Origin of the sequence: Pectobacterium peruviense (assembly GCF_002847345.1) — a bacterium.
GTDB lineage: Bacteria > Pseudomonadota > Gammaproteobacteria > Enterobacterales > Enterobacteriaceae > Pectobacterium > Pectobacterium peruviense.
Genome location: NZ_LXFV01000001.1, coordinates 519,043 through 615,579, shown reverse-complemented (window position 1 = coordinate 615,579; position 96,537 = coordinate 519,043). Strand labels below are relative to the sequence as shown.

Genomic DNA, 96,537 nt, shown 5'->3' with positions numbered 1-96,537 from the left:
AGTGGTGAACTTTCTGATAAATACAATAAACTGTTCCAAAAAGGTGTCCTTGAGGATAAAAGTGGAACCATTGTAAAAGGTCCTAATTGGAAGGAACCACAGTTTGTGACCGAGAAAAAATACGGGTTTTAGTTGAAGGTCAGTCACTTGTTTTCTTGATTTTTCACATCAAGAGGAACGTCATTGGGTGGGCATTAAGGTAAGAAAGGAGGCGATTCTGGTAAGTCGAAAATATCCCGTAAAACGGTGCTGCGGCTAGTAGGGTAAATAAACTAGCCGTAGCGAAATTTATTCCATGAACTATTTATTGCGGCAGAACTTCTTCAATTCTAGTAATGTGCGCATCGCCGCTTAGCGGTTTGTATATATGGATTTTGACAATTTTCAGCGGTGCTTCTGGAGACGCTACCGTGCCTTTCGTCAGAAAGGAGTAGTTCGTGCCGGATACCACCTGTGTTGCGACAAACAAAGGTGTGTAGGCCACGCCCAGTAAATGCACGGTGGATTTAAAAAGCGCTTTATCTGCATCATTCAAATCATGGAAAGCAGTCCATCCACCAAGAAGTTGTTCTGACATTATTTCACCTCATTGAATTTGATTGATAATTTAATTGCTGTGATGCTCTATTAGTCTTTCGGAGAGCAGTAAAATAAGATTATGGTATTCATTTTTGTTTATCAATTGAATTTGTTGCCTTACTTATATAAATAAAAGGAAAAAATAGCAATAAAGTAAATAAAGGTTGTCAAGGTGAATGTTGTATTTGATGAAGAAAGAAAATAAATCCTCCGTAATTTAATCGTTTAAAATTAAATGATTCAATTTGAAATTAATTGCGCCATATTGATTCTTTCAATAGAAAACTGGCGATATATTGTCTGTTATTATTTTCGTTAAAAAGCGGTACATGGAAGAGTGCCGATTGCGAAAAAACTCGGAGTCCAGAGCACCTTTCCAAACGACAAGTGGCGACGTTGTCGTCTTTCTGTGATGCGGATTTTAGGCGATTGACGCCGCTTTTACTTCATGATGTGTTGCCGATGTGGGGTGTGGTGGATATAGTCTTTGTCTGAAAAGTCTATTCGTCAGATTTTGGTGCCCAATGTGGCGTCAGAATCTATGGTCCATCCGATACGAGGCCAAAACATGAAATTGTTGCCATGGCTATGTGCTGCTGCTGCGCTCTTGCTGGCGGGATGCAGTAATCATAGTGAAAATACTGCGGCTGCCCAACAAGACGCTACGCTAAATGATGATAAGAGTACCGCCGTGTTGCTGAAAAGCAGTTCTCCGGTTGACGTCAGCTGTACATTGATTGGCGGGACGATGGCGATCTCTCGGCAGCTTGATGGCGCGAGCATGGGAGCCTGCCAGTTAGCCAATGGTAAGCGCTGTAGCGAACAATCGCTGATGAATGGAAGTTGTCCTGCGGGGTGAATGTTGCGGCAGTCTGCACTGCCGCAATATACCCGTCATACTTCAAGTTACATGTGCGTTGGCTGCGTTCAAATACTCGGCCCGTCGTGGGCCTCGCCCTAAAGGGCCGCTGCAAGCAGCGTTCAAATTTGCTCCCGGCAAATTTGTCACCCGAATCACTTACCTGAGTAAGCTCATCGGGATGAAATGAGAGACATCCTGTCTCTCACCGGAGGCCAGCCGTTGGCTGGTCAAATTCGTTCCCGACGAATTTGTCCCTCGCTTGCCGCCTGCCTGAAACTCGAATTATTTAGGGTATAGAAGGTCAAGGAGTAACCAAATTTGCGCAGGGTGTATTCTGGCTGATGTCTTTTAGGTTCTGTAGCGTGGTTTGGGAAATGCTGATCAGCGCTTCTTCGGTCAGGAAAGCCTGATGTCCGGTAAACAGGACGTTGTGGCATGCCGATAGGCGGCGGAAAATATCGTCCTGGATTACATCGTTAGATTTATCCGCGAAGAAGAGATCGCGCTCGTTTTCATAAACGTCCATACCCAGCGCGCCAATTTTCTGCTGCTTCAATGCATCGATTGCGGCTTGCGAATCGATCAGTCCGCCACGGCTGGTATTGACAATCATGACGCCATTCTTCATTTGTGCAAAGGCCGCCTGATTCAGCAGGTGATGATTCTCTGGCGTCAGTGGACAGTGCAGAGAAATAACGTCAGCGTTGGCGTACAGCGTTTTGAGATCGACATATTCCGCCCCTAATTCTAACGCCTGCGGATTCGGATAGGGATCGAAGGCCAGCAGACGCATGCCAAAACCTTTCAGGATACGCATGGTGGCTACGCCGATTTTACCGGTGCCGATAATGCCTGCCGTCCGGTTGTGCATATTGAATCCAATTAGCCCTTCCAGAGAGAAGTTCGCGTCACGGGTACGTTGGTAGGCGCGATGAATGCGGCGGTTAAGCGTCAGCATTAAGCCGACGGCGTGCTCAGCCACAGCCTCAGGGGAATACGCGGGGACGCGTACCACGTTGATGCCCAGCTCCTGAGCGGCTTCCAAATCGACATTGTTGAAACCTGCGCAGCGGAGCGCCAGCGTTTTAATGCCCAACTCTGCCAGTTCGGTCAACACGTCACGGCTGCCGTCATCGTTCACGAAGATGCAGACGGCCTGGCTGCCCGCCGCTGTTTTCGCGGTGCGCGAGGTCAGCATGAAATCAAAAAACTCTAGTTCATAGCCAAACTGCTGATTGACTTGTTCCAGATATTTACGGTCATACTGCTTAGTGCTGTAAATTGCCAGTTTCATTGATAGTTTCTCCGAAAAATCCTCAGATTAAGCTATCAGAAAAGTGGGCGGTGACAAACCGTTACCTTACTGACAGTAACGGTTTGAAAATAAGAGGTGATAACTGTGTAAGAACGGATTTAGCGAGGAGTGCTGAAGACCGATACGGCTTCGGACATGGTAGCAATTTGCTGTTCCAGACTGTTGATAGCAGAACTGGAGTGTGTCGCTAAAATGGTATTCTGGCGCGTCAATTCATCAATGTTGTTCACTGCGGAATTAATCTGCCCTAGGCCTTGCGATTGCTCTTGTGTCGCCAGGCTGATCTGGTTCACAAGCTGCGTAACCTGCTGCACCTGAGTTAAAATATTTTGCATCGACTGGCTGGTATGGTTGACCAATTTGTCGCTGGTATGAATATTCGCAATCGTGGTGTCGATAATCTCCGCGATGTCTTTTGCGGCTGCTGCGCTACGCTGTGCAAGAATACGGACTTCCCCCGCAACCACGGCGAAACTCTTTCCTTGTTCCCCTGCGTGAGCCGCTTCTACTGCCGCATTAAGCGCCAGAATATTGGTCTGGAACGCCAGATTATCCAGTACGCTGATGATGTCGGTGATCTCTTTGCTGGAACGAGTCATTGTCGCCATCGTCTCTGTTACCTGGCTGACCGCTTGCTCGCCAGCGTCGGCGGCCTGATTGGCATCATTCGCACAGCGTGTCGCCAACTGTGTAGCAGACGCATTACTTTGAATCGTTGCCGTTAACTCTTCCATTGATGACGCGGTAGATTGCAAACTTTGCGCGGTATCTTCACAGCGTTGGCTGAGCGTGTAATTCCCGGAAGCAATCTCGCCGCAGGCGTGGCGTAGCTCGGCTAGTTTGCCGTTGACATCATCGACAAACGTGCGGAAATTCATGCCGGATTGATTAACGGCGCGTAATAACATGCCCACTTCATCCACTCGATTAAGTTGAAATGAGTTATCCGCCTGGCCAGATGCAGAATTAATGGCTTGGCGTAGAATCTTTTCCAGTGGTTTTGCTAGGTGTTGAACTAATAATTCGCTCGTTATTATCGCGCCAGTGAGCAGCACTAAAACAAAAATTAATAGCGGTGTAGTGAGAGGAAGGGTAGCCAGTAAGAAAAGAAGCGCGAATAGCATAAAAAAGAAAACGTAGCTTCTTATCCGCCAACGTACGGGAATGACGTTAAATAAGCTAAGGAATTTTAGCGGCCCTTTATAAATCAAGAGTCCCTGAAAGAGTCGGCGGTTTTTTAATTTACTCTCATTCATTTGATGATAAAGCGCTTCTGCTTGCCGAATCTCTTCCTGAGAAACACGCGTTCGCACCGACATATATCCTGTTATTTTCCCTTCCTTCATCAGCGGTGTCGTACTGGCCTTCACCCAATAGTAATCGCCACTCTTGCGGCGGTTCTTGACGACTGCCGTCCAGATTTTACCTGCCTTCAGCGTTGCCCACATGTCGGCAAACGCCTGCGGAGGCATATCTGGGTGACGTACAATATTGTGAGGTTGGTGGAGGATTTCCTCAAAGTCGTAACCACTGGCATCAATAAAATCGTCATTTGCATACGTGATATGACTATCGGTGGTCGTAACCGACATTAGCTTGGCTTTTTCATCTAATAAATACTGAATATCGCTGACAGGAAAATTCTTACGCATTTATTGATCCTTTTAGTATAAGCAAGCATAAACCCGTCATTCTTCAAGTTGCCTGTGCGTTGACGTCTTTAAGTACTCGGCCCGTGGTGAGCTTTGACCTAACGGACTGACGCTTTACATTGCCAAAAACGATAGCGTTTTGTCCTGCAACTCGAATTATTCAGGGTATAAACGTGATATTTTTTAAATCCATTAGCTAACTGAAAAGCGATTAATGCTATTTAATTAACGGCAATTTCTGAGAAATAATTAGCTCAGGGATTTATATATTCTCATTAGTTTCTTCCGTTATTTTTTCTTTCGGAAAGTAGTTGTCCGACCAGACTTGCTGCAAACACACATGCTGATGACCAAAAGCATTCATTTGCTAAGTATATTATGCCTTTGCGAATTTGCACGGTGGGGAACACATGTTGAAGAGCCGCGGGAAATGATATGAAGAGAAAGAGACGGGTACCCTGATATGAGCACCCGTAAAGATGAGATTAGCGGGAAAGGCTGAAGACCGAGGCAGCTTGCACCATGCTCGATATCTGCTGTTGCAGGTGATCGGTAGCGGAATGTGACTGACTGGCCAATGCGGTATTCTGATGCGTGAGTTCATCAATGCGATTTACCGCTTCATTAATTTGCTCCAGCCCTAACGATTGTTCCTGCGTTGCGAGGCTGATCTCATTCATCAAATTAGTGACGTGCTGAACCTGAAGCAGAATATTGCTCATAGATTTGTGCGTGTGTGAGACTTGCTGTTCGCCGGTGCGGATGCTATTCAGCGTTTCGTCAATAATGGTCGAAATATCGCTGGAGGAGGAGGCACTGCGTTGCGCCAACGAGCGAACTTCACTGGCAACCACGGCAAAGCTCTTACCTTGTTCTCCGGCATGGGCGGCTTCGACGGCGGCGTTCACGGCGAGAATGTTGGTCTGGAACGCCAGATTATCCATGACGCTGACGATATCCGTAATGCGCTCGCTGGAGCGGGTGATCGTCTCCATCGTATCGGAGACCTGGCTGACGGCCTGTTCGCCGGAGTTCACCGCCTGATTCACATCCTGCGTATAGAGAGACGCTTGAAGCGAGGCTTCTGCATTACTTTTTATTGTTGCGGTAAGCTGTTCCACCGACGCGGCAGTTTGTTGCAGGCTTTCTTCGGTCTCCTCGCAGCACTGTGCTAGCGTATGGTTGCCTTGCGCGATTTCGTTACAGGCGTTTTTCAACTCGCTCAGATTGGTGTTCACATCGTCCACGAAAGTGCGGAAATTCATACCGGACTGGTTTACCGCGCGCATTAACATGCCAATCTCATCCACGCGATTAAGCTGCGTTAGATTATCTGCCTGTCCGGCAGCGGAACGCATGGCCTGAGCCAGGATTTGTTCGATGGGGCGTGCGACATGGTGCACCAGAAGCTCTCCGCTGACAAAACAGCAGGCAATGAGCAGCGGAAAAAGCACAGAAGCTAATACCGTTCCTGCCAACAGAGAATAGGCGGCGATTAATGGAATCAGGCTAAAGAGCAGAAAATAGCTGCGGATGCGCCAGCGTAGTGGCATGGTTTTAAAAAGACTCAAGATGCGCAACGGCCCAGTAAAAATCAGCAGACCGTGATGGAACGTGCGGTATTTCAGTTTACCTTCGTTCGCACTGGCATAGAGCGCCTCGGCCTGACGGATTTCATCGGGTGACGCGGCGGTTCGCACAGACATATAACCGGTAATCTCACCGCTTTTTCTCAACGGCGTGGTGCTGGATTTCACCCAGTAATAATCGCCATTTTTGCACCGATTTTTTACAATCCCCGTCCAGATATTGCCCGCACGCAGTGTTTTCCACATATCCGCGAAGGCGGCTGGTGGCATATCCGGGTGTCGGATAAGATTATGGGGCTGTCCCATCAGCTCATCAGTGGTATAGCCGCTGACATCAATAAAATCTTTGTTTGCGTAGGTAATATGACTTTCTGGCGTGGTGACCGACATGAGTCTGGTTTTTTCAGAAAGAGGGAGTTGATGGTCGGTGACAGGGGTGTTATTACGCATAAAGCAGTCCTTGATATGCTGTGTCCGATTACTGATTTAACATGAGGCATACCCACGACAATGAATCAGCGGATAGCGGTAATGGTTCAGGTTGCTCATTGCTCTTTTAAGGCGATTCGGACAAAAGGAGATAATCCTGATATCCGTCCAGAAACGCTTTGTTCATGATGAGATAACGTGATTCATTACAAAATATAACCTCAATTAAACATTTTACCACGAGGGGGTTATAAGTCTGTACGCACAATAGGGGGAAATGTGAGTTGGATAGGGTTGTTTGTTAAAAAAAAGAGCTGTTTCTGAGTGAATGATCAACAGATAAATTCAGTACGGGTTTTTACGGACATTAAACGGGATGCTTAATATTTTCTAATGATTAAAAAACAGGCACTTCCAATCGTTTTTCTATCCGTTGCCTTGCTGTTTCTTTCCTGGCGAACACTGCCGCAGTGGCTGCCGCGCCTTGCCGACATCTGGTTACCGACGGGGCTGTCCTTGACCGTGAATGGGGCACCCGGCTGGCAGGGCGGTGGGCTATATAGCGCGGGGTTCCGTATTACGGCTGGGGAGTGCACGCTATTTGACGTACGGAATATGACGTTGCGTTGGCGTAGCTGGCGGTGGCATGCCGATATTGATGCTGTGACGTTAAACAGCGACTGCCTGCAACATGTGCCAGCAGGTAATGGCACTGAACCCGCGGCGCAGCTATCGCAGTGGCAGCAGCGACTGCCTGCCGCCGATATTCAGGTAAAGACATTTACGCTACAGCCCTGGCAGGATTATGCCGGGCAGGTGAGATTCAGTAGCGATGGCAAACAGCAACAAACGCTCGATTATCAGGGCGATCAGTTGGCGTTTAAGGCCGAACTCAATGATACACGTCTGACTCTGCACGAGAGCATGCTCACCACGCCTGCGGGGTTTGTGCGCCTGCAAGTCAGTGGTGAGATGGAGTTGTCCGACATGCTGGATGCCGCACCGGTGCGAGGGAGGCTCACCGGAAAGTTGGATTCAGGGCAGACGCCGGATCCGCTTTCGCTCCTGCTGGATTGGCATAATCAGCAAGGCGAACTGGTGCTGAATGCCGCGAATGATGAGACGCCGCTAATCTCGCTGCCGTGGCAACTGACGGATGACGTTATTCAGGTCACTAACGGCGTCTGGCGCTGGCCTTATGCGGAGCAGCCACTTTCTGGGCAACTAGCGATGACATTACAGCACTGGCGGCAAGGGTTGGATGCCACCACGATTAATGCGCGGTTGAATATGCTGACGCAAGGGCATAACGGCAAGGCTAACGCTGTGTTGGTGCTGGGGCCGGGCAATATCGGTTTGCTCAACAGTGAATTGCGCTTTCAGCTTACCGGACAGGCTAACTTACCGGCGCTCTCCCTGACGGCGACGCTACCGGGGATTTTGCAGGGTTCTATTCTCAATCCCGAACTCTCTCTTTTACCGGGCGCGCTGCTACGTGCCTGGGGAACGCCCGCACCACAGGTTTATCTTGAAGAAGCTCGTTGGCCGCTGGCTGGCGTCAGAGTCAGTGCGACGGGTGTGAATGGGCGGCTACAGGCGATTGTGAAGGCGCGGGAAGAATACTGGGGACGCTTTAATCTGCACCTTGACGGGCAGGCGCAGGATTTCTGGCCGGATCAAGGACAGTGGCAATGGCGCTACTGGGGCAGTGGACACTTGCCGCCGTTGAAAGGACAGTGGGACGTAGCCGGTCGAGGTCGTTGGCAGGATACGCTGATTGAAGTGAGTCAACTGTCGAGTGGGTTGGACCAATTGGGCTATGGCATTGTGACGGTTCACCAGCCTCGCCTGACGATTACTGAGCCGATCCGCTGGCAACGCGCCCGTTCAGGCGAGCATTTTCAAGGGGCGCTGCAACTGGCCTCCGAGCGAGCGCACTTCAGTAACGGTGGCTATTTACCGCCTTCACTGTTAACGCTGGAAATGCAGGGGCGCAGCCCGAATGACTTTCAGCTACAGGGGCAGCTACAGGCTGAGAATATCGGGCCGGTCAGGCTGCGCGGACGCTGGGATGGTGAGCGGCTGCGCGGTGGCGCATGGTGGCCAACACAGCCGCTTAAGGTGTTTCAGCCTCTGCTTTCCCCATTGTTGAAAATGAACATCCGCGCCGGACAGTTTTACGCACAGGCGGCATTTTCCGCTGCACGTAAAGAAGGATTCAGCGCGGGTGGGCATTGGGTCGTGAAAAATGGCGGGCTGTGGTTACAGGATGGCGAAGTCAGCGGGGTAAATTTTGTGCTGCCTTACCGTCTGAAAGATCAGCGCTGGCAACTGGGCGTCAAGCAGCCCGTCACGCTGCGAATCGACGTGTTGGATAACCTGTTTCGGATGAGTAATATTCGCGTCGATCTACAGGGCTTCTATCCGTACAGTGAGCGACGGCCTTTGGTGATGTCTCAGGCTGATATGGATGTATTGAATGGGCATGTCGGCCTGTCGACGCTGCGTTGGCCGCAGCGGGAATCGGCACTGCTTGCCGTTAAAAGTGTCGATCTCAGCGAACTGATCACCGTGTTGAAGCAAAAGCAGCTTGCGCTGTCTGGGAGGGTAAGTGGCACACTTCCGCTGAATTTTAATCATCCGACCATGCTGATTGCAGGTGGACGAATTACCAATGATGGTTTCCTGACGTTGCGACTGGATAACCAACTGGCAGATGAGTTAGCGAGTAAAAGTTTGGCGGGCGGTGCGGCGATTGGTTGGTTGCGCTATCTGGAAATCGGGCGCTCTTATGCCACGCTTGACCTGAATAACCAAGGTGAGCTGACATTAACATCGCGGGTGCAGGGGAAAAACCCGCAGCTCAGTGCGAAGCGACAGGTTACTCTTAACTATCGTCATCAGGAGAATATTTTCCAATTATGGCGCAGTCTGCGCTTTGGCGATAATTTGCGGGATACGCTGGAACAGCAAGCGAATGAATAAACTCAAGGCAGAACAATGAATAAAAGCGAGACAGTGCTGGTGTGTTGCACGGTAGCTTTCCTGACGGGATGTGTGCCGCGCATTGAGGTTGCCGCGCCCAAAGAACCGATCACCATCAATATGAATGTGAAGATCGAGCATGAGATTCACATCAAAGCGGATAAAGAAGCGACGCAACTGCTGGAAAGATCCGACAATGCGGCAGGTGATGAGATAAAGAAAAGCGCGCCGGAAGGCGCGCAATAATTAAGCCAATTAAGTCAATATAATGGCAAGGTCGGTAACACTTATTCGCGATGAATAATGGTTCGTTATGCGGTGACCAGTTGGGACAGCTGTGTTTTCGCGTCTTCGGTCGCTTTCTGTGCCACATCTGGGCCGTAGCCATAGCCTTCAGCGAACACGAACTCAAGGTCAGTCAGACCGAGGAAGCCGAGGAACACACGCAGGTACGGTTCAAGCAGGTCGGTTGGTGTACCTTTATGGATACCACCACGGCTGGTTAATACGATAGCGCGTTTGCCTTTCACCAGACCTTCAGGGCCTTGCTCGGTGTAGCGGAACGTTACACCCGCACGTGCCACCAAGTCGAAGTAGTTCTTCAACTGGGTAGGAATGTTGAAGTTATACATTGGAGCAGCGATCACGATCACGTCGTGTGCCTGCAATTCAGCGATTAAGTCGTCGGACAGTTTCAGTGCTTCCTGCTGACGCGGAGTCAGAGTGGCATCGGAAGGACGCAGTGCGCCGACTAATTCACCATCAAGAACCGGAATCGGTTGAGCGGCCAGGTCGCGTACGGTGATGCTATCGTCTGGATGTGCAGACTGCCACTGGGTGGTGAAGTGGTCGGCCAGTTGGTTTGACTGAGAATAACCTGCCAGAATGCTTGATTTCAGAACCAATACTTTGCTCATTGCCAATTCCTTTAGTGATTGAAGTGGGCGACAACATAACGCCCTTTGATGTGTCACATCTTATGCGGTGCTTTGGAAAGTGAAAAGTGCAAATATTCGAGGTCTTTATTCGATTTTCTTGAATAAGACAGTTCCTGCATAAGACCGTACTGACATAAATCCGGTCTTTATAAGACAGGGCGGTGCTATTAGAGCCGTTTATGACAATGTGCTACTATCCACGGCTTAAAAATTCAGTGCCTTAAAATCAGGTTAGGTTCATTTGAGCCAGATTCGGTGGCGATCATCGTCCCGACAGAGAAAAGAATTAGAAAACGATTAAGGAAGAGCAACGTGAAATCACCTCTCAGTGCATTATCTACGCAGTTAAGTGAGCTAATGCTTCGCGATCGGCAACGTTTGCGCCGCCGTTTGCAGGGCGCCGCGAAGGTCAGCAGCCCGCAGGCTCAGGCCGCCATCGCTCAGGAAATTGAGGGGGAAATCGCCGCCGCACGCCAGAAAGTCGAGAACCGGCGGGCAAACTGTCCGGCGATTCACTACCCTGAACAGCTTCCCGTTAGCCAGAAAAAAGACGAGATACTGGAGGCGCTGCGCCATCATCAGGTGATTATCGTCGCAGGCGAGACGGGGTCGGGTAAGACCACGCAGTTGCCGAAAATTTGTCTCGAACTGGGGCGCGGTGTGCATGGCTTGATTGGCCACACGCAGCCGCGTCGTCTGGCTGCCAGAACCGTTGCCGACCGCATTGCAGCAGAGTTGGAAACGCCGCTGGGCGGCAGCGTCGGGTATAAAGTCCGTTTTAACGATCAGGTTGGTGACAATACGCTGGTCAAGTTGATGACCGACGGTATTTTACTGGCTGAAATTCAGCAGGATCGCCTGTTGATGCAGTATGACACGCTGATTATCGATGAAGCGCACGAACGTAGCCTGAATATCGATTTCATTATGGGCTATTTGCGCCAGCTGTTGCCAAAGCGCCCTGATTTAAAAGTGATTATTACGTCGGCTACCATCGATCCGCAGCGCTTCTCCCGCCATTTTAATAATGCGCCGATCATTGAAGTGTCGGGCCGGACGTATCCAGTGGATGTGCGCTATCGTCCTGTAGTGGAAGACGCTGACGACAGCGAGCGCGACCAGCTACAGGCGATTTTTGATGCAGTCGATGAGCTGACGCGCGAAGGGCCGGGTGACATTCTGGTCTTCATGAGCGGAGAACGTGAAATTCGCGATACGGCAGAGGCGTTGACGCGTCTGGATTTGCCGCATACCGAGATTCTCCCGCTGTACGCGCGCTTGTCGAATCAGGAACAGAATCGTGTCTTTCAGTCACATCACGGCCGTCGCATTGTGCTGGCGACCAACGTGGCGGAAACGTCGTTAACCGTGCCGGGGATTCGCTATGTGATCGATCCGGGTACCGCGCGTATCAGCCGCTATAGCTTCCGCACCAAGGTGCAGCGCCTGCCGATTGAGCCCGTCTCGCAGGCGTCGGCGAATCAGCGTAAAGGGCGCTGTGGTCGCGTTGCCGCCGGGGTGTGTATCCGCCTCTATTCCGAGCAGGATTTCCTGTCGCGGCCCGAATTTACCGATCCCGAAATTCTTCGCACCAATCTGGCCTCCGTCATTCTGCAAATGACGTCACTGGGGCTCGGTGATATCGCCGCGTTCCCGTTTGTTGAAGCGCCGGATAAGCGCAACATTCAGGACGGCGTGCGCTTGCTGGAGGAGCTGGGTGCGATTCATCTCGCGGAGAATGGGCACTACCATCTGACGCCGCAAGGGCAACAGTTGGCGCAATTACCAATCGATCCGCGTTTGGCGCGCATGGTGCTGGAAGCACGTAAAACGGGCTGTGTGCGCGAAGTCATGGTGATTACTGCCGCACTGTCGATTCAAGATCCGCGTGAAAGGCCGATGGATAAGAAGCAGGCATCGGATGAAAAACACCGCCGCTTTGCCGATAAAGATTCGGATTTTCTGGCTTTCGTCAATCTGTGGGACTATCTGCGTGAGCAACAGAAGGCGCTGTCTTCCAGCCAGTTCCGTCGTCAGTGCCGCATGGATTTCCTTAACTACCTGCGCGTTCGCGAATGGCAAGATATCTACACGCAACTGCGTCAGGTAGTGAAAGAATTGGGGCTACCGGTCAACAGCGAACCGGCCGACTACCTGAGTATTCACTGTGCGTTGCTCACTGGCTTGCTGTCGCATATCGGGCAGAAAGATATTGAGAAACAAGAGTTCAGCGGCGCGCGTAACGCCCGATTTGCTATTTTCCCTGGATCCGGGTTATTCAAAAAACCGCCCAAGTGGACGATGGTGGCCGAACTGGTGGAAACCAGCCGCCTGTGGGGTCGTATTGCCGCGCGTATTGAGCCGGAATGGATCGAACCGCTGGCTCAGCATCTGATTAAACGGAGCTATAGCGATCCTCACTGGGAGAAAGCGCAGGGCACGGTGATGGCACAGGAGAAGGTGACACTCTTCGGGCTGCCGATTGTCGCAGCGCGCAAGGTGAACTATGGCCCAATCGATCCGACGCTGGCGCGTGAGATGTTCATCCGTCACGCACTGGTGGAAGGTGATTGGCAAACGCATCACGCCTTTTTCCGCGCCAATCTCAAGCTGCTGGCTGAGGTAGAGGATTTAGAGCATAAATCGCGCCGTCGCGACATTATGGTAGACGACGAAACGCTTTTTGCTTTCTACGATCAGCGTTTACCGCATGATGTTGTGTCGTCGCGTCATTTTGACCAGTGGTGGAAAGGGACCAGCCGCGACAACGCCGACCTGCTTAATTTTGAAAAGAGCATGTTGATCAAAGACGGTGCGGAGAAAGTGAGCGCGCTGGACTACCCGAACTTTTGGCATCAGGGCAATCTCAAATTGCGCCTGTCTTATCAGTTTGAGCCGGGTGCGGATGCGGATGGCGTGACGGTACATATTCCGTTGCCTATCCTCAACCAGGTGCGTGAAGAGGGCTTCGAGTGGCAGATTCCCGGCGTGCGTCGCGAACTGACGATCGCGCTGATTAAATCGTTGCCTAAGCCGTTACGCCGTAACTTTGTCCCTGCGCCGAATTATGCAGAGGCGTTTCTGGCGCGCACCACGCCATTGGAAAAAGGGTTGTTGGATGCGCTGGAACGCGAACTGCGGCTGATGACGGGCGTCACGGTGCCGCGTGAAGCGTGGCAGTGGGATCAGGTGCCCGATCATCTGAAAATCACCTTCCGCGTCCTCGATGAGAAAAACAGGACGCAGCGGGAAGGTAAAGACCTGAACGCGCTGAAAGACCATCTCAAGGATAAAGTGCAACAAACGCTGTCATCCGTGGTGGATGACGGTTTAGAGCAACGCGGCCTGCACGTCTGGAGTTTTGGTTCGCTGCCGGATTGTTATGAACAGAAGCGTGGCGGCTATTCTGTCAAAGCCTATCCCGCGTTGGTTGATGAAAAGGATAGCGTAGCGATTCGCCTGTTTGACACGCCGCACCAGCAGCAGCAGGTAATGCGACAAGGGCTGCGCCGTCTGTTGTTATTGAATATTCCTTCGCCGATCAAATACCTGCATGAAAAACTGCCGAATAAGGCGAAACTCGGCCTCTATTTCAACCCGTACGGCAAAGTGCTGGATCTCATCGATGATTGTATCGCCTGTTCGGTGGACAAACTGATTGCGTCATCCGGTGGCCCCGTTTGGCAGGAAGACGCCTTCCAGCAGTTGCATGAGAAAGTACGCGCAGAGCTGAACGACACGGTGGTTGATATCGCAAAGCTGGTTGAGCAAATCCTGACGGCCGTCTTCACCATTAACAAGCGTCTGAAAGGCCGTGTCGATATGGCGATGGCGCTGGCGTTAAGTGATATCAAAAGCCAGATGAGCGGCTTGGTGTTCCGCGGCTTTGTGACCGAAAACGGCTGGCAGCGCCTGCCGGACGTGCTGCGTTATCTGCACGCGATAGAGCGACGTTTGGAGAAGCTGGCGCAGGATGTTCACCGTGACAGGGCGCAGATGCTGAAAGTGGAACAGGTTCAGCAGGCGTGGCAGCAGTGGTGGAATAAGCTGCCTGCGGAACGACGCGATGACGACGATGTGAAAGCGGTGCGTTGGATGCTTGAAGAGCTGCGCGTCAGCTACTTTGCCCAGCAGCTAGGGACGCCGTTCCCGATCTCGGATAAGCGCGTATTACAAGCGATGGAGCAGGTAGAAGGGTAATCTCTCTTTATCACATCAGGTCGGCGATGATGGCTTTTTTAGCTCAAGGTAAGCCGACCTGATCGCCTCTTCGCCATACTGCTGCTCCAGACGTTTTATGATGAAATGACCTTTCGCCATGTTTTGATAGTGGTGAATAAAAAGCGTATTAATGGCAGCGCCGCTGGCGGCTCCGATTACGGGGACAATCTGCGCGGCCATTTTTTCCGTCATGGTGACACCCAGTCTGGTGGCGACCACATCAATCAGTTTTGCCAGTGTTTTCCCTGCCTGTGCAGTGGTTACCCTCGCCGACGCTTTCTCCGCGCTTTTCTTTCCTGCAAGCCCGATCAACTCTCGTGTGGCATGCCTTGTGATATCAGCAAGTACGGCGCGTGACGCGTAATAAGCCGAATCTGCCGCATCGTCGCTTTCTTGTGTACCGCCGAGCGCGAAAACTTCTACACAGGCGGCTTTGACGGAAAAATCAGTGAGGGAAAATCCTTCGCTGCGGGCAATATCAGCTACGGAACGCATCATGATCGTGGTGCTGATAGGCAGTTCAACCAACAGGCCGGCAGCACCAAAAAAACCGCTGACCGCACCGGATGCGGCGACGGCTAGCTTATGTGTCCTTGGCGACGCTTCGCGAGCAGGGGCATCGTCCAGCGTATAGAGTGCGGCATTTACCGCTTTGTGTAGCGCGGCGTGAACGAGATTCTGTATTTTGTTTTTTACCATGGACGGTAATTTCGATAGGCTCCATTCAATCGGTTTTCCAACCAGATTCGCCGCCTGTATTGCAAAGGAAGGGGCTTCCAGCAGAGCCATGGCATTTCTGACAGCGAGCTCATCCTCTGAAGTAAGAAGAGTCATGTGCGTTCTCCATACCGTTTGTTGAATGGCCCGTTTTACGGGACTGTTATGCAGACGTTTGTGACGAGCGCGCCGCTAACCAGGCGGTAAAGGCATCGGGTGGGATAGGTCGGGAGAAATAGTAGCCCTGTACTTCATCACACCCAAACTGAGCCAGATGTTCGAGTGTTTCCTTATTTTCCACCCCTTCCGCCAGCACAATGTAATCCAGCTTGTGCAGCATGCTGATAATGGATTGCACAATAACGCGGCTTTTGTGGTCAGTTTTTATATCTTTAATCAGTGATTTATCTAGCTTTATCACCGTAGAGGGAATGTTACGCAGATAGCTTAAGTTGCTATACCCCGTACCGAAGTCATCAAGCGCGATCGTAAATCCGAGCTGTTGCAGCGTTTGGATGGTGGCGAGCGTTTCCGTGCTTTCGATGATTTTCTGCGTTTCGACACACTCTATGTCAATGTCCTGAGGGGTAAGGCCGTGGTTCTCCAGAATGGCGATGAGGCGCGGGATGAAGTCATTTTCGGAAAAATTTCGGGCAGAAACGTTAATCGACACGGGGAAGGTTAACCCCTCCTGACGCCATTGTTTCACCTGACATGCCGCTTCGCGTGTGACCCAGTCTGTTAGCGGGCGCATTAGCGTCGTGCCTTCCGCTAGCGGAATAAACTGGTCAGGGTAAATCTCACCTAATGTAGGATGACGCCACCGAATCAGCGCTTCGGCACCAATAACGGTATTGGTCTTGATGCTTAATTTTGGCTGATAGACTAGATACAAACCCGGCTTATTGTTCTGTAACACATCGGCCAGCTCATTGAGTAGGGTAAAGGCGATTTGTTGCGCCTTATCGGCCTCGGTGTCGTAAGCGAACTGGCGGATATTCTGGGCGATGGCGGCGCGCAGCGCACTCATCGATTCGCGCAGGATCTGATGGGGATCTTTGGCCGGAATCTGAAATTCAGTATAGCCAACAAAAAGCTCCAGCTTGAGCGGAATATGGCTGGCGATACTTTCATGAATCCGTTCGGCACAAGCGTCGAGCTCCGCCAGAACCTGTTCTTTCTTGTTCGACTTCACCAGTAGTGCGAAACGGCCTACAGCGGCAGAGTAAAGATTATCTGATGAATTTAAGCTAAGGCGTAAAAAGACCCCGATATCTTTCAGCAGGCCTTCTACCGTTGGCATACCCAGCGCACATCCCATTTCATAAGCGTAAGAAATGTCGATGGTATCAATCAGAATAAGCAGGTAATTCTCGTGAATGTCGGTAATGTGGCTGATGTCATCAATCAGTCGCTGGCGATTGGGCAACAGGGTCACTGCATCAATCAGGCCAATCGCATTGCGGTATTCCATTAACACCATCGCAATAGCGGCTAAATCGTGTAATAACCGCAGTTGGACCTTAGTGAAGGTGCGTGGAACATAATCGATAATGCTGAACGTACCGATGGCATAGCCTTCTTTGGTCTTAAGCGGAACACCAGCATAAAAACGGATAAAAGGCTTGCCAGTTACATAAGGGCTATCGTTAAAACGGTCGTCCTGAATGGCATCGGGGCAGACAAAGGCTTGGCCCGTTTGTACGGTAAAATGGTCGAATGAACCGATTTTATCCATATCATCCAGAGGAAAATGGTTTTTTGCCTTAACATGCAGAGATTTAGAACCGGTTAGTGTGACGAGCGCCGTGGGAGTTTCGAGCAGTTGGCAGGCCATTTTCGTGAGTTTGTGAAGAATATCGTCTTGAGATATATCGGTTTTTTGTAATTCATCGAGAGTCTGCATGCGTTTTTTTTCGTCATGGCTCAAATGTTTTAACATGTAGACTCTTCCTTTTCGCAATAATAACCGCGACAACATCAATTTAATTTAACGGCGACACAATAACATAGAGGCTAAAAATTGAGGTAACTTATTATATCACCTTTATCTTCCCGTTAAGGGACAGTGGCTTTTTTGTCTTAAGCCGTGTTTTCGGTGTTCAATGTACGATATGCATTTATGATAATTCCCCATTACTTGCGAGCAGAGATAACCGATTTAGCTGAAGAAATGCTCTGCGAATAAATGAAAACCTAATTATAAAAAAACCTCTTTCATAAAATAAAGTCCGGTTAATTGCCGCGCCGCTGTCGGGGCGACAATATGGATGATTAACCTATACCTCTGATAAGAATAGAACAGATATTTTTTTATACCATGAAGCCGAAGGGAAACGACCCGCGTCAGGCAGTATCGCTTAATCGCGATTTCCACCTGACTGAGGGGCTTCTGCGTAGTGGGTGTTAGCATTACTTTGGTGAAAGTTTTGGTGAGTTGAGTTTTGCCAACGTTTCTAACTGCTGACGAATGGCGGTAACCGAAACAGCGCGATTATCGGCCCGATCGCGCTCACTGGCATCGGGTGCTGAGCTTTGAATTCCCATAAGCACCCAACCTGCTGCCGAGTTCAGCATCAGAGGGGATCCGCTATCGCCAGGCAGCGTGTCGCATTGGTGCGCCATAACGGCAGGGTGAACCCAGCCGGTGATTAAGCAATTCTGATGGCGATAAAGTGTTTCCTGATGATCTTCTGGGTAGCCTGCCTGCGTGACGCGTTGACCATTGTCCTTCAAAGCCTGAATCAATTCTTGGCGGCTGCCTTGCCAGAGCGGGAGCGGGCGAATGTCTGGCGGTGTTTGTTTCAGCCGAATTAAGGCGTAATCCAGCGGTGCTGCCGAAGGCGGAACGATCCACCCCTCGCCGTCGGCTTTTAATTTTTTAGCGAGTGTTTTATTCGCCAACGCTTCAATTTCCGTTGTTTCATAACGCCAGCCATTTTCTGTTGCCAGAAAGCGCAGTGCGACGGGCTTATCTATCTCGCCCTTCGGTGGGGTGACCACGCAATGCCCAGCCGTTAGCGCCAGATGCGGAGAGATAAGCGTCGCGGTACAGAGGTTGCCACTGGCGGTTTCCAACTGACCTATTGCCTGCCACGGCCAGACCGACGTGTCAGGAACAATATCCCGATCGTCGTGGTTGAAAAATAAGATTTGCTGCTGTTTCTGCGCGGCGATGTCTGCTGGCGAGGATTCTGCCCAACTTAACGGGGTAATAAAGGATAATGAACATAGCAAACAGGCTGATATGCGCATGTCGTCAATGGGCCTTATGATAAAAGTCATTTTGAAGCGCTAAATATAGCGTGTTGCCTTAACTATAGATGTAATTGTTGGTGTGGAGTGGGGAATTAAAATGTTATTGAGTGTAAAAAGATGGACATGACATAACTGCATCGAAGGCTACGCCACCATGCTTAAGTGGCGTAGCGTTTTTGCATCAACATACGGTTTAGCGCATCAGCCTTATTCGTAGCTGACGATCACGATACGTGCATCTGAACTCAACGTTTTTGAACTCACGGAACCGATGCCTTGTGGTAGGGCAGCGTATTGTGAGCTGTTTTTCATTTGTAGCGTTTGCACTTTTCCTTGCCGTTCGCAGCTGACGGTCACGTTGTTCGACAGCGTTGTAACATCACAGACGGGTTCGACGATGGCACCCGAAAAGCGGATGATACCGGCTGACGGAGAGGGGGACGCGAATGTATACGATGTCGTAGCCAGAGTGCTAAGCAATATGGCAGATATTTGCAGGATTCTTTTCATTATGATGTTCTCGGTATTGCTCGGAGTGTAATGATATAAACGGCGCAGAGTGATAAAACTTTACTATTCCAAAATTTTTGTTTGGATCGATATCTAATTTTTTCGACATTCTATTATTTGGTGATATCACTCAGACTGAGTTCGAAGGGGATGACATGAATTGTTTATTGAAGGGTGTGCCATATCGAGATTACGCTTTCTCTGCGTATGGAACTTGGCGTTCAATAACGGTTTGATGGTAACCGTGTGATTAATAAAGACTGTGATACGCTTACTGCAGACTAAAGAAAAAAACTCAGAGTAATAACGCCACAGAGCAGAACAAGAGATAACATAATTTCAAATGAGTAACGCCGCATCATTCTCCCGTCCCCCTATGAAATAAACACCCGGTAAACCGGGTGTTTGATAATGTCTACTGCGATAAGCCCTGAGTGACGTGATGCAAACTCGGGCTAACCAGAAGTGACTCCTTCCCGATGAGGGAAGGAGCGGTGCTAACCGATTACGCCGCTGGCGTGGTGGTAGCTGGTTTTGCTGGTTTAGCTTTTTTCACGTGTTTCTTGGCAGCCTGTGCTTTCTGTGCAGGGGCTGGTTTCGCTTTTTTCACGTGTTTCTTTGCAGCTTGTGCTTTCTGTGCAGGAGCTGGTTTCGCTTTTTTCACGTGTTTCTTAGCAGCCTGTGCTTTCTGTGCAGGAGCTGGTTTAGCTTTCTTCACGTGTTTCTTGGCAGCCTGTGCTTTCTGTGCAGGAGCTGGTTTAGCTTTTTTCACATGTTTCTTGGCAGCCTGTGCTTTCTGTTCAGCGGCTGGTTTCGCTTTCTTCATCTGCTTTTTATGGTGAACGGCTTTAGCCGGAGCAGAGGTCGTGGTGGTTGCAGAAGGCTGAATAGGTGCGCTGGTTACGGTATCCGCGGCAAACGCTACAGAGGACAGACCCAGTGCCGCACCTGCGATCATAACTAATACTTTATTCATCATCATTTCCTCGTTATCTCATTCACGTTTCGTGACCCTCACGCGGGCCGTTGAAGAGAGAATAGGAGAAACCGAGGGCGGCTTCAGTGAGTGATTGGTTTCGGCGTGTAACCTAATGTACAAGTCTGGAAGGGTGATAAATACATTAAAAGACAGCGGGATTACCGCTGTCTCGGCGCTAGTGCTGAATGGTGATGGGGGCCTGGGTCGTTGTGGTTTTTACCGGCCAGCAGAAGCGGAAACGGGCACCGCCGAGCGGGCTTTCATCCACGATAATGCTGCCTTCGTAAGCCCGCGCGATAGCATGAACAATCGCCAATCCGAGCCCACATCCACCGCTGCTGTTTTCGATACCTGCCTCTAAGCGGACAAACGGTTCAAAAACGCTTTCCCGGCTTTCGGGTGCAATGCCGGGGCCGTCATCTTCGACTTGCAGACAAGCAATATGGTCGGCGTCGGACGTCAGGCTGATATGCAATTGACTATGGCAGAAACGCAACCCGTTGCCGATCAGGTTATTCAGAACCCGCTCCATTAGACGCAAATCGAGCGCACCAATCTGTGCCGAATGAGGCATGTCCAGCGAGATACGCTTGTCAGAGTGGATCAGCCTAAAATCGTCAACTTTTGCCTGTAGCCACGAAGGAATATCAATATCGGTAAGATGCAGCGTCACCTGTGGACGATCGAGTCTGGCATAGGTCAGCAGTTCATCAATCAGCGCTTCAAGTTGACCAATATCCCGATTTAATGCCTGTTGCTCGTCTTCCGTCAGGTTGTCACTCATCGCCAGTCGGTAGCGCAGCCTGACCAACGGCGTACGCAGTTCGTGCGCGATATTGTCAATCAACTGCTTTTTACTGTTGATGAGCTGGTTCAGGTTATCTGCCATCCGGTTGAAGGCAATGCCCAGCCGAAACAGGCTTGAGGTGCTATCAAAGTGAATACGTTCTTCCAGATGACCATCCCCTAAACGCTGCGCGGCGTTCTCCAGCTTTAGCATGGCCTGCCAATGTGGCCGCATCCAGAGGAAAACCGGCAACGCCAGCGACAGCCCGATGAGCATCACCAGCAGTAAATCCAGCAGCCGCATTTCGTGCAGGAAGAACAAATAAGGAATAGGGCCGACGGCGAGAACGTAATGGCTGCGAGGGATGCGTTGGATAAAGGTGTACTCGTCGTCCAGCGCAATGATCTCCCCTTGATTCAGACGCTGCCGATTCTTGGGGCTCAGCGCGTATTTACTCACCGGCTCGATGTGCAATTTGAACGACAGATTTAAATCGAGCTGGCTGATAGTTTTATGCCACTCGCGGGGCGGAATAGCGCGCAGCTCATTACGAATGAGATACAGCGAGCTTTTCATCAGGTCATCCATGGACTGACGTCCGGCGCGTTCAGCCGTCACCTTATAAACCAGCCCGACCAGTAGTGTCATCACGACAAAGCAGGCGAACAGCAATAGAAAAAACTGGACGAACAGCTTTCTCATAGCGTGACGCTCTCCCAGGTATTGGGGGCGAACAGATAACCTTTGTTGCGTACCGTTTTGATACGGAACGGCTCTAGCGGGTTGTCGTACAGTTTTTTGCGCAGGCGGGAAATAGCGACGTCAATACTGCGATCCATGCCGTCGTAGGTCACGCCGCGCAGATTTTTCAGCAGCGCATCGCGATCCATGATGTGGCCAGCATGGGTTGCCAACTGCCAAAGGAGATCGAAATCGGCGGTCGATAACACGATGTGCTCTTGCCCTAATGTCACTTCCCGATTGACTGGGTCGATGCAGAGCAGGCCGAAGTGTAGCGATTTATGCACCTGCAACGCGGCGGGCGTTGCATTTTCTGCCACCGTTTGTGGTGCCGTAGCGTATTGCCGCAAATGCAGGCGCAGGCGAGCAAGCAAGACCGCTGGCGGTGTGGTTTTCAGAATGTAATCATCGGCACCCATTTCCAGTGCCAGAATATGATTCATGTCGCTGTCGAGTGACGTCAGCAGCACAATCGGACCGCTGTACTGTGGCCGCAATTCACGGCAGATAGTCATCCCGTCTTTGCCGGGCAGCATAATGTCTAGCAGCACGAGATCGGGCTGCTGTTGCTCAATAAAGGCTAATGCCTGATCGCCTCGTGCTTCAACCTGAACATCAATGTCATGCTTGCCGAGGTAGGCGGCAATCAATTTTCCAACCTCAGTATCATCTTCTATAAAAACAATCTTATGCATGGTATCTACGTCATCCCCGTCTCACTACGCATAGCATAGCTTGATGATAGGTGATAAACGAGAAGGGAAGCGTAAATGGGTGTTAAGTATTTGTTTACCTATCAAAATTAGATAAGCTGCGGTGCGTGTCTTTTTTAGGCAGTATTACGCCCGATTCTCGTCGTTTACCGAGAACGGCTACGACATCATTACTGAATACTTCACTGGGAACCGTACTGAAGATGAAACCAATTGACCTGATAACTAGCTGGATGCAGGAAGCCTTACGTCCTTATTTTGGGCTGGAACCGTTATCGGCCGAATGGGATATTTTAACCGTCCGTGATGGCTATTTTGTCTGTTTCGATGGCGATACGATCCGTAAGCGTATTACGGTCACCGAGTTAAGCTATCAGGAAGACGATGTCATTATTCAGACGCGTGGGCGTGAGGTTATTCTGCCAAGAACGGCACGCGGTAAAGAGAAAAAACTCACTTACACCAGCGTTTCCAGCGTAATCGCTGACGGCATTGTGTTTTCGGCGGGTGTCAGAACGCTGAACTCGGGAAGCCACGGTTATATTAACGTCAGTAATTATCGAAACTCTGTCCGACTGCCTCTGCCGGAATGCCGCGATTTGACCCGTAAAGAAGACATTGTCGAATGGTTGAAATCTTATCACGAGCGTTTACCCGCTGATTATGCGGATAAGCTGGATCGGTTAACTCGTACAAAAAACCAGCAACATAAAACCATTCCAGGCGATATCTTTCGGGTGGAAATAGATTTACATACCGATGGCTATGTTTTGGTTATTGGCAACCTGCGCCAGATGCAAAAGGACGAGCTGTTTGCTGAACATAGCATCTGGAATGATGTGATGACGATGCCGCTGTTTGTTCGGCCTTACCTTTTCCGCACGACCGAGCGTAATCCATCGCTGTCGGAGATTGTTGCCTCGCCTTTGTCCGACAAATGCTGGATTGTTATGGATAACGCTTTCCTGCGTGGCAACTACGAATATGTGGGATCGAAAATGTTGTCGGAAGAGGACATCCTGTTTCCCGTTGGCTATGGCTCAAGCATCAGCGCACAGAAAAGCGACTATCGTCTGTCGTGGGGACCGAGTTCGATCAGTAAAGCCAGTCAGGATACGGCGTTGAAAACCGGGCGCAACTATATGAACAATGGTGCTTACAGCAGCGTGTCAGCCGACTGTTTTGTCGATAGCGGGTTCCCGGACTGGGATAAAACGCTACTCAACCCAGAACACCGTGAAGTATGGGAACAGGTATTGGCTGAGTTTGGTTTTCCACCTGAGACGACTTACGATGCGTTTGCCCAACATACTGGCGGGATGACGCGCGCCGCCTACCTGACATATGTTGTCGAGCATAAAGCCTACCAGCGCAAGGGCCGTGCGAAGAAAAAAGGGTCGTAATCGCGTCAGCAATCTTGTTGAGCGGGTTGCTAATGCAAAGCTCGCCAGACTTTTTCCTCAGAATGAACAGAAATAGTGAAACGTGTCCGAATAAAGTCGTGCTCTGGAGCGTTTACGCGTTGTCTATTCTGAGGAGAATCCTATTATGACTCGCATCGTTCCTGTACTGGCCTTCGGGCTGCTCATCAGCCCACTGTTGCACGCTATGCCGCTTAACTACACCGTTGCTACTGATAACACGGTTATTGGGCTTTCATGGCAAGCATTTGGACACCCGTCACAGGCCTCTCTCGACGGCGTGACGGGTAACATTACACTGGATGCTGAAAAGGAAATAAATGACCGTATTGATGTGAAAATCCCCATCACGACGCTACAGGCTTCCAACAGCCTGTTGACCTATCAGTTAAAAAGCAGCCTGTTTTTTGATGCTGAACACTATCCCGCGATTACTTTCACCAGCAGCAGAGTTGTGGCGCTGGGTCATGGTCACTTTCGGGTTTTTGGTTCACTGTCGGTAAAAAACGTCCAACGTCCGGTAATTCTGGAAGCCACGCTTGAAGAACATGGGGGAACCTCATCCAATGAGGGGGCGTTATTTCTTCATGCCACCACCGCTATCTCGCGCTCATCTTTTAATATGGATCGGTTTACCGGGGTAGTGGACGATCGCGTAGCGATTAATATTGAAATTCAGGCGAAAGCCCGACGCAACGTATAAATATTTGCCCCCACGCGCGGAGTTGTCCATGCGTGGAGGGTATTCACTGTTTATGCCAGCGACGCTTGTAACCTGAGCGCACTTTCCGTTAGCGGCGTAACAGGGCTACGACCAATTAATACGAACTGATAGCCGCGATCGCGCCACCAGACAACCTGCATATCATGGCGTTGCTCATTGTTAAGCGCAGTGGCAGTCGCCTGATGCTCAGGGGAAATACACAGTGCCATCGGCCCATATTTAGCATGCATCCAGGTAATCTGCGCAATTGACGTATTGTCATAGCTCAGCAGACGTACCATTTTCAACTCTGCGTCGTGAAGCGTCAGTTGTTGTTCATTGAGAGACAATCCTATGTCTTGGGCAGTTCGAGACAGCCCACTCTGCAAGGTCTGTGCGGAGCTGTCCGCATCGAGTAGCGTTTTAGCGCTGTAAAGAGACATGTACTGGGCTTCAAGATCGCGAATTTTCTCGCCGTCGCTGAGAATGAGCTGGGGCGAACGTGCGAAGTAGCCTAGTCCTGAGCCAATCACTAGAAAACTGAGGGAAGCAGCAATCAGCGAGCGGCGACTGACTCCCGTGTGAGATGAAGGTTTGCTGGGTATTGGCGCTGTCGTTACTAATGCCTCAAGCCTGGCCTGCATCTTCGCCTCAGGCGCTTTATCGAGTAACGGGGCGAAGGCTTCTTCAAAATCAAGCTGGCTTTTCATCAGTTCGGCGGTGCGCTCAGCAAGCTGTTCGTCCCCCTCAAGTAGTGTCTTGAATCTTTGTGCATCAGCCTCATCCATCTCGCCATCCAACCAGGCAACAATGGCTTCGTCACTATAAGGGGGAGTAAAACGCATGGGTTTCAAGACAGTTTCTCCTTTGCAGAGGGCGGGGTATCGACTGATTTAGCCAGCGTCCCCCGTGCGGCGGCCAGTCGACTCATAATGGTGCCGATCGGTACTGACAGCGTGTCTGCCGCCTCCTGATAGGTAAACCCTTCGACATAAACTAAAAATACGGTGTTGCGCTGTGCTTCTGGCAGTGCGCTGACTCGCTGCATTATTTTCTGGTAATGCAGACGATCGTTATCCCGTTCATGGGTATCTGGAGCCAGCAATTCCTCGCTTTCGATAAATCCTTGCCCCTGACGTACGCGGCGGGCGCGCAGTTCGGAAATCCATATTGAGTGGAGAATGGAGAACAGCCATCTGTCGATTCGGGTGCCTGGGGTAAATTGTGTACTCTTTTCAAGCGCACGAACGCAGGTAGACTGGACTAACTCTTCGGCAACCTCGTGGCTGCGCGACAGAACTAGCCCATAGCGCCACAGGCGTGTTAGGTGTGCAGTAAGCTGCTGGCGAACTTCACTGGTAGTGATTTTCTTATCCTCACGTGACGACTCAATGTCTTAGCGCAATGCCCGTCCGCCATCAACGCCCAACGTTTTCCCAGTGATGTAGCGGCTGCTGAATAGATAATCCACCAGTCGGACAATCTCCTCTTCGCCGGGCGCGATTTTCATCAATGACTTTTCCAGCGCCTGTTGTCGATATGCGTCGTCATCCTGTTCCTTAAACAGGATTAAGCTGGGAGCAATGGCGTTGACCTTCACTTCCGGTGCCAGCTTACGGGCAAACGACCGCGTCATATTATCCAGCGCCGCTTTGCTGGCAGCATAGGCGATGTGCTTCTCGCTGCCTTTTTCAACCACGTAATCCGTTAGATGAATAATATCCGCGCCAGCAATGCCTTGCCCCCGCAGGCAGGGTTCGAGCAGTTGGTTGAGTAAATAGGGCGTATAGACATGAATTTGCAGCATGTCCGCTAGCGTTTTTTCTGGTGGCGTGGTGGGGTTTTCTGGCTCCCAGCGGCTGGCGTTGTGAATAATTGCGCGTAGCTGTGGTGTGAGTGATCGGATTTTCTCAGCAAACGCATAGATGTTTTCCGTAGTGGAAAAATCTGCTGCCAGACAAACAGCACCGTCTTGCTCTAGCGTGTCCAATTCAGGATAAGGCGTGCGATAGCTGATAATGACGGGAATCGACTGAGCTAAAAGTGAACGCGCCAGCGCCAGACCAATACGTCGTGCGCCGCCGGTAATTAACACGGGAGCAGAAGAAAAAGTTGTCACAATTAGGTCTCCTCAACACGCTAGTCAAAAGGGGGCTAACCGTGACAATATACCTGAAATCACTATACAGTTTATGGTTTTATACCCGTCAGGGGAGTGCGCAGCAAACCACTGGCGAAGAGGAGAAAAGGGAGTATGGACAAATCCCCTGAGTCTACAAGTTCCAGTGAGCCACTCTGTCTGGACTACACGGATTATTTGGCGGCACTGTGCAAGAAACGTTGGCGTTTCGTGGATGCGATGTATGGCGTGATGCCGATTTTTGGCATGGTGATTAAGATGGCATCCGCTCGGCAGAGCACGCCGAAAGATCGGCTGAAGGTACTGGCGTTACAGGTGCTCTCAACGCAGGTGAGTGACGAAACCAACATAATCAGACTGATTACGCTGGCACGCCAGCAAGGTTTGAGCGCGTTTGATATTCAACTGCCTTATTCTCTGACGAATGAGCAACTGAACGCGATTAGCAACGAATGTGACGAGACGCTGGATTTAACGCTGCGGGACGAACGCTTGTCCGTCCGGTTCAAGATGCCAGCCGTGCAGCACTAGCACGGCGTGGCCTGTCCTCTATTTTTACTCTGTTTTTGCCGCTGAACGCACCGTCGTCGCCTCAATGGCCTGCGCCAATGAACCGTAGAAGCTCAGTCGCCCTTCAATCGGGTGAACCTTCGCCCGTGCCAGCGTTTTTAACGGCTGGAAGGGAATATCGGTGATGATGAGCTGTTTGCCTTCGGGCAACGTTTCGCTAAAGCGCAGGAATGCATTGAGTCCGCCTGCATCCAGCACCGGCACGGCATCCCACTGCAAAATGATATTTTGGTAACCTTCACTGCGTACCGTGAGGTCGTTGAAGATGCGTTCCGCTGCGGCGAAAAACAGTGGGCCGTTAACGCGCAATACCAGATGGTCCGGTATTTTAGTGTCCGGCAGTTCGCTCAGGCGTGTCATCTGCGCGATGCGACGCATGAAGAGCAACGAGGCCAGCACGATACCAACGGTAATGGCGATCACCATATCGAATAGTACGGTCAACGACATACAGAGCAGCATCACAATAATGTCGTCTTTCGGCCCGTGGCGTAGTAAATCCACCACCTTATGTGCTTCGCTCATGTTCCAAGCGACGATCAGCAGCAGCGATGCCATCGCGGCCAGCGGCAGATAAGACAGCCACGGGGCAAGTATTAACAGCGCCAACAACACCAGTAGCGCATGGATCACGGCGGAAACCGGTGAATTGGCGCCCGCGCGGACATTGGCGGCGGAACGGGCAATCGCAGCGGTCGCGGTAATACCGCCAAAGAATGGCGCAATGATGTTACCGAAACCTTGTCCCATCAGTTCTGCATTGGAGTTGTGTTTTTTGCCTGTCATCCCATCCAGCACGACGGCGCACAGCAGCGATTCAATCGCCCCCAGCATCGCCATCGAGAATGCCGCAGGTAGCAGAGCGGAAATGCTTTGCCAATCCAGCGTCATCGTCTTCCCATCCGGCGACGGAATGTTCCATGGCAAAACGAGTTGCGGCAGGATAGGTGGAATCCCTTGCCCTTGCGAACCATCTGCCAGCATATAGCTGAATCGGGAACCGATGGTCGCCACATTTTCACCCAGTAGCGACATGATCCCCATCACCGCGACACCCGCCAGCAGCGCAGGCAAGTGCCCAGGCAGGCGGATACCGAGTCTGGGCCAGACGATCAACACCAGCAGCGTCGTTGCGCCGATCAACGTATCAGCAAGATGCAGAGTCGGTAGTGCCTGTGCCAGCGCCGCCACTTTCTCGACGTAATGTTCGGGCACGACTGCCATCTGCAAGCCGAAGAAATCCTTGATTTGCATGGTACCGATGGTAATGGCGATCCCGGAGGTGAATCCCAGCGTGACGGAAAGTGGAATATATTCGATCAGACGGCCGAAGCGGCAGAGGCCCATCAGCAGTAGAAACACGCCGGAAAGCAAGGTGGCGACCAGCAGGCCGGATAGCCCAAACTGCTGCGACACGGGATAGAGAATGACGACGAAAGCCGCTGTCGGGCCCGATACGCTGTAGCGTGAACCGCCGCTGACGGCGATGACGATCCCGGCAATGGCTGAGGTATACAGCCCGTACTGCGGAGGAACGCCGCTGGCAATCGCCAGTGCCATTGCCAGCGGGATGGCGATGATGCCAACAGTAACGCCAGCGATAATGTCGTGGGTAAAACGTTGCAGCGTATATTTTTCGCGCCAGCACGCATCAATCAGCGCGCTGAACGGCCTGATGCCGTTAATTCCGTGCGTTTTCATCTAAGCAGAAACCAAAGTAAGGAAGTAAATCAACATGGCGGGCCTGCCGGTCCGTCGACGACAGCCTTACGATACGCCGGACGCGCTCAGAAGATCCAGATATACATCAAGAGAAGTAAGATTTGGCGGGGCCGACGCGGTGAAAACCGCGTCGGCAGAGGGGTTACAGCGTGATGGTGATCAAATAGGCGGCAAAAAGCGCCAAGTGTGCGCTACCGCTCAACACATTGGTTCTACCCGTGGAGAACGTAATGTGGCATAGCACCAGCACAGACAGCATCACGACGATATGCGGCATATCCAGACCGAAGTTCAGCGAGCGGCCAGTAATCATGGCGATGATCGTGACGGTAGGAACTGTCAGGGAAATCGTCGCGAGTACGGAACCGAAAAACAGGTTCATCGCGCGCTGTACCTGATTTTTCAGGACGGCGCGGATCGCTCCCAGCCCTTCAGGAGAGAGGATTAACAGTGCGACCAGGAAGCCCGTAAACTGCGTCGGCGCGTTCATTTCGGTCAGCAGCGTTTCCAACGGCATGGAATTCATCTTGGTTACCGCAATAACGGCAATCAGGTGAACCAGCAGCCAGCCAGTGTGCCACAGTGAGCTGTGTGCGGACGGTTTACCATGATGTGGATCGTCGCCGTCACCTTCGTCTTCATGCTCATACACAAACAGGCTTTGGTGCGTACGCGTTTGAATCAACAGAAAAACGCCGTACATCGCCGCAGAAATCGCGGCAATAATCAGGGACTGCGTTACGCTGAAGTTACCATCGGGCAAAGCGCTGGGGAAAACCAGCACAATCACGGCCAATGGGAAGATCGCCATCAGATACTGTTTGATACCACTGAGGTTGACGTACTGCGTGGCGAACTTACGGCCGCCGAGCAAGAGGGCAAAGCCCACTAAGCCGCCAGTGACAATGACGATAATAGAATAGAGGGTGTCACGCATCAGATCTGGGCCTGCGTCACCGGTAGCCATCAGCGCTGAAATCAGGCTGACTTCAAGAATGACGACGGACAAGCTGAGGATCAGCGAACCGTAGGGTTCACCCAAGCGGTGTGCAAGCACGTCGGCGTGACGTACCACGCTAAATGCGCTGAAAAGTATTCCGGCTAGCGCGAGGGCGTTAATGCCGAGAATGGCGACAAAATCTTGTGAACTGCCCCACACGTAGAGTATGGCAAGCGCAATAACAGGAAAAACGAGTGAGTATTCATGATGGCGAGTTTTGACCACCTCAGCATGAGACTTCATTGCGGGAGTTCTCCTTATCCAGAGGAATGATGCGGCAAAATATCCCCGTCATACTCCAAGTCAGCGTACTGGCAACTCGAATTATTTAGGGCATAAAGCAATTTATTAAAAGTATAAAACCATTTATTCATGGCTGTAACACAATAATAAACCGCGAAAGGTTACTAAAAAGTAGTTATAACGTAATAAAACGAACAATATGATAACAGATTGTCGTGTGTATGCGGGAAATTTTACGGATTTTTACGCTTTGAATTGAAATTTAAATGAAAAGGGAGAATCTGCGTATCTTCTCCCTATCATGATAATATCAAATATGTTTTTTGTGGTTATTCGTCAAGATTGTCCATGATATCGTGGCGTTTATGATGATAATTCTCTTCATTTAACCCTTCTCGCCAATAAGGCACGGCGTACATCTGATTTCGCTCACACCCGCGTTCGCGACGCACATGGCGACGAAGCTGAACCACGATGCGATCTTCACCGGCTAACCAGTAAAATGCATTATCAGCCACAGGAAGTGCCTGGAAATGCTCCAACAGCGTGTCGGTCGCGTCTGTCCCGCCAATGATCCAATGCAACTGAAGCTGTGAGGGTTTCACGATGCTGAGTTTATCCGCTTCACTGTCGACACGAATTACGGCATGCCCTTGGGCGTCGTCAGGCAAATTCTCGAGCAGCGCCATCAGCGCAGGAAGCGATGATGGGTCGGCAGCCAGATAATAAGCTGCCGCGGGTGGCAGCATCGGGAGTGGGCCACCGGGCTGCGAAATACCCACCCAGTCGCCGGGCTTGGCCTGACGAGCAAAATTGACCGCAGGCCCTGCGTGTTCATGCAGCGCGAAAACCATATCCAGTTCAGCATCCTCAGGGCGCAATGCGCGAACGCTATAGGTGCGAACGATGGGGCGAGATTCGCCTTCTGGCCAGATCGGGCCGCGCTCACCGATGGTAGGTAGAACCGGTTTTTGCTGTCCAACCTGAGGCAGAAAGAGTTTGATATGTGCGCCATATCGCTCGGTTGGGTAATCGCGCAACGCGTCATGATGAAAAGTAATGCAGCGTAAATGAGGGGAAATATCGTGGATCTGTTTAACCTGAACTAAAACAGGCTGACGCGGCGTTGCCATTCAGTGTCTCCGTGGTAATCAATTCCAGTGTAGTGATGATAATAACACGAGATGATAACTATTATCATTTCGTGCCTTTGTTGTTATTTTTCCCGAAACAAATACATTTTTCTCGAAATAAATACGCGGCTAGCGCTTTTGCATTAAACGAATGGCTTGCTGCAGGTTCCTGACGTCACAAAAATGAGGTTTGTGTCAGGAAAGCGTCAAGTCCAGCGATGAGTTGCCGATTAAGTTGATATACCCGTCATACTTCAAGTTGCATGTGCGTTGGCTGCGTTCACTCACCCGAATCACTTACCTGAGTAAGCTCATCGGGATGCCTTCCCTTGCCGCCTGCCTGAAACTCGAATTATTTAGGGTATTAACGCTGCATCATGTATGAATGAAACATTATCACGAACTTTTTCAGGTTTTGTGACCAGTATCAAACTTGATCCCAAAGCCATAAATGAATAACCTCAAGTTCTATGGTGTTGTAAAATTAAGCAGATGAAGCAATTAGGTTTTTAAACGCAGGGCGAGAGCCGATCTGACGAGCAGAAAAAGAGTAAGGTTGGAGGTGGGTAGTAGTGTTAACACGCGATTTTTTGCAGAAAGCAGATTGTAGAACGTCTTTTGGGTGTATTGAAGAAACCTTACTGCTCACGCCGCAACAGCGGGCTGATTCGTTGGACAGGATGCTGGCGCTACGGCCCAATAGCTGTCCTGTTTGGGTATTTGGCTACGGTTCACTCATGTGGAACCCGGTTTTTGATGCCGAAGAAATCTGTCTGGCAACGCTGGCGGGGTGGAAGCGTGCTTTCTGCCTGCGCCTCACCATTGGCCGCGGAACGGTAACACAGCCGGGGCGGATGCTGGCGCTGCAACCCGGTGGACAAACAACGGGCTTGGCTTTTCGACTGCCGGAGACCTCACTGCGTGAAGATTTGGAGCTGCTGTGGAAGCGTGAAATGCTGACGGGCTGCTATCGTCCGCTCTGGTGCGAACTGCATCGCAAGAACGGCGCACCGCTGACGGCGCTGGTGTTTGTTTCTGAGCCTGAACATCCCCTAAACGAAAATGATACCTGTATTCAGAGTGTTGCACCGCTGATTGCCCGTGCAAGCGGTCCACTCGGCACCAATGCGCAATATCTGTTTGCGTTAGAGCAAGAGCTGAAGAATCACGGAACGGAAGATGAAAGCGTGAGCGAATTGGCGCAACGAGTGCGTACCTTGCAACAGTCTTGTCCTGCGGCAGCAGGGGGCGGACAATAACGACGCGGCGAGCGTGAGATTTGAGGTGAACAGCAAGATCGCCGTTCACCTTGAGACACAGTGAAACGATGGTATTACCAGCCGACACCAACACCCATGGTGTACAGCGTGTCGTCAACATTCCCCTGATTACTTTCGATACGGGTACGTGACACTTTCATGGTCATAGAAGACCAGTCGGTCAGCTTGAAGCGCAACCCTGCATCCGCTTTCAGATAGATTGGCGCGGTGCCATCAAATGAACGCCCGAATTCACCGTTGGTGAAGGCTTCAACTGATTTGCTGAATAGATAGCGGTTGTACGCCCACTTTATCGCACCAGAGTAGAAATCATCATCGCCCTGATCGCGGTACACGAAGGTTTGGGAGTTGACCAGCGATGTCAGTGAGAATGCGCCTAAATCGTTATCCCAGAACTGATAACCGGGACCAAGACCGAAAGAACGGTTGATTTTAATGCTTTCAATCCAGTCGCGTTTGTACTGATAACGACCCTGCCAGAACCAGTTTTCATCCACGAATTTATCCAGCGCATATTCGCCAGCCGCATTCTTGGTGCTCTCGACTTTATCCTCTTTTGCCAAATGGTAGCTGGCATCAAGGTTGTGTCGCCACGTATCGTGACGCGCTTTGGTGTTTAGCGTCACATCGTAGTTGTCGGTTTCTGTCGAACTTTTCTTATGCGACATGCCTGCGTCAATGTTGCCTTTCCAGGATAAATCGGTCACCAGCGGCTTCTGCGCCACGATGGAGGTGATTTCGGAAAGTGGCAATGTTTGCGGACCTGCTGCTTCGTTAGAAAGCGACGGGGTCGCGACGACAGCGCGGTTTTCACCTGCCTTCACCGCCGGGTACAGTACGCCTTTCTCGTAGCGTTCACCCTGAATCACCAGGCCATGATCGCTTTCAAAGGTTTTCACCTTATCCCAGGCTACAGAGATGGAGCCTGCATAGTCGGTGTTGATAAAGAGTTTTCCGCCGTCAAGCAGCGTGATTTTCCCTGTGACCTTGTCGCCATTGTTCAGCCAAATGGTGTCAGCGCGGCTTTGTGTAATGCCTGCGGAGAGGGCGATGACCAAGCTGAGGGAAGAGATTGCGTGTTTGGATAGTGTCATTATTGCCAAATAAACCGTGGTGACATGTAGTAAGACGTCCGTCAGAGACAAAGACGTACAGCCGATAAAAACGAACCGGTTTAGCCCGGAACGGCAAACATTAACAGGAATCGGGGTGATGCTCTACCCGAAAACAATAATTGATTAGAATGTAAATAGTTATAAAAGTTGCTATTGATGATTAACCGCTATAACGCGATATCTGTCACATTTCTAGCGGTAGAGGGGGATGCCGATCTGGGGTGGTGAATCTCTGGCCCAGTCTGTTTCAGGCCAGAGAATCGAGTGCCGTTATAGCGCTACGCGGTGCGCTGCGTGCGCGATGTGTTGTTGCTAAGGAAGCGCGAGGTCAGGAACGTCCTTACGCGGAACACGATCCGTTCCTGGAAGAGAACGCATAGCGTCACAGTGCTGAGCAGGAAAATGATGTAGCCCGTCATGGACAACTGCACCTGACCCGCAGCGGCAATACATTGATCCCAATCGCTGAAGCAGGTCATCGGATTACCGCGCACCAGTTGTTCCAAGGTGCGGAACAGATTAAACAGCGGAACATGCAGCGCAAAGATGGAGAGCGATGCAGCACCCAGCCGCGGCGACCAATGCCGCAGCCATTCGCTGTTAGGTTCACGCGCCAGCGCACTCAGACAAACCAAGCCGACCTGAGCTGGCAGCATCAAACCGTTGTGCAGCAGGAAGTACCAATAGGCTTCGCCTTTAGTGAACAGCCAGGTGGCGACAAGGAAATTCACACCGATGAAGAAGGCGACGCCGTAACGCTGGCCTTTGCTCAGCGGTGAGCGATCTTTCTGGCGATAATGACGGAACAGTGCATAGCCCAAAATCCCAGCCAGAAATTCCGGCAAACGGAAGATCGGTCCACGTTGCAACAGTCCTGTATACGGCATGCCGAACTGCTGCTGCCAAATAACCCAAATCGGTGGCAGCAGATACAGCAGGCAGACGATCCCCATCCACAACCACGGATGGCGGCTGTTCAACAGACGCGGGGCTAACAGCGGAAACGCCAGATAGAAAAAGAACAGCGTAGAAAGCGACCATAACGGGGCATTGAAGGTCAGGAAGTAAGGATTCCATGCCTGCAACATCAGTACCTGCAATAACCCGTTGAACGCCAACTGTGCATTCGTCATGTAATGGCGCAGCGTTTCAGGATCGGCAGCGGGGTCGTTGGTGTCATAAATGACGAAACGGGCGCTGGCGACTTGTCCTTCCGGCGGCACGGCCAGCCACTGCATCAGCGTGACAACAGCAATCGAAGACAGCAGGGCAATGATGTGGATAGGGTAAAGATTAAAGAAGCGTTTGGCCCAGAATTGGCGAACAGGCTCACGCAGACGTCCGTCCTTAATGTACACGTGTGCAAGCAAAAAGCCAGACAGGACAAAGAACGTGCTGGTCGCGAAGAATCCCATGCTGGTGAGTTCACTCAAGAACGGAATGCGCTCACGCTGGGGGTAAATGTGGACCGTGTGATAAATCATCACATAACAGCCGAGCAAAAATCGTAGCCACTCCAGGCCGATAAATCGCTCTTTACTGACCTTCTTCATGTTGTTCCTCAACGTTAAACTCGGTGTAAAAGCCGAAAAATGCGATTACGAACTAGTTTAGACGAGAGCAACGTCACATTAATTAGGATAATGGCTATAAATGCCGATGCTGTTTAGCAGCCGTTTACTTTGAGGAAGGGGTTGGTGGCATTTCCACCAATTGCTGCGGCATCCTCGCTCACGCGAGGATAATCTCGATAGGAAGGGCGCCTGAGCGCCTTATCCGTACCGCTGATCATAGCTGCTTATTATTACCGTTTGATTAAATGACTTTTTCTTGCAATACCCAAACGGCCGCTTCAACCCGTGATTTTAGCTTCATTTTTTTCAGCAGGTGTTTGACGTGTACCTTGACGGTACTTTCCGTAATCGTGAGCTTGCGGGCAATCACTTTATTGGAGAGTCCCTGAGCCAGCAATTTCAGAATATCGCGTTCGCGTGGCGTGAGCTGTTGAATATCTCGGTCGCTGCTGTGACGGCTTTCGCGCAGGCTAGCGGCCAGAATCGGTGTTAGCGTTTCACTCAGTACCATTTTCCCTGACGCGGCCTGATGCAGCGCAGCCAATAAATCTTCCGGCTCCATATCTTTCAACAGATAACCATCGGCACCGTTTTTTAATGCATTGACCACATCGTCTTCATGGTTCGATACGCTAAAGACGACAATGCGGCCAGACAGCGATTTTTCCCGCAGACGGTTCAACGTTTCCAGACCATTCATTCCAGGCATGTTCAAATCGAGCAGAATCAAATCCGGATCCAGTTGTTCCGCAAGCTCAACACCCTGTTCGCCGTGGCTGGCTTCACCTGCCACCTGCAATTCTGGGTCCATACTAATGAGTTGCTTAACGCCATTGCGCAACATGGGGTGGTCGTCAATCAGCAGTAGGGTGGCGGCGTCTTCGTTAATCATGTGTTTCTCCTGTTAATGGCAGCCGGTGACGGTATTCGGAGAGGAAGCTGACATTTACTTCAGTGCCTCCCGACGGCCGGCGTCGAACAATGCATTCGCCGTGCAAACCCCGTGCACGGTCGCGCATGATAATAAGTCCATAGTGGTTGGCGCGGCTGGCATCATCAGGAATACCGATGCCGTTATCGGCCACGCTGAGCTCGATGTAACCCTGACGTAATTGCAGCGTAATATCGACCTGCGTGGCCTGCGCGTGTTTATAAATATTGCTCAGCGCTTCACGCACAATTTGCAGAACGTGAATGCCTTGATGAGCGGATACCGACTGCGGTGGCAGACGGTAATGCAGTTCGATGGGATATCCCAGCCGCTTGCCGAACTCATCGACCGATGCCCGCAGTGCAGCAAGTAAGCCCGATTCAGAAAGTTTCAGCCGGAAGGTCGTCAGCAGCTCACGCAGTTGGCGATACGCGGTGTTCAACTCTTCCCGCATTTCCGTTAGCAACTGCTGTGATGCGGGAGGCAAATCGCCGCCCTGCATTTGCAGGCAGCTCACCTGAATTTTTAGGCAAGAGAGCGACTGCGCGATAGAGTCGTGCAGTTCACGGGCTATCGTCGCGCGTTCTTCCATCAGCATCAGTTGCTGTTGATGGTTGGATTGACGCTCCAGCGCCAGCGTGCTGGTCAACTGTTCCAATAACGTATTCAGTAACTGATTTTGATCGCGGCTCAGCACGGTATTGCCCGGCAGCGTGGCCAACACAACGCCATATTGCCCATGTTTGTCATGCAGATCCCAACAGTGAGGTTCACCCGGCAGTTCTTCACGTTTTACCTGCATACCGCAACTCTGACAGCTGTTATCTGGGCAATGATCCGGCTGTGACTGGCTGCAATCGCTAAACTGGTGAAACTGTTCCTGATTGTTGTCTTCATACAGTCGCAGTTGAATATTGCGAAGCGGCGTCAACGACGGCAGTTCGTTCAGGATTGGCATCAGTCGGCTGCACAGCGGTGCGCCAGTATGCAGGCGCCGACTGGCGCGATAAAGGAAAGAGAGCAGATCGTTTTTCTGTTGCAGATCGGCCGTTTTCTCGGCGACGCGCTGTTCCAGACTGTGGTACATGGCGGAAAGTTCGTCCGACATGCTGTTCAGCACCTGTCCCAGCTTACTCATTTCATCGTGACCGTTGATGGTGACACGCTGGGTGAAATCACCTTGTCCGATAGCCTGCGCCATCGAAACCAAACGCCGCCACGGTGTTAGCAGGCGGCGACGCAAATAAAAAAATGTCGTGATCAACAGGATGAACATGATACCGATGAAGATACGCTGCACTAGCGTGACCATCATCAATCGCTGTTCGGTTTTATGGTCGATGGCGGAAACCAGATCGTCCAGTTGTTTTACGAAGCGTGCGACATCCGCTGAGGCATCGGCAGAATGCGTTGCCTGTCGCAGATGCGGCTGTAGATTCTCCAGCCAGAAAACACGCAGCGCAGCGAATTGCTCAGTCAGCCCCTCTCGACGTACCGCCTGCTGCAAGTCACTGCTGATTTCGTCTTCTTCCAGCTCTTGCAGGTAAATCTCATTCTCAGCAGAGAGCGGGACCATCGATAGCAGGCGGTAGCTCTGCATACGCAGCGAGCCCGCCTTATTAATGGCGTGCGCGTTCCCTTGAATGCTTTGAGACATCCAACTGGAAACCGACATACCTGCAATACCCAGCAAACCGAGTAGCAGCATCAATAGTGCAACCTGATTGACGAGCGACAGCGGCAGCAGGAAACGTTTCAACATAATAAAGCGACCTCTGCTGGAGGAGTAGAAAACCCGTACCGAGAAGGATAACCCTTTCGGCATTTTTCCCGATCCTACGAGATAACCCTATACCCACTAGTGAGTACCACCGAATATCCATGCCTTGAAAGGGGATATGACAGTAAGAAAAAATAGCGATATAACAGCTTGAATTACCGTTGCTTATTTTTCTATTTTTATTACTCATTAAGGAGTGTGGTTATTTTTACTCGGTTTTTTTACCTGACAGCGCGTTGATTTGCATCAACTTTACCTGCGGTGTAATCCCTAATGTTGCGCCTTAATTCTACCGCGTTTTTATTTATCGAGGTTTTTTATGACGCAGCCTTCATCACCCGAAAAAGTATCGCAAAGCACGCTGATAAGGGAATGGAATCCTGAAGATACAAAATTCTGGCAATCTGGCGGACAACGGATAGCACAGCGTAATCTTTGGATCTCTGTACCGTGCCTGCTGTTGTCGTTTTGTGTCTGGATGATTTTCAGCACCGTGGCCGTTAACCTAAACAAGGTCGGATTTAGTTTTACCACAGACCAGCTATTTTTGCTTACCGCGCTGCCTTCCGTTTCCGGCGCGCTGCTACGCGTGCCTTACTCCTTTGTTATTCCAATCGTTGGCGGTCGCCGTTGGACGACGTTAAGCACCATCATTCTGGTTATCCCGTGTATTTGGCTCGGATTTGTCGTACAGAACCCACAAACGCCTTACAGCGTTTTCGTCACGATTTCTCTGCTGTGTGGTTTTGCCGGCGCTAACTTTGCGTCCAGCATGGCTAACATCAGCTTCTTCTTCCCCAAATCACGTCAGGGTAGTGCGTTAGGGATTAACGGCGGGTTGGGTAACCTCGGCGTGAGCGTGATGCAATTGTTGGTGCCGGTGGTGATTTTCCTGCCGATTCTGGGGTTCTCCGGCAATGGCGTTGTGCAACCTGATGGTCACCAGATTTGGTTGCATCATGCCGCCTGGATGTGGGTACCGTTTTTGGTGATTGCCGCAACGGCTGCCTGGTTTGGTATGAACGATCTTTCGACGGCCAATGCGTCGATACGCAAGCAGTTACCAGTTTTGAAGCAAATGCACCTGTGGGTACTCAGCTTCCTGTATCTGTCCACCTTTGGTTCATTTATCGGTTTTTCAGCAGGCTTCGGCATGCTGTCCAGAACGCAGTTTCCAGACATCGTGATTCTGTACTACGCGTTCTTTGGGCCACTGCTGGGGGCGTTGGCGCGTCCAGTTGGCGGCATGCTGTCCGACCGTTTTGGCGGTGTGAAAGTCACGCTGATTAACTTCATCCTGATGACGATTTTCTCCGTGTTGTTATTCCTGTCTCTGCCGAGTGCAAACTCTGCGGGTTCATTCGGGATGTTCTTTGGCATCTTCATGATGCTGTTCCTGACGGCCGGTTTGGGCAGTGGCTCAACCTTCCAGATGATCGCCGTGATTTTCCGTAAATTAACGGGGGATCGCGTTAAATCACAAGGCGGGAGTGATGCTGATGCGCAGCGTGCGGCCGCCACGGATACCGCAGCGGCGCTGGGCTTTATTTCGGCCATTGGCGCGTTCGGCGGCTTCTTCATTCCCCAAGCCTTCGGAATGTCGCTTGAGTTAACCGGTTCACCCACTGGTGCCATGAAAGTGTTTGTGGTGTGCTACGTGGTGTGTGTTCTGGTGACGTGGCTGTTCTATGCTAGAAAGAAAAATTAGCAGTCTAAAGTTCCGGAATATTCTCTATCCCCGTTTTTCCGGCGTAAAAATTATGCAGCGGTGGGCATGAGCACCGAGTGAGCGGCATGGATGCCGCGAAAACCAGTGCCGCGTCGGGAACGCGTCACTGGTGACCCGATTGCAGCCACGAACGCCGAAGGTATCGCGTAGCGACACAATTAGCGCCAAATAGCCACAGGTCAAGGAGCGCGGCAATTGAGCGCTCCTTGTCGTGCGCGTGCTACAAGGTAGCATGAAAATAATAGTGGTATTGCGCACGAAACATTCTCTGATATCCGAATGAAAATATCACTAAGACGCCGCCCTTTTCGGAGCGGCGTTTTTTTCGCTCAGCATCCGGCTACCCCTTACTGAATTTGCTCGATTCTTCGTCACCCTCTGACTACTACCTCTAAATAGTCGTGTGTATGAATTCAGTATAAACACAAAGTTAGTGGTTTTATTTTTATCTTTTAAAATCATTAATTTATGCATTTTTGGCGTAATAATTCTTTGGTGGTAGTTAGCGGTGTACTCCGTTTTTCACAGGGGGACACTCTTGATCGTTATCAAGTTTGGCGGCGCGGTTGCTGGATAACCTAGCGCCAATTTGAGCGATGTGTCGTCAGCAAAAACAGATGTCTGCTACGAGCATTTCATAACGACAGGGGCCAACAGGCTTCGCAGCAGGAGAGTCCGGATGAGCAAATTCCTTGACCGGTTACGTTACTTCAAACAACTGGCTGAACCGTTTTCTGACGGTCACGGGCAGACCCTCAATAGCAATCGTGACTGGGAAGATGGCTATCGCAGTCGCTGGCAGCACGACAAGATTGTACGTTCTACCCACGGGGTAAACTGCACCGGTTCATGTAGCTGGAAGATTTATGTGAAAAACGGTCTGGTGACGTGGGAAACGCAGCAGACTGACTATCCACGTACCCGCCCAGACCTGCCTAACCATGAGCCTCGAGGCTGCCCACGCGGTGCCAGCTACTCTTGGTATCTGTACAGCGCCAATCGCCTGAAATACCCAATGATGCGTAAGCGTCTGATGAAACTGTGGCGTGAAGCGAAACTGGCACACAGCGATCCGGTTGATGCCTGGGCATCCATCGTCAACGACCCCGAAAAAACCAAATACTACAAACAAATTCGTGGCCGTGGTGGTTTCGTACGTTCTGACTGGAACGAAGTTAACGAACTGATTGCTGCCTCTAACGTTTACACCGCCAAAACTTATGGCCCAGACCGCGTTATCGGTTTCTCGCCGATTCCTGCGATGTCGATGGTGTCCTACGCGGCGGGTGCGCGTTACCTCTCTCTGCTCGGTGGCGTGTGCCTGAGCTTCTACGACTGGTACTGCGACTTGCCACCAGCGTCACCGATGACTTGGGGTGAACAGACTGACGTACCGGAGTCTGCCGACTGGTACAACTCCTCTTACATCATTGCCTGGGGTTCTAACGTTCCACAGACCCGTACGCCGGATGCCCACTTCTTTACCGAAGTGCGTTACAAAGGCACCAAAACGGTTGCGGTTACGCCGGACTACGCTGAAATCGCCAAGCTGTGCGATCAGTGGTTGAATCCAAAACAAGGCACCGACAGCGCAATGGCGCTGGCAATGGGCCACGTTATCCTGAAAGAGTTCCACCTCGACAAACCGAGCCAGTATTTCAGCGAGTACGTGCGTCAATACACGGACTTACCGATGCTGGTGCTGCTGGAGCCGCGTGAAGACGGTTACTACGCCGCGGGTCGTATGCTGCGTGCCTCCGATCTGGTGGACAACCTTGGTCATGATAGCAATCCGCAGTGGAAAACCATCGCGATTGACGATGAAAGCGGCAACCTGACGGCACCGCAAGGGTCGATCGGCTACCGTTGGGGCGATCAGGGCAAATGGAATCTGGAGCAGCGTGACGGCGTCAGCGGTGAAGAAGTTAAACTGCGCTTGAGCCTGCTGGGGTCGCACGACGATGTGGTTGATGTCGGCTTCCCGTATTTTGGCGGCGCGGTTAGCGAACATTTCAATAATGTCGAACTGCAAGAAATCCTGCTGCACAAACTGCCAGTTAAGCGTTTGACGCTGGCCGACGGAAGCGAAGCGTTGGTTGCCTGCGTTTATGACCTGACGATGGCGAACTACGGTTTGGATCGCGGTCTGGGTGACGACAATTGCGCGCGTGATTACGACGATGTAAAAGCGTACAGCCCAGCCTGGGCCGAGGAAATTACGGGCGTTTCTCGTCAGAACATCATCCGTATTGCGCGTGAATTCGCGGATAACGCCGATAAAACGCACGGTCGTTCCATGATCATCGTCGGTGCGGGTATCAACCACTGGTATCACATGGACATGAACTACCGCGGCATCATTAATATGCTGGTTTTCTGCGGTTGTGTCGGTCAGAGCGGTGGCGGTTGGGCGCACTACGTCGGACAAGAAAAACTGCGTCCGCAAACCGGTTGGACGCCGCTGGCGTTTGGTCTGGACTGGCAGCGTCCGCCGCGTCACATGAACAGTACGTCGTTCTTCTATAACCATTCCAGCCAATGGCGTTATGAAACCGTCACGCCGCAGGAATTGCTGTCACCGCTGGCGGACAAATCCCGCTTTAGCGGTAGCATGATTGACTTCAACGTGCGTGCTGAACGTATGGGCTGGTTGCCATCTGCACCGCAGTTGAACGTTAACCCGCTGGATATCGCAGAAAAAGCGCGTGCCGCAGGGATGACGCCGCAGGAATATACCGTTGCCGCGCTGAAGTCAGGCGACATCAAATTTGCCGCTGAACAGCCGGATAGTCCACAAAACTACCCGCGCAACCTGTTCATCTGGCGTTCTAACCTGCTGGGCTCCTCCGGTAAAGGCCACGAATACATGCTGAAGTACCTGCTGGGTACGGAGCACGGTATTCAAGGACAAGATCTGGGTACCGCGGGCAGCGTGAAGCCGGAAGAAGTGGAATGGCGCGATCAAGGTGTTGAAGGTAAGTTGGATCTGGTGGTGACGCTCGATTTCCGTATGTCCAGCACCTGCCTGTATTCCGACATCGTTCTGCCAACGGCAACCTGGTACGAAAAAGACGACATGAATACTTCGGATATGCATCCGTTTATTCACCCGCTGTCTGCGGCTGTCGATCCCGCGTGGGATTCCAAAAGTGACTGGGAAATCTACAAAGGCATCGCAAAAACTTTCTCTCGCGTGTGTCAGGGTCACCTTGGTCAGGAAACCGATCTGGTCACCTTGCCTATTCAACACGATTCCCCGGCAGAAATGGCACAGCCATTCGGCGTGGATGACTGGAAAAAGGGCGAATGCGACCTGATTCCAGGCAAAACTGCACCGCACCTGATGATGGTAGAGCGCGATTACCCGAACCTGTACGAACGTTTCACCTCGCTCGGTCCGTTGATGGACAAGTTGGGCAACGGCGGTAAAGGCATCGGTTGGAACACGCAGACCGAAGTCGATTTCCTGAAAAAGCTGAACTACACCAAGGCTGACGGTGCGGCGGCGGGTCGTCCGAAAATTGAAACGGCGATCGATGCGGCAGAAGTGATTCTGTCTCTGGCTCCGGAAACCAATGGTCAGGTGGCAGTAAAAGCGTGGGAAGCGCTGAGCAAATTCACCGGTCGCGATCACTCGCATCTGGCACTGAATAAAGAAGACGAGAAAATTCGCTTCCGCGATATTCAGGCACAGCCGCGCAAGATTATCTCCAGCCCGACCTGGTCTGGTCTGGAAGACGAACACGTTTCCTATAACGCCTGTTATACCAACGTTCACGAGCTGATTCCGTGGCGCACGCTGTCTGGCCGCCAACAGCTGTATCAAGACCACGAGTGGATGCGTGCTTTCGGTGAAAGCCTGCTGGTGTACCGTCCGCCGGTTGATACCCGTGCTGCGGCACCGGTGATGAACCAGAAACCTAATGGCAACCCGGAAAAAGCGTTGAACTTCCTGACGCCGCACCAGAAATGGGGCATTCACTCCACGTACAGTGACAACCTGTTGATGCTGACGCTGGGTCGCGGTGGCCCGATCATCTGGCTGAGCGAAGAGGATGCCAGCGATTTGGGTATCGAGGATAACGACTGGATAGAAGCGTTCAACGCCAACGGTGCGCTGACGGCGCGTGCGGTTGTCAGCCAGCGTGTGCCGGCGGGAATGACCATGATGTACCACGCGCAGGAACGCATCATTAACCTGCCGGGATCGGAAATTACCCAGCAGCGCGGCGGTATCCACAACTCGGTGACCCGTATCACCCCGAAACCGACCCATATGATCGGCGGCTATGCCCAATTGGCTTATGGCTTTAATTACTACGGTACCGTCGGGTCAAACCGAGATGAATTCGTCGTGGTTCGTAAAATGAAACGCATCGACTGGCTGGATGATGAAGGTCAGGACTATGTTCAGCAACAAACAGTTCCGAAAGCGGTACAGCAGGAGAAAGCCTGATGAAAATTCGTTCACAAGTGGGCATGGTGCTGAATCTGGACAAATGCATCGGCTGTCACACCTGCTCCGTTACCTGTAAAAACGTCTGGACCAGCCGTGAAGGGATGGAATACGCCTGGTTCAACAACGTCGAAACCAAACCGGGCGTGGGCTATCCCCATGCCTGGGAAGATCAGGAAAAGTGGAAGGGCGGCTGGATCCGTAAGATCAGCGGCAAGCTCGAACCGCGTATGGGTAACCGCATCAGCGTGTTGTCCAAAATTTTTGCTAACCCTGATGTGCCAGAAATCGACGACTACTATGAGCCGTTTGACTACGACTATCAGAACCTGCGTAAAGCGCCGGAAGGTAAGCATCAGCCTGTCGCCCGTCCGCGCTCGCTGATTACCGGTCAGCGGATGAAGAAAATCGAGATGGGTCCGAACTGGGAAGACGATCTGGGTGGCGAATTCAGCAAACGCTCGAAGGACAAAAACTTCGATCCTGTCCATTTCAATGACGTGCAGAAAGAGATGTACGGCCAGTTTGAAAACACGTTCATGATGTATTTGCCGCGTCTGTGCGAACACTGCCTGAACCCGGCGTGCGTGGCGACCTGTCCGAGCGGCGCGATCTACAAACGCGGCGAAGACGGCATCGTCCTGATCGATCAGGACAAGTGCCGCGGCTGGCGCATGTGTTTAACCGGTTGCCCGTACAAGAAAATTTACTTCAACTGGAAGAGCGGCAAATCAGAAAAATGTATTTTCTGCTACCCGCGTATCGAAAGTGGTCAGCCAACGCTGTGTTCAGAAACCTGCGTTGGACGTATCCGCTATCTGGGCATGCTGCTCTATGATGCCGATCGCATCGAGCAAGCGGCCTCTGTGGAAAACGAAAAAGATCTGTACCAGAGCCAACTGGATGTGTTCCTTGACCCGCATGACCCGAAAGTCATCGAGCAAGCGCTGAAAGACGGCATTCCAAACAGCGTCATTGAAGCGGCACAGCAGTCGCCGGTTTACAAAATGGCGATGGACTGGAAGCTGGCGCTGCCGCTGCACCCTGAATACCGCACGCTGCCGATGGTCTGGTACGTTCCGCCGTTGTCACCGATTCAGTCTGCAGCGGATGCAGGTCAATTGGCGCACACTGGCGTACTGCCGGACGTAGAAAGCCTGCGTATTCCGGTTCAGTACCTGGCGAACCTGCTGACCGCAGGGGATACCGAGCCAGTCCTGTTAGCGTTGAAACGTATGTTGGCGATGCGTCACTACAAACGTGCAGAAACCGTAGAAGGCAAGATCGATACCAGCGCGCTGGAGCAGGTTGGGCTGACGGAAGCACAGGCGCAGGAAATGTACCGCTATCTGGCGATTGCTAACTACGAAGACCGTTTCGTGATCCCATCCAGCCATCGTGAACTGGCGCGTGAAGCTTTCCCGGAAAGCAAAGGTTGCGGTTTCAGCTTTGGTGATGGTTGCCACGGTAGCGATACCAAATTCAACCTGTTCAACAGCAAGCGTATTGATGCCATCGATGTCAGCAACAAAACGCGCGACATGAACAGCAAAATCATGCGGGAGACAAACCATGATTAGCCTGCGGATTATTGCCCGCCTGTTGGACTATCCCGATAGCGAGCTGTGGGAAAACAAGGCTGAATTGCTCGAAGCGGTAGAGCAGGCTGATGCCTTACCGCTGCGCGAGAGCCACCAACTGATGCAGTTCATCAACACGTTGTGCGCGCAGGATTTGTTGGACAAACAGGCGGAGTATAGCGGCCTGTTTGACCGCGGTCGGGCGACCTCGCTGCTGCTGTTCGAGCACGTCCACGGTGAGTCTCGTGACCGTGGTCAGGCGATGGTCGATCTCATGCAGCAATATCAAGATGCCGGGCTGGCGCTGGATTGCCGTGAGTTGCCGGACCACCTGCCGCTGTATCTTGAGTACCTTTCTCGTCTGGAACCCGCGCAGAGTCGCGCGGGTTTACTCGACATCGCGCCGATTCTGGCGCTGATTGGCGCGCGTTTGCAGCAGCGTGACAGCAGCTATGCCGTACTGTTCGATTTGCTGTTGGCACTGTCTGGCAGCGATCTGAAAAGTGACGATGTCACACATCAGGTCGCTGACGAAGCGCGTGACGACACGCCGCAGGCGCTGGATGCCGTGTGGGAAGAGGAACAGGTTAAGTTCCTCGGCGAAGAAGGCTGCGCATCGGCTCAACAAACGCAACACCAACGCCGCTTCGCTGGCGCGGTGGTGCCGCAATATCTGAATCTTGACGCTACATCGGCGGGGGGGCAACGTTAATGAGTGCTTTCACGAACTATTTCAATATATTCTTTTTTGACATCTATCCCTATCTGGCGATGGCTATTTTCCTGATCGGCAGTTGGCTACGCTATGACTACGGCCAATACAGCTGGCGCGCAGGTTCGAGCCAAATGCTGGATAAGAAAGGGATGCGTCTGGCGTCTAACCTGTTCCACCTGGGGATTCTGGGCGTATTTGCCGGACATTTCCTCGGGATGCTGACGCCGCACTGGATGTACGAAGCTTTCCTGCCAATGGATGTAAAACAGAAAATGGCGATGTTTGGCGGCGGTGCGGCAGGTCTACTGACGTTTGTCGGTGGCGTGCTGTTGTTAAAGCGCCGTCTGACCAACCCGCGTATTCGTGCGACTTCTAGCGTCGGTGACATTCTTATTCTGTCATTGCTGGTGATTCAGGCTGGTTTAGGTGTGCTGACCATCCCGTTCTCTGCACAGCATATGGACGGCAGCGAAATGCTGAAGCTGGTTGGTTGGGCACAGAGCGTAGCGTATTTCCAGGGCGGTGCATCTGCGCATCTGGTGGGTGTCGCGCTGATCTTCAAGCTACATATCGTACTGGGGCTAACGCTGTTCGTTCTGTTCCCGTTCTGCCGTCTGGTTCACATCTGGAGCGCGCCGGTCGAGTACCTGACTCGCCGCTACCAATTAGTGCGTAACCGTCGCTAAGTATGATAGAAAACGGCGGTGTTATCATAACACCGTCGTTTTAATCCCTTCCTTTTCCTCTTTCCCTGCCAACAGCACTCACCATCGACATCTCAGTTGATTACTTGCTTCGCGACGTCGTCCATTGCACGGCGAAGACGCTGGCTAATACGATCGCCAAACCCAGAAATGCCGTACCGGTCATCGACTGTGAAAGTAACGCCCAGCCCAGCAGCACGGCTGTCAATGGGCTCAGTAGCCCCAGTGATGCAACGGCAACCGTCGGAAGACGGGATACGCCGCGAAACCAGAGTCCATAAGCGAGCACGGCACCTGCAAGACAGAGGTAGGCGTAAGCGGCCCACTGCGACAGAGTCAAAGCAGGTAGCGGCGCATCGGCTAACCATGCAACGGGCGCAAGCATCAACCCACCGATGAAAAGTTGCCAGCCAGTAAGCGGCAGCACGGGCAAATCAAGCTGCCAGCGACGCGTCAACCACACTCCCGTCGCCATACACACCGCACCCAGCAGCGCGGCGGCGATTCCCACGGGCTCAAATATTGTCTGCGGCGACAGCAGTAAAACGGCCATGCCAACCACACCGATTACCGCCGACCACAACGTAGCCAGTCGGGGAGCGCGATGATCCACCGCCCAGACCAGCACCATCACCAGCAGCGGTTGGATGGCGCCAAGTACCGCAGCCAATCCGCCGGGCAAACGATAAGCCGCGACGAACAGCAGTGCCTGAAAAACGCCGATATTCAGCGCGCTGAGCACTATCACTCGCCACCAGTCTCGCCGAGCGGGAAAGACGCGGGTGAATAAAAGCAGCAGCAGACCCGCAGGCAGCACGCGGATAAGCGCCGCCGTGAAGGGACGATCCGGTGGCAGAAATTCTGATGTTACGATGTAGGTTGATCCCCAAATCGCGGGAGCCAGCGCCGTGAGTATGACGTCACGCCAATAATGTGATGAGGATGGAGTATTCATGACTTTACCTTCAATTCAAGATATTATGATAGTGTTGATTAATTACCTTGAAGTCAAGATAAATGAAAAATCAAACCAGTGAGCACGAATACGATGCGGTAGATGCCATCCTTGAACAGTGGCGGCGCGAACGCCCCGATCTGGATGCCAGCCCCATGGGACCGATTGGACGCCTAAGACGATGTGCTGTGCTCATGGATCAGCGTCTGGAATCCTGTTTTTCCAGATTCGATCTGAGCAGTTGGGAGTTTGATATGCTGGCTACGCTGCGGCGTGCAGGTGTACCGCATTGCCTTAGCCCTACCGAACTCTTCTCCACGTTGATGGTAACGTCAGGAACCATGACTCATCGGCTCAAGCGCCTTGAAACTCGAGGATTTATCGAACGTGTGCAGAACGAACTGGATGCGCGCAGTACGCTCGTGCAGCTCACCAGCACAGGGCTTGAACTGATTAATCGTGCCGTTGAGGCGCATATTGAGAATGAGCGTCATGTGCTCTCGGTGCTACCTGCCGAAGTGCTGGCGGCGCTTGATACCAACCTCGCAACGCTATTGCGCGGGTTGGAAAGTCATAACAAAGGGAACTGAGCCATGTCTGAATACCGTGCTTCAATCTGCTGGCAGCGCGATGGGCAAGATTTTATTGATAACCGCTACAGCCGACTTCATCAGTGGCAGTTTGATGGCGGTATTACGCTGCGTGCCTCGTCGTCACCTCATGTCGTACCGCTGCCTTTTTCGCTGGAAGACGCGGTCGATCCCGAAGAGGCGCTGGTGGCCTCGTTATCGAGTTGCCATATGCTATGGTTCCTTTCGATTGCGGCCAAAAAGCGGTTTTGTGTCGATGATTATCAGGACCACGCGGTGGGAACAATGGGCGTGAACGCGGCGGGGAAAATGGCGATGTTGGACGTCACGCTGCACCCGCAGGTAACATTCAGCGGCGAAAAGCAGCCTACTGCCGAGCAATATGCCACCTTGCATGAACTGGCACATGATGCCTGTTACATCGCTCACTCGGTGAATTTCCCGGTCAATTGTGAGCCGACGTTAGGGACGAACCGCTGAGCCTTGTGGGTTGACGGCGCGGAGAGATCGGCGGGAATTATTTGTAAAACATCGCCCGATGCGTTCAGATCGGGCGATATGACAATGGCACTTACCATCCGGTAATGCGCTGCCAGGTTTCCTGCTCATGCCGGTGTGATTTCAGCACCTGATAGTGTTGATGCATCGCGGCCGTCGCACAGGCGTGGTTAGGCAATATCCGCAACCGCGTGCCGACGGGGAAATTATCGACCGAGAATCCACTGTCTGCGGGTAGCGCGATGATGCCGTGTTCCTGATTGGTGACGGTCACGCAGAGGTCGTGGTAAGGACTGCCATGCAGGTCGCAAACCAGCCCGTAACCGTAATCTTTTGCCTGAGAAGCCGTACCGCGATCGCGCGAGAGCGCCATCCAGCCCGCATCAATAAACACCCAGCCTTTTTCGCGGTTATGCCCAATCACCGTGCTGACGACTGACAGGGCGATATCATCCAGCGAACAGACCCCAACATTTTTCATCACCAGATCGAATGTAGTGAACACGCCCGCTCTGACTTCAGTAATGCCAGTTAAGTCTTCGGCAAAGTGCGCTGTCGGCGTGGCTCCGACGCTGAGTACGGGGCAAGCAATTCCCTGCGCTCGTACACGTTGTCCGGCAGTATTGATGGCGGCGCACTCGGCCCGCGCTGCTGCTCTGATCGCCTCATCCGTGCGGCAGGCGTAGGACTCTCCCGCATGAGCCAGCAGGCCAGTAAGCGTCGCCCCGTTGCCATCGATCTGCTTCGCTAGCTCAAGCAGCGCATCGCTTTCTGGCGGGATGCCGCCGCGATGTCCGTCACAGTCGATCTCGATAAACACCGAAAATGTCACGTTATTGGCGAGAGCATAATCCGTCACCGCCCGCGCCTGTTCCACGCTATCCAGCAGAATATGAAGATTCACGCCTTTACTGATGAGGTTAGCGATGCGCGCCAGCTTGTGCGGGGCGATCCCCACGGCGTAGAGCAGGTTGGTATAACCCGCGTCGGCAAAGGCTTCCGCTTCTGCCAGCGTCGAAACCGTCGCCGGTGAGGCGGAATCTTTGAGCAAATAGCGACCAGCCTCAATCGAGCGTAGCGTTTTGAGATGCGGTCGAACCTGGCTGCCTAGATTTTCCGTACGCTGATAAAGTCTGTCGATATTGCGTTGAAAGCGGAACTCATCAATCAGCAAAAAGGGCGTTTCCAGCGTGTTAAGCCACTCGACGTTACTCATTGCATGTCTCCATTTTGTTTCGCTGTTTGCCAGACGGCAAGAATGCGTTGGCCGATATATAAGTCCTGAATGGACAAGCCAGAACTATCAAAAATGGTAATGTCGTCCGGCGTCTGCCGCCCCGCGGCGTTCTCGCTAATTACGTCGCCGATGGCGGTTAGTGTCACATGCGCTGGCGCGTGTTGAAACTCACCAATGGTTCTGGATTGGGAAGGCAGATCGCAAAACAGGCGACCAGTGGCAAACAGCTCTGGCGGCAGTTCCTGTTTGCCAGCAGCATCCGATCCCATGCTGACGACGTGCGTTCCTGCCTTGACCCACTCGGCGTTAAACAGCGGCGCGCGTGATGGCGTGGCGGTCACGATGATATCCGCTGCGCGGCACGCGTTTTCGGCATCGCTGACTTGTGCATCCAGCCCCGCAGCCTTGAGCTCTTGCGCCATCTCTGCGGATTTGCTGCTATCGCGTCCGACAATCAGTACGGTACGAATGGGCCGTATTCTTGCCAGCGCAGCACATTCGTAACGAGCTTGATGACCGGTTCCGAACACCGCCAAAACTGAGGCATCGGGTCTTGCCAGCAAATCGGCTGCGACGGCATCGGCGGCGGCGGTACGAAAGGCGTTAACCTTTCCTGCTTCTATGGCCACAGCCATTTTCCCGATTTGCTGATCGAACAGCAGAATAAGGGAATTGTGGCGGGGCAGGCCGTTAGCGGGGTTCCCCGGCCAGAATGAACCCACTTTTAGTCCCGCAAGCTCACGGGTTGCAGAGGCTTTGACGCTGAATGTATTGCTTGGATCGGAGCCTTGTCCGTGTACGACTGGAAAACTGCGCGCTTCCGGTTCACTGGCCGCGAGCAGGGCTTCGCAAACGGCATCATAGGCCAGCTCATGGCTGATGAGCGCTGCCGATTCCGTTTCAGAAATAAAGATCATGGTTTTTTCCTCAAGCGTTATCAGTCAGAAATGCGCCGTAGCGGCTGATATCGACATTCCCGCCACTGATAATGATACCGATGCGTTTACCGCTCAGTGATTCCCTGAGATTGCGCGCCGCTGCAAAGCTGAGGCATCCCGTCGGCTCAACGACGATGTTCATTCGCTCGGCGTAAAACCGCATCGCGTCAATCAGGTCGTCATCCGTTACCGTCAGAATGTCATCAACGTTTTGGCGAATCACAGAGAAGGTATAGTTACCCAGATGCTGAATTTGTGCGCCGTCGGCGATGGTTTTGGGCGTATCAATATGCACAATCGTGCCGCTACGGAAGGATTGCTGCCCGTCATTGCCTGCGAGAGGTTCGACGCCATAAATTTTGCAACGTGGAGACAGCTGACGCGCGGAAAGCGCAGAACCTGCCAGCAATCCGCCGCCGCCCAGACAGACGAACAGGGCATCCAGCTCACCGGTTTCTTCCAGCAGTTCTTTCGTGGCTGTGCCTTGCCCAGCAATAACGTGCGGGTGGTCATAAGGAGGAATGAGCGTCAGACCGTGCTTTTGGGCCAGATCTCTACCGATCTGCTCACGATCTTCGGTATATCGATTATATTGCACTACGTTCCCGCCATAGCCGCGTGTTGCTGCGATCTTTGCTGCCGGTGCATCGTGTGGCATGACAATGGTTGCCGGAATGCCGAGTAATTTGGCGGACAGCGCGATGGCCTGCGCATGGTTACCGGAAGAAAAGGTGACCACGCCTGCGGCTTTCTGCTCATCTGAGAATTGTAACAGCGCGTTCATGGCACCGCGAAACTTGAATGCACCCGTACGCTGAAAGTTTTCACACTTGAAGAAAACCTCTGCGCCGAACGCGTCATTAACCGTGCGTGATGTCATGACTGGCGTTTTATTGGCATAGCCATCAAGGCGTTCCGCTGCGGCTACCACATCGTCAAAGGTTGGGAGACGTAAGTCGCTCATATCTAAAAACCCGCTGTTAGTGATTGTGAATACCGAGGCCGTTGTCCTCGATGCTGTCGAATGCGACATAAACAAAATATATAAAATTAGATAAATTGTCTAATATGATTTATCTTTAAATTCTCAGCTTACGTGAGACGCATTGTGTGCTGCTGGGAAGGGGCGAAACGCATACGCTTCACAAGGCAAGACGAGAATCGCTCGTGGTACTAAAGAAGATGTACTTACAGTACACTCAGCGCCAGAAAACGCGGTTGCGTCGGTATTGGTATTGGAGAGAAATATGTCTGCATCTGGAGAAGGTCTACTGCTGACGCAGTTAGATGCCATAGCGAAAGGGTTGAGCGAGACGTTTGCGCCATTCTGTGAAGTGGTCGTACACGATCTGAAGAACCCGGAACACGCGATACTTTCCATTCACAATAACCTCTCTGGCAGGGAGGTAGGCGCACCCGCGACGGAGCTGGGCCTTGCTCGAATCGCTTCACCTGAATTTCCTAATATTTTAGCGAACTATGCTAACCAGTTTGCTGATGGGCGTCCGGTAAAAAGCACCTCAGTCGGCATCAAAAATGCGGAAGGCGACTATGTCGCTGCGCTGTGCCTGAACGTCGATATGACGCTATTTCGCGGCATGCAAAATGCTCTGGCGCAATTCACCCAGCTTGCTTCGGACTCCGTAACGGAGCATTTAGAACCAAACGGCGCAGCGGCGATCAGACAACACATCGATCACTTCGCCGCACGGCTTGCCACCACGCCACGGGCGCTAAAAGCGCAGGACAGAAAAACCCTGCTTCAGGAACTGAAAGACAGCGGCCTGCTGGAAGTCAAAAAATCCATGGAAACCATCGCACAGCACCTCGGCGTATCAAGGGCTTCGGTGTATTTGTATGCGAAGTAGGGTGGCGATCAATGCCCCACCTTATATTGGAAAATTGAATATTGGGATATTTCTGGTCAGTTTTCATTCAGTATGAAAATACAGTAATCTTACGAGTAATAAAACAGTACTTTTTGAACCTTATCTCTGATAAGCATGAATGAAACATTTATACTGTTGTGGCATCCGTGTATTTTCCCTGAGCGGCGACATAATTATGTCGAATAGAGCATAAATTTGAATACAGTGCGCGTTCATCATCTTTCTACGATCTATTCTATTGTGGTAAAAAGATTTTTCGGGAAAGGCTCATTTTGAAGATGTAGCTGGCTATATTCTCCTCAACTACAGACAGACTATGCTCAAAAAATATTGTTGCAGCTAACGTTAGTTTATATGAGGGAGGAATGAACGCCCTCTAATGGGAGTAATTTGATGAGCACAGCAGGGATACGCTCCAATCGTGGGGACAGTTACCAGACTCTGGTCGCATTTGACTGGGCTCTGACAGTCTTATCCGATCAAGATTTTCAATGGCTTGAAATAGATTCGATAGCCTATTCAGTTGATGATGTGGTCGTTGGCAAAGTTGACGGCACCTTGATTGCCTGCCAGTGCAAAAAAAATCAAACCGATTTCAAAGCTTGGACAATAGCTGATCTTGCTGATGAACTAGATAAAGCTTTCTCTTTGTTGGCCAATAATCCAAATATAAATGTCCGCTTCTATTCCCGAAACAATTTTGGCGACCTCGCAAAACTAAGAGAACATAGTACGACTCAGTCAGATGAAGGTAGCTACAGACAAAGTTTAGGGAAGGCGCAACAGGCGTTGGATAATACCTTGTCGGAACAACTCGCGAAAACCGCTCCTACTTTTTCAACGTTTGAATTCTTGCGTCGAACTACGTTTGTGACTAGTGATGACTTGGATAGAATGGAGGAATTGCTACACGAGCGTTTACGGCATTTAGTGAGTAACCCTGATTCTGCATTCAATGCAATTTGGGTAAGACTCGATCAATTAGGTGCGCGCATGGATAGTAATCGCTTATCTAGCGCGGCTCAGCATCGCTTAACCAAATCTGACCTTAAGACTATTATCCAGCAGGCCGGAGCAACACTCGTTCCACCAATGGATCTTGCTGAGATACGCCATTCCTTTTCTAGTACTTCTGCCATCGGTAGGTCGTGGCGTCGCGATATTGCGGGGTATCGTATTGCGAACCCTATTGTGGATGAGTTACTTGCAGCGATTGATGCCCGAAAAAGATCTATCTTACTCACAGGCCTTCCTGGATCAGGAAAAACCTGTGTGATGCTTGCATTACAGGAAGCATTGGAAGATCGGGGCAAATTCAGTTCAGATATTGTGTCTCTCTTTATCCAATCGCGTGAATTCGCAGACTTAGGGACATCGGAAGAGCGTCAGGTTCAAGGCCTATCTGGGGAATGGGTGGAAAAAACGGCCAGACTAGCTGAAGACGCCCATGTGGTTGTAGTCATCGATTCTTTGGATGTGCTATCTATTGCCCGTGATCATCGCGTATTGCGATATTTTCTTGCACAAATTGATCGACTTCTATTGATCCCTAATCTCACTGTTGTTACTGCCTGTCGTGACTTCGACAAGCATTACGACAGACGGATTGCTGAACGGCAATGGGATTGTGAATTGAAGTGCCAGCCACTGGACTGGAATACAGAAATTGTCCCATTACTGAGGGCATTGGATATTGCGACTGATTCCCTTGATGCTGTGACTTGTGAGCTAATAAGGAACCCACGCGAGCTAGCGTTGTTTGTCGAATTGGCTCAGCGAGGCGGTAGTTTCAATATTGTAACCAGTCAGGCATTGGCACAACGCTATCTGAATACTATCGTGCTTGACGATAGCGAATTAAGTGATCCGGCTATAATAGCGATTGAAGATATTGCCTCAGATATGCTGCAATTGCGGAGTTTGGTCGTGCCACATCAGCGTTTCGCAGCCTCTAAGAACATCCTGCGGAAACTATGCAGTCTCAACGTATTGCAAGAAACTCAGGATGGAAAGCTGACATTTGGCCATCAAACCCTATTGGATGTGCTTGTCATAAGCAAAGCCCTTCGTAATGGCATCACACTCAATGAGTTCATAAGAGATTTACCTCCTGTTCCCTTTGTGCGCCCCAGTATCCGCAGTTTCATCGCGCAGTTGGCGCTGGGTGAGTGTCGCGAATTCAGAAAACAGCTAAGGACGGTATTGACGGGGAACGCAGCTTTCCACATAAGGCGTCTGATAGCAGAATCATTTGCTGAACAGACACCGAAGGATGACGATTGGCCATTGATACGCGATTTGCGTGAAAGACACCCCGATGTTTTTCAGGTGATTTATGCTATGGGTCGATCAATTGAGTGGCATCATTTTTGGCTCAACCATCTGATTCCTCATTTGAAAACTGTCAGGGATGTCAAAGGGCTTGCAGGGCATGTTCATCGTATTGTGCAATGGAGTAACGAGGATTGTGTTGGGGTGCTGTCATTCTGGATGGAATCACTGTCACTAGATTGGTTTGATGGCAATGGAATTGCAGATCAGCTAGCAATGCACCTATCAGGAGTTAAGCTAGGAAATATAGCACTGGTCACGCCATTACTTGAACGGTTGCTTGATATGCCACGATCTGAGCATAGTTTTCTTGGTCGAGTCATCGCTGGTTGTGTGACCGCAGGAGTGGTCGATGATGTTTTGCTCTGGCGCTATATGACCGATGGCATTAGCGACGAGGATTTACTGCAATTTAAATTCAACCGTAAGTTGCGTTGCCAATCTCATGAATTTGGGGGTAAAAATGACAATTTTATTCGGCAACGCATGGAGCAATCCAGTGTTTTATTGGATTTAGCTGTAGAGTCAATTGAGCGCTGGAGTATGGTGCGAGCGTCACGCTACAGTAAACCCCGTTTAGGCTATCGGAGTGGATTCCTCAATGAAACTTCATACAAGGATAAACATAGTCAAAGGGATATAAGTCATGCGGATAGTTTGGATATGCTGTTTGATGCGGTTGAGGCTGCTATTATCTACCATGCAAAAGTCCACTCAAACTGGTGGCAAGAAAAACGAGAGCGTCTTTGTTTCAATCACGAAGGTTCATTGCTCTACTTCGGCATACTCGCTTGTACTGCATCGCCTGAAGCTAACATTGACCTGATAAGTCGTATGTTGTGTGATCCTAAGATGCTGGAATTTGAACTTTCCTACGAATTAAGTGAATTGATGCAGTCATCGTTCAGACTATTGGTTGTGTCAGTGCAAAATGAAGTAATGGCGAGTATTTTGGCTGTGCGAAATGAAGATGCTACAGATGAATTCAACCTGTGGAAATTGAAGGCGCAAACTGAGTTTATCGTATCGATTCCTTGCTACCAGCGTTCACCCGAAGTACAAACGATTGTAGATACCTATGAGAAAAAAGCTGGAACATTTGTTCGGCAGCCAAGTATTGATTCACACAGCGGATTTGTTAGACTGCCATTCTCATTTGAGATATTTCTCGATTTCAGTGATAACGGTGTATTGCGATTATTATCACATTACTATGGTCACTCGCATCGGGACTGGGATGACTTCCTCGTCGGTGGTGAGCGTCAGGTTTGCCTACAACTGCAAGAGGCCGCTTCTCGTCAGCCCTCCCGATTCCTGAGCTTTTTATCTAATCGTTGGGTAGAAATCCCTAACGTCTTTCGTGATGACATCATGGATGGGGTGGTCACGTATCTTTCCTGCCGCTATGGCAACCAGAGCCCTAATGGTGAATGGGAACCACTGGAAGATCCTGATGCTGCCTTACTGGCAAACCAAATTATTGATGAACTGGAACGGCATCCGAGGAGATGGCGTCACCAGCGGTCGTCAGCTAAAGCACTTAAAGCCTGTGCCCATGTCATACGTACTTCACAAGAAGCAAAACGGTTAATATTTTTAGCCATAGATTTTGCTGGGCTTTATGAAGAAGACCCAATTGAGGGGGATTCTGTTGATTTGATTACCATAGGTATAAATATGGCAAAGGGGGACGTTGCCGATGCCTTGATGATTCTGGCTAATAATTACCTAGAAGCAAGAAATGAATTTCCTGAATTACTTGTACCCACATTGTACCGTTTTGCCTCCGATACACACCCTGCAATTCGCGCTTTAATTCTGCGTCGTTTACCATATTTGCAAAGCCAATCCTTCGGTTTTGGTTGGAGTTTGTTCCATTTCACCATGCAAGACCCTAATGGGCTTTGGCAAATTGCTGAGGAATGCCTTTATTATGCTTACTACAAGCATTTTGAAGTAGTGAAACCTTTGTTAACACGTCTTTACCGAGAGGGGTACGGCAAAGATATGGAAACGTGGGGGCGCATTTCAGCTTTGGCTGCTATGACCCAGCATATTGATTTTGAAGAGTTTCTAAGGGAGTTGAGTAATCTGGGTAGCACAGAAGCATGGCATGGCGCAGTTACGGTCTGGACTAACGCTGAAAATATCCGGCAGCACGATGAGCAGTGCTTGGTTGGTATTGATGCGGGTTTAAATGCTGGTGGTATACATGCTCTTGAAACCGCGAGGCAGTTGGATCATATTTTTGACAGTAATGACAATGTCATTTTTGTTCCGATAGGACTTGTTGCTCTCTGTTTTTCAGTATTTGAAAGTGATAGAGATGGGGAGAATAACCGCCATCGACTTTTTGGATTTCATGGATGGCTCAATGTTATTTCTCAACAAGAGCCAGAGCAGGCCTTGGCCGCAACCGAACTCTATTTAACTTATGTCAACCATAGTAAACAACACTTGTATGACCATGATGATAGTCTCACCCAACTGATGACACGTCTTTTTGCGGAAGCAGAAGAGCGAGAAGAGTCTGATCGTGGTGAGATGCTTCAACGCGTTGTAGCAATACAGGATTCGCTACTTTCCTTGGGAGTTAACGGGATTGCCGACTGGCTGAAAGCCGCAGAGCGACCTTGATGTGCTATATCCTGAATTTGCTCAGAAATATGTCGATTGCAGGATATGAAGCTCACTTGAGCTCAGTTACTCATGATGGTGACTGGGCTAGGTCACATTCGTGAGCTGTTTGCGTGTGTTGATAACAGCACTATCATATGAGGCGCTTCTATATAATAGTGGTCTCATACGTTACTTAGCCTACTATTGCTTGCTGGCATAACTAAGTATGCACCACCAGCCATTTCCTCAATCCTCACCTATACTTGCTTAACTGCCCGATTTGATAACGAACGGCAAGTCGGGTGTGGTGAAACGAAAACGCGAGGAGTAAGTATGGGTATTCTGTCCTGGGTTATTTTTGGCTTGATTGCGGGGATTTTGGCTAAGTGGATTATGCCCGGTAAAGACGGCGGTGGCTTCATCCTGACGGTGCTACTCGGGATTGTCGGTGCAGTTGTGGGTGGCTACATCAGCGTTTTCTTTGGGTTCGGTCGGGTGGATGGCTTTAACTTCGGCAGCTTTGTCGTCGCGGTTGTCGGCGCGATTGTTGTGCTGTGGGTTTACCGCAAGATTCGAGATTAATTCTATACTCGTCATACTTCAAATTGCATGTGCGTTGGCTGCGTTTAGTCACCCGAATCACTTACCTGAGTAAGCTCATCGGGATTCCTTCCCTTGCCGCCTTCCTGAAACTTGAATTATTTAGAGTATGTATCCGTTGCCCCGGTTCAGGGGCAACGTGCTTTCTGTTGTTAATACCTAAAAGAGGTGTCCATCTAGTTGCAAAGGCTGTAAGCGTTTCTCCCACTCAATCAAATCGGTGTACCACTGTGCAGTAAAGCAGGTCGGCTGTGTTCCTGCCTCTTGATCGGTAGTCAGGACATGCGCAATTTCTCTTACACCATCTCGAATGCTGCGTGTCGGTGAAAAGCCTAACGTGTTTTTCGCATGGAAAAAACAGAGTCGATAATCACGGGTATCCAGAGATTGCGGGCGATGAACGATTTTCACGTTGGGCACTTCCTCAGCGATGATGCTAGCAATGCTATTGATGTTGTGATTTAACACGTCGCCACCAATATTAAATACGGGTGGCGCCGAAAGCGGGCGATTAAGCTGTAAGGTGAGTAGTACGGCACGAGCGACATCCTTAACGTGAATAAACGGACGTTGCTGGAGACCATCACCATCAATGGCAATGAATTTATCCCGCACAGCCATATGCGTCATGATATTGACGGAGAGATCATAACGCATGCGAGGCGCGAGGCCGAACACGGTGGCATTGCGCAGAATGATCGGATGAAAGGTGGTATCACGCAGTCGAAGAAGTTCACGTTCCACATTGAGTTTCAGCTCCGCGTAGAGACTCTGTGGTTGGCACTCTGTCTCTTCATCTGCGGGTGTTGAACCAGAACGACCATAAACTGAGGCGGAACTCATATAGATATAGCGCTGAATACCCGCCTTTTTCGCCGTATTTGCGAGATGACAAGCGCCTTCGTAATTGATGGCATGAGTGAGCGTGGATGATATCTGTGCGGCAGGATCGTTGCTTAATCCCGCGAGATCGATGACGGCTTCAACATTGTGCAATATATCGGGGGTGATGTAGCGTATATCGCCACGTAACGTATGGAACTCTGGTGATTGTGGCATTTCTGATACAGGAAGGCCGAAGAAAAAGCGATCGAAGGCCACCACGCGATATCCCTGATTAATTAATAAATGGCATAGCGGTATGCCTATGTAGCCACCTGCGCCAGCGACCAGAATCGTGTTTTTCATGCGTATACTCCTTCAGCCGCGTGGTGAGTGATGGGAGAAAGGGCGACTGCACGGAGCGAGGTAATGATGCGTTCGCATTCTTTCTCCGTCATGTCGTTGTAAATTGGCAATGCCAGAACGCAGGCAGACAGGTGTTCGGTTTGTGGGAGCGTGGCCTGATGCTCCCCTGCGTAGGCTGGCATGAGATGACAGGCTGGGGCGTAATAGCAGCGCACCATGATCCCTTGGGCATGCAGCGCGTGTTGCAGGTCGTTACGATCCATACCGTAGCGCTTTGCGTCTACGTGAATGGGTAGATACTGCCAGACAGGGGATTGGCCCTCGGGAGGTAAGCAGAGTGTAAGGCCGGGGATGGACGTTATACCTGCAATCAGATGTGACGCCGCTTGTCGGCGGCACGTTAATTGCGATTCCAGATAAGGAAGCTGCGCCAGCCCGATAATCGCGTTGAGTTCACTCATCTTGCCATTTAATCCAGGAGATACGCAGATGCCTGATGCATCCAACCCGAAATTGCGTATCGCTTCGGCACGCTTGATAAGCTCTGCGTCATGGCTGCATAGGCAGCCACCTTCAATGGTGTTATATGGCTTTGTTGCGTGAAAACTGAAAATCTGTGCATCGCCGAAACCACCGGTTCGTTGTCCATTGATCGTAGTACCAAACGCAGGGGCACTGTCGATAAACAGACGCAGTCCGTGGTCTCGCGCAATTTTTTGCAAGGCGGAATAGTCGCTGGCGTAACCATACACGTCCACCGCGACAATCGCACAGGTATTCGCCGTGATGCGGTGCACGACATCGTTGGCATCCAGCAGCGGGCAATCCCGGCTTTTGATATCAGCAAACACGGGGTTTCCCCCAGCCATAACAACCGCATGGGGCGTGCCAGCAAAGGTAAATGAGGGAACAATGACGTCTTTACCCCGAATGTCGGCGGCCAGTAACAGGGTAATGAGCGCCTGCTCACCGTTACAGAATACGCGTGTGGGGACCGATTGATATTCAGTTAATCGGCTTTCTAACTGACGAACATAGGGGCCATTGTTCGTGACATGGCCGGAGGTAAGACTCTCTTTGATCAGCGAAGCGAATGACGCGAAAGGGGGAAAAACCGGCCTGACGATAGGGAGTGAGGTGGAAACTGGACATTCAACGCGATCGACAAACGGCATGGGGGTGTGTTTACGCAGAGTCCGCAATCGTTTGGTGATACTGGCACCGATGCTGACGGAGGATGACAGTATTATGCGGGCACAGAAAAACGTGGAGGCACATTGGATAACGAACATCCATTGCGTGTTAGGGAGTGTCAGCAAGAACAGCAGCACGGCGCTCAGTGAACAGGCACTCCAGATAAAGAGCACTTTGTTGCGTGTGGCCGCCCACGATTTTTGTTTATTCTCCTCAACATGATTAGTAGTCAAGCCTTTGGTTCCCCAACTGACATCGTTAATGTTGGCGATAGAGTAGGTTGTCAGATAGAGACTGAAGACGGGTAATAGCATGAGGTAAAGGGGCATCCAGCGTATGAACTGTCGCAGATAGCGCAATGAATGCAGGCTAATTGCAAGGCAAAGCAAGAAAAGTGCTACACCCATGAGGCCAATGCTCGGTATGGGTGCCACCCGCAGCGTGAAGACGAATGCGCCCCCCATTAATGCACCTAATAGCAACATCGCTGAGACGTGGTAGCGTGTGCCAACCTCGCTAGTCAAGGTGGTACTGCGGCTCATAAAGAGGATGCTTATCCATACGACAAGGAAAAGCAGCGCCATACCTATGGCTGCGGCGGTGATAAGAGACGGTGCGGCATCTGGCAGGATATGGCTGGCAAGTGGGTGTACGCCAGTGGCGAGCAAGATGGCGACAAATGCCGGCATGATAAATTGAGCAATAAACTGCAACATTCCCCAAAGCAAAGAAAGCGCAATACCGCAGCGCCGCAGTGGCGAAAGAGAAGACTGTGTCATCACCGCAGGCAATCGGGACAGTGAGTGCAAGCGAGCGGCAATAGTACTGTTGACCCAGCGCCGTCGCTGGCGCAGAAGTTCTATGAAGGTGGGAGCAGGATCCGAACGAACGATGGCACCTTGCTCATAACGTACTCCGCTTCCTTTATGGTGTTTGGTCAGTTCAAATCCCAGAACCCGATCCTCCGCGAGAAACAGGTTGCGCTCCAGTAAACTCTGAGGAATTAGCCCACGCAGGTAGGCGTCGAGCGGCGCGTGCGAATGTCCGTGGTTTTCACAAAATTGGCTCCATCGAATCATACTGCATTGCCCTGGAACCACTTCCAGATAATGCAGAGCGCTGCCGATGGCCCAATCACTGACTTTTTCCCAGATAAAATCGGCGTATTGCCAATTCTGAGACAGGTTTGCATTCGTGGGAACCGGGAGCATAACGCGCGTTGTGATGGCCCCACAATAAGGATCTCGCCACATGTGTTGTAGCAACTGTATCAAACATGCTGATTCTGTCACCGAACCGACATCAATCTGCATAGCAAACTCGGCTTTAACGACACTTCCAACGCCCCAGAAAAACCAGGCGTGGCTATCCAGCTTTCCTGCATTATGGTGTTTGTTGGCAAGAAGTAGCGTAATGCTCTGCTCCGCGTTTTCAATGGCGTCAGATTGATCGCAGCAGCGCAGAATATGCGAGGCGGGCTGTTCGCTGACCTGAAGCGTCAGTGAATTATTCTGGCTATCCGCTCTGGGCATTTGCATTGGCAGCAACCCTAGCGACCCTAAAAGTGAAACGGTTGATGGGTGAGCACTGTTGGTGCCATCAAGCAGGATGCAAATGATGATGTTGGGCGGACGATCGGCAAACGTTGCGGTTAACTCTTGCTGGTTACGCACCAGCCCCGCCAGCGTATCGGCAAGCATGGGCGCAGGTTCGTTATACAGCGTGAGGCAAACCAGAATATCGGTTTGTCCGGTGGGGAGCTCTCCACTGATATGGATATTATCACGACAAGATTGACGGATTTTTGCCAACATCTGCCAGTTTTTGCTGTCTGTCATGTCTGTCGTTGTCGGAGGATGGCTTGGTGTCATTGTTTTCTGCATAGAAAGCGTGTCCTGTAGAAATAAGGCGGTGGGTTAAAGATGAATATTCAGCGGGGAGAGCGATGTTCCGCTAACCTGAGCGGCGGGAAGTCGCCAAAAACGTTCGGCGACGGTGGCATATACCGAGCGGAAGTCGGTCGAAAAATAAGGGTTGCCGTCGTTATCCAACTTATCGAGTGGGCTGCGATTTCCCCAGATACCTCCCTCGACTTGACCGCCAACTAGCAGCATCGGCCCGCACGTGCCGTGATCGGTTCCGCCCGATGCATTCTCTTTTGGCCGACGGCCGAACTCCGAATGCACCATAATCAGGCTATCCTGCCAGGCACCAATATCGATGAGTCCTTGCCGTAGCCCAAGCAGCAACGTCTCTACTTTACTGAGCTGGCGTTCATGTTCACCGCGTAAATGGCTATGCAAATCGAAGCCAGACAAACTGATTTTATATAGTGGTGAACGGACATTGTTCTCTATCAGCCAGAGTATCGTTGCCGCTTGCGCGTTTTGCGGTTCAATGTAGCCGTCCTGTGTAAATCGACGGGTGAAATGGTTCTGATTGCGCAGCTTATTTTGAATCCGGCGACTTATCGTGCTGGTACTCTCCATTAACCGGAGGATATGCTGTGCTGCCGTCGTACTTCTATCATTCGTGTGGGCAGAGGGTAGGGTGAAATTGGCATTAAGTAGGGCGCGACTATCCTGAAGCGTCAGTGCCTGGATCGCCGGATGGATGAGTAAAGACTGATCGCCAGAGAGAATAATGCCGTCAGTATCATGATAGCGATCCTCACGTGAAGATGTGCTCAGAACGCGGCCAGCCCAGCCTGACTTCAGCGTTGGGGTGTCAGCACCATTGGCCCAGATTGCGGCGGAACTAAAATGAGACAGATTGGGAGACGGATAGCCAACATCTTGTATTACCGCTAATTCCCCCTTTTGAAATACATTAGCGAGCTTTTTCCAGACGATATTAAAGGCCAGATCATCACTTAACGGTGCATATTCGTGAGCGTTTAACGCCAGCGTAGGGCGATAATGTCGATAGAGTGGATCCCGATAGGGAACCAGCGTGTTTAATGCATCATTTCCCCCAAATAATTCGATGACGATCAAATGCTTGTTTGTGGGAATGGCGTTTTGGGCAAACCCGCGCAGGGGAAGCATGGCTGTTAATAGGCCCGCGCCAAGCCCGCCGAGGAGCACGCGCCGTGACAATGTAAATGGTGTAGACATAAGCAGATGTCCTTATCTATTTCAGATTAAATGCGGGATCAAGCGTCAGTGCCTTTAAGGCCGTGGCACTGTTATCCGGTGGCACGGGCTGCCCGAAAGGTGTGGTAGCCAGTAGTGAATCAACAGGTATGCGGGTATAAGGCGTGATGCTGGCGGGGAGTCGGTTTCCCGATTGGCTAAATTGCGGCCTCAGGCGACCCGTACCGTATTCGATATTGGCGTTGAGCGGAGCGTGCCGATCGATCAGGCTGGCTGCTTCGCTCCTGATTGGGGTGGTGAGGTCAAAAGATAAACTTAAGTTACAGTAAAAAGATCCTAACGGTGAGTCGGCAAGGCAGGAAGAACCATTCGGAATGATCCAACTGGCCTGATAGGGGGAAAAACGATAGCCCTTGAAGGAAATCCAATTGATAAATAAATGGGTGTCGGGTTCATCAGCATCCATCGTAATAGTGACATTTTCCAATACCGCAGACGCATTGGGGAGTGGAATGGCGACAGTTTCCCACATCGGTTTCAGATTTCCCGGTTCGTTGGACGCTTGTTCTTGCCGGGTATCTGCTCCGAGCTTGGCGGTAATTCTGGCAAGCTGTTGCCCATTCGCGGTAACGATAAAACGTGCAGGAAGTCCACGGCTTTCGGATGAAAAACGCACGATTAGCTTCGTATTGTCAGTCAGCGGCGAGCTTTCTATCGCGGACCACAGCCGGGTTAACACTCTGGTACGATCGACCAGTGTCTTCCCATCAAGCCAGGCGGTGCCTTCTTCCCATCCCGCTACGGAGGGGGCCATAAACGGGCTCTGTCCCAAATTTTGGAGATAATCCAGTAGGATGTGTTGATCGGGTAACACCAGTGACAGCGTGCGAGAAAAGCCGACGATCAGATCCAATGGGGATTTGACCAATGATCCACGATGGTGTTCGTGCCAAAACGCGGGACTGAGCAGCAATGCTCGCATGAACGGTTTCATCGCATAGTCATGATTGCGTAGCACTTGCGCTAATACCGATACTGTTTCAGGGTCGTCCTCTAACGAAATAAACGCTCGGTAGAATTTCCCCGCCAGACGCGTTGCCGTTTGGGGTTGCGACAACAAAACATCGACAAGTTGATCGAGTTCTTCATCGGGCGTTCCTTGAATTTTCTGGCCGAGCAGCATTTTTTCGCCGGATACCGCTGCGCTGGCGTCAAATTGATAACGCCATTGTTGCGTGGCGTTTACACCGTGCCCTGCCAGAATCTTGGCAACCTGTTTGACATCATTTTCACTGTAGTTACCCTCTCCCAGGGTAAAGAGCTCCATTAATTCTCTAGCAAGATTTTCATTAGGATGTTGGCGTGTATTGGACGTGTTATCCAACCCGCTGAGCATCATGGGATCTTGCAGTATTTTTCGTGCCAAAAGGCGAAAGCTCTGACTACCCGCTTGACGAAATAGCGTGAGCTGATCGAAAAAAGGCGCGGTGATGAGGGTATTGTCAAACCGGGAAACGAAATGGTTATGCCAGAACAGCGTGAGACGATCGGCAAAAGGAGTGGGAGTAAGGATCATTTCCTGTACCCACCAAGCCTGTAGCTGGTTAATTTCGTTGATACGGAAAAAAATCATTTTCTGCTCTCGCCAACCTTCCTGCCAGTAATCTGGATGAGGTTGCTGCACGAAAGTCGGGGGAAGCGTGTAAAAAGGCGCATTGAGCGTGCCCAGTAGATAGTCCACGGCTTGCTCCCGCGTCATATCGTTGAAACGTTCAATATCCTGTGGGGTTGTGCCAAATCCGGTACGATCTATCAGATGTCGTGTTTCTGCGATCGTTAAGGCAACACCTGGGGGGCTGAATGTGAGTGTCCACAGCAGAATGAGAAAGCAGGGCATGCGAAATACAAAAGATGATACTAGCGATTTTCTACTGGTCGGTGAGATTCGCTGGGCGTGAAATGATGGGCGATACGCTAATACAAAACGATCCTGTTTATGCATGATAGTAGATTATCCCTATGGCGTAATAGAATGATGCGGATAACCTACTATGCAAAAAAGAGTATACGGCTTTCACCTTAACTGGGGTGGATTGGACCCTGGCAAGGGTAGGAACTACGTGCCATTGAGCTGGCGTTTTGCCTGAGCGAACTTACTTTCAAGCGTGCTTTTGGAAATCCCTCTTTTATCGCCATAATGCGCAATTAAGGCAGAAATCACAGCGTCCTGAGAGTTAAAAAGTGTATAGGCCTTGCCTGATGGTGAGCGTTGGTTATATAGGCTGATTAACGCGCCAATAATCGTCAGATACGTACTTTCACTACGCTCCCCGAGTATGGGTTGTGTAGGGTGCATCATCACTGATGCGTAAGTAGCGTTTAGTGAAAGATAATCGCTTTTTATATTATTTCGCTGAACTTCAAGAGCGGTATTTTTTATACGCATCACCTCTAATTCGGCTAGCAATATTTGCACCGAATTCATGTTTATTGTTATCGGGGTTAATCGTTCTTCTGGGGAAAATAAAAAATCGGGCTTTTCGTTCGGATAATATGACATCATCCAGTTTTTTAGATCGACATGTCGAATAGATAAATCTGGATCGTTTAAGTCTACCGGTGTCAAACTAGTAACCCCTCGTTTGCTATGACGCAATTCCCCATTGATAAGCCCATCAATCACTCTTTCTTGATTTAACGACAATTTTGGCCATGTTTGATACGCGTAATGTAAAAAAAACAGGGGGTCTTCATCGAGTTTTTTAAGTATTTCAGATTCTGACGACATTAAATGACTCCACCGAATAGCCACTTCGATGGGGCGATAAAATGTTTTTATAATGGGCGGGTTATTATATTTTGAAAGCATAATGAAAAAACCTTTTTATCATTTTACTATTTTATTTCTGGTTGGATTCATCCTACGATGGTGCAGGGTTGTTGCTGTGGTAAATAAAACCCTCATTTAACGAGAGTTTCCCTCCTGTCTATTCAAAAAATACATGGAGTTATCTAAAATACTATGACATATAAGCTGCTTTTGTTTTTATCCACAAGATGCTTTTTTAGTATATATTTTATTGCTTAAAAATAAGGCCAGTATATATCCGTCAAACTTCAGGCTGTTTGTGCATGGTAGTGAGGAAAGCGATTATGGTTAACGCGTAGAGAACGCTGGGGCTGTCCATCTGCTGAATCACGGCGACGCGAGTAGACATCGATTCGGTCGATGGCCTTAACTTCGGCGGGAATATTATCTCTAGTAAAAATAAGTTGAGATATAGGGAGAGAGTGTCAGAACAACCAGCACGATCCCTCCACCAATATTAATGCTTTTTTTCAACGCAATGGGGTTGATTCTGCCTGATGAGCGGATAAGTAACTGTGCTGAAAATAGCAGCCAGGCCGACATCATTACAATGTGTAGGGTAGCGAGTGTTAGGTAGGACGCAAGCGACACGGGTGAGGTGCCTTTGGTATTCACAAACAGCGGAACAATAGTGACATAAAGTAGGATCGCTTTAATATTCAGAACATTTGCCAAATAGGCCTCTTTGATACCCACTCTGCTGCTGTTGCATGAGGTTGTACTTTTCTCCCGCAACCCACTCTCTATCAAACGAAACGCTAAGTAGAGCAAATAACCCGTACCAATCGCGGTAATGGTATGCATGATCGTAGGGTAAAAGGATAGCAGCCCTGCGAGACCAATACTTGCCAGTAAGCTATGTGTATAAATACCCAGCGCAGTACCGATAATAATGCGCGATACGGCGTGTATTCCCCCACTGGTTGCGTTATTCATTGCCAGCGTAAAACTGGCTCCAGGAGATAATGTGATCGGGGTTAACGCGATGATAAAGCACAGTATATCCATGAGGTCGTGAGTTCAGCCGTGTGTCTGTTAGCGAGATATACAATAGTGTGGGCTGGAAATCAGTGAGACGGGCGCACATTGCGCCCGGTGAATGGGTCTGGAAAGTGGCTAATACGAAAGAGGTTAATGCGTCACCATTAATGCGTGATGATGCTATCCAGCGCGCGCAGGTGCTCTGGCTGCCACGACAGGTTGACTTCGGTGCCCGCTTTCCAGTGCGGCTGAATCTCGTTAGCAGGGAGTTTCACCATAAACTGCGGCTGGCCTGCGACTTCCGTCATCATCCTGACGTGATCGCCCAGATAGATGAACTGCTGAATGCGGGCTTTGACATGCTGCATTGTGTCGTCGGTATGAGCCGCGTTGACGTGAATACGTTCCGGCCGAATGCAGAGTGTGATTTTACGACCCGGCGAGCTGGGGCGGACTTTCAGCGCACGCAGCGATGTGCCGTCGTCTAGCGTTGCCCGGTAGAACGCGCCTTCGGCCTCGGCGCGCGTGGCGAGCAGCGTATTGTTTTCGCCGATAAACTGCGCCACAAACGCATTCTCCGGTTTTTCGTAGATATCGCTAGGGCTGTCCATCTGCTGAATCACGCCGTCGTTAAACACGGCGACGCGGTTGGACATCGTCATCGCTTCGCTCTGGTCATGGGTGACGTACACCACGGTTAATTCCAGCGATTGATGCAGCTCTTTGATTTCTAACTGCATATGCTCGCGTAGTTGCTTATCCAGCGCACCCAGTGGTTCATCCATCAGCACCAGTTTCGGTTCGAAGACCAGCGCGCGAGCCAGCGCCACACGCTGCTGCTGGCCGCCGGACATCTGTGCGGGGTAGCGATCGGCTAGGCTAGTCAGCTTTACGCGATCCAGCACGCGATCGACTTTCTCTTTGATATCGACGCGGTTTAGACGGCGGATGGACAGCGGAAACGCCAGATTCTCCGCCACAGTCATGTGTGGAAACAGTGCGTAGTTCTGAAACACCATGCCGATGTCGCGCTGATGCGGCGGGAGATGATGCAACGGTGCATCGCGCAGCAGGATTTCTCCCTGCGTTGGGGTTTCAAACCCGGCGAGCATCATCAAACTGGTGGTTTTTCCCGAGCCGGACGGCCCAAGCAGGGTCAGAAATTCACCTTCACGAATATCCAGATTCAGGTTTTTGACGATCAGGCGGTCGCCGTCGTAGGTCTTCTGAACGTTCTTGAAGCTGACATAATTTCTCATTTTTTCACTCTCCGGCAGTCACTGTTATTCATAAGGATGCATAAACCATGCCGGATACGAGAGAGCTGAGGATTGTCATACTACGACAGGCAAAAATGCCGTCGCTTGCTACGATGAATGCCCTGTAATGGGGCGCGTCATGGATAGGTGGCACTCTAATGGTGCGAGCATGCTGTATCGCTGTGCCCTATAAAAATGCACCCCGTCAGGCGTTCAAATCATGCGTATTCAGCGCCTGAATACACGTCACAATCACAGCGAAAGCCTGCTCCATTTGAGGTTCTTCGATGCTGGCATAGCCCAGCAATAAACCGCGCTGCTGCGTCGGTTGCAGGTAGTAGCTGGAAAGCGGTTTGACCATCACGCCACGGCGTAGGATGGCGGCGCTCAGCACAACATCATCAACGTGGGGCGGCAGGCTAAGCAGCATGTGCAGACCGGCATTACTGTTATCTCCGACGTAATCCGCCCCCAGATGCTGTTCGATCAGCGATGTCAATAACGCACGGCGTTTGGCATACAACAGGCGCATGCGGCGGATGTGCGCGGCGTAGTGGCCCTCACGGATAAACTGCGCGAGCGTTGCCTGCGTTAGCCAATGTCCTCCCCGATAAAGCTCGGAATGTGCCGTCTTCAAAGACTGCGCCAGCAGCGGCGGCAGCACCATGTAACTGACGCGCAGGCCGGGGTAGAGCGTTTTGCTGAATGTACCGATGTAGATCACCGGTGATTGCGCCTGTAGCCCTTGCAGTGCGGGGATTGGGCTGCCAGAAAAGCGAAACTCGCTATCGTAATCATCTTCCACCACCCAGCAGCCGTGCTCCTGTGCCAGTGCCAGCAGTCGTTGACGACGTGCCAGGCTCATCACTGCACCCAGCGGATACTGATGTGACGGTGTCACGCAAATCAAACGCGGTGCGGCGTCGGGCAACAGGGTATCCGGCGGCACTAGCCCTTGTTCATCCACATCGACTGGAGCAATGCGCAGGCCGTTAATCGTCAGAACATTGCGAATCCCCCAATAGCAGGGATCTTCAATCCATGCCAAATCACCGGGATTGCACAGCATTTTGGCGAGCAGATCCATCGCCTGATGGGTGCCTTCAGTAATCAGAATCTGCTCCGGTGTACACTCGACGGAACGAGCGACGCGCAGGTAGTCCACCAGCGCCAACTGGAGTTCGGGGCAGCCGCCAATAGGCGAATAAGACAGTTGTTCAGGACGAACGCGCCGCGTCAACCGCGTCTGAATACGCCGCCATAAATCATGCGGGAAACTGGCGATATCGGGGATGCCGGGCATAAATGCTCCCCATTGGCGGACGGAGGCACCGGCATAACCCAGCAGATGCATACCGCGACGCGAAAGCTCATGTTTAGGCTCCCGCATTTCCCCCGCATTGTCGCTATTCACGGGCTGCATGTTGCCGTCGGGCAACTGTTCCGTGACGAAGGTCCCGCTTCCTTTGCGCGCCTCGATATAGCCTTCAGCCAATAGCTGTTCGTAAGCCGTTAGCACGGTATTGCGTGACAACGCGAGCTGCTGCGCCAAATCGCGTGACGACGGTAGACGAACGCCTGCGGCAATCGCGCCGTCAAGAATCGCGAGCCGAATGCTGTCGTATAAACGCTTGTTCAGTGCGCCATCCTGCTGGTTGGCTAAACGCTGAAGCAATAAGTCGGTCAGGAGTGAGCGCAAAGTGGATCCTTCAAATATTCAAAACTGGCACTGGATTATAGAACCATCTCGCGTCTAAATGACATCTTCAACTAATAACAGATGTATTTGGGATACCGGAGCAGACAATGAAGAATAGCGAACTGAATCAACGCCGTCTGGCCGCCACACCGCGTGGTGTAGGTGTCATGTGTGATTTCTATGCTGAGCGTGCCGAAAACAGCACCTTGTGGGATGTGGAAGGGCGCGAGTTTATCGATTTCGCTGCCGGGATTGCGGTGCTGAACACCGGGCATCGTCACCCGAAAATTGTCGCTGCGGTGCGTGAACAGCTGGATCGCTTTACCCATACGGCCTATCAGATTGTGCCTTACGGTAGCTATGTCACATTGGCCGAGCGTATTAACGTGTTGGCACCGATTCAAGGTGCGGCAAAAACCACGTTCTTTACCACTGGAGCAGAAGCGGTGGAAAACGCGGTGAAAATCGCCCGTGCTTACACCAAGCGTCCTGGCGTAATCGCTTTCAACGCGGCGTTCCACGGTCGCACGCTGCTGACCATGACGCTGACGGGCAAAGTGGCACCGTACTCCACGGGATTTGGCCCGTTCCCCGGTTCCATTTTTCACGCGCTGTATCCGAATGAGAAGACGGGCATCACCGTTGAACAGGCACTGGAAAGCGTCGAACGTCTGATGCATACCGACATCGCTGCCGATCAGGTTGCTGCGATTATTCTGGAACCGGTACAGGGCGAAGGCGGTTTTCATGTCGCACCACCTGCCTTTATCAACGGGCTGCGTAAGCTGTGCGATGAGCATGGCATCCTGCTGATTGCCGATGAAGTACAGACGGGCTTTGCGCGTACCGGTAAGTTGTTTGCGATGGAGTATTATGCGGAGAAAGCGGATCTGATCACCATGGCGAAAAGTCTGGGCGGCGGTTTCCCGATCTCTGGCGTGGTCGGCCGTGCTGAGGTGATGGATGCGCCATCGCCGGGTGGACTGGGCGGTACGTATGCGGGTAACCCGCTGTCGGTCGCGTCGGCGCTGGCGGTATTGGATGTGATTGAAGAAGAAAAATTGTGCCAACGGGCGCAGCGGCTGGGGGCGGCACTGGTAGAAACGCTGGAGAATGTGAAAGCGCAGTGTCCAGCACTGGTGGCAATTCGTGCACAAGGGTCGATGGTTGCGGCTGAATTTAGCGATCCGAACACGGGTAAACCCTCGGCAGAGATTACCCGCCAATTTCAGAAAAGCGCGTTAGAAGCAGGCTTGCTGTTGCTGACCTGCGGTGTGCATGGCAACGTGATTCGTTTCCTGTATCCGCTGACGGTTCCCGATGAGCAGTTCAGCAAGGCGATGAATATCCTGACGCGCGTATTAACACGATAGAAGAGAAGCTATGCAACTAAAACAGTCTATTTCACTGAAACAACAAGCGTTATTCCGTCAACACTGCCTGATTGACGGCGAGTGGCTGGATAGCCAAAACGGTGAACGCCTGAATGTCACCAATCCAGCGACGGGCGAGGTACTGGGCACAGTGCCTCTGGTGACGGTGTCACAAACCGAGCAGGCCATTGCCGCCGCAGAACAGGCGCTGGTTGAGTGGCGCAAGAAGACGGGAAAAGAACGAGCCGCGCTATTGCAGGCGTGGGCACGCCTGATTATGGACAATCAGGACGATCTGGCTGTGCTGCTGACGGCGGAACAGGGAAAGCCGCTGGCGGAAGCGCGGGGCGAAATCGCCTATGCCACCAGTTTTATCGACTGGTTTGCGGAAGAAGCTAAACGTATTGAAGGCAGCGTGCTGCAATCGCCGCAGGGGCAGCAGCGCCTGATGGTGATTAAGCAGCCCATCGGCGTGTGCGCAGCGATTACGCCGTGGAATTTCCCCGCGGCGATGATCACCCGTAAGGTCGGTCCCGCGTTGGCGGCGGGCTGCACGATGATCGTTAAACCTGCGGAGCAGACGCCGTTTACCGCGTTGGCGCTGGCAGAATTGGTGCAGCAGGCGGGTATTCCGCGCGGCGTGTTGCAGGTGATTGTCGGCGATGCACAATCTGTCGGTAAGGTGCTGTGTGATAGCCCTGTGGTGCGCAAGCTGAGCTTCACCGGTTCCACGGAAGTCGGGCGCATCCTGATGGCGCAGAGTGCGCCAACGGTGAAAAAACTGTCGCTGGAGCTGGGGGGCAACGCGCCGTTTATCGTGTTTGATGATGCCGACGTGGATCAGGCAGTGAAAGGCATTTTAGCCTCCAAATTCCGTAACAGCGGGCAGACCTGCGTCTGTGCTAACCGGATCTATGTGCAGAACGGGATTTACCCGACGCTGGTAGAACGGTTGATCGAGGAAGTGCGTAAGTTAAACGTGGGCGACGGTACGCAGCCCGGCGTGACGCAGGGGCCGCTGATTGATAACGATGCGGTCAGCAAAGTCGAGCAGCACATTGCCGATGCATTATCGCACGGGGCAACGCTATTGCTGGGCGGTCAACGCCACGAACGAGGTGGCACGTTCTTCACACCAACGATTGTCGGCGATGTGACCCGCGAGATGCGTTTTGCGCGTGAAGAGACGTTCGGGCCAGTTGCACCGCTGTTCCGCTTTAGCGATGAAGCCGAGGTGATTGCGATGGCGAACGATACCGAGTTCGGTCTGGCAGCCTATGTCTACACGCGCGACGCGGTACGCCAGTGGACGGTGCCGGAAGCGCTGGACTACGGCATGGTTGGCATCAATACCGGATTGATCTCGAATGAAGTCGCGCCGTTTGGCGGGGTGAAGCAGTCTGGATTGGGCCGTGAAGGCTCACGTTTCGGTATCGAAGACTATCTGGAAATGAAATACCTTTGCGTCGATCTTTCCCGATAAGGTTTTCATCCCGATAGTCGGTAAGCAGCGCGTGTCGGCAGTGAATGTCGGCATGCGTGCAACAGACGCGCAATGCGTCTGGGTGGTGCAAGGCAAGATGGATTGCACCACAATATGGCAAAAATGGCGAAATACAGTCAGGCATAAAGCAACACTGCGTCCCCCTGATGTTCCTCATCGCCGTTCCCGCCGCCACAGCAGTAAAACATCAATAAAATTTTTGAATTGGCACAGTTTATGCTCATATTCTTTTGCATGATTATTTTGACACATGATGCATCAAGAGTGTAATGCACGAAATAGCGTGTGCAAAATTGTGATTCGCATTTGACCTTTACGTTGACTACCACTCCAGGAGCAAAGCAATGTCCAAACTCAATACTTCCTCCAAAGCAAAGGGACTGTTCACGCGTCAGGCGCTGAAAAAAATCGCGGCGACGGCTTTTCTGGTGACGATGGCCTGTCAGGCGCAGGCGGAATCTGTCACGGTGATCTCATTTGGTGGTTTGAACAAAGATGCGCAGGATAAGGCGTTTTACAAACCGTTCGCCGCTGCGGGCAAAGGTACGGTAGAAGCCGGTGAGTATAACGGCGAAATGGCGCGTATCCGGGCGATGGTAGAAACCGGACAAGTGGGCTGGGACGTCGTGGAAGTCGAAGGCCCAGAGCTGGTGCGCGGCTGTAGCGAAGGGCTGTTCGAGCCGCTGGATTGGTCAAAACTGGGCGATCAATCCCAGTTTGTCAAAGGCGCAGTCACCGAGTGCGGCGCGGGGATCTTCCTGTGGTCAACCGTCTTGACCTACAACGCAGAGAAACTGAAACAGGCACCGAAAAGCTGGGCCGATTTCTGGAATGTGAAAGATTATCCCGGCAAGCGTGCGTTGCGTAAAAGCGCCAAATTTACGCTGGAAATCGCGCTGCTGGCCGATGGCGTGAAGCGTGAAGATCTCTACACGGTGCTGGCGACGCCAGAGGGTGTCGAGCGTGCCTTTAAGAAACTGAATCAGATCAAATCGAATATCCAATGGTGGGAATCTGGTGCGCAACCGCTGCAATGGCTGGTGTCGGGCGATGTGGTGATGACGTCTGCCTACAACGGTCGCGTCTCAGCCGCACAGAAAGAAGGGCATGACTTCAAGATTGTCTGGGCCGACAGCATTTACGATCTGGATAGTTGGGCGATTGTTAAAGGTTCCAAGCATAAGGCACTGGCGGAGCAGTTTATTGCGTTTGCCAACCAGCCGGAAAACCAGAAGGTGTTCGCCGAGAACATCCCTTATGGCCCGACACACGTCAAGACCACCAGCCTGCTGGCTCCGGCTGTTGCCGCCAATCTGCCAACGGCTCCAGATAATCTGGCACAGGCCTTGCAAGTAGACACTGAGTTTTGGATCGATCACGGTGAAGAGCTGGAACAACGCTTCAACGCCTGGGCTGCCCAATAAAGTTGCAGTGATTTACCGTACGTGATGATGGAGAAAGAGCCTATGTCCCAGAGTGATATCGTCGCCGCTGTACCGCCTGGCGGAAACGAAGAAAATTCAACCTTGAAGCAGCAACTGTGGATCGCGCAGAAAGCCTATAAGAAACGCTCTCTGCTGCTGATTGCACCGCTGTTTCTGTTTATCGTGGTGAGTTTTCTCTTCCCGATCACCTCGATTTTGGGGAAAAGCGTCTCCAATCCAGAATTGCGCGACAACATGCCACAGACCATTGCCGCTATGCGGCTCTGGTCGGGTAACGGTGTGCCGGATGAGGCGGTCTTTCGGGCGCTGGTCGGCGATCTGCGTGATGCACGCAGCAGCGGCAAGTTAAGCTCGATCACTAAACGGTTAGGGTATGAAGGGTCAGAATATCGCACGCTGATTACCCGCACATTGCGTAAGCTGCCCGCTGAGGGCAGCAGCGATGTGCGTGACCAACTGATACGTGAACAGCCGATGTGGGGAGAGCTGGCGACCTGGCAAACGTTCGATCGTGCTGCGCGGCCTTTCACCAGCTATTACCTGCTGGCGGTGTTTGACCATAAAGTTGATGCCACTACCCAGCAAATCGTTCCGCTTCCTGCCGATCAGGCGCTGTATGTGGACGTGCTGCTGCGCACGTTGCTGATGGCGGGTGTCGTGACGCTGCTGTGCGTGGGGCTGGGCTATCCGCTGGCGTACTGGCTGGCAAAACAGCCGTCTAACCGCGCTAATCTGCTACTCATTCTGGTTTTGCTGCCGTTCTGGACATCGCTGATTGTACGGACGGCGAGCTGGATTGTGCTGTTGCAGTCCGGTGGGTTGATCAACCGTTCGCTGATTGGCTCCGGGATTATTGATGAACCGCTGGTGCTGGTGTTCAACCGCATCGGTGTCTATATCTCGATGACCCACATCCTGCTGCCGTTTTTCATTCTGCCGTTGTACGCGGTAATGAAAGGCATTTCCCCGAACTATGTGCGTGCGGCGATCTCGCTGGGTGCGCATCCGTTTATTGCGTTTTGGCGGGTTTACGTGCCGCAAACTTACGCGGGTGTGACTGCGGGGGCGCTGCTAGTCTTCATGATGGCGATTGGCTACTACATTACGCCAGCGCTGTTGGGTGGGCCAAGCGACCAAATGCTGAGCTACTTTGTCGCGTTCTTCACCAATACCACCATGAACTGGGGAATGGCGGCCGCGCTGGGTACGCAACTGTTGATCATCGTGACGCTCCTGTACGTGGTTTACATCCGCGTGACGCGCACCAATGCGGAAGCGGCGGCGCACTAAGTACGATATCCATAACCTTATTCTGGGGAGATAACAAATGAGACAGCAGGGTGAAGTGGGTATCCGACTGTGGAACACGTTCTTTAATTTCTACGGTGCGGCGATGCTGTTGTTTTTAATCGTCCCTGTGCTGGTGATTGTTCCGCTTTCGTTTAATGCGGGGTCGTTTCTGAGCTATCCGCTGACGGGATTTTCCCTGCGTTGGTATCGCGAGTTTTTCAACTCTAGCGAGTGGCTGGGCGCGCTGGGCAACAGCCTGCTGATTGCACCGCTGGCGACGCTGTTGGCGACGGTGCTCGGCGTATTAGCGTCAGTCGGGCTGGTACGTGGTGAATTTCGTGGCAAATCGCTGGTGATGGCGGTACTGATTTCGCCGATGATTGCACCTGTGGTGATTGTCGCGGTAGGGATGTTTTTCTTCTTCGCCAAACTGTCGCTGCTGAACAGCTATCTGGGGTTGGTGTTGGCGCATGGGATGCTGGGCGTGCCGTTCGTGGTGATTACGGTCACGGCGGTATTGAAGAACTACGATCACAACCTGACGCGTGCGGCTGCCAGTTTGGGTGCTTCGCCGCTGCTGGCTTTCCGCAAGGTGACGTTTCCGCTGATTGCGCCGGGAGTCTTTTCCGGTGCGCTCTTTGCTTTCGCAACGTCGTTTGATGAGGTCATTGTCACGCTGTTTCTGGCCAGCCCGCGCCAGCGCACGCTGCCGCTACAGATGTTTGCTGGCATTCGTGAAAACCTCGACCCAACGATAGCCGCCGCCGCGACAATGATGGTCGGTGCGGCACTTATCCTACTGATCGTGATGGAGATTTTACGCCGTCGTTCGGAGCGGTTACGGAGTGGGGGATAATCAGAAGCGCTTGGTGTATGGATTATTTTCGTGCGCATTTGATACTTTATTTTTCCCTTCGCGTACTGTTTTTTTCACGTAATTAATGTAGAGCGCAATGAGGGGTGGTTGTTATCCGGCGTAAAAAATTATGCTGAGGAGATATCAGGCTTAGGATGAGCCGCATGGACGCGGCGAAAGCTTGCGCCACGTCGGACAAAAACGTCAGAGACGTTTTTGAACAGCACTTGTGCTGGCCCGTAAGGCGAGCCCCATTTATGGGGCGAGTAAGCGTGTCGCAAGTGGTCCGTTAAGCCAGATACCGACGAAGGCATCGCGAAGCGGCATAATTTAGCCGGAAGCCAGGGTTCACAGGGCGACGGCGATTGAGCCGCCCTGTGTCGGGCGCGTGCTACGAGGTAGCATGAAATGGCAGTGCTGTAGCGCACGAAACCTCCACACTAGTGTGCATATAGTGGTGAAAGGAAAAGAACGGTTTTTTCGCTGAAATTTTTTCAGCTTTTTTTAAAACCAAAATCATGATGCATCAAACACCATTTTGATGTGTGTCGTATAAAAAGATTATTGTGTAACAGGGTTCAGGAGGTTCGGTATGACAGCGCAAAAAACGTTATTGCTGACCGGTGCCAGCCGGGGAATCGGGCATGCTACCGTTAAGCATTTCCACGCGGCGGGGTGGCGGATCTTTACCGCTTCACGCCAGAACTGGGCGGAAGAGTGCCCGTGGGCAGAAAAGTTGCTCAACCATATTCATCTCGATTTGGAAGATATCGACAGCCTGCAACAGACGTTGCCGCTGATTAAGGAAAAGCTGGGTGGGCGGTTGGATGCGCTGGTCGATAACGCGGGGATTTCGCCAAAAGGGGAAGGCGGCCAACGTCTGGGCGTCCGCGATACGGACTATGCGACCTGGCTGCGCGTCTTCAACGTTAACCTGTTTTCCTGTGCGCTATTGGCAAACGGCCTGTTCGATGAACTCAAGGCTTCACAGGGCTGCGTCATCAATGTGACTTCGATTGCCGGTTCGCGCGTTCATCCCTTTGCGGGTGTGGCCTACGCCACTTCAAAAGCGGCGCTGTCTGCGTTGACGCGAGAAATGGCATTTGATTTTGGTCCGCACGGCGTTCGTGTGAATGCGATTGCGCCGGGAGAAATTGAAACCTCGATTCTGTCGCCCGGTACGGACGCCATCATTGAGCGGCAGGTGCCGATGCAGCGCTTAGGTAAGCCCGAAGAAGTGGCCAGCCTGATCTATTTTCTCTGTACGTCCGGTGCTTCTTATGTCAACGGCGCGGAGATTCACGTTAATGGAGGGCAGCATGTCTGACGGACGACTTATCGCACTCTTTCCAGCATTCCCGCACCCGGCGTCTAATCAGCCTGTATTTGCCGAGGCTTCGCCGCATGACGACGAATTAATGACGCAGGCCGTACCGCAGGTTTCCTGCCAGCAAGCGTTGGCGATTGCGCAGCAAGAATATGGCTTGTCCGGGCAGATGTCGCTGCTTCAGGGCGAGCGCGATGTGAATTTCTGTCTGACGGTCACGCCAGACGAATGCTACATGTTGAAAGTCATCAACGCGGCAGAACCCGCCGACGTCAGCGATTTTCAAACCGCACTGCTGTTGCATCTTGCGCGTCAGGCACCTGAGCTGCCCGTACCGCGTATCAGGCTGACAAAAGCGGGTCAACCGGAAACCGGCGTTGAGATCGATGGCGTACTGCTGCGTGTGCGGCTCGTGAGCTATCTGGCTGGAATGCCGCAGTATCTGGCCTCACCATCAACGGCGCTGATGCCGCAGTTGGGGAGCACGCTGGCGCAGTTGGATAACGCACTTCACAGCTTTACACATCCTGCGGCAAACCGTTCGCTGCTGTGGGATATCAGCCGTGCGGAGCAGGTGCGTCCTTACCTCGATTTCGTTTCTGAACCGCAGCAGTATCAGCATCTTCAGCGTATTTTTGATCGTTATGACAGCCATGTCGCGCCGCTGTTGACGACGCTACGCCGTCAGGTCATTCATAACGATCTGAATCCGCATAACGTGTTAGTGGATGGTTCGTCGCCGACGCGGGTTACCGGCATTATCGATTTTGGTGATGCGGTATTCGCCCCGTTAATCTGCGAAGTCGCGACGGCGCTGGCGTACCAGATTGGTGATGGGACGGATCTGTTGGAGCATGTTGTGCCGTTTGTTGCGGCGTATCACCAACGTATTCCATTAGCGCCGGAGGAGATCGCTCTGTTGCCCGATCTGATAGCGACCCGCATGGCGTTGACCCTGACCATCGCGCAGTGGCGTGCATCACGCTACCCCGAAAATCGTGAGTATCTGCTGCGTAATGTGCCGCGCTGTTGGCACAGTTTGCAGCGCATTGCGACCTATTCCCATGCGCAGTTTTTGACTCGTCTACAGCAGGTTTGCCCGGAGAATGTACGATGAACCAGAAAGGAATGACGCCTGAAATGACAGCGACAGACGCGTTGCTGGCGCGCCGTCAGCGGGTACTGGGCTGCGGTTACCGCCTGTTTTATGAAGAACCGCTGCACGTTGCACGCGGTGAGGGCGTGTGGCTGTTCGATCATCAGGGGAAACGTTATCTGGATGTCTACAATAATGTGGCTTCGGTCGGGCATTGCCACCCCGCGGTGGTTGAAGCGATGGCGCGACAGAGCGCACAGCTCAATACCCACACGCGTTATTTGCACCACGCGATTGTCGATTTTGCGGAAGATTTACTGAGCGAATTCCCCGCTGAATTGAACAATGTGATGCTGACCTGCACCGGCAGTGAGGCTAACGATCTGGCTTTACGTATTGCACGGCATGCCACAGGCGGGACGGGGGTGCTGGTGACGCGCTGGGCGTATCACGGGGTAACCAGCGCACTGGCGGAACTGTCACCGTCGCTGGGGGATGGCGTGGCGCGCGGTAGTCATGTGAAGCTGATCGACGCACCGGACACTTATCGTCAGCCAGGTGCATTTCTTACCAGCATTCGTGAGGCGTTGGCGCAGATGCAGCAGGAAGGTATTCGCCCTGCGGCGTTGCTGGTGGATACGATTTTTTCCAGTGATGGCGTGTTCTGTGCGCCGGAAGGTGAAATGGCGCAGGCGGCGGCGTTGATTCGTCAGGCGGGTGGGCTGTTTATTGCGGATGAAGTGCAGCCGGGTTTTGGACGCACCGGGGAATCGCTGTGGGGCTTTGCGCGCCACAATATCGTCCCGGATTTGGTGAGTCTGGGGAAACCGATGGGCAACGGGTATCCCATCGCTGGGTTGGTTGGGCGTTCCGCGCTGTTCGACGCCTTTGGTCGAGATGTGCGCTATTTCAATACCTTTGGTGGCAATCCGGTTTCCTGCCAGGCTGCACACGCGGTGCTGCGGGTGATTCGTGAAGAGCAGTTGCAGCAGAATGCCCAGCGGGTGGGTGATTATCTGCGGCAAGGGTTACAGCAACTGGCGCAGCATTTCCCGCTGATGGGTGATATTCGGGCTTACGGCCTGTTTATTGGCGTGGAGCTGGTTAGCGATCGCGAAAGTAAAGCACCAGCAAGTGAATCCGCGTTGCAGGTGGTGAATGCGATGCGTCAACGCGGCGTGCTCATCAGCGCGACGGGGCCAGCTGCGAACATACTGAAAATTCGCCCACCGCTGGTGTTTCTGGAAGAACACGCGGATGTCTTTTTAACCACGCTGAGTGACGTATTAGCGGTAATCGGCACCCACGCGCGAAGATAATCGATTGCGCGGGTGCCATGAAAAAGACAGGGCGTTAGATACGAAACGCCGCCACGGCATGACTGAGTTCACCGGCCCGTTCGGACAATGAACCTGCGGCAGCGGCGGCTTCGTTAACCAGTGCGGCGTTTTGCTGCGTCACCGTTTCCATCTGTGAAATGGCGGTATTAATCTGCCCAATGCCCAGACTTTGCTCATTGCTGGCGGTGGAAATTTCGGTCACGAGCGACGCGACGCGTTTTATGTCTTCCACCACGCTTTGAATCGTGCTGCCAGCGTCAATGACGATAGTGTGGCCAAGATTTGCCTGTTCGACAGATGTCCCGATCAGGCTTTTAATCTCTTTGGCCGCGTTTGCACTGCGTTGCGCCAGCGTGCGGACTTCTCCCGCGACGACGGCAAAGCCTCGGCCTTGTTCTCCCGCGCGAGCGGCTTCCACCGCGGCGTTCAGTGCGAGGATGTTGGTTTGGAAAGCAATGCCGTCGATCACGCCGATAATGTTGGTTATTTTCTCTGCGGATGACACCATCTGTTGCATCGCGGATGTGACGTCACCCATCATCTTGCCCCCATCAACCGCGCGCTGTGAGGCGGTTGTTGCCAACTGGCTGGCATGAGAGGCATGCGTTGCATTCTGTTTGACGGAGGAGGTCATCTGTTCCATTGATGCCGCCGTCTCTTCCAGTGAGCTGGCCTGCTGTTCGGTTCTGGAGGAAAGATCGATATTGCCGCTGCTAATCTGGCTGGATGCTGTCGCAATAATGTCGGCGTTACTGTGTACGCGCTCTACAATATCCGTCAGATTCAACACCATTTCCCGCAGCGCGGTTTGCAGTTGACCCATTTCATCGCGCGAGGTAATGGCGATGCGATGCGTTAGATCGCCACTCGCTACTTTTCTTGCTAACTCCACGGCATTTTTTATCGGTACGGCAATTGACATAATCAACCGCCAGCCTGATAACGCAACAATAATGATTCCCGCCAGAAGGATAATCACTACAGAAAATAATAGTTTATTGAAACTATCCTGTGATTCGGAATAGAGTTCTTGACCAACATCAGATTGTAATTTAATCAGCTGATCGGCAATTTTCTGTAGGGGTTCATATTCGCTTTTTAATGTGTGATTGATAATAAATTCTAATGCGGCAGTATCATTTTTCTGTATTGCATTAATGGCAGGAATAACGGCTTTTTCATTGTACTGTTTGTACAAAATGGCAAACTGTTCTTCTAGTGTTTTTTCTTCGCCAGTTAAATAAGTCTTACTGTATAAATCCCATTGCGCATCATAAATTTTTTGTGCTTCTGCGATGTGCGCCAGTCCTGCTTTGACATTGTTTGGCTGCGAGAGATCAACGCTGGCAATTTCAAACATCACGCTATTCACCTGTCTGGTTATATTATCCAGGTAACCCAGCGCGATCAGTCGATCCTGATACAGGGTTTTCATCGACTGATTGGTATTGTTCATGCCAAACAAGCCGGTAAAAGAGACAACCAAAAGCAATAATGCCATTAACACCATAACCGAAATTAATTTAAATTTAATGCTCATAAGTACCTCTAAATTATCCCTAGGTAAGGGACGGTGTTTTTATATCGACGCGAGAAATAGAATATTTATATCGGGATGAACTAAAATTTTAAAATGGCATTAGAGGGCTTGCGATAGCAGTAACTGACATTGCTTTACAAAACGTTCGATATTCTATGCTGAATGATAAATAATAATTAAAATATTATCCTAGCCGGAAAGTTAGCGTTACAGCTAAGTGAAGGAAATAATTATGAAGGTAAAGTCATGAAATCATCATTATGGCGTGATGTCGTTGCCAGAGTGGTGCTTTTTTAAAAAAGTAGGACGGCTGATTTTTAAGAAAAATGAAACAAAATGGAAAGTGGATAAAATAATGCGGATAATGAATTTCCGTTATTAACTTTTATATTCTAATCCCCCCCTTTTCCCCCGCGTGAGAAAACGCGAAGGAAAAGGGGGGAACAATTAACGATGTTGAGCCAACTGCACGGCCTCGTGGAGATTGAGGCGCTGCCAGAAATTCTGCGTACCGTTATCACCCGGTGCGCCGGACAGTGGGTAGCCATCGGCTAGCGCAGTTTTCATCATCAAATCTCTGCGTTGGGCGGCAGAAAGCTGCGGCAGCACGGCGTCGAGCAGCACCTCAGCACCTTCGGGAACGCTAACCGTAGACGCAACGCCAGGCTGAGCAGGCAGCCCGTATGTCATGGTGTAGTGATAAAACGTTTTCATTTGCGGTGCCGCGTAAGGATCGTCCTGCGGGGCATTTTTGGCGCAAGCGCTCAACGTGGTGCCACAGGCTTTCTCTAACGCGCTGCGTAACTCGGTCTTGGCCTGTTCAAACAGCCGACGATACTGTGGGTCGTTGAGGTAGTGGGCCACGTTGCGTTCGGCAATCATCCGTGAACCTATCACGTCCAATGGATAATGGACGCCCAGCACGACGCGTGAATAGCCATAGCGTGCGCCGCGATCGATTAGCGGGACGAAGCGTTCAGGGATCATTTCCGCTAACAGTAGGGCATCGGTATAGCCAGTGTTGGTATGGCCGCTCGGAAACGCGCCACCGGTTGCGGTATAGGGTTTGTTATCGCCGATCACGGCAGTATCCGGCACCAGATGAATGGTGTTATTTGGCTGTAGAAAAGGGCGAGGATAGTTGAAATGCAGCTTGGCGGCGGACGTGCTGACGCCCGATAGCTTGAGTAACACGGCGGCCTTCCGTATTTCACCGTGGTTATAGGCGGTGATAAATACCTTGCCCAGCCTCGGGCCTAGCGCATCCGCCAGATAATAGAGATATCCCTGACCTTCAGCATCGATGACTGCTTGCTCACGTTGTCCCGTGGTGGCTTCACGGTTAATGCGTGTCACGATAGCCGTGTTTTGCTGCAACACATCGGTAGAAAGGTGTGAGAAGGATTCCAGTAGCGCAATGCCTGCCTGCTGGTTGGCTTTGACCGCGAAATCATAGCCGCTGGCGTTCAGCCAGTTGATATCCGCCATTTGTGGCGTTTCTTGTGCCTGTGCTAACTGCGCACGAGTGAGCTGCGGCGCATCGCCTTGGATTGCTTTGCGCAGTGCGGCCTGAATGGTTTGTTCCAGTTCAATAACGTGAGGGCGGCTACTGGCCTGCGTGGTGGAATCCACAATGGTGCTGATAGTCGCGTTGTCCGGCTGGGGTGAGGCGGCAATCCCGGAAAGCGGTAGTAGAAAAAGACTGGCAATCGGTAACACTCTGATCGTCGCAAGCATAGTCGTGCGATAACGCATGATGGCATCCTTATTGGGAAGACAAACGTTTGTCGGTGCGGGATCAGGCTAGGCGCTGATTGTGATGGTAATGTTTCAGGATATATTTTGAGATACTTATCAAAGAATTATCATGATTTGTTATGTTTAGTGATGCAGTAAACGTCCACGGGATAAACAAAGGCAGCGAGTGACTATATAGAAGAAAAAGGCATAAAAGAGTTTCTAAAAAACAGAAGGGTGATTTGCTTTTTTTATCATTGACGCAAAGCTCATTTCTCTCTAATTTAAACAGAAGAATATTTTTTAATATTTTATTGATTTATAAGAAATTAATCTAATTATAACAAAAATGGCAGCTGTAAATAGCCCGGTTATTCCTCAATACCAAAAGGCGATGAAGAGCCTATCTCTGTTCAACATAACAAGTGAAACAGTTCCGTGGGATAGGTTTAACGCCCATTAATGCGAAATGATTTTACCCACGAACACAGGCTTCCCTACATCAAACAGGCCTACCTTGCGTATGCCAACGTTATATCTCTTAAAATAGTCAGTAACAGCAGGAGTGAGTCAGGTAATGATTCGGTTAGAAAACGTGAGCGTTGATTTTCCCGCCGGTAAAGATGCACAGTCCAGGGCGGTGAACAACGTCAACCTGACCATTCAACAGGGTGAAGTTTTTGGGATTGTTGGCACCAGCGGCGCGGGAAAAAGTACGCTGCTGCGAACGATCAATTTATTGCAGCGTCCAACCGAAGGGCGCGTTTTTCTTGGCGATACGCTGATCAGCGATGCTTCTGGCCGCGAACTGCGCCAGCATCGTCAGCGTATTGGTATGATCTTTCAGCATTTTAATCTAATGCATACCCGCAATGTGTATGACAACGTGGCGTTCAGCCTGCGTGCCGCGGGCAAGAGTAAAGAAGAGATTGCCTCGCGCGTGCCGGAAATTCTGGCGCTGGTCGGGTTGCAGGATAAAGGGACCTCGTATCCGGCGCAGTTGAGTGGTGGGCAGAAACAGCGTGTGGGCATAGCCCGCGCCATTGCCAACCATCCCGAAGTGCTGCTATGTGATGAACCCACCTCTGCACTGGATCTGGAAACGTCGGCGTCTATTCTGGCGTTATTGAAAAGTATTAATGCTCGGTTAGGTATCACGATCGTGCTGATTTCCCATGAAATGAGCGTGATTAAAAGTATTTGTCAGCGCATGGCGGTGATGACGGGCGGAAATATTGTGGAAGAGGGCGAGGTTTTTACGATCTTCTCTGCACCTCAACACGCTTATACTAAACAGCTGGTTAGCCATACCACACCGGTCGAATTACCTGAACGCTTTAAGCAAAATAATAAAGGCGTCCTGCTGAAAATACTCTTCGCCGATGATTCGGTAGAACAACCGATATTATCCGATGTTGCGCAGCAGTTCCAAGTATCGGTGAATATCCTGCACGGGAATATTGAATACATTAACGATCGCGCGTTGGGACATATCATCGCCCAAATTTCATACCGTGACGATCCGGCAGCGGAGAATCTCGCTGCGGCTATTGCTTATATTCGACAGAATACCTTCGGGGTGGAGGTCATCAATGACTGAGTTATTCGGTGAATTAGTCTTTGCCTTCGGTGAAACCTTCACGATGGTGTGTATTTCAACGCTTTGTGCGGTGATATTCGGCCTGCCATTAGGTATCGCGATTTATGTGACCGATCGCCATTTGTTTTGGCAGAACCGTTTTATTTATCTGATATCGACCATTCTGGTGAATATTATCCGCTCGATCCCGTTTGTGATCCTGCTGGTGCTGCTGTTGCCATTAACACAGTTGCTGCTGGGGAACACGATAGGACCCGTGGCGGCGGCGGTACCGATGTCGGTAGCGGCGATTGCGTTTTATGCCCGTCTGGTGGATTCCGCACTGCGTGAAGTCGATCCGGGTATTGTGGAGGCGGCGGAAGCCTTTGGTGCCAGCCCGACGCGCATCATCGCTACCGTATTGTTGCCTGAAGCTCTGGCAGGCTTATTACGCGGCCTGACGATCACGCTGGTTAGCCTGATCGGTTACTCGGCGATGGCTGGGATTGTGGGCGGCGGCGGTGTCGGCGATCTGGCGATCCGCTTCGGTTATTATCGCTATGAAACCGAAGTCATGGTCGTGACGGTCATTGCATTGGTGGTACTGGTGCAAGTCGTGCAAACGCTGGGCGATATGCTCTCGCGACGGGCGAATAAGCGCGAACGCCGCTAAGCCGCGACAGAATACGTTATTCAGGACAGCAGAGAAATGTCATGAAAATAGACAAAATTGTATTACGAAAAATGAAAATGGCGCTCAAAACGCCATTTACCACCAGCTTTGCGACGCAGACGGAAAAACACTTTTCCATCGCGGAAATTCACGCAGGTGGGCAGATTGGTTATGGCGATTGTTCCGCTATTTCCCTGCCATTTTATAACGAAGAAACCAACGTCACCGCTTGGCATATTATGCGTGACTTCTTGATCCCGATGATTAAGCAGGCTGGAGATATTGAACATCCTTCTCAGGTTCGCGATATTTTCGCTCCGGTAAAGCGTAATAACTGCGCTAAAGCGGCAATCGAAGGTGGCATTTGGGATGCTTACGCAAAGATAAAAGGCGTACCGCTGCATCAATTACTGGGTGGCGTACGGGATAAGGTCGAAGCAGGTGTCAGTATCGGTATTCAGGAAATGCCCGATAAATTAGTCAGCGTGGTCGATAATTTCCTGAAGGAAGGCTATAAGCGCATCAAAATAAAAATCAAGCCGGGAAAAGATTACGACTATATTGCGGCGCTGCGTCAGGAGTTTGGTGATATTACGCTGATGGTGGATGCCAATTCCGCCTACACGCTGGACGATATTGATTTCTTTAAGCGCATCGATAAATTCAATCTGCTGATGATTGAACAGCCGCTGGCACACGACGATATTATCGACCACCGCAAACTTCAGGCGGCGGTGAATACGCCTATCTGTCTGGATGAAAGTATTGCGTCGGTAGAAGATGCTCGTAAAGCAATAGAGCTGGGCAGCGCCAAAATCATCAATATCAAAGTGGCGCGCGTGGGCGGTATTACTGAAACCAAGCTGATTCATGACTACTGTCAGGCGCACAATATTCCGGTGTGGTGCGGCGGCATGCTGGATACGGCGGTCGGTAAAGCGCACAACATTGCGGTGTCTACGCTGCCGAACTTTGTCTACGCGCACGATATTCCACCGTCTTCCCGCTATTGGCATGAAGACTTCATGCTGCCGTTTGTCGAATTAGACAACGACAGCTGTGTCGCGGTGCCAAATAAACCGGGAATTGGCTTTGATATCAACCCTGAACTGTACGACAAATATTGCTACGGACAGGAAACCTTTTTGTTTTAACTATTTGTTAAATAATAAATTTTAGAGTTAGTGATGTAGGCAGTAAAACGTTATCCAACACCAGGGAATAACGTCATAAAAATAGAGAAAAATAATGAGCGATGTCGCACTGTGAATAAGAGTGTGGATTTAGGGAGAAACACGGTGATGAGATTCCCGTAGGGATACCTCGCACCGTGGTCGCTCCCGGTATCTCGATCTTAACCAGGTGTTGCTGCTCTATATAACGACAATGCCGTTAGAAAAACGGCTAACACTGACTAAATCGGACAGACAGGAACGCGACGATGCGATTGAAAAAACTTATTCCACTCATGCTGGCGTTGGGCATTTCTCAGGCTTACGCAGCAGACTCAGGCAAAGAAATCACCATCGGCGTATCGCCGGGCCCGTATGGCGATATGGTGACGAAAGCGATCAAACCGGAAATGGTGAAAAAAGGCTACGAGGTGAAAGTGCGCGAATTCAGCGACTACATCCAGCCGAATTTGGCGCTGTCGAACAATAGTATCGACGCCAACCTGTTCCAAAATCGCCGCTATCTTGACCGTTTCAGCGCGGATAAAGGGCTGAAACTGGCGGAAGTGATCACCGTGCCGACGGCCAGCATGGGCTTTTACTCCAACAAAGTCCGCTCGCTGAATGAACTGAAAGCGGGTGATATCATTACGTTGCCAAACGATCCGTCAAATCTGGCGCGTTCGCTGGATTTCCTGCAAAAATACGGCCTGATTAAGATCAATCCAGACATTACGCCGACCAAAGCGTCGCTGCGTGATATCACGGAAAACCCGAAAGGGCTGGTCTTTAAACCACTGGAAGCGGCACAGCTACCGCGTGCGCTGGGCGGCGTTACCGGTTCGCTGATTAATGCCAATTTCGCGATTTCTGCGGGTCTGAATCTGTCTGACGCGATTCAGTTAGATGTGCTGCCGGAAGATCTGAAAAACATGATCGTTGTGCGTGCGGAAGATGCCGACAAACCGTTTGCTCAGGATCTGAAAGCTGCCGTTCAATCCCCAGAATTCGCCGCATTCTTTGCGGATAAAAACTCCATGTTCCACGCGTTCCAGAAGCCGGAATGGATGAAGAAGGCGAAGTCTGAGTAAGTCATACTGAGAATTGTTTGACGCGATTGCCCGATATTACTATGGTAATAACTACCATAGTAATATCGGGCATTTTTATGGGACAAAAAAGGATTTTTGTTGCGCGTCACTACGGTAAATCTCGCAGAAAATCGGGCATAACCGATCAGCAGTTATGTGATATTGCGGCAGACATTATTGATCACCCAGATTAAAGAAGGTCTCGGTGGCGGTGTGTATAAGAAACGGGTTTCTACTGGTCTGGGTAAACGTGGTGGAGCCCGGATAATAGTGGCTTATCATCGAGAAGGTAACGTGTTTTTCTTTGAAGGATGGGAGAAAAACACAGTATCAACGCGTGGGAAGGAAATTCCCGATGATGTATTGGCGGCTTTTAAAATTGCATCATCGGTATTTAAAAACAAATCAGATGCCGATCTTGAAACGGACCTTAAAAACAAAGAGCTTGTTGAGGTGATAAATGGTTGATAAGCGCTTATTAAATATACAGGGCATGATTCAGCGTCAACATGCCGCAGGTACGGCCAGTGACGTCGATCTTGACGCTATCAATCGCTTGGTAGCGGAAAGTCAAAAAACGGAATCACGCGCCAGTATGGACGCGAGCAGAGTACGAGCCATCCGTGAGCGTGAAAAAATTAGCCAAAGCCAGCTTGCTGGCATCATTAATATGTCGGCCAATAGCGTTCAGAAATGGGAACGTGGGGTAAGCTCACCAACGGGAGCGGCATTACGGATACTTGAGGTCATCGAGAGAAAAGGGCTAAGCGCTATTCTCTGATGATGTGATTGCGGAAGACGTTCTGTTTTGCATAGTATTCAGTGGCCGTCTAATACGGCCACTTTTGCGTTTATACCGCATTGTGATCAGCCGCTAAACATCACTTCTGATGCACATACTCTCTGTGTTTTTCTAACAGCGCATGTCCTTGTTCCCCCAGTTCCCAGAACAGGCCGGTCATGATCGCTAATCCTTCGCGGGCGATGGATTTCAGCATGTGCTCGTTGACGGCGTGCTGGCCGCATGCGGGATAAGAGTGGGGGATCCACAGCGTTGGCAGGCCGAGGATGTCGGCGAAGACGTCATTAGGCAGCGATCCGCCCAGATTCGGTAACAGCGCGGGTTGCTTACCGCTGATTTGCTGCATCAGTGCCAGCGTCCAGTTTACCAGCGGATCTTCGGGGTTAAACCGCGTCGCTGGAGAGGTATTGAGCACCTCAACGTCTACCTGATCAAAGCCGTGCTGGTCGAGGTGTTGGCGCACATGTTGTGCCAGATTTTTCCAGTCGGTGCCGACCACAAAGCGCAGTTGGCAAATGGCAGTCGCGTCAGCGGGGATCGCATTCACCGGTTTGTTTGGGTTACCGGTAATGAATGACAGGACTTCCAGCGTGTTCCAGCCAAATAACCGCTCGGCAGGCGTGAGTCCCTCTGCACCCCAGTTTTCATCAATCGCCGGATCGCCCTCGCTGCCTGCGGGGTCGATCGTGCTGAGAATGTCCCGCAGTGCTGGCGTCAGCAGCGGTGGCAGCAGGGCGTCGATTTTCATCCGTCCTTGTCCGTCTACCAGACTGGCCACGGCGTTCGCTAACTGTGTACCCGGATTGCTCAGCAGCCCGCCCCAGTTACCAGAATGGTATGCCTGCTCACGTGCCTTGATGCGTAAACGGAAGTTGGCACAGCCGCGAGAGCCGAGGAACAGCGTCGGGCGTTCGGCATTAAGGCGCGGCCCGTCGGAGGCGATAAAAATATCGGCAGCCAGTTCTTCTTTGTGCTGTTGGCACAGGTCGGCCAGCCCCGGTGAGCCAATTTCTTCACCCATCTCGAACAGCAGCTTGCAGTTGAAGCCCTGACGCTGTCCGCGCGCCCGAAACACCTGCTCCAGCGCCATCAGGTTGATGCTGTGCTGGCCTTTGTTATCGGCACTGCCGCGTCCGTACCAGTGGTCGCCTTCTTCCACTAATTCCCAGGGTGTGAGCCCATCGCGCCAGTTTTCTTCATCACCGAAAACCACGTCGCCGTGGCCGTAAGACAGCACTGTCGGCAGACTAGGATCCTCAATGCGTTCGGCCAGCAGGAAAGGGGGATGACGTTCATCTGACGAGGCGATCAGTTTTACGCTGAATCCCATTGCCTGCAACGCGGGCTGGATCTCGTCAGTCAGATAGCGATTCAGCGCAGGCTGGTTATCGGTTTTCTGACTCTCGCTGGTGTGCGCAATACGCCGTGCCAGCGTCTGCTTAAATTCTCCGCGATCGAAACGTTCACAGGCGATACGAATAAGGTCTGCGCTGGTCATGCCTTTCCTTGCTGGATAATGTGCCGAAGTTACCGATATTTAAAGGAAAAATGAGCTTTGCAACAATAATAAAAATTGCAATTAAGCTTTGCTTTTAATATAAACCTCAAAATCCCCTCGCTCTATCTGAAAGGAAGGCCGGTATGCACAGCTCCGAGATTCGTTATTTTTTGGTGGTTGCCACCACCGGTTCGCTCAGCGCCGCCAGTCAACACCTGTTTGTTGCCGTTTCTGCTATCAGCCGTCAGATTCAGCGGTTAGAAGAACGCATTGGCGTGCCGCTGTTCGAGCGCCATGCGCGCGGCATGGTGTTAAATGATGCCGGACGCATTCTGGAAAACCATGTGCGCAAGAGCATGATGGATATGGATGCTGCCGTGGCGGAGATTCAAGGGCTGAAGGCCAGTCGACGGGCACTGCTGCGGATTGGCTGTACGGAGGGAATGGCATTCGATCTACTGCCGACCTTGTTTGCGCGCTTCCGCCAACATGACCCAGATACCACGTTTGCGCTGAAGGTGGATTCGGCGATGCAGGTGTCCCAGATGATCCGTAATGGCGAAGTGGATATCGCGCTACAGTTTGCGCTGGCGCCCGAGCAGGGCGTGAATGTGGAACTGGCGCTGCCTGCGCCACTGATGCTGCTGATATCGGATGAACATCCGCTGGCGCACCAGTCTATTCAACTGGCGGATCTGCATCCTTTCCCGCTGGCGCTGCCGGAATCGTCGACTACGCTGCGACAGCTGTTTGACCTCTCATGCCGGATGAATGGTACTTTTCTGGAACCGACGCTGTGCTGCAACAACTTCACCACGCTCTATTACTATGCGATGAGCACGCCGGGGGCGGTCACGGCCTGTAGCTTCTACTCCGTGATGTATAAGTGCTTACAGGAACCGATGCGCCTGAAGCCGTTGAATATCAAGCAGCTCGACCAGCGTTCGCTCCAGATCCAAACGCTGGCTGGTAAAGCGCATGCACCTCAGCAGCAGGCTTTTCTGGATTTCATGATTGCGGAATTGCGTCAGGGAGAAGCGTATTACTTAAGCCAGATCGCTGAATCCTAAATATACGTTGGAGTGTTTTCACTCCATCTCGATAATCTCGTGTTTTTGCTCATCTTCGAGCTGACGCAAGACGCGATACACCTGCGCGACTGAGTTTTCAACTTGCGAAATACTGCATCATGCTATCTATGCCGCAGTAGGAGAAAGATCAGACCTATTTCTATGTGTGGTCTTTATTCAAATGGAATAATTTCAAAATTAATCAATTTATTGAGTTACTTTCGGTTCTTTTTTCATACTATTACATTTTCATTTGCTTGCTATCCTCTGCTTGCCATTTTTTATTAAAGGACTCGCCTCAAAGGATGCCACAGGGAACGTTTTCATTATTCTGCCTATTGCTCCACGCCTTCAGTCCGTTTGCCCTCGGCCGTGTGAGGGGGCGTAATTTTTGCCCAATCTAAGTTTCTGCGTTTTATCCAAATTAGTGTTTACCAAAACGTATCGTGATGTGAGCAGACTCAGACCACAATCTGGGGCATTTCATTTTTCATCAGCGTTGACAGGAGTTAACTGATGGCGGCAGATCCTTACTGTATTCCCTGCGAACATTACGATTGCTGGATAGAGATTGAGGTTCGTGATGAACACAATCGTTCGTTTAAGGGGCTAAAAGCGACACTCACCGACGATACTGGCAAGTCCGAAACGGTCCCCCTCAACGACGGGCCTGTAGTCGTACCGGGTTTTGCGGTGGGCCCGATAGCCGTCAAGCTGGAGACGCAGCCCTGGCTCAAGGCAGCACAATCGCGTGAAGTATTGAAGGACGGGCAAAGTGCCGTCCCTGCCTATGTGGCAGAGAAGGCTGGGTATGATGAAACGCCACGTGAACATATTAAGGCGACCACCGGTGACCTGTGCCTGACTGCGCCAGAACAACCGTTGCCAGAGGCACATCAGGAAGGAAAAGCCGGAAAAGTTCGTTTCTTTACCAACCATTCCTACGTTATCGAAGTAAAAGGTTATCAGATCAACGTGCTGCGCATCGGCGTGTTCTTCGATGGCACAGGGAATAACACCTATAATGCCGAGTCTGGCCTTAAAAAGGTAGAACAATGGCTGGCTGAAACCTGCGCTGATCCGGCACAGAGGGAGAAAGAGCTGCGTGGCTGCCAGATGGGGCGGCTTCCGGTGAGTGACAGTGCGGCGAATGATAAAACCAATGTCTGGAAACTCTATGAGCAGTTTAACGTCGGTGGCGAAACGTTAAGTGCGCATGCTTATATCAGCGGCATTGGTACGCGCGATCCGGTTGCAGGAAACGAGGGCCTAGAGTACCGATCGGACAATATGCTGACAAAAGGGCTGGATCTCGATTTTGGCGGTGAAAATACCTCTATCGTTGGCAAGGTGAATCAGGCCTGTGAACTGTCTATCGTACAAGCGATTGATGATGATCTGAAGGAGGATTTTTCTAACATCGACTGTATCCACCGTATTGTCTTCGATGTGTTTGGCTTTAGCCGTGGGGCAGCGGCGGCACGCCATTTTGTCAATGTCATCGACCAGAAGACTGATCACCCACTGGTACAAGCGATCGCCAATATGCCCACAATTCGGCTGAAAGCTGGGTTTGACTGGGCCAAGCGGGACGATGTGCGTATCACCTTTGTCGGGATTTTTGATACGGTAGCCTCGTCGTACCATCCCAGCCTCAATATCCGCTTGCAGGATGACTGCGCCGAACGGGTGGTGCATTTAACCGCGCTGGATGAGGTACGCAAGCACTTCCCCTTAACACGCATCACGCCTACGGCCATTGGCACCAGCATCCCGCCCCATTTTACCGAGCTGGCCCTGCCGGGGGCACACTCAGATATCGGCGGCGGGTATTACAGCCGCTGGAGCCTGCCTAACCCAAACATTGATCCGGCGCTGACCGAGTGCCTTGAACTGGAGCGCTTTATGAGCGAGGAAGCGACGACTACGCCGGAGACGGAAAGTCGCGCTTACCGTCAGGCCCGCGCTTATGCCGAGGAAAAGATCGCGCAGGGCTGGGTGGATCGGCTTCATCCGCATTTACTGCGTGCCGCCACGCCACCCGTGGGAGCAATCAGTTTGATCCCCTATTCGTTTATCCGGCGGCGCGGTAAGGATGATGCCTGGCCGAAAAAAGCCGTGTATGTAGAGGTGGTGATGAGCCGTGTGGTAGAAGGGGAATACTCACGTATTCCACTACATATGATGGTGGAGGCCGGGCGGGCTGCTGGGGTACCGTTTAAGGTGTGGGATGCCAATGATCCTTTAATGACCGTGGAATCTCTGGCCACTAAATTACCGGCGGTTAATCTTAACGCGCTGGATGAACTCTGGTCGTTGGCAGCCACCGAGCAGGGCGTGATAAAGAACCTGAGTCAGCAGCTCTCCCCCGAGGTGTATCGGGCGCTGCGTCGCGACTATGTGCACCGCAGTGCCAGTAACCAGGGGATATCCAGCCTGGCGGGAACCCACAAACAGGAAACCACCGTCAGCAAAGAACGGCGGCATATCATCGGCAATTTGGAGGCATGATGTTCAGATATTTTATTATGGTCATGGGGCTATGCATTTCGCTGGCCGCCTGCTCAAGTCCAAATGTCAAAATACCGGTTAACTGGCGTTATGGTACGGGCAGCAATATTGATGAAACATGGACGACCAACGTTGAGTTCTATCGTACTGGGGCATTTATTGGCGGCTATCCCGGGGGCGGAGTAGGTCCTGGTGCCAGTGTAAAACGGATTACGGAAAAGCGTTATTACTGGGCCGGCGGTGGCGGTTTGCCTGTAGAGGGAATGGCGGTTCCCGATCACGCAGTGGTCGAAATGGTGTCCTTCTACGATCGTAAGCGGTACCGTATTACGGTGAGTTTACCCGCAGACCTAGCCCAGAAAATGCAGCAACGCTATCAGGTTGGCGAACGCCTTGATCAACGAAATCGGCTCTATTTTGGTCTGGCACCCGGCGGTTATTATGAGGTGGTATTGATGGGGCGTGGGCTTGGCGTCAGTCCAGATCTCTTGCTTGCCCGTGGTATTGCCGAAGAGGTCACCGATGATTGGAGAGATAAGGCCATACCCTTGGAAAAACAATATGAAAAGCGTTGGGCTGAGTTCGACAAGGAGTACGGCGAACTGTTTAAACAGTACCCTGTCTCATTAGGCATGGACTGGGCACCGATCATGGATGCCTACCGTGCCAACCAGCCCAAAACAGACCAACAGCCTGTGAAGTAATGAGGTCACCGTGAGCAAGGAACGGCGGCATATCATCGGCAATCAGGAGGCATGATGTTTAAACCATTTATTGTGTTGCTGGGGCTTTGTTTTTCATTGACAGCCTGTGCGATGGCCCCAACCACATCGGCTTTTTCATGGCGATATGGTACTGGCAGCAATATTGACAGTTTTTGTACAACTAAAGCCACTTTCTATCATAACGGGAAAGTCGTATCCAGTTATCCCGGTGGGGGATGTAACGCAGGCGCACCGTACAAAGATATCATTGATAGAAAATATTACTGGGCTGGGGGTAGCGGTTTACCTACCGAGGGTGTCCCCGTCCCTGATAAGGCTTCGATCGAGATGGTCTCTTTCTACGATCGCAAGCGGTATCGCATCAAAGTCGGCTTACCGGCAGATTTAGCCCAGCAAATGCAGCAACGCTATCAGGTTGGCGAACGCCTTGATCAACGAAATCGGCTCTATTTTGGTCTGGCACCCGGCGGTTATTATGAGGTGGTATTGATGGGGCGTGGGCTTGGCGTCAGTCCAGATCTCTTGCTTGCCCGTGGTATTGCCGAAGAGGTCACTGACAATTGGTATGATAAAAAATTCCCAATCGGCGTGAGCCAATACACGGTGACGCTCCAAAATTTCGACAAGGAGTATGGCGAGCTGTTTAAACAGCACCCTATCCCATTAGGCATGGACTGGGCACCGATCATGGATGCCTACCGCGCCAACCAGCCTAAAACGGACCAATAGCCGATTAAATAACACGATGTTACTGATAACAGGTTGGATGAGGGGCTGTTGCGTTGCCTTCTGGCTATCATGGCATCGCCAGCCCAGCGAATACCAACACAGGAAACAATCGTGAGTATTCACAGCACGAATTCCGCTTTCACTCCATCTCGATAATCTCGCGTTT

The 96,537-nt window shown here is 51.5% G+C and carries 74 protein-coding genes (1 of these 74 only partly in view); 36 read left to right on the top strand and 38 right to left on the bottom strand.

Going from position 1 to position 96,537, the window contains the following annotated elements; all coding sequences use genetic code 11:
• Nucleotides 1-304 precede the first annotated feature (304 nt).
• Nucleotides 305-577 (bottom strand): hypothetical protein, encoded by a 273-nt coding sequence (locus A0G03_RS02695; RefSeq protein ID WP_048259898.1) that lies wholly within the window; start codon nt 575-577, stop codon nt 305-307.
• Nucleotides 578-1,147: 570 nt separating this feature from the next.
• On the opposite strand from A0G03_RS02695, the gene A0G03_RS02690 reads away from it, so the two are divergent.
• Nucleotides 1,148-1,438: a putative hemolysin gene (locus A0G03_RS02690; RefSeq protein WP_048259899.1), complete on the top strand. Its 291-nt coding sequence runs from the start codon at nt 1,148-1,150 to the stop codon at nt 1,436-1,438.
• 304 nt (nt 1,439-1,742) lie between these two features.
• Here A0G03_RS02690 and A0G03_RS02680 read toward each other — a convergent pair whose 3' ends face one another.
• From A0G03_RS02680 to A0G03_RS02670, 3 genes are all read right to left on the bottom strand, one after another.
• A complete protein-coding gene (locus A0G03_RS02680) occupies nt 1,743-2,735 on the bottom strand; it encodes a 2-hydroxyacid dehydrogenase (RefSeq protein ID WP_048259900.1) in 993 nt (330 codons plus the stop codon).
• Nucleotides 2,736-2,854: 119 nt separating this feature from the next.
• Nucleotides 2,855-4,408: a methyl-accepting chemotaxis protein gene (locus tag A0G03_RS02675; RefSeq protein WP_048259901.1), complete on the bottom strand. Its 1,554-nt coding sequence runs from the start codon at nt 4,406-4,408 to the stop codon at nt 2,855-2,857.
• A gap of 485 nt (nt 4,409-4,893) precedes the next feature.
• Complete coding sequence (locus tag A0G03_RS02670) at nt 4,894-6,447, bottom strand: methyl-accepting chemotaxis protein (protein ID WP_048259902.1); 1,554 nt, start codon at nt 6,445-6,447, stop codon at nt 4,894-4,896.
• Nucleotides 6,448-6,819: 372 nt separating this feature from the next.
• Here A0G03_RS02670 and A0G03_RS02665 point away from each other — a divergent pair, with 372 nt between their 5' ends.
• Both A0G03_RS02665 and A0G03_RS02660 read left to right on the top strand, forming a co-directional pair.
• Nucleotides 6,820-9,411 (top strand): YdbH family protein, encoded by a 2,592-nt coding sequence (locus tag A0G03_RS02665; RefSeq protein WP_048259903.1) that lies wholly within the window; start codon nt 6,820-6,822, stop codon nt 9,409-9,411.
• 15 nt (nt 9,412-9,426) lie between these two features.
• Nucleotides 9,427-9,657, top strand: coding sequence for a YnbE family lipoprotein (locus A0G03_RS02660; protein WP_011093566.1), 231 nt, complete (start codon nt 9,427-9,429; stop codon nt 9,655-9,657).
• Between the two features lie 65 nt (nt 9,658-9,722).
• On the opposite strand, the gene A0G03_RS02655 is transcribed toward A0G03_RS02660, so the two are convergent.
• On the bottom strand, nt 9,723-10,328 hold the full coding sequence (locus A0G03_RS02655) for an FMN-dependent NADH-azoreductase (protein WP_005972365.1): 606 nt from the start codon (nt 10,326-10,328) through the stop codon (nt 9,723-9,725).
• Nucleotides 10,329-10,661: 333 nt separating this feature from the next.
• On the opposite strand from A0G03_RS02655, the gene hrpA reads away from it, so the two are divergent.
• A complete protein-coding gene (gene hrpA, locus A0G03_RS02650; protein ID WP_072062023.1) occupies nt 10,662-14,549 on the top strand; it encodes an ATP-dependent RNA helicase HrpA in 3,888 nt (1,295 codons plus the stop codon).
• Nucleotides 14,550-14,564: 15 nt separating this feature from the next.
• Here hrpA and A0G03_RS02645 read toward each other — a convergent pair whose 3' ends face one another.
• The 7 genes from A0G03_RS02645 to rstA form a co-directional block, all read right to left on the bottom strand.
• On the bottom strand, nt 14,565-15,404 hold the full coding sequence (locus tag A0G03_RS02645; protein WP_048259905.1) for an EcsC family protein: 840 nt from the start codon (nt 15,402-15,404) through the stop codon (nt 14,565-14,567).
• Nucleotides 15,405-15,450: 46 nt separating this feature from the next.
• Nucleotides 15,451-17,229 (bottom strand): sensor domain-containing phosphodiesterase, encoded by a 1,779-nt coding sequence (locus A0G03_RS02640; RefSeq protein WP_048259906.1) that lies wholly within the window; start codon nt 17,227-17,229, stop codon nt 15,451-15,453.
• Nucleotides 17,230-17,699: 470 nt separating this feature from the next.
• Nucleotides 17,700-18,542, bottom strand: a complete 843-nt coding sequence (locus A0G03_RS02635) for a trypsin-like serine peptidase (RefSeq protein ID WP_048259907.1) — start codon at nt 18,540-18,542, stop codon at nt 17,700-17,702.
• A 210-nt stretch (nt 18,543-18,752) separates the two neighbouring features.
• Complete coding sequence (locus A0G03_RS02630; RefSeq protein ID WP_048259908.1) at nt 18,753-19,055, bottom strand: type 1 fimbrial protein; 303 nt, start codon at nt 19,053-19,055, stop codon at nt 18,753-18,755.
• Nucleotides 19,056-19,560: 505 nt separating this feature from the next.
• Nucleotides 19,561-20,031 (bottom strand): acid resistance repetitive basic protein Asr, encoded by a 471-nt coding sequence (gene asr / locus A0G03_RS02625; RefSeq protein ID WP_048259909.1) that lies wholly within the window; start codon nt 20,029-20,031, stop codon nt 19,561-19,563.
• Nucleotides 20,032-20,209: 178 nt separating this feature from the next.
• Entirely contained in the window at nt 20,210-21,523 is a 1,314-nt protein-coding gene (gene rstB / locus A0G03_RS02620) for a two-component system sensor histidine kinase RstB (protein WP_048259910.1), read from the bottom strand.
• Nucleotides 21,520-22,257, bottom strand: coding sequence for a two-component system response regulator RstA (gene rstA, locus A0G03_RS02615; RefSeq protein ID WP_048259911.1), 738 nt, complete (start codon nt 22,255-22,257; stop codon nt 21,520-21,522). Before rstA ends, rstB begins: the two co-directional genes overlap by 4 nt.
• Nucleotides 22,258-22,478: 221 nt before the next feature.
• On the opposite strand from rstA, the gene A0G03_RS02610 reads away from it, so the two are divergent.
• Both A0G03_RS02610 and A0G03_RS02605 read left to right on the top strand, forming a co-directional pair.
• Nucleotides 22,479-23,678, top strand: coding sequence for an immunity 26/phosphotriesterase HocA family protein (locus A0G03_RS02610; protein ID WP_048259912.1), 1,200 nt, complete (start codon nt 22,479-22,481; stop codon nt 23,676-23,678).
• A 145-nt stretch (nt 23,679-23,823) separates the two neighbouring features.
• Nucleotides 23,824-24,399 carry a YceI family protein gene (locus tag A0G03_RS02605; RefSeq protein WP_048259913.1) on the top strand — a complete coding sequence of 192 codons (576 nt, stop codon included), beginning with the start codon at nt 23,824-23,826 and terminating at the stop codon, nt 24,397-24,399.
• 50 nt (nt 24,400-24,449) lie between these two features.
• On the opposite strand, the gene A0G03_RS02600 is transcribed toward A0G03_RS02605, so the two are convergent.
• The 3 genes from A0G03_RS02600 to folM are packed head-to-tail and all read right to left on the bottom strand — an operon-like array spanning nt 24,450 to nt 26,518.
• Nucleotides 24,450-25,253: an anti-sigma factor family protein gene (locus A0G03_RS02600; RefSeq protein ID WP_048259914.1), complete on the bottom strand. Its 804-nt coding sequence runs from the start codon at nt 25,251-25,253 to the stop codon at nt 24,450-24,452.
• Nucleotides 25,250-25,765: a sigma-70 family RNA polymerase sigma factor gene (locus A0G03_RS02595; RefSeq protein WP_113626069.1), complete on the bottom strand. Its 516-nt coding sequence runs from the start codon at nt 25,763-25,765 to the stop codon at nt 25,250-25,252. The genes A0G03_RS02600 and A0G03_RS02595 overlap by 4 nt, the downstream gene beginning before the upstream one ends.
• Before the next feature lie 30 nt (nt 25,766-25,795).
• Nucleotides 25,796-26,518 (bottom strand): dihydromonapterin reductase, encoded by a 723-nt coding sequence (gene folM, locus A0G03_RS02590; RefSeq protein WP_048259916.1) that lies wholly within the window; start codon nt 26,516-26,518, stop codon nt 25,796-25,798.
• Nucleotides 26,519-26,653: 135 nt separating this feature from the next.
• On the opposite strand from folM, the gene A0G03_RS02585 reads away from it, so the two are divergent.
• On the top strand, nt 26,654-27,070 hold the full coding sequence (locus tag A0G03_RS02585; protein WP_048259917.1) for a hypothetical protein: 417 nt from the start codon (nt 26,654-26,656) through the stop codon (nt 27,068-27,070).
• A 24-nt stretch (nt 27,071-27,094) separates the two neighbouring features.
• On the opposite strand, the gene dauA is transcribed toward A0G03_RS02585, so the two are convergent.
• From dauA to A0G03_RS02570, 3 genes are all read right to left on the bottom strand, one after another.
• Nucleotides 27,095-28,810: a C4-dicarboxylic acid transporter DauA gene (dauA, locus tag A0G03_RS02580; RefSeq protein ID WP_048259918.1), complete on the bottom strand. Its 1,716-nt coding sequence runs from the start codon at nt 28,808-28,810 to the stop codon at nt 27,095-27,097.
• Nucleotides 28,811-28,973: 163 nt separating this feature from the next.
• Entirely contained in the window at nt 28,974-30,074 is a 1,101-nt protein-coding gene (gene chaA, locus A0G03_RS02575) for a sodium-potassium/proton antiporter ChaA (protein ID WP_048259919.1), read from the bottom strand.
• A gap of 329 nt (nt 30,075-30,403) precedes the next feature.
• On the bottom strand, nt 30,404-31,207 hold the full coding sequence (locus A0G03_RS02570) for a siderophore-interacting protein (protein WP_048259920.1): 804 nt from the start codon (nt 31,205-31,207) through the stop codon (nt 30,404-30,406).
• Between the two features lie 572 nt (nt 31,208-31,779).
• Here A0G03_RS02570 and A0G03_RS02565 point away from each other — a divergent pair.
• Nucleotides 31,780-32,466 (top strand): gamma-glutamylcyclotransferase, encoded by a 687-nt coding sequence (locus tag A0G03_RS02565; protein WP_048259921.1) that lies wholly within the window; start codon nt 31,780-31,782, stop codon nt 32,464-32,466.
• 74 nt (nt 32,467-32,540) lie between these two features.
• Here the strand turns inward: A0G03_RS02565 and A0G03_RS02560 are convergent, their stop codons facing one another.
• The 4 genes from A0G03_RS02560 to narX form a co-directional block, all read right to left on the bottom strand.
• On the bottom strand, nt 32,541-33,581 hold the full coding sequence (locus tag A0G03_RS02560; protein ID WP_048259922.1) for a DUF481 domain-containing protein: 1,041 nt from the start codon (nt 33,579-33,581) through the stop codon (nt 32,541-32,543).
• Between the two features lie 299 nt (nt 33,582-33,880).
• Nucleotides 33,881-35,155 carry an acyltransferase family protein gene (locus A0G03_RS02555; protein ID WP_048259923.1) on the bottom strand — a complete coding sequence of 425 codons (1,275 nt, stop codon included), beginning with the start codon at nt 35,153-35,155 and terminating at the stop codon, nt 33,881-33,883.
• A 262-nt stretch (nt 35,156-35,417) separates the two neighbouring features.
• Nucleotides 35,418-36,068 carry a two-component system response regulator NarL gene (narL, locus tag A0G03_RS02550; protein WP_010276892.1) on the bottom strand — a complete coding sequence of 217 codons (651 nt, stop codon included), beginning with the start codon at nt 36,066-36,068 and terminating at the stop codon, nt 35,418-35,420.
• Nucleotides 36,061-37,869 carry a nitrate/nitrite two-component system sensor histidine kinase NarX gene (gene narX / locus A0G03_RS02545; protein ID WP_048259924.1) on the bottom strand — a complete coding sequence of 603 codons (1,809 nt, stop codon included), beginning with the start codon at nt 37,867-37,869 and terminating at the stop codon, nt 36,061-36,063. Before narX ends, narL begins: the two co-directional genes overlap by 8 nt.
• 337 nt (nt 37,870-38,206) lie before the next feature.
• Here narX and A0G03_RS02540 point away from each other — a divergent pair, with 337 nt between their 5' ends.
• The 5 genes from A0G03_RS02540 to narI all read left to right on the top strand — a co-directional run bounded on the left by A0G03_RS02540 (nt 38,207) and on the right by narI (nt 47,053).
• Nucleotides 38,207-39,595 (top strand): NarK family nitrate/nitrite MFS transporter, encoded by a 1,389-nt coding sequence (locus A0G03_RS02540; protein WP_048259925.1) that lies wholly within the window; start codon nt 38,207-38,209, stop codon nt 39,593-39,595.
• A gap of 700 nt (nt 39,596-40,295) precedes the next feature.
• Nucleotides 40,296-44,072 (top strand): nitrate reductase subunit alpha, encoded by a 3,777-nt coding sequence (locus A0G03_RS02535; protein WP_048259926.1) that lies wholly within the window; start codon nt 40,296-40,298, stop codon nt 44,070-44,072.
• Nucleotides 44,072-45,652, top strand: a complete 1,581-nt coding sequence (gene narH, locus A0G03_RS02530) for a nitrate reductase subunit beta (protein ID WP_048259927.1) — start codon at nt 44,072-44,074, stop codon at nt 45,650-45,652. Before A0G03_RS02535 ends, narH begins: the two co-directional genes overlap by 1 nt.
• Nucleotides 45,645-46,364, top strand: coding sequence for a nitrate reductase molybdenum cofactor assembly chaperone (narJ, locus tag A0G03_RS02525; RefSeq protein WP_048259928.1), 720 nt, complete (start codon nt 45,645-45,647; stop codon nt 46,362-46,364). Before narH ends, narJ begins: the two co-directional genes overlap by 8 nt.
• Nucleotides 46,364-47,053 carry a respiratory nitrate reductase subunit gamma gene (gene narI / locus A0G03_RS02520; RefSeq protein ID WP_048259929.1) on the top strand — a complete coding sequence of 230 codons (690 nt, stop codon included), beginning with the start codon at nt 46,364-46,366 and terminating at the stop codon, nt 47,051-47,053. The genes narJ and narI overlap by 1 nt, the downstream gene beginning before the upstream one ends.
• Nucleotides 47,054-47,153: 100 nt before the next feature.
• On the opposite strand, the gene A0G03_RS02515 is transcribed toward narI, so the two are convergent.
• Nucleotides 47,154-48,026, bottom strand: coding sequence for an EamA family transporter (locus A0G03_RS02515; protein ID WP_048259930.1), 873 nt, complete (start codon nt 48,024-48,026; stop codon nt 47,154-47,156).
• 62 nt (nt 48,027-48,088) lie between these two features.
• Between A0G03_RS02515 and A0G03_RS02510 the strand changes: the two genes are divergently transcribed.
• Both A0G03_RS02510 and A0G03_RS02505 read left to right on the top strand, forming a co-directional pair.
• Nucleotides 48,089-48,616, top strand: coding sequence for a MarR family winged helix-turn-helix transcriptional regulator (locus A0G03_RS02510; protein WP_048259931.1), 528 nt, complete (start codon nt 48,089-48,091; stop codon nt 48,614-48,616).
• A gap of 3 nt (nt 48,617-48,619) precedes the next feature.
• Complete coding sequence (locus A0G03_RS02505; RefSeq protein WP_048259932.1) at nt 48,620-49,096, top strand: OsmC family protein; 477 nt, start codon at nt 48,620-48,622, stop codon at nt 49,094-49,096.
• 91 nt (nt 49,097-49,187) lie between these two features.
• Here the strand turns inward: A0G03_RS02505 and A0G03_RS02500 are convergent, their stop codons facing one another.
• Genes A0G03_RS02500 through A0G03_RS02490 form a run of 3 tightly spaced genes read right to left on the bottom strand, consistent with a single transcriptional unit; the run spans nt 49,188 to nt 52,253 of the window.
• On the bottom strand, nt 49,188-50,330 hold the full coding sequence (locus A0G03_RS02500; protein WP_048259933.1) for a DSD1 family PLP-dependent enzyme: 1,143 nt from the start codon (nt 50,328-50,330) through the stop codon (nt 49,188-49,190).
• Nucleotides 50,327-51,268 (bottom strand): ornithine cyclodeaminase family protein, encoded by a 942-nt coding sequence (locus A0G03_RS02495; RefSeq protein ID WP_048259934.1) that lies wholly within the window; start codon nt 51,266-51,268, stop codon nt 50,327-50,329. Before A0G03_RS02495 ends, A0G03_RS02500 begins: the two co-directional genes overlap by 4 nt.
• Nucleotides 51,269-51,278: 10 nt before the next feature.
• The gene (locus tag A0G03_RS02490; RefSeq protein ID WP_048259935.1) at nt 51,279-52,253 is read right to left on the bottom strand and encodes a threo-3-hydroxy-L-aspartate ammonia-lyase; all 975 of its coding nucleotides are present in this window, start codon (nt 52,251-52,253) and stop codon (nt 51,279-51,281) included.
• A 283-nt stretch (nt 52,254-52,536) separates the two neighbouring features.
• Between A0G03_RS02490 and A0G03_RS02485 the strand changes: the two genes are divergently transcribed.
• From A0G03_RS02485 to A0G03_RS02475, 3 genes are all read left to right on the top strand, one after another.
• Complete coding sequence (locus A0G03_RS02485; RefSeq protein ID WP_048259936.1) at nt 52,537-53,157, top strand: helix-turn-helix transcriptional regulator; 621 nt, start codon at nt 52,537-52,539, stop codon at nt 53,155-53,157.
• Between the two features lie 414 nt (nt 53,158-53,571).
• Complete coding sequence (locus A0G03_RS02480) at nt 53,572-58,146, top strand: AAA family ATPase (RefSeq protein ID WP_048259937.1); 4,575 nt, start codon at nt 53,572-53,574, stop codon at nt 58,144-58,146.
• Nucleotides 58,147-58,461: 315 nt separating this feature from the next.
• On the top strand, nt 58,462-58,710 hold the full coding sequence (locus tag A0G03_RS02475; RefSeq protein ID WP_011093606.1) for a GlsB/YeaQ/YmgE family stress response membrane protein: 249 nt from the start codon (nt 58,462-58,464) through the stop codon (nt 58,708-58,710).
• A gap of 177 nt (nt 58,711-58,887) precedes the next feature.
• On the opposite strand, the gene A0G03_RS02470 is transcribed toward A0G03_RS02475, so the two are convergent.
• The 8 genes from A0G03_RS02470 to pdxR all read right to left on the bottom strand — a co-directional run bounded on the left by A0G03_RS02470 (nt 58,888) and on the right by pdxR (nt 71,013).
• Nucleotides 58,888-59,916, bottom strand: coding sequence for an NAD-dependent epimerase/dehydratase family protein (locus A0G03_RS02470; protein ID WP_011093607.1), 1,029 nt, complete (start codon nt 59,914-59,916; stop codon nt 58,888-58,890).
• Nucleotides 59,913-62,993: a DegT/DnrJ/EryC1/StrS family aminotransferase gene (locus A0G03_RS02465; RefSeq protein ID WP_011093608.1), complete on the bottom strand. Its 3,081-nt coding sequence runs from the start codon at nt 62,991-62,993 to the stop codon at nt 59,913-59,915. The genes A0G03_RS02470 and A0G03_RS02465 overlap by 4 nt, the downstream gene beginning before the upstream one ends.
• Nucleotides 62,994-63,026: 33 nt before the next feature.
• A complete protein-coding gene (locus tag A0G03_RS02460; RefSeq protein ID WP_011093609.1) occupies nt 63,027-64,226 on the bottom strand; it encodes a DUF1501 domain-containing protein in 1,200 nt (399 codons plus the stop codon).
• 16 nt (nt 64,227-64,242) lie between these two features.
• Nucleotides 64,243-66,102, bottom strand: coding sequence for a DUF1800 domain-containing protein (locus A0G03_RS02455; RefSeq protein WP_226302339.1), 1,860 nt, complete (start codon nt 66,100-66,102; stop codon nt 64,243-64,245).
• A gap of 219 nt (nt 66,103-66,321) precedes the next feature.
• Nucleotides 66,322-66,993 carry a hypothetical protein gene (locus A0G03_RS02450; RefSeq protein ID WP_223250556.1) on the bottom strand — a complete coding sequence of 224 codons (672 nt, stop codon included), beginning with the start codon at nt 66,991-66,993 and terminating at the stop codon, nt 66,322-66,324.
• Nucleotides 66,994-67,464: 471 nt separating this feature from the next.
• Nucleotides 67,465-68,082: a LysE family translocator gene (locus A0G03_RS02445; RefSeq protein WP_011093612.1), complete on the bottom strand. Its 618-nt coding sequence runs from the start codon at nt 68,080-68,082 to the stop codon at nt 67,465-67,467.
• Between the two features lie 137 nt (nt 68,083-68,219).
• Nucleotides 68,220-69,314 (bottom strand): ABC transporter ATP-binding protein, encoded by a 1,095-nt coding sequence (locus A0G03_RS02440; protein ID WP_039292101.1) that lies wholly within the window; start codon nt 69,312-69,314, stop codon nt 68,220-68,222.
• A 205-nt stretch (nt 69,315-69,519) separates the two neighbouring features.
• Entirely contained in the window at nt 69,520-71,013 is a 1,494-nt protein-coding gene (gene pdxR, locus A0G03_RS02435; RefSeq protein WP_048259938.1) for a MocR-like pyridoxine biosynthesis transcription factor PdxR, read from the bottom strand.
• A gap of 107 nt (nt 71,014-71,120) precedes the next feature.
• On the opposite strand from pdxR, the gene A0G03_RS02430 reads away from it, so the two are divergent.
• From A0G03_RS02430 to A0G03_RS02395, 8 genes are all read left to right on the top strand, one after another.
• Complete coding sequence (locus A0G03_RS02430; RefSeq protein ID WP_048259939.1) at nt 71,121-72,386, top strand: 4-aminobutyrate--2-oxoglutarate transaminase; 1,266 nt, start codon at nt 71,121-71,123, stop codon at nt 72,384-72,386.
• A gap of 10 nt (nt 72,387-72,396) precedes the next feature.
• Nucleotides 72,397-73,869 carry an NAD-dependent succinate-semialdehyde dehydrogenase gene (locus tag A0G03_RS02425; RefSeq protein WP_048259940.1) on the top strand — a complete coding sequence of 491 codons (1,473 nt, stop codon included), beginning with the start codon at nt 72,397-72,399 and terminating at the stop codon, nt 73,867-73,869.
• 365 nt (nt 73,870-74,234) lie between these two features.
• The gene (locus A0G03_RS02420; RefSeq protein WP_048259941.1) at nt 74,235-75,314 is read left to right on the top strand and encodes an ABC transporter substrate-binding protein; all 1,080 of its coding nucleotides are present in this window, start codon (nt 74,235-74,237) and stop codon (nt 75,312-75,314) included.
• Between the two features lie 42 nt (nt 75,315-75,356).
• Nucleotides 75,357-76,625: an ABC transporter permease gene (locus A0G03_RS02415; protein ID WP_048259942.1), complete on the top strand. Its 1,269-nt coding sequence runs from the start codon at nt 75,357-75,359 to the stop codon at nt 76,623-76,625.
• A gap of 37 nt (nt 76,626-76,662) precedes the next feature.
• Nucleotides 76,663-77,481, top strand: a complete 819-nt coding sequence (locus tag A0G03_RS02410) for an ABC transporter permease (protein WP_048259943.1) — start codon at nt 76,663-76,665, stop codon at nt 77,479-77,481.
• Nucleotides 77,482-78,073: 592 nt separating this feature from the next.
• Nucleotides 78,074-78,808 (top strand): SDR family NAD(P)-dependent oxidoreductase, encoded by a 735-nt coding sequence (locus tag A0G03_RS02405; protein ID WP_048259944.1) that lies wholly within the window; start codon nt 78,074-78,076, stop codon nt 78,806-78,808.
• Complete coding sequence (locus tag A0G03_RS02400) at nt 78,801-79,925, top strand: phosphotransferase (RefSeq protein ID WP_048260544.1); 1,125 nt, start codon at nt 78,801-78,803, stop codon at nt 79,923-79,925. Before A0G03_RS02405 ends, A0G03_RS02400 begins: the two co-directional genes overlap by 8 nt.
• The gene (locus A0G03_RS02395) at nt 79,922-81,223 is read left to right on the top strand and encodes an aspartate aminotransferase family protein (RefSeq protein ID WP_048259945.1); all 1,302 of its coding nucleotides are present in this window, start codon (nt 79,922-79,924) and stop codon (nt 81,221-81,223) included. Before A0G03_RS02400 ends, A0G03_RS02395 begins: the two co-directional genes overlap by 4 nt.
• Nucleotides 81,224-81,257: 34 nt before the next feature.
• On the opposite strand, the gene A0G03_RS02390 is transcribed toward A0G03_RS02395, so the two are convergent.
• Nucleotides 81,258-82,784 carry a methyl-accepting chemotaxis protein gene (locus A0G03_RS02390; RefSeq protein WP_048259946.1) on the bottom strand — a complete coding sequence of 509 codons (1,527 nt, stop codon included), beginning with the start codon at nt 82,782-82,784 and terminating at the stop codon, nt 81,258-81,260.
• A gap of 447 nt (nt 82,785-83,231) precedes the next feature.
• A complete protein-coding gene (locus A0G03_RS02385; protein ID WP_048259947.1) occupies nt 83,232-84,539 on the bottom strand; it encodes an acid phosphatase in 1,308 nt (435 codons plus the stop codon).
• Between the two features lie 559 nt (nt 84,540-85,098).
• On the opposite strand from A0G03_RS02385, the gene A0G03_RS02380 reads away from it, so the two are divergent.
• From A0G03_RS02380 to A0G03_RS02355, 6 genes are all read left to right on the top strand, one after another.
• On the top strand, nt 85,099-86,121 hold the full coding sequence (locus A0G03_RS02380; RefSeq protein WP_048259948.1) for a methionine ABC transporter ATP-binding protein: 1,023 nt from the start codon (nt 85,099-85,101) through the stop codon (nt 86,119-86,121).
• Nucleotides 86,114-86,773: a methionine ABC transporter permease gene (locus A0G03_RS02375; RefSeq protein ID WP_048259949.1), complete on the top strand. Its 660-nt coding sequence runs from the start codon at nt 86,114-86,116 to the stop codon at nt 86,771-86,773. The genes A0G03_RS02380 and A0G03_RS02375 overlap by 8 nt, the downstream gene beginning before the upstream one ends.
• Nucleotides 86,774-86,814: 41 nt before the next feature.
• Nucleotides 86,815-87,927, top strand: a complete 1,113-nt coding sequence (menC, locus tag A0G03_RS02370) for an o-succinylbenzoate synthase (RefSeq protein WP_048259950.1) — start codon at nt 86,815-86,817, stop codon at nt 87,925-87,927.
• A 287-nt stretch (nt 87,928-88,214) separates the two neighbouring features.
• Complete coding sequence (locus tag A0G03_RS02365) at nt 88,215-89,036, top strand: MetQ/NlpA family ABC transporter substrate-binding protein (RefSeq protein WP_048259951.1); 822 nt, start codon at nt 88,215-88,217, stop codon at nt 89,034-89,036.
• A gap of 177 nt (nt 89,037-89,213) precedes the next feature.
• Nucleotides 89,214-89,504: a type II toxin-antitoxin system RelE/ParE family toxin gene (locus tag A0G03_RS02360; protein ID WP_157860052.1), complete on the top strand. Its 291-nt coding sequence runs from the start codon at nt 89,214-89,216 to the stop codon at nt 89,502-89,504.
• Complete coding sequence (locus tag A0G03_RS02355) at nt 89,497-89,817, top strand: helix-turn-helix domain-containing protein (protein WP_048259952.1); 321 nt, start codon at nt 89,497-89,499, stop codon at nt 89,815-89,817. The genes A0G03_RS02360 and A0G03_RS02355 overlap by 8 nt, the downstream gene beginning before the upstream one ends.
• Before the next feature lie 100 nt (nt 89,818-89,917).
• Here the strand turns inward: A0G03_RS02355 and A0G03_RS02350 are convergent, their stop codons facing one another.
• Nucleotides 89,918-91,336 (bottom strand): M20 family metallopeptidase, encoded by a 1,419-nt coding sequence (locus A0G03_RS02350; protein WP_048259953.1) that lies wholly within the window; start codon nt 91,334-91,336, stop codon nt 89,918-89,920.
• Nucleotides 91,337-91,479: 143 nt separating this feature from the next.
• Here A0G03_RS02350 and A0G03_RS02345 point away from each other — a divergent pair, with 143 nt between their 5' ends.
• The 4 genes from A0G03_RS02345 (at nt 91,480) to A0G03_RS02330 (ending at nt 96,371) form a co-directional block, all read left to right on the top strand.
• Entirely contained in the window at nt 91,480-92,406 is a 927-nt protein-coding gene (locus A0G03_RS02345; protein ID WP_048259954.1) for a LysR family transcriptional regulator, read from the top strand.
• 516 nt (nt 92,407-92,922) lie between these two features.
• Nucleotides 92,923-94,917, top strand: a complete 1,995-nt coding sequence (locus A0G03_RS02340; protein ID WP_048259955.1) for a T6SS phospholipase effector Tle1-like catalytic domain-containing protein — start codon at nt 92,923-92,925, stop codon at nt 94,915-94,917.
• The gene (locus tag A0G03_RS02335; protein ID WP_223250555.1) at nt 94,914-95,621 is read left to right on the top strand and encodes a DUF2931 family protein; all 708 of its coding nucleotides are present in this window, start codon (nt 94,914-94,916) and stop codon (nt 95,619-95,621) included. The genes A0G03_RS02340 and A0G03_RS02335 overlap by 4 nt, the downstream gene beginning before the upstream one ends.
• A 54-nt stretch (nt 95,622-95,675) precedes the next feature.
• Nucleotides 95,676-96,371, top strand: a complete 696-nt coding sequence (locus A0G03_RS02330; RefSeq protein ID WP_053075307.1) for a DUF2931 family protein — start codon at nt 95,676-95,678, stop codon at nt 96,369-96,371.
• 139 nt (nt 96,372-96,510) lie between these two features.
• On the opposite strand, the gene sctU is transcribed toward A0G03_RS02330, so the two are convergent.
• Nucleotides 96,511-96,537, bottom strand: the final stretch of a protein-coding gene (gene sctU / locus A0G03_RS02325; protein WP_048259957.1) for a type III secretion system export apparatus subunit SctU. Its footprint extends 1,053 nt past the window's final position; only the last 27 of its 1,080 coding nucleotides appear in the window; its start codon lies beyond the right edge, outside the window; the stop codon is at nt 96,511-96,513.

What these genes read in the sequence shown, in the direction of transcription:
- A0G03_RS02425 (WP_048259940.1), top strand. Translation starts at nt 72,397, where the DNA reads ATGCAACTAAAACAGTCTATTTCACTGAAACAACAAGCGTTATTCCGT.
- A0G03_RS02500 (WP_048259933.1), bottom strand. Translation starts at nt 50,330, where the DNA reads ATGAGTAACGTCGAGTGGCTTAACACGCTGGAAACGCCCTTTTTGCTG.
- A0G03_RS02415 (WP_048259942.1), top strand. Translation starts at nt 75,357, where the DNA reads ATGTCCCAGAGTGATATCGTCGCCGCTGTACCGCCTGGCGGAAACGAA.
- A0G03_RS02505 (WP_048259932.1), top strand. Translation starts at nt 48,620, where the DNA reads ATGTCTGAATACCGTGCTTCAATCTGCTGGCAGCGCGATGGGCAAGAT.
- A0G03_RS02430 (WP_048259939.1), top strand. Translation starts at nt 71,121, where the DNA reads ATGAAGAATAGCGAACTGAATCAACGCCGTCTGGCCGCCACACCGCGT.
- A0G03_RS02390 (WP_048259946.1), bottom strand. Translation starts at nt 82,784, where the DNA reads ATGAGCATTAAATTTAAATTAATTTCGGTTATGGTGTTAATGGCATTA.
- A0G03_RS02350 (WP_048259953.1), bottom strand. Translation starts at nt 91,336, where the DNA reads ATGACCAGCGCAGACCTTATTCGTATCGCCTGTGAACGTTTCGATCGC.
- A0G03_RS02535 (WP_048259926.1), top strand. Translation starts at nt 40,296, where the DNA reads ATGAGCAAATTCCTTGACCGGTTACGTTACTTCAAACAACTGGCTGAA.
- A0G03_RS02480 (WP_048259937.1), top strand. Translation starts at nt 53,572, where the DNA reads ATGAGCACAGCAGGGATACGCTCCAATCGTGGGGACAGTTACCAGACT.
- A0G03_RS02405 (WP_048259944.1), top strand. Translation starts at nt 78,074, where the DNA reads ATGACAGCGCAAAAAACGTTATTGCTGACCGGTGCCAGCCGGGGAATC.
- A0G03_RS02335 (WP_223250555.1), top strand. Translation starts at nt 94,914, where the DNA reads ATGATGTTCAGATATTTTATTATGGTCATGGGGCTATGCATTTCGCTG.
- A0G03_RS02610 (WP_048259912.1), top strand. Translation starts at nt 22,479, where the DNA reads ATGAAACCAATTGACCTGATAACTAGCTGGATGCAGGAAGCCTTACGT.
- A0G03_RS02540 (WP_048259925.1), top strand. Translation starts at nt 38,207, where the DNA reads ATGACGCAGCCTTCATCACCCGAAAAAGTATCGCAAAGCACGCTGATA.
- A0G03_RS02375 (WP_048259949.1), top strand. Translation starts at nt 86,114, where the DNA reads ATGACTGAGTTATTCGGTGAATTAGTCTTTGCCTTCGGTGAAACCTTC.
- A0G03_RS02490 (WP_048259935.1), bottom strand. Translation starts at nt 52,253, where the DNA reads ATGAGCGACTTACGTCTCCCAACCTTTGACGATGTGGTAGCCGCAGCG.
- A0G03_RS02450 (WP_223250556.1), bottom strand. Translation starts at nt 66,993, where the DNA reads ATGTCGTCAGAATCTGAAATACTTAAAAAACTCGATGAAGACCCCCTG.
- A0G03_RS02355 (WP_048259952.1), top strand. Translation starts at nt 89,497, where the DNA reads ATGGTTGATAAGCGCTTATTAAATATACAGGGCATGATTCAGCGTCAA.
- chaA (WP_048259919.1), bottom strand. Translation starts at nt 30,074, where the DNA reads ATGAAGTCTCATGCTGAGGTGGTCAAAACTCGCCATCATGAATACTCA.
- A0G03_RS02605 (WP_048259913.1), top strand. Translation starts at nt 23,824, where the DNA reads ATGACTCGCATCGTTCCTGTACTGGCCTTCGGGCTGCTCATCAGCCCA.
- rstA (WP_048259911.1), bottom strand. Translation starts at nt 22,257, where the DNA reads ATGCATAAGATTGTTTTTATAGAAGATGATACTGAGGTTGGAAAATTG.
- narX (WP_048259924.1), bottom strand. Translation starts at nt 37,869, where the DNA reads ATGTTGAAACGTTTCCTGCTGCCGCTGTCGCTCGTCAATCAGGTTGCA.
- A0G03_RS02395 (WP_048259945.1), top strand. Translation starts at nt 79,922, where the DNA reads ATGAACCAGAAAGGAATGACGCCTGAAATGACAGCGACAGACGCGTTG.
- A0G03_RS02345 (WP_048259954.1), top strand. Translation starts at nt 91,480, where the DNA reads ATGCACAGCTCCGAGATTCGTTATTTTTTGGTGGTTGCCACCACCGGT.
- A0G03_RS02675 (WP_048259901.1), bottom strand. Translation starts at nt 4,408, where the DNA reads ATGCGTAAGAATTTTCCTGTCAGCGATATTCAGTATTTATTAGATGAA.
- A0G03_RS02420 (WP_048259941.1), top strand. Translation starts at nt 74,235, where the DNA reads ATGTCCAAACTCAATACTTCCTCCAAAGCAAAGGGACTGTTCACGCGT.
- rstB (WP_048259910.1), bottom strand. Translation starts at nt 21,523, where the DNA reads ATGAGAAAGCTGTTCGTCCAGTTTTTTCTATTGCTGTTCGCCTGCTTT.
- narL (WP_010276892.1), bottom strand. Translation starts at nt 36,068, where the DNA reads ATGATTAACGAAGACGCCGCCACCCTACTGCTGATTGACGACCACCCC.
- A0G03_RS02640 (WP_048259906.1), bottom strand. Translation starts at nt 17,229, where the DNA reads ATGTTAAAACATTTGAGCCATGACGAAAAAAAACGCATGCAGACTCTC.
- A0G03_RS02630 (WP_048259908.1), bottom strand. Translation starts at nt 19,055, where the DNA reads ATGAAAAGAATCCTGCAAATATCTGCCATATTGCTTAGCACTCTGGCT.
- A0G03_RS02635 (WP_048259907.1), bottom strand. Translation starts at nt 18,542, where the DNA reads ATGCGCATATCAGCCTGTTTGCTATGTTCATTATCCTTTATTACCCCG.
- A0G03_RS02655 (WP_005972365.1), bottom strand. Translation starts at nt 10,328, where the DNA reads ATGAGCAAAGTATTGGTTCTGAAATCAAGCATTCTGGCAGGTTATTCT.
- A0G03_RS02555 (WP_048259923.1), bottom strand. Translation starts at nt 35,155, where the DNA reads ATGAAGAAGGTCAGTAAAGAGCGATTTATCGGCCTGGAGTGGCTACGA.
- A0G03_RS02695 (WP_048259898.1), bottom strand. Translation starts at nt 577, where the DNA reads ATGTCAGAACAACTTCTTGGTGGATGGACTGCTTTCCATGATTTGAAT.
- A0G03_RS02670 (WP_048259902.1), bottom strand. Translation starts at nt 6,447, where the DNA reads ATGCGTAATAACACCCCTGTCACCGACCATCAACTCCCTCTTTCTGAA.
- A0G03_RS02440 (WP_039292101.1), bottom strand. Translation starts at nt 69,314, where the DNA reads ATGAGAAATTATGTCAGCTTCAAGAACGTTCAGAAGACCTACGACGGC.
- A0G03_RS02645 (WP_048259905.1), bottom strand. Translation starts at nt 15,404, where the DNA reads ATGACTCTTCTTACTTCAGAGGATGAGCTCGCTGTCAGAAATGCCATG.
- A0G03_RS02510 (WP_048259931.1), top strand. Translation starts at nt 48,089, where the DNA reads ATGAAAAATCAAACCAGTGAGCACGAATACGATGCGGTAGATGCCATC.
- A0G03_RS02690 (WP_048259899.1), top strand. Translation starts at nt 1,148, where the DNA reads ATGAAATTGTTGCCATGGCTATGTGCTGCTGCTGCGCTCTTGCTGGCG.
- A0G03_RS02400 (WP_048260544.1), top strand. Translation starts at nt 78,801, where the DNA reads ATGTCTGACGGACGACTTATCGCACTCTTTCCAGCATTCCCGCACCCG.
- A0G03_RS02470 (WP_011093607.1), bottom strand. Translation starts at nt 59,916, where the DNA reads ATGAAAAACACGATTCTGGTCGCTGGCGCAGGTGGCTACATAGGCATA.
- A0G03_RS02475 (WP_011093606.1), top strand. Translation starts at nt 58,462, where the DNA reads ATGGGTATTCTGTCCTGGGTTATTTTTGGCTTGATTGCGGGGATTTTG.
- A0G03_RS02465 (WP_011093608.1), bottom strand. Translation starts at nt 62,993, where the DNA reads ATGCAGAAAACAATGACACCAAGCCATCCTCCGACAACGACAGACATG.
- A0G03_RS02445 (WP_011093612.1), bottom strand. Translation starts at nt 68,082, where the DNA reads ATGGATATACTGTGCTTTATCATCGCGTTAACCCCGATCACATTATCT.
- A0G03_RS02380 (WP_048259948.1), top strand. Translation starts at nt 85,099, where the DNA reads ATGATTCGGTTAGAAAACGTGAGCGTTGATTTTCCCGCCGGTAAAGAT.
- A0G03_RS02680 (WP_048259900.1), bottom strand. Translation starts at nt 2,735, where the DNA reads ATGAAACTGGCAATTTACAGCACTAAGCAGTATGACCGTAAATATCTG.
- A0G03_RS02585 (WP_048259917.1), top strand. Translation starts at nt 26,654, where the DNA reads ATGGACAAATCCCCTGAGTCTACAAGTTCCAGTGAGCCACTCTGTCTG.
- narI (WP_048259929.1), top strand. Translation starts at nt 46,364, where the DNA reads ATGAGTGCTTTCACGAACTATTTCAATATATTCTTTTTTGACATCTAT.
- A0G03_RS02410 (WP_048259943.1), top strand. Translation starts at nt 76,663, where the DNA reads ATGAGACAGCAGGGTGAAGTGGGTATCCGACTGTGGAACACGTTCTTT.
- A0G03_RS02385 (WP_048259947.1), bottom strand. Translation starts at nt 84,539, where the DNA reads ATGCGTTATCGCACGACTATGCTTGCGACGATCAGAGTGTTACCGATT.
- narH (WP_048259927.1), top strand. Translation starts at nt 44,072, where the DNA reads ATGAAAATTCGTTCACAAGTGGGCATGGTGCTGAATCTGGACAAATGC.
- A0G03_RS02460 (WP_011093609.1), bottom strand. Translation starts at nt 64,226, where the DNA reads ATGTCTACACCATTTACATTGTCACGGCGCGTGCTCCTCGGCGGGCTT.
- A0G03_RS02660 (WP_011093566.1), top strand. Translation starts at nt 9,427, where the DNA reads ATGAATAAAAGCGAGACAGTGCTGGTGTGTTGCACGGTAGCTTTCCTG.
- A0G03_RS02665 (WP_048259903.1), top strand. Translation starts at nt 6,820, where the DNA reads ATGATTAAAAAACAGGCACTTCCAATCGTTTTTCTATCCGTTGCCTTG.
- A0G03_RS02455 (WP_226302339.1), bottom strand. Translation starts at nt 66,102, where the DNA reads ATGCCCTGCTTTCTCATTCTGCTGTGGACACTCACATTCAGCCCCCCA.
- A0G03_RS02365 (WP_048259951.1), top strand. Translation starts at nt 88,215, where the DNA reads ATGCGATTGAAAAAACTTATTCCACTCATGCTGGCGTTGGGCATTTCT.
- dauA (WP_048259918.1), bottom strand. Translation starts at nt 28,810, where the DNA reads ATGAAAACGCACGGAATTAACGGCATCAGGCCGTTCAGCGCGCTGATT.
- A0G03_RS02570 (WP_048259920.1), bottom strand. Translation starts at nt 31,207, where the DNA reads ATGGCAACGCCGCGTCAGCCTGTTTTAGTTCAGGTTAAACAGATCCAC.
- A0G03_RS02515 (WP_048259930.1), bottom strand. Translation starts at nt 48,026, where the DNA reads ATGAATACTCCATCCTCATCACATTATTGGCGTGACGTCATACTCACG.
- menC (WP_048259950.1), top strand. Translation starts at nt 86,815, where the DNA reads ATGAAAATAGACAAAATTGTATTACGAAAAATGAAAATGGCGCTCAAA.
- A0G03_RS02330 (WP_053075307.1), top strand. Translation starts at nt 95,676, where the DNA reads ATGTTTAAACCATTTATTGTGTTGCTGGGGCTTTGTTTTTCATTGACA.
- A0G03_RS02340 (WP_048259955.1), top strand. Translation starts at nt 92,923, where the DNA reads ATGGCGGCAGATCCTTACTGTATTCCCTGCGAACATTACGATTGCTGG.
- asr (WP_048259909.1), bottom strand. Translation starts at nt 20,031, where the DNA reads ATGAATAAAGTATTAGTTATGATCGCAGGTGCGGCACTGGGTCTGTCC.
- A0G03_RS02495 (WP_048259934.1), bottom strand. Translation starts at nt 51,268, where the DNA reads ATGATCTTTATTTCTGAAACGGAATCGGCAGCGCTCATCAGCCATGAG.
- A0G03_RS02560 (WP_048259922.1), bottom strand. Translation starts at nt 33,581, where the DNA reads ATGACACTATCCAAACACGCAATCTCTTCCCTCAGCTTGGTCATCGCC.
- A0G03_RS02485 (WP_048259936.1), top strand. Translation starts at nt 52,537, where the DNA reads ATGTCTGCATCTGGAGAAGGTCTACTGCTGACGCAGTTAGATGCCATA.
- narJ (WP_048259928.1), top strand. Translation starts at nt 45,645, where the DNA reads ATGATTAGCCTGCGGATTATTGCCCGCCTGTTGGACTATCCCGATAGC.